We start from the raw sequence: 115,343 nt of genomic DNA on the forward strand, positions 1-115,343 counted from the left end.
CACAACCTGAAGCGCCAGTTGCTGAAGAACCGGCTGTAGAAATAGCAGCACAACCTGAAGCGCCAGTTGCTGAAGAACCGGCTGTTGAAGTGGCAGCACAACCTGAAGCGCCAGTTGCTGAAGAACCGGCTGTTGAAGTAGCAGCACAACCTGAAGCGCCAGTTGCTGAAGAACCGGCTGTAGAAATAGCAGCACAACCTGAAGCGCCAGTTGCTGAAGAACCGGCTGTTGAAGTTAAAAAACAGGCAAATGTTAACGGCAGAGCACATGCACCTAGAGTGCGTTTTACACAAACATCAAGCTCGCCGATGACCAAAGCAAGCAGTGTTGACGAAGTCACTGAAGTCATTACACCGTCAGCGATGCCTCATGAAGCGCGTGAAGTTGTAGCAAACTCAGGACTATCTGCCGGTTCAAAGGCACCTGTAGGGCGAGCAAGCTCAGCAATGGCATCAACCATGTCAATGGCAACAGCTGAGCCTATGAGCGAAGCAAGTCATGCAGAGTGAACTCTGACTAAATAAAAAAGGCCGCGTTGCGGCCTTTTTTATTATGTTTGTTCTCAAATTAAATAACATTTATTTGCTTTGCGACGCGGTCTATTTAAGACAAAAAAACCGTGTCGGTAAAAAACAAAAATTTCGTTAGAAGTTGTATCTAAATGACAAACTTTTAACGCCACTGCCGCTAGGCTTAATCACCCAAAATGATTAAGTATGGTTGCTGACCGATACTAAGCTATGGCTTATGACTAAATTTCTTGATAAAGAGACTCACGCTCTAATACACGTTTCAAATAATGCTTAGTCTCATCGTAAGGCAACCCTGCTTCCAATGCCTCTCGAACACGTTCTGGCGTCAATGAGTTAATAATGCGACTGGCTTTTTTAATATTGCGAGAACCATCACTGTTAAACACCCTCGCAACATTCCCTGCTCCCGTGTTATAAGCGGCGATCATGCAGTATTTACGGCTCAAAGGATCATTAATGTGGCGCAAATACCGTTTATCTAAAATATGAAGATAGGCCGCGCCCGCTTCTATATTATTTTCGGCCACATAAAGATATGGACTAGACATAGGCTCGTCTACTTTAAACAAAAAACGGTTAACATCGACACCAGCACTGGTTGGTACAATTTGCATCAGACCAAACGCAGGAATAGCTGATTTAGCCAAAGGGTTAAAATGGCTTTCTGTGTGCATCACGGAAAAAATCAAACTTGGCTCAATATCAAAACGTTGACTCTGTTTTGCGACATCCGTTTTATAAACCTGTGCACGCGCGGGCCTTAACGTATTCTTTGGTAAATTGATAACAAATTCACTGACCTTCTGCCCATTTTGAGACTGACCAGCAAGCTTTTTGATACTGCTTTTTAACTTCTTCAAGCGCTCAGTTTCTAGCTGTTTTAATTCCGCATTCTTGTGAGCAAGTTGCTGATTTGCTGTTACTACATCGTCTGACGAGCTTTCCTGCGACAAAGACTCATCCAGCTGGCGTTCTATAAGATGCTGCTGTTGTAGCGTTTGCTGTTTGATTTGTCGCTTAGCATCTACCAAAGCTTGTACTTTGCGGCTTAAATCTACATTGTGTACGCTTTGCTTAATCAGTTCTTCTCTTTGCTCCCCCACATCTTGCTCCTTAAAAAAAGCATCGAGCAGTGCACTATTTGATTTCAAAAAGGCATCAAAAACCTGCTTGGCTTGTTCTTGGCTAGGTGTATCTGATGATGAGTGCTTAATGGCAACTTTGAGCGTATTGTTCTCAAAATCTACTTCTAAACGCGTATCGTTTGCTTCACTGTAACTGACATACTTCACATTATCAGACATTGTCGCCTCACCCCACTGCATGATCAGTTGATCACGATAGGCGTCAAACTCGGCAAAATGTTGTGCTACGTAGTCTTCGTATTCTTTGAAGTGCTGTTGTTTATATTGCTCAAATTCATCTTTGTCTTGCTGTTTATCATCATTCCCCTGCCATTGCAGCATGGCTTTATCTAGCTCTTGGAATAACGTATTTTGCTCTGTGGCGGCGGCGTTGGTGATAAATTGAGAGGTAATAACTAATGCGATCAGCTGCTTACTCATGCTGTGCTCCTATCTAGTCGATATGCAACAAGAGGCCGAGTGAGGTAGCAAAAAATACCTACCCCACTAAATTTATCCTTAACTAGCAGATCCTTAGTTAGTTAAGCGTGCAATTTCTTTTTCTAAGTCTTGCTCAGCTTTAAATGCTTTAAACTCTTGATACAAGAACTGCTCATCTTTTGGGTTAATGCTTGGTTTGGCTTCTTTGATCAAGTCTTTAAAAAGCGTTTTGGTTAATTCAGGCGATAATGTTGTCAATGCGCAAAAATAATCTTTTCCGCCAATTTCAACGACATCCGCCTTAACAACACGTGAACCATTGAGTGTTTGTTTAGTCAACTGTTTAGATACCGAACTAAATGTGCTACCAACAGTGGTTGCATCATTCGCATCAGTACGATTCGCAAAGGTCTTATCTAACCCTTCAATACGCACTTCTATTTGCTGTGCCAATGCCAAGCGCGCATTGGCCACTGCCATTTTTTGATCTACAGAAATGTTACCTGAGTATTTGATACAGTCCGCCGCTGCAATACCGTTTTCAATTGTCGGATTCAATACCCAATCTGGTATGTTTACACTTGAACTAGACGCACTGTCTTCTTTTGTTGAACTACAGGCTGATAACATCCCTGCAAGTACTAGTGTCGTGATCAGAGGTTTAAGTTTCATTTTCGTTCCTTTTTGCCCGAAGTATTTCTTAGGGTGTAATCTAGCAAACAATTTTGTGGCTAACAGTAATAAATTGTAAAAACGATTTTTAACATTTTATTGCTTTTAAAGTGTTTTTTATTTCTTTAACTTTGTCATATGGCTAATATAGAACACCCTATCACTAACAAGCAAAGGATGCCTCATTGAGTGCTAGCACAAATAAATTCTTAATGTTGATTGTTGTTTTTATTCAACTTTGCTTACTTAGTGCATGCAACATTACCCAGTTTCAACAACTTTCCCCTGCTCAATTAGCGCAGCAGGGTAATTTTACGCAGGCTAAACAGCGCGTTACACAAAATTACAGTAAAACTGGCAACGAACGTCTACTCTACCATCTTGAAATGGCAAGTCTATTTCATCTGGAAAAAAACTATCAACACAGTAATGAGGCTTTAGATCAAGCGCTTATTCTTATTGAGTCTTTTTACACACAGAGTATTTCGGAGTTGGCAATGGTACAATTTAGTGGACCTAATTATTCAACATATAAAGGTAAAGCCTTCTATTTACCGCAAATACATGTACTTAAGGCTCTAAACTACAATGCCTTGGCCAAGTTAAAGCCCAATTTAGCACAACAACATCTCGATGCAGCCTTAGTTGAGATGCGCCAACTTGATGTATTTTTGGGTACACTCAAAACTGAAACAGGTGGTTACAGCCAACCAAAAAGCGCTGATCCAATTGCCAATCAAGTTTATAAAATATTAACGCCTATATTTGCGCCCAGTGGCCTTTTAGAAAACATCGATTACAAAGATGATGGCTTTGCACACTTTCTCAGTGCCGTGTTTTTTGAACAAAGTAATGAGCTTGACTCTGCGCGCATTCAGTATCAACGCGCCAAGGATATCTATGAAAGTGGTTTCGCCAAACAATACAAACTACCCGAACAAACTATCGCAAGCGCTAAATCGGGTCTAATGCGTGTAATGCAAAAATCGGGCGGGTATGAGAGGGAGTTACGTGCATTACAGAAACAAACCCATACCCACGATAGTATAAATGCCAATTTAACTGTGGTGCAAAACATCGGTATTGCACCACAAAGGAAGCAACTTAACTTGCTGCTACGCGCTGATAACGACGCAAAAGCACTGGTCATGACACCCGTTCTATTTGGCTCACATCGTGAAAAACAAGCTCAAATGCGCTGGTTTCAAATGCTGCACGCGGATACCAGCATTTTCGATATGATCCAAAATTACATGCTGGGTGATTTTGGCGATGTAGCAATGGGAGCACTGACAAAACGACTACCGCTAGGTCCGCTATGGGATGAAGCCGTTAAGGTGGGTATTGTTGATGCACTACAATATGGCGCTAGAATCTCGGTAACCTACTTGGAGCCGCTCAATAATCAAGTGAGTAGAAGTGAACTATGGATAGATGGCAAACGCAAAACACAGTTACAGCCTTTTCACTCCATTAGCCTACTGACATTACAAGATGCGCTAAAACATGCAAATAGCGAAATTCAAAGCGCACTAACACGAGAGATACTGAAAGCGCTTTCTGCGAAAAAGCTATTAGACAAAACAGGCTTGGAGCAAAATAACTTATTGGGAAGTTTGGCAAAATTAACTACATCTGTAGTCAATGCTGTAACCGCTTCCGCAGATACGCGCCAATGGCAAACATTGCCAGCCCAGATCCGCATGGCACAACTGCCAGTGAAAAGTGGCAAGCATACTTTAACGGTCAAAACTTACTTACGCTCTGGTCAAGTCATTGAAAAATCAGAAGAGGTTACGATATCCGAGACAATGAACTTATGGCATACACGTACATTTTTAAATAATACGAATACGAGTGAGCGCGCGTCGCTCTCAAGCTCAATCTTGAATATGGAATAATGGTATGAAATACAATCGCAAATTAATTAAGCTCGTTCCGCTTGCTGTGCTATCAACAGTGGCATTAAGCGCCTGTCAAAGTACAACTAAAGTGCAACGCGTCGATGCGAATCAAGAAATTGCATTGTCAGATAAATGGAATGGGAAAGACTCACAGCTTGTTGCAGAAGCCATGATAAGCGACATGCTGAGCTTTCCTTGGGTCAACGACCATTTGAAAAAAGAAGGCACTCGTCCTGCTATCATCATTCAATCTGTTCGTAATAAGTCACACCAGCACATTGCAGTTGACACATTCTTGAACGACCTTAAACGGTCTATTTTGCGCTCAGGACAAGCGGACTTTGTGGCAAACAAAGAAATCAGACAGGAGATCCGTGATGAACGTAAAGATCAGGAGTTGAACTCAAGTTTAGAAACGCAAAATGAAATGGGGCAAGAGCAAGGAGCTGATTACGCTCTTTCAGGCACAATCAATTCATTTGTTGATGAGCAAGGCGGAACACGTGTTACTTTTTATCAAGTAGACTTGCGCTTAATTGACATGACGACCAATCGAGAGGTGTGGAATGGTCAGAAGAAGATCCAAAAACTACAAGAGCGTTCAGGTTATGGCTTCTAAAAAACTTTCAGTTGCATTACTCGCAGTCGCGGTTGCAATCACTGGCTGTAAGTCAACGGCCACACAACCAACAAACACAGAAAAGCCCGCGTGGGTGATAAGCCTACCAAGCTCAGACTATCTGGTTTATGGCGTAGGCGTTGCGGATAGTGTAGGTGATATGCAAAATGCTCAGCTCGCGGCACAAGAGTCTGCAAGATTAGCCCTTGCTAAGCAATTGAACGTCACAATTTCAGCGCATACATCGGTAGCGCAAACTGCCGATAATAAATCGATGCAATACCATGTAGATGAGTTGATCAACAGCAAAGTGCCTAACATCACCCTACAAGGCGTAAAAATTGAAGACGAGTTTCAACAGGGTAATACCGCTTACGCATTAGCGTCGTTTAATCGCACCGAAGCGATTATGCAAACAGAGCTGAGTATTAGTGGTATCGACGGCGAAATCATGCAGGTAGACCTGAGCTCATCAAATAAGTCACAGCGTTTGAAACGTGCAATTTCAATACGCACATTGGCCATTAAACGCGACAAGCTAAATGATTACCTACAAATGCTGCAAAGCCCAAAAGTGTCAACTCCCAGCAATGTGGCTGAACAATTAGATAACAGCGAGTCAGTACTGAATAGCTTAACGTTCAGCATTGTGCCCGACGCGGCCCAACATGAAAACATTCGTGACATTATGGCTAGTGCCCTATCCAGCAATGGTATCGCTATTTCCACCGATAATGCAGACTTTGAGCTGTTATTTCGCGTAAACTGGCAAGAAATAGCTAAAGCCGGTACTTTTTACAGTATTGCCGACAGCTATTTAGTGGTGAAAGAAAATGGCCTAGAAAAAGCGCACTTTAACAGTAAAGTAAAAGCGGCTTCTTCCTACGCGCAAACCGCTAAAAATAATGCCATGCAAAAGCTCGCAAATAAGCTTTCTACTCAGCTCGCAGAATTTATCGTTTCTGGCGGAGCGTAAACCAATAAAAATGCCGCATCAACTGTGCGGCATTTTTTGTCACTCGCTTTCTTCTTCATAAAAGCGTTGCAATTGATCCTTCAGGTTAGGCGGTACACCTTTTATTGTTAGGGTATCCGTGCGCGCATCATAAATGACTCTTTCACCTAAATGCTTACGCTCAAAGCCCACGCTGACACCACCGCCAAGACCTGAAAACTTAACCATGGTACTAACGGTCTTTTTATCGACAGGAAAAGATTCAGCAAGGTCATAGCCTTGCTCTTTGTAAAATTCTTCAAAAGGCGCATCTGACGATTTAGACAACGTATCAGAAAGGGTTTCGATGTTGGCATCTTCACCGGATGCAACACAATCATTACAGTAATCAAAAACCTCTTTTCTTAGATCATCTTTCTCTTTTTTATCAAACTGCTGTTCACTTAAGTAATCTTCTACCGCATTCAGCATCACTTGTGATTGTTGCTTCGGATCAATCCCCTCTTCACAGCCTAAAAAGTCTAAGAAAAAGTCAGCCACTTTACGCCCAGCACGGCCTTTGATAAATGAAATATATCGAGCATCATCAGGCTGCGTATCCCACGCGGATAAATCCACTCGAGCAGCGAGTTGCATACGCGAAATATCTAAATGACGCGACGCGGATAGGTCTAGTTCTGAAGTAATTGAGTAATGCTCTTTAATATTAATCAGCGCAATTAATATGTAGTCGGTTGCCACGTACTGATAATGACAAAATACCAAATAGCCCGTTTCATTAAATGCGTACTTATTTAACTCTTCTTTAAGTACTTCTGTGGCTTGTTGAGTTAAATGCCAAAAACCAAGTTCATTATTGCGGTAGCTCTGCATAGCCGCTGATACTTGCGAGTTCTTATCTGAACTAAATGCACAAAACCCTTTGCCTGGCTTGCCATTGTATGCGTGATGTAATTGCTCAATGAATACACCAACCTTATCGTTGATCTGCATTTCATCTTCGCGTAGGTGGATTTGTGTATCATCGTCATGCTTGTCTACATAGTGTACAACAAGCTTTTTCACCTCTATGCTCATCTTTGTTTTTCACGCCTCTAGTGTTAAAATAGAAAAATTATAACTCTTTAAAATTGAACCAACTGATGCCTATCCAATCAAAATATTCCAATGAACAAGTTGAACAAATTGTTGACCAGCTAATAAATGTACTTACCGCCCAGCAGGCACCAGTTGATTTGAGCCTCATGTGTTTGGGAAATTCTATCACGCATATTTTAAAAGAACATGTGCCTGAGGCGAAAAGACAATCTGTAGCTGACAACTTTGCAAAAGCGCTCGTACAATCGGTAAAGTAACTGGATGAACCTAACTCCGCAAAGCCCTTTTTCGTCAAAAGCCAGCCAACTACTAAGCTGGGGTCACTGGTTTACCTTCGCAAACATTGGCTTGGTATTGCTTATTAGCGCCAGCTACTTATTTGCAGACAAAGCGCCGGCTACGGCGCTTGGTGGCTTCTATATGCTTGTAACTTGGCTAAGCCACACCAGCTTTATTACCTTCTGTGCTTTCGTTTTAACGATATTTCCACTTAGTTTAGTATTCCCCTACCCTCGCCACATACGAGGTATGGCAGCAGTGATAGCAACATTTGGGATCAGCATTCTCAGCTTGGACGCATTTGTATATTTTCAACTGGGCTATCACTTAAATATGCAATCTCTGCCGGAAATTGTGTCTTTGCTGTGGGCTAAATTTAACGGCTCCCCAGTACTCGTATCTTTAATAGCCGCAGGTTTTATTGCACTTGTGCTGGTATTTGAGCTACTTGCAGGTAATCGTGCTTGGCGGCACCTTGAAGAACTTAAGCATTTTAAATTTCCACGATACGCTACAGCGGTATTAGTTGGCTGCTTTGCCACAAGCCATAGCATCCATATCTGGGCCGATGCTAACGCCTATTTCGATATCACCAAACAAGATAATGTGCTGCCTTTATCTTACCCTACAACAGCTAAAACTTTACTCGCCAGACACGAGCTTTTAGATATAAAACAATACGAACAGGCAACAGATATTCGTGTTGCTCAAGCGCAAACACAATTTTCTTTGCAACAGCCCATTGAGCAATGCGCCGTTGCACAGGTTGAGCCTGCAACTATTTTAGTGTTTGAAGACAGTGATAAATTGAAGCGCTTTGCTGAGCAACAAACACTGATTGAAGTTAAACAACTATTGCAACCAACCAATCGTGAAGATGCAATATTTAACCTCATCTATGGCCTGCCCGCTTTTTACCGCCCAGCCATGACACAATCACCCGTTCCACCTTGGAGCTCAGCACAGCCGCTTGTCAGTGTTAAAGGGTTTAACGCTTACCAAGATATTATTGCTGATGATGCATTGATACATATCATTAATGCGCAAAGCCTACCAACAATTCCAGCTTTGAAAGGCCCAGTGATTGCCCTTGCGCTTGCCCCATCAAGTAGTGAAGTAATTTACAATGGTGTGTTTTATAGCAACATGTTTTCTAGCTCTGATACATTAAGCTTCAAACAACCACATGACATTATTTACACGCTAGTTGCGGAACATTTGCAGTGCCCTAACCTTGCACAAACGGCCATGTTAGGCCGAGACCTAAAGCACAGTACGGGTATTGAAGGGGTAAACTATACACAAGGTGTTTTAGTTGCGTTTAGAAAAGATAGGATCACATTAGTTCGCCAAGATGGGAGTTATAAAAACGTCTCTGGCGCTGAAGGCTTTGCCATTGATCAAAAGCTCGATATTCCTTTTTTGATCAATAGTATCAAAGTACTGAAGAAATTTTCTAACCAAGATGACGCTAGATAGCTTGCCAAATTTTAACCTTTGGCTATCTTTTGAAGCTGGAGTTATAAATTAAGGAAATCACATGGTTCGTGGCGTTATCTTGTTTTTGTTGTTATTTCACTTCCCCACTCACGCAAAAGTTATCGTTAATTATTACAAATGCGTCACTGAACGCGGCACCTTTTACAGTAAAGTACCGTGCGGGGGAAGAGGTACTCAGCATATCCTCACTAAAACAACGCCTGAAACCGAACCTGAAGCAACGGAACCTCAACAATATAAATCGCTAAACAGAATTGAAAGAAAACAAATTGTTCGAAATCTAAAGAACGAAATAAGAGCAAAAAAACATGAGGCTGCCACACTCAATCGCGAACGAGATCAAAGCACTCGTGATCAGCAGATGCGCGTGAGCCGCCCTATGACTGAAAATGAGCGAAAAGAAACGATCAAAGACATCAAGCGCAAACTTAAAGACATCAATAAACGTTATTACAAGCAAGCTCGCACCTTAAACAAACAAATTTCTACGCTAGAAAAACAGCTTAGACGTTACGAATAAGTGACACCAAAATAAAAATCCGTTAACCTAGGAACAGGTCCGATGACTTGGAGAGCAGGGTGTCACCATTTTCAGTAGCCGAACTGATCCTCGCAGGGTTTACTAAGCATTATCATCTATTTCAGTCAATTACTAAGCAAGCTAGTGATGCTTTTGCGCAGCAAGATTGGCCCAGAACCCAGCAGATCAGTAAATCTCGCATTAGCCATTATGATGAACGCGTAGACGAAACCATTACTCAGCTAAAGCGGGCTCTTCCTTGCAAAAGCTTGCAAGAACCACTTTGGCATCAGGTAAAACAAGAATACTTGAGCCTGCTCAGCTTTCACCCTCAAGCCGAACTCGCCGAAACGTTTTACAATTCTGTATTTTGCAGATTATTTCACAGACGATATTTTAACAACGACTTTATTTTTGTTGAAACCACGCTGAAAGATGCGCCTGCTCTACCTGTTGAGGCAGAGTATCGAAGCTATTTCCCTGTTGTGGATGGCCTAAAACCAACGATTAAAAAAATCATCAACCAAATGGACTTTAAGTGCAATTTTGATGATTTAGATAAAGACATCAAACTACTTACCAAAGCCTTCATTCGACAAGCACCAGATACACACCATCAAAGTCACCAAATGCGTTTCGATATATTACAGTCGCCATTTTACAGAAACAAAGGTGCCTACATTATTGGACGAGTGGTCTCCACCAGCGGTATACAACCATTTATTATTTCTGTTCTACACAAGAATAACGGTAGTTTATACATTGATGCATTACTGACAAATTCATCGCAGATGAGGGTGATATTTGGCTTTGCACGTGCCTACTTTATGGTTGAAACTCACGCGCCTTCAGCACTTGTTCGCTTTCTCAACCAGCTAATGCCAAACAAAACTCCTGCCGAACTCTATAATGCTATTGGTTTTCATAAACAAGGTAAAACTGAGTTTTATCGCGAGTTCTTACATCATTTAAGTAATAGTCAAGACAAGTTTTCGATTGCACCGGGCACCCCTGGTATGGTCATGATGGTATTTACACTGCCAAACTTTCCATACGTGTTTAAAGTAATTAAAGACACCTTTGCAGAGAGTAAGCCATTTGGTAGAGATACCGTACTCGCCCGCTATCAACTGGTTAAAAACCACGACCGTGTTGGCCGAATGGCAGATACCATAGAATATTCAAATGTCGTCATCCCCAAAGCTAGATTAGAGCCACAACTTTACGACCAGCTAAAACAGACCATTGCAGGAAGTATGCAAGATGAGGGAGACATGCTCGTTATCAAGCATTTATATATCGAGCGACGCATGATCCCACTCAATCTATTCTTACAAAATGCGGATCAGCGTCAAGCTGAAAATGTCATAAGGGATTATGGCAACGCAATCAAAGAAATGCTACAAGCCAATATATTTCCAGGAGATATGCTACTAAAAAACTTTGGTGTAACTGCACATCAACGCGTGATATTTTACGACTACGATGAAGTTCAATATTTAACCGATATGAACTTTAGATCATTACCGAAAACGGATTTGTCGGATCTCTACTCTGGGGCAGACGAATATTCAGCGGCACCGCAAGATGTATTTCCAGAACAACTGTGTACTTTTGTACTCACAAACCCTACACTCAGAGCCATATTTGAAAAAGCGCACCCAGAGCTATTGAATGCCAGTTACTGGCAGCAAGCACAAGAGGATATAAAAAATAAGGTTATAAAACATGTATTTCCATACCCTCAAGAACAGCGCTTTAAACAACAAAAAATAAAGGAACACCGTGAACATCAGCAAAATTGATTTAAACCTGTTGGTTTACCTAGATACCTTGCTCCGCGAGTGCAACGTAACACGTGCTGCAAATCAGTTAAGTATCACCCAACCTGCGATGAGTAACGGTTTGAAAAGGCTACGTAACTTATTCAACGATCCAATTTTGGTGCGAACCAGCGAAGGAATGGTGCCAACTGAACGCGCTCTGGAACTTCAGCCCGTGATCCGTGGTATTTTGATGACGCTAGAAGAGACCTTAGCACCGAATAGAGAGTTTGTTGCCAGCCAAAGTAATCGCGTATTTCGCATTATGGCCAGTGATTATGCAGCAAGCACTTTAGCCCCAAAATTACTCAATAAACTACATGAAGAAGCACCAGATACGACCTTAGATATTCTCACCCCGAGTGACGTGACCTTTCACGATGTAGAAAATGGCAAAGTGGATATGGCAATAAATCGCTTTGAAAATTTGCCGCAGTCGTTTCACCACAAACAAATATGGAAAGACAGCTTTTGCTGTTTGATCAAATCAGACAACCCTATCATTGATAACTTTAACCTTGATGCCTATTTGAAAGCGCGACACATTTGGGTGAGTAAAACAGGATTTGGTGTGGGTGTAGGTATGGACCCTGCTGACGTTCAAAAGCTGGGTTGGGTTGATGAAGCCTTGGCACATTTTGGTAAGCATAGAAACATTGCCACATTTACACGCAACTACCATGTCGCAATACATTTGGCAAAAGAGCAGAATTTGATAGCAACTTTGCCGTCAAAAGCTGCGAATATCTACAAAGATGACCCAACGTTGGCCATTTTGGAACCACCATTCCCTATCCCGCCTTTTGAACTGGATATGATCTGGAGTCCACTGCTACACCGTGACGCGAGTCATATTTGGCTTAGGCAGAAAATTGCAGAAGTGGCACAAGAGTTGAAATGAGTTTTGGAAGGAGGCCAGAGCCTATGTGAAAACATAGGATGGCCTTAGTTGGAGAAAGGAATCGTTGGTAGGATTTAGGAAGATGAAAAAAGCCCAGATGGTATTGCACCAGCTGGGCATTAATTAATTGAATAGTAAGTTTAAGTTTTTATTTATAGGATCTAGCGTTTAAGTGAGCTGCTCACAGATTAAGTGAGAGCGGAAGCCTTGATAATTAATTTGGTGCTCAACTTCACAGACATACCACTTACCTAAAATTTGCTCGACTTTGTTTGTTTCTGTGGTGGATTTATCAACCACCTTAATCACCGCGCCTGCCACAATTTTCGAATCGCCAATCATCGATAAAGCCAGTGTTTTGGTCGCACGCTTTAAACGATTGTGTTTGGCTTTGGCGGCCCGCTTCGCGGTTGCTTCATCAGCATACACATAGGGCAATACCAGCGCGGGACTGCCCCCACCTTCTTTAACTGGCATGCGTGTTGCCGTTTCTAAATCATGATAAAACGCCGTGACTTCACCTACTTGGCGATACGCACCTTGCTCATAATGCCAATCAAGTATTTTAAAATTGCTGACTTCAACTTCCGTTAACGACTTACCAGAGAGTGACTTACCTGTGCCACGCGCCATAAAGATCAGCTTGTCGTAGGCTATTTTCAAAACAGCATCAAACTGCTCGGCTAATGAACTCAAAAGCTGAGCATCACTCTCGTTTTGTTCAATATGGGGCAGCTCAATGTTTTTAAAAACATCGCCGACGCGAGGGTCTAAGCCATGCTCACCAGCAATGTCCGACACCAGCTCACCCAGCTTTTTAGGCTTTTTAGGATCTTCCGGCCATGAACGCTGTTTGGGTGTTTTCAAAGTCGTGTGCCAAAACAGCTTATTGCCAAACAGTTCCATTGAACGGTGAGGACCGCTCAAGCTGGTTTCTCCTACTTCAAAAATACCAAGCGGTTGTAAGGTAGCGGTTTTATCTTCGTTGCCTTCCTTGTAACCCATTGCAATTTCAACGGTATCCGTTGGTTTTGACACTTTAATCGGTGCAGGCTCTAGGTTATCAAAACGTACATAGCAGCTATCGCTCATCAACCCCGTTTTTAAGCTCACTCTTACGTCAACGATACGATCAACCAGCCTTTTAGCGACTTCTTTACCGTTGGTTTTAATAGAAAACTGGGGTTGAATGTCTTTCATGCCACTGTCCATCGTTTATACCTCAATCCCAGATGTTAATTACGTTTTGCGCAATTGGTTGCTCAACCACTTCAGGCAAAAATATTTCAATATTTTCTTCATAAATCGCCCCGAGCTCAGCCAAGCCATGATTGGCTTCTAGCACCATTTCGACCATGTCACTGCTGCGCCCATAGTGGCGCCAACAGATGTTGTCTAAACAGTCACCATCGCGGGTAATATAGGTCACACCACTCATTGTAATCTCCTAGTTACTTAACCAAAACGCGGGGTAATGTCTGATAAAGTTCATAAAATCAAACCATTAACCCAAGTTCAGCTCACTTAGTATTGCCGTCATAACTCTCTAAGGTCATTTGGAATTGAATTTCTCTTGGAATACCATCGTTTAAGAACAGCTTGCGCTCTTCATTAATCGACTTGATGATCCACTTACCCATTACGCGCCCGACCGATGGACTCGATTTACCGCTTTCTTCCACGTAACCCAAGGTCAGAGGCTTGCCTTTGGCAGCCTCCGCGCGCATTTTGTCTACCTGTACTAAGCCACCTTCGACTAGTTGCGGGTAGATGGTGCCATCAAGATTAATACTTTGCCTGCCAACCCCTATAAACTGCTGTACTGGACTGTTTTTTTCGGTTTGCGACTCCTGGGTCTTCCAGCGATATTCGGTTTCGTAACTTAATTTACTAAAAGCCGCACTACTTACTGAGAATTTATAGTCTCCCAGTTGCATCATGTGCGATGCACTACTTACTTTTGCCATTAGGCTACCTCGTCAATGTATCTTAGGCGCATATCGCGCTGTGCTTGTTGCTGCTTTTGCTCAAGCACTTGTTTAATTTGTTCCGCAATATCTACAGCCGACATTTCTGGCGTAGCATTCACCGTAATATTGGCGTTCACCGTCACACTGCTATTTACATTAGGCTGTGAAGACGGTGATGCTGACTCTGTACTCGCAATTTCATGCAAAGCATTTGGGTCGCTTTCCAGTGTTGATGGCAATAATGCAGTGTCTTTTAATTTAGTCGCCAGCTGAGCGGTCGGCTTTGCATTGGCCTGTTCTTTACCCAGTACTTTTTCACTAAACCAGCCACTCACACCACCAACTGCTTTACCAATCGCGCTACCGCCAAAAAAGCTTAATATAGGTGCAGTCGCTGCCAATACAGGATTTTTAGACTTGCCGAGTGTACGGTTGATTAGCTCACCCGCTACCCAACTACCACCTGTTTCCCCCATACTTTGTGCTTTCTCTTTAGCTGATAAGGCATCATTATTCGCTGTATTGAGTATGCTTAAACCGTTCACAGCATGACCTAAAATGCCTGTGGCATTAGCCACTTTGCTCATTTTACTGCCCGGTTTGTTGGCATTGGGCTGCGTGGCCATGATGGTACCCGTAATGGCACCCATTGGGCCGAGCACATTGCCCGCCAAGCTCAAAATATTGCCAAAGGTGTTTGAAGTATTTGTAGATTGTGATTGCGCTGCATTATGAGCCGCACTTGTAACCGAGCTAATTTGACCCGTAACACTGTGACTAAAGCCGCTATTTAGCTCAGAGCTCAGAACCTGATTATTAGCCTGAGTTGTTTGCTGTGTATTGCTGGTCACTGACTTAACAATAGCGTCATTCGCAGCAGTTCGACCCAGCGTTTGGTCTACTTTGCCAATACTCAAAGGTTGCGCATTGGCTAAGGATGTTGGCTGACTTTGTGCGCCTGATGTTGCATTATTCGCTGTATTACTTGCCTCAGGAGAGGTTGGCGCTTCATCTTCAATTTTGCTACCAAACCAATCACCTAAAAATCCACCTAGAGACTCACCACCAAACGAGCCGATTGCTCCGCCAATCGCACCACCAATTAGGGTACCAACGCCCGGAATGATGGAGCCAATGGCAGCGCCCGCAGCAGCACCCGCCATGGCACCACCGACGCCACCCGCCGCAGTACCAATTTGCTGTGACTTTTCACGTTTGCTTAAACTGTCATCTGACAAGGTAGAAGCAACATCTGCCGCGCCCATAATGCTACGCAATGGACCTGTAAATCGACCAAGCGTTTTAGTGATTGGACTGCGTGAAATACTCTTAAACAAACCACCCGCTTTAAACTTAGGTTTATTCATCTTGCCAAAAATAGGGTCATTTGCTGCCCCGCTTCGGCCAAGCTTTAACTTGCTGGTTTGTTTAGCTGGCTGACTAGACGATGATTTGCTTGGCGTTTTAGATGACTGCTTGTGAGATTGCTCACTTAAACCACCATCCAGTACTTTAAGCGCTGGTTTTGCGATCTTAGCCTTTGCTTTTGGCTTAGCTTGCGTAACATCTCTGCCCTCTTTTGCCCAAGGCTTTTTGTTACTGCGATATTGTGCTTGATTGCGTTTACCACCTCGACGCTTGCCTTTGCGGTTTTTGTTCGATTTCTTGCGTCGTTTTTGCTGTTTTTCTGGCTCTTCATCATCACCAAGCGATGATAAAAATTCAGTAGCAGCATCACCTACCGATGATAAATCACCGTTTAAAATGCCTTTAAAATCAAGCTTGCCAATGGCAGCGCCATGCTTTTTAAACATAGATGCTGCATCGCTAAAGCCAAATGAATTTAATAAGTCAGGACCTGCTTTCACCAAAGATTGCAAGTCGCCTTCCATGATCCCTTTCATATCCAGCTGCTTTAAAGCCGGTAATGCGCTTTGTAACGCCTTTGCAGGACCTTTGAAGTTTGCCGCTTCCATTAAGCCCGGTGCAGCATCCAATAATGACGAAATATCACCACTGGCAATACCTTGCATATCCAGCTGTTTAAGCGCTGGTAACGCAGTTTTTAATGCCTTGGCAGGGCCTTTGAAGTTTGCTGCTTCCATTAAGCCGGGTGCAGCATCCAATAATGACGAAATGTCACCACTGGCAATGCCTTGCATGTCTAGCTGTTTAAGCGCTGGTAGTGCAGTTTTTAATGCCTTGGCGGGGCCTTTTAGGTTAGCCGATTCGAGGATCTCAGGTGCAAGCTCAATTAAAGAGGACAAATCCCCTGCCGCAACACTTTGTAAATCAAGTTGATTAAGTGCGCTAACTTGCTTTGCTGCTGGCTGCTTATATTTGCTCGTCCCTGCCTTATTAGATTTATTTTGCTTTAACTTCGTTGTTTTTAATGCCGAAGGCGCAGGGCGTCTATTGCCTTTTGCACCTTTGCCCGCTGTACCCTTGCTTTTTGTCTTCAATGGCGTCTGCTTTTTTGCCCCTTTTGACTCTAACGCACTGACAGAAGGCGCTGCACTTTGCAACGTATCAGACAAGCCCATTTTTTCTTTGCTAGGCGCAACTTGTTTGCCTTTTTGCGTGGGCGAAAATTGGTTATTTACCGTAAGCTGCTGTTGAACATTTTTAACATTAACCACTTTTAAGCTGGCTACGGTATTGAGTAAACCACGGATGGCATTACCAATACTTTGTTCAAACGCCTTTGGTAAATCTTTCCCGAGTCCCAAGATAGCGTTTTCAACCGCACCAATAGACCAGTTAAGTTGCGTGAAGCTTTCGTCCAGTGAAGTAACATCAATGGCATTGAGCAAATTCGCTGTGCTGAATTGCACAGATGATAGGCTTTCGCGCATGACACTTTGTGCATCTAGCTGTCTCACTGCCGACTCTTGGGTACTCAACAAGCTACTTTCAATCGTTGCACTGTCATTGCTTGCAGGGCTTTGCGCCAACACGCCTTTTGGTACTTCTCCTTGAGGGCCTTCGCCTCGAGGGAATGCACTTGCTTGTTCAACAAGCGCTGCATTGAGGTCGTGCAAATGTGCACGCAACTGCGTAACATGGCTTGCCAAAAGTTCATTAACGTTAAATTGAGATAACAGGCCAAGTAATGATTCCAACGGCTTAGTATCAAACGCGAGCGCTTCATTTTGAAGCTGTGCAATTACCTGCCCAAGTACTTCGGCACTGGCGCTGATGTCTTCATATGGCTGAACGCTTGGCAGCTTGTTTTTCACCTTGTTTTGGGCAGTTCCCTGCTCAGTCGAAGCGCCCTTAGTTTGTGGGCGAGTTTGATCAGAAAAGTCCTGATTTGTCATAGCAATACCTAGGAAATACAAAGAAATGAGCGACGTGCCTGTGTTGGAAGTGCCGTAAAACCAAAGGAGATTTGGCTAGCACAAGCAGGCGTGATGTTTATTTTTGTAGAGCGAATCACACTCAAGTAATGTGATTTGCTCTACAAAAAAGGCGGGATTAACCCGCCTCAGTCGATTGTTTATAGTCTACGGCTGCCTCAAACCATTCGCATAGCTCAGGTTCGGTTAGCGCGTTTAACTCGTTTAGGCCCCACCCAGTATATTTAGCGAGGGCAATAACCATGGCTTTTAAGCGCTTGGGCGGGATACGAGAAAAGCCTGTAGCTTCTCGCGTAATTTGACAAAGTCACTCCAGTCTAATTCTTCAATCACATCTGGAGAAACCTCGCACAGATTTGAGAAGTAGCGAATTTCGCTTTCTGACTCACTCAAATCTGTTTTGTCCACCATTAAACGGTCACGTACTTTTGGTCGTCTCATTGTTAATTGGGCATACTCATGCGCGTCGACCGTTACTGGGAAGTTCAGTTTAATGATATCTGTCATAATTTATTACGCTCCAATTGCAGCACGTAGAAGTGCCATTTGATCTTTACCGTTGATGATACGAGTATCGTTGTATAGGTCGATGTCGTAGATAACGTCTTGACCAATTTCTAGTTTGTACTTTTGAACCGCGTATTGAAGCGTTAGTTTTGCTTCTTCGCCGTCTTTCCAGTTACCCATTTCAACTTCTTTGAAGAAGCCTTCCAGAGTCACTTTAACAGGTACTGGCTCTTCGCCTTGTGCTTGAATTGCACCACGCGCTGTAAGTGGTGTTGTTTTACCACTCCAGTCACCTAGTAGCTTCATCATGTCAGCGTTGTACTCAAGTAACGTTACTGAACCTTCAAGCTTTTCAAGCTGACCTACATCTAGCTCGATTGGTGCTTGGAAGCCAGACGTTACTTCACGAGTTTTAACTGTTACTTTTGGTAGTGTGATTTCATCAGCAATACCTAGGTAGCCTTTACCATCAACGAATAACTTGAATTTTTTTAAGATTTTAGGAGACATTGCCATTATACGATTTCCTCTAGGTAGTTGTTGGTAAGAATGCTCTTGAAGGTGATGTGTTCAGCCGGTGTAGGTGGTGTAAAGTCAAAGCTGAAGAACACTTTACCTGCTTGAATGTTTTCAGGTGAATTTAGGTCTTCGTCAGCCCAAATTTGGCCACCTAAAATCGCACCCTGTGCTTTTAGTGTATCAAGGTAAGACTGAACACTTTGCGTTACATCTTCGATGTAAGTTTTCGTGATGTTACGGTCAACCGCCCACATGTGTGCACGTAGCAGTGAATCGTTAATCATATCGGCAGTACGAACAACTGATAAGAACGCCCATTTAGGGTCGTCAGAACATGTACGGTTACCCCAAAGTTTAAAGCCGTTTTGACGGATGATTGTCGCCACTTCTTTTGCGTTAAGTAGGTTTGCTCGTGCTTGAGCATCACCTAATTGGAAGTCAACCGGACGCACAGTACCCACAATACCATTCATATTGGTATTACTTGGGCTCCACCAAAAACCACGGTCGTTATCTGATTTTGCAATCATACCGGCAACGCGTGCACTCGCTGGCTCATCTTTTGATGCACCACCACGTAACACTTTAACACCTGGGTCAACCAAAAATACACGGCGAGAACCGAACCTGCTTCGGAAGCTGATGGCGTCTTCATGCTTTGAAGCCTGCTTTGCATCAGCAATCACAACTGCACGCAAACGTTCAGCCACTTCCTTCATTTTGTCAACGACAGCATACTGTTCGTCTTCCGTGCGTTTTTCATAGTAGTCAGGTGCAACTAGAATGCGTGGCGCAAAGCCAACTACAGACTCTGCGTCTAAGAACGCATTCACACCCAAGTTTTTGCCGTCGTCATCAACACCGAATTCACCGCCAGTGATATTGCTTGCGACGGTAGTGGTCTCAGTTGCTTCTGCAACACGAATAACCACAACCAGTGCACCCACTTGGTCAAAAATACCGTCAAGACCAGCTAGCAAAGAGCCTTGTGCTTCAAAAGGTACCTCTGTAACTGTTTTCTTAACATTTTCTTTAATTGCGTTAAGTTCATCAGCAGTAGGATCTTTATCATCATTAGCAGCTTTATGAGCAGCCACGGCTGCTGTTACAGCTTCTGCACGTGCAGCCTCTAGAGCGGCAGAATAGTTTGGATGCGCGCGATCAAATAGTTTTGCAGCATCTGCGCGTTTACCTGCAATTAATACAGGTGTATTAAGCGGGAATGCCGTTTTATCAGCAAATGGTGCGGTGCCAACCAGACCAATAACTGAGCTTTTTACTGTTTTAATTGGACGAGTGCCTGATTGCGCCTCGATCACCTCTACACCATGTAGAAATTGTGACATATGATTCTCCTTTAAGGGTATGTCAGTTAGAAACAAAAAAACCACGCATAGCGTGGTTTGAGATTAAAAAAATAAATGGGAGGTTAAGCCCAGTTTGTTTGCCGTTTTGCCAATTCAATTAAACGATGCCTAATCAAATTGGTTTAAACCTGAATGCCTTCAATTAACACGGGCTCGCCGTTAATTAAGTAAAGGCCATTGATGTCTATAGATAATTTACCGCTACCTGCTGGATGCACGGCAACTGACTCTAAACGAAAGCGTGGCTCCCATTTTTCAAGCCCCTCAGAGATGGCCAGGGTAATATCCCCCACCAGCGAAGTAGAAAAGGGTCTGTCGAGTAAATCGAATAAACCACAACCATAGTCACGGCGCATGACTCGACTACCGAGCGGCGTAGTGACAATATCGCGGATACTTTGTTTTAAATGGTCAACCCCAGAAAGCGGTTGACCTGTTTGTGCGTTCATACCAATCATTGTGCTTCCTTTTTGTTAACCGCCCACAGTAAAGCTACCTTCGCCCAGTGCCATAGCACCACCGCAACTGGTGGCATCACCGATGCGGGCCACAGCTTTACCTGCAATAGTAAAGCTCCCTGCCCCTTGGGATATTTTTTTACCGATATGCTTGGTTTTTGGGTCGGCAATCATACTGTGTGTACTAATAGGGTCACCTACACGCAAAGCAGGTTTTCCCGCGACCGTAAAGCTGCCTTGTGTTGCACTGGCAGTACCGGGCAAAAAGCCCACATGTACATTGGTTAAATGGCCATCAAGAGAAATAGCGGGCATAACCTACTCCTGTGCACTGATATTGCTACCATTGAGTTTCAGTGTGGCTGCAGCTTTTACTGCAACATTGCCACCTGTAGATTCGATATTGACCACATCACCTTTGAGGTTCAGCGCATCTGTTGCCGTAACAGAAATGCTCCCTGTATTGGTGGTCAAGCTAGCATCACCATTTTCGACCGTGATACTGGCATTTTCCGTGACAGTAACGCTGGCGTTATTTTTTACAATTACGTTCAAGTCGTTATCGCACTCTAATATGATGTCTTTGGCTGACTTGAGTTTAATTACCGCAGTATCTTCTTTCACATCAATTAAATATTGATGTTTATTGCGGTCGTACTCAACCACCGAACCATCTTGATATTTAGTGCGCTGCACGTTTATGCGCTCTTCCTTGGCTACATCGCTTACTACTTTGTCAATGTTGTGCTCTTTTTGGTACACACTTCCGAGCACCACGCCTTGGGCTAAGTCGCCGCACGGTGCCAACACCATCACTTGCTCGCCCACTTCAGGCGCTTGCCAAGTCATATCGTTAAATGCTTGATTGGTTAGCCATGGCAGCCAAGTGGTGAGCCAGTCACCAATTTTAACTCGCACCTTAGCTGTTTCGTAATCCACCTCATTCACAGTGCCAAGGGATATCAGCTTTGCTAAACGGCTTTGCATATCGGCTTGTGCTAGATTACTTTGTAACGGATTAGCCAGCATTATCCACCTCCGCGATGACCACTTCCCCTTCAGCATTGACGGTTGCCACATGATGGTGCTCGCCACCTTGAGGGCCTAGATACACATCGGTAATGGTTGGTCCCGGTAACTCCTCTGGCGGCTCAACTTGATAGTAAAATTCCCAAATGAGTTTGGCTTTGCCTATCATGGAGTCGCTTTGTTTGGTAAAGGCAAACTCGGCATTTTGCGCCACAAAATGTTGCCAAGAAACGGGCACACCGTCTGCCTGCATCAGCGCTTCACTGGTATCAATCACGGTATCCAAACGCTTCAGCAGCGCGATGCTATCGGCATCTTCCGCTTCAATGTCTAGTTGCAGTTTTAACACTCGTCTGTCGAGTGGGTTTGGGCTTAAGTTCTTATTCGACGTAGACCCATAGGTAACGCCTGATGCGCTCCCGCTACTTTGCAACTCACTGGCTTGACGTTCTGATATCAGCGTGACACAAAGCTGCGCCGCTTGCGTTAAATCTGGATACGGCAAGGTGTGTTTAATATGGCCAACTTGAGCCATACCTTGTAATCCAGACGTCAGGTACTCAAGCACCTTTTCAACTAGGGTACTGCGATGATTCATAGTGATTCTCTGATAAAAAAGCTCAGCCTAACAATGAGGCTGGAGGATTAACGGCGGACGATGTGCCCGAAGGGGTTTGGATGTGTTATTTTGCTTTTGCTAATACTTCACTAACACCCGAAGCACGGGCCTCTATCTCTTGAAATACGTTTTCAATACCTTTGTGCTGATATGGACAAGTCACCTTCCCTTGCTCCACTTTTTCCACAAACTGACCTAATAACGCATTTGATTCCGATGCCGCATTTTTTACTTCTTCCAGTGAAGTCGCCGCTGCCAACTTAGTTGTTAATTTGGCAAACTCCACCAATAAGATATGACATGTGTCAGACACTGTACCTAATAAAGACTCATGGTCAGCAACATTAAGTGTAATTTGGCCTCGCTTAACTTGTTTCTCAAGCTCTACAATCGCTTCTTCTGATAATGGTTGATATTCCATAATTTCTCCTAGGCATTGATTGCTGGGTAATTGATCACTCGATCGATAGAAAAGAAGCTGTCTCCACCAAACTCCAGTACATTTTGGGGCTCAACACCATTTGCTCTTTTCTCTGGTACGACATGATTTTTGAATCTTACAAATAGCTGACTATAAGGATGAAGACCTGAAATCTTTACCGCATTAATATCGTAAACTCGAGCACAACTCGACCAACTGCCAACACCGTGTACCGTTAAATTCTTAGCCGCTATCTCTTGGTCTATTTGCTCACTGGTGGCTTCAGAGTTAGCAAGAATAAACTCTATATAGGTGACCGACCAATCATTAACATACTGTTCTGGTGACTCGTAGTACCCTGGATAGCTGCGATACGCATTAATCGTGTGAACTTTAGTCAACTTCTGCGGCACTGGATAAGTATGATAACCCTTATTGGTAACTGGTACCTTCTTCCATAGAGTTTGTGTCTCATCCGTAGGATCTATCGCTGGCTTTAATGAAGATTTAGAATGCTGAATACGATCATAATAATTAATAACTTGATTTGCGTGGCTATTACCTAATTCTAAAATAGCACTATCTATATCTTGATTAGCTTGAGTAATGGTCTGGTTTACTTGAGTATTCGTTTGCGCTATTACACCATCAACCTCGCTCATCTTGCTCGATACTGTACTGTTAATTTGACCAATTTGATCTTGTACTGTTTGCGTAAGCGTGTCTGCCGCAGTGACCACATCGGTCAACCGTTGCGTCATAGTTTTATCTGACATAAAAACTCCTTAGTTATTGAGCTTGCTCTAAAGCCACTAAACGCAGCTCTTGTTCGATTTGTCTCTGCATAGTGTTCAGCTGTACTAAAGCCATATCGGCTAGCTCTCTGTCCACAATGATATTGAGGTTGTCTACCCCCACTTTCACTTCAACACTGTTAGATGGAATTTGCGCCAGTGATAACGTCAGCCACTGCAACACCTTTACATCAGGAGTCCGATAACCCAACGTGGTATTTTCTTGAGAATATACACCCAACAGAATAAGTTCAGGTTCCCCTTCACCGCTGTGATCGGGCGATTCGATAAATACGCCGATTTCACAAATGGCATATTCCAAAGGCGCATCAAATTTGGCGGCGATTTTTAGCTCGCTACTTTCACCATCGCTATAATCAGTATCAACAATGGCAACTCGTTCCTTTTCACCTTTGAGTGCCGTTTGTGTTTTACTCGGTGTGTAAGCGGCGTCACCAAAGGCCATATGACTAATTTTGCCTTTAAAGCCACGCTGTGTAGCACTAAGCAAAGCGTTTAGTCCCGCTTGTGTAAACTGCAAGGTTAATACAGACATTAAGTCGCTCCTTGTAATGTTAAATGATTAAATTGAATACGAGTCAATAAGGCTGCTATCCCTTGAGATATTTCACTCGGTTCAGGTTTTACACCTAGCCAAGCTGCCTGATATTCACAGTTTGCAATCGCACTTTTACCCGCCAAAACAGCCCCCATTTCACTTTGTGTATTGGGTGGTTCAATACCACTTAGTTGGCCATTGAGGTCAATTGCAGCGATCCCTTGCTGAGTACCAAGGCCTGCGGTTAAAAAGCCATTCGCTTGATTTGGCTTTACACCCTGAAATTGCGCTTGTTTGTCGATTGTTCCAACGCCATGTTGACTACCTAAAAAAGCGCCCGAAAATAGTGCGCCATCATCAGGATGCACGCCAATAAATGCCCCTTCCTTGCGGGCGAGTCCAATCCTTGCACCACTAAACAACCCGGTACCAAAACTTTCTCTTAAAGAAATACCCAACTGCAATTCAATATGTATTGAGGCACGTTTTGCTGTATCGACGATCCGCCTGACTTGCTCTAGCATCGCTTTTGTGAGTAGACCTTGCTCTCTACTGTCGAGGTTTTCATTCACTAAGGCATTAACAATCACAGTGCCTCGCTTCGCATTATCGCTATGCCACCATTCTTGAATGTCGTTTTCTATGCCTAAACTATCCAACGCCTTTTGCAGTGCATAAGGGGTGGCTTTAAAACGATGTACTTCAAAGGCATCATTGATGACTTGGCGTTTGTTTTTTTCACTCCAAGCATCATTCCAATCATCTACCGACAGTGACCAAGCAAGCCATGGTAAAAGCTGTGCTGGGCATTTTTCTGGATGCCAAATATCTTTTAATAATTGGGTGTTATCGGGATAAGTTAATAACTCAGTGAGTGCTTGCAGCAGTTTGCTGGCACTGCTCGGTAGTAGCTTGGGTAATTCCCTAAAGTCATTCATTTACGCCTCCACCACCGATGCATTCACGGTCACGCTTTTACACACCGCCACTTGGTGCGCAGCAATTTTAATGTCTGATGTTGGGCTGATGATTTTACCGCTTTCCACACCCGGTTGATTAAGCGCGGCAAACAGCCCCATTTGATTAATATCTCTGCCTAGCAAAGCTTGTTGCGCTAAATATTTGCTAAGCGCGGCTTTGACTGTGTGCTCAACCGTTGACGCCGCAGGACCTGGTGCAATATTTATCGCCACCTCAAGTTCAAACTCGATGGGTTCAGGGCCTGATAACGTGACTTTGTCGCCCAAAGGCCGCACTTTTGAGGCGGTTTTGTTTGGCCCGCTGCCATCGGGCAATAAACCAAAGTGTGCTCGAAGTGTGCTGAGCAATTCATTCGATGGTACACCGTCTTGCTCGTGGCTAAGCACGGTAATATGTATCTCACACGGCTCAGGGCTTGTTACGTACACGTCTTTTACTCGTGTATCCGCCGAGAGCGCATGAAATTGATAAGCCTGTTTACTACCTGCGGTATTTAAGCCTTCAAACACCATTTGAATGCGACGGCGAAAACGCTCATCGTCTTCGGGTTTTGCCAGTTCGCCCTCGCCGAGCGTTTGCCTTGCTAGATTGTAGCGTGCAGCAATGGCGTCCAGATCTTTACCTGAGGCACTGGCCAGCATATTGCCCTTGATGGCATCGTTTAACTTGCCATCAAATAACAGTTGTTGATACGCCATCATCTCAAGCATGACTTGCATTGGCTCAGATTCGTAACTTAAGGCGTCTTGATAGTGCGGGTATTGCGACAATAACTTGCTTTTAAGCTCACTGAGCTTTTGTTCAAAATCTAACTCTGTGATGGTGTCGGGTAATGGTACCTTAGACATATCTAATAAATTAAAAACGCGCATAAGCACCTCTGACGGCCAATAAAAAAGCCTACATTAAAAATGCAGGCTTAATTGCTTTGGATAATGGAACTTGTTATTTAAATGCCCGTGTTTAGGCTTTTAGTAAATTGCTCAGTGTATGTATATCTTACTGATTTTTAGCATTTAAAACAGGTCAACTCTGACCTGCAAAAAGTATTTATTATATCCCTTAACACGACCTTATCGTCATTCTGACGAAAGTCAGGATCTTGTTGCGTTTCTATGCTTTCAGCTCCTGAAAAAAGTTCAGGATGACTAAAAGCAAGCTCGGAAAGATAATAAAAAAGCCCACCAAATTTGGTGGGCTTGAAACACAAAATAGGACTCAATTAGCTTTTTATCTTAAGCTTCAAAAACAACTGAGTTGATTAATCAGCTTAGGTGTATATTACCTGTTTTCAGCGTTTAAAACAGGTCAACTCTGACCTTATAAAACAACTTATATCTACGCTTAGTTTTCATCTCAACGTAAATATAAATCATCTATTCTGTCTGAAAATATACCGCGCCTTACATTATCTTCATTCTGAAAAAAGTCAGAATGTTGTTGCGTGCTAAGCTCGCATTTCTGTGCTTTGAGATCCTGAAACAAGTTCAGAATCTCAAAGCAAGCTCGGGAAGACAATAAAAAAGCCCACCAAATTTGGTGGGCTTGAAACACAAAATGGGACTCAATTAGCTTTTTATCTTAAGCTTCAAAAACAACTGAGTTGATTAATCAGCTTAGGTGTATATTACCTGTTTTTAGCGTTTAAAACAGGTCAACCCTGACCTTATAAAATAACTTATATTTACGCTTAGTTTTAAGCTCAACGTAAATATAAGTTATCTAGTGCGGCGGCAAATCTTGAGTGTTCTAAGTTATCGTCATTCTGACAAAAGTCAGAATCTTGTTAAATACCAAACTCGCGTTTCTGTGCTCTAAGATCCTGAAACAAGTTCAGGATGACGAGAATCGAATTCAGGGTGATAAAAAACGAGTTAAGCATAAAAATAAAAAAGCCTACCCAAATGGGTAGGCCAAAAACACAAAGATGGGAACCTAAACTGCCAGTTCAATCAATTGCACGCTTTGCATAACAAAACGCTTTTGAGTTGATTTGTCAGCTTATGTGTATCTTATTGATTTTTAGGTTTTAAAACAGGTCAATGCTGACCGCTAGGCTCTGAAAGAACCAAAATAATAGATAGGAGATTAATTTGCTGCTTGCGACTCGCGCACCACATAAAATGTCGTGTTACTTGCACTAAAGCGAGGCTGTGCAAACTCTTCATTTAAAAGTGCAGCACTCACTTCATAGCGGCCCGAGGTTGGAAAGTTAAAAGTCGCACTAAATTGCCCGCCTTGAACCTCAATTGGGAAATACACGCGACGACCATCGTCTCGTAGCACGGGCACTAAAAACGATTCATCTTCAATATCTAGTTGGCCTGCTAGCGTGACATTTTGCCCTTCAGCAACGGTGACTTTTATTGACTCTAAATCTTGAATATTACTCGGCACTTTTAATGCACCACTGATTGCCTGCAATTGCACGGCTTTTAGCTGAGGTGCTGCTTGTTGTGCAAGTTCCTCTTCGCGCGCTTGTTCTTGCGCTTGATACTCACTATACCAAAGCTGTGCTTGCTCTTTTGATTCCCAACGTTCACCCGACTCAGGGTGCGTTAATAAATATGTACCATGCAAGTGAATGGCTTGTTTTGTATTACACCAGTTAAACATATTAGCTCCTTAAGCAAAGTAAACGCGGCATTGAGAAGTAACTGTTGCACTGCCACCAGAATAATAAAAACTAAAACGCTGATAAACGACGAGTGCGCGATGAATTGGAGACCAAGTGACGAATTGAGGACTATATTGAATGTCATAGGTGCCAAAGCCATTTGCGTAGTTATCATTAGAAGTCAAACTTTCTAAATCAGCTCGTAACATACCATCGATACTAGGTAAGTTAATTTTGCTTTTGAAACTTCTAGTGAAAAGCCTCTCAGATGTATCACTGTGCATTTTAGATACTCTATGTCGTGCTAGATTTTGTGTATTTACGGATGGCAAATCTGAATATGCATTATTCCTGTAAGATAATTCTCTTCTTAATGATGGCCGTGTTACTAATAAATTAACTCGCCCTTGACCACTTCCGGTCGCATCTGACATTTGTGTATGAGAAGCATTTGTTGGAGAAATCGCTAACGTATGTAACGCGACATACCCTTGTTCATTACTTGCCCAATTGTCAAACGCTGCCTCATTTTCAAACGTCTTTTGTAAGTTTTGTGTCCAACGCTGCCCTTCATAAACGTGCAGAATTCCTGCATTCACTATATACAAATACTTGCTGATTGGATCTTGATACAGCTTGTAATAATCGCAATCTTGAGTGGCATGAGGAGTAAAAGTCGTTTCCTTGTATATGGTGATTAATTTACTGTTTGTAGTGAAGGTATAAATAGTTGATACATTATCCGGTAAAACGATTAACCCTAAGTTATCTACAGAGTTTGTGGCAAGAAGTGGTGAATTACGAGTTGCCTTATCTACATTTCCTTTCTGGTCAATCGTCATCACAACAGCTTTATTATTAGTATTCGTCTGTTGACCTCCGTCATAATACATATGAAAACAACCTGAGTCATAGTTGACCAAACTAATCATATTGTGCGCGCCATATGCTTGATTAGCACTGTTTAGTAAGGCTACAGTATTATCATAATAATCTAACCGGAAAGAAGGGACTCCAAAGCTGTACTTAGGATTCAAAAGTTGGTTTGGAATATCATTCACTGCATTGGAGACTTTGTTGGTCAAAGCGTCACTTATGTTATTAAACTTTGTCTCAAGTCCCGGTAATAAACCTAAATTATCACTTTGCTCCAGCAGCTTTGCTTGTAAATCTTTAACTAGTGCGCTGGCATCTTTTATTTCACCTGTGGCAGTATCCAAATGCTGCTCCGCTACTGCTACTAGTGCAGTTTCTAAGTTGGCACTATTTGAGAGCTTTTGAATTGCATTGCTGACGAGCGTTTGTTCTTCCGCAGTCAGCTTGTTACTACTTTGCATTTTATCGACTAGGTGGTCGACCATTTCTTGTACGGCATTATTGATTGTGGCCATAACGTCCTCTTAAAGTGGGTAAAGGGTTTCACCAAGTAGGTGGTTGATTTTTTGCTTGCGATGTAATTCGTTGTGGGCATTGCGCTCGCTTTGTAGTGTGGCTTGCAAAGCGGCAAGTGAACTTGATAACTGGTTTTCAAACGCACTGCCCTGTGCCTCTAGGGCATTGGCTTGTGTGTTCATATCGTTATCAATCTCGGTGAGCGCTTTGATGATGCGAAGTACATCTTGTTCAAGTAAATTATTTGGGTGTGGAAGTGGGTAATCTCGGTGTGGCGTGTTGTTCTCAACGGCCATATTGACTCCTTATGTTGAAAAGGCGCGCAGATTTTTAAGCCTTGGGCGATGTGCTTCCGTGCCGTTTAGCACCAGCTTTAACCTTACGCGTTTGAGTGGATCGGGCTGTGGTGTATTGGTTGGCTCAGAAAAGTCATGAACATAGTCAAATTGTTTCCAGCCATCATCATTGGATTTTGAGCGGGTTAACGCAACTTCCGTTATGTCTGAACCTTCTAATAAATAAACCAATACCGAAGCACTACCCTCAAGAATGGCATCAAAGCTCACCGTAAATTGGCCATCGCTATGACAGGTGATCTCTCGCGAGATGTAGTCAGCACTGGGTTGTAGTTCACCCGTAGCACACTGGCTGCCTGCAAATAACACCGGACTTAAGGTATCACTACCTGTTAAGTGCGCTGCTACATTGATGGTTTTATTCACTAATTTTTGCTTAAGCTGCTGTGGCGACCACTCTTGAACACGGGCAAGAGGCTCTTCACTGCCAACAACTTGAAAGGTAAAGTCAACGTCGGTTTCAGCACTGGGTCTTTGCACTACGGCAAGTGCCATTAGGTCAGTCACGCTTTGCTCACTCACTGAACCAAGATCCACAGTACGGGTATTGCTGGTAAACTTGGCGGCCTTTAAATTAAATGTGAGATCTTTGTTTTGATGCGGCGTCCACGTACTGGCGTTACTCGATGATAACAGCACACCCACCTGATAAGGCTGACTGGTTACCCAACCGTGTTGCTGGTCAAACTTGCCGAGTTCTGCAATCGCCACTTCATGCTCTGCACCATCGGTGAGCACCACAATGGCATACTCTTGACCACCTTGTAAGAAAACCGGCGTAAAGCTGAAACGCGTTTTATCGCTAAGCGAAATATCATCACTTTCAACAGTGCTTTGCGCTAATATGGTTTGCGTTGGCACGCCCTGCGCTACTTCACGAATTTGCACCCGTACTGACTCTTCACCTTTTTTCGTAAAATACAGCTCAACCGCCGCAATAAATCGGCTTTGCGGTAAGGTAAAGGTTTGTGCTAAAGGGTCAAAGCGCACATTGGTGATGGTGGTTACTCGGCGCAAAGTTTCAGTACGAATCTGCCCGCTACCTGTATAAGTTGCAAAGCCTCGTGGACCATCTTCTTCTTTTGCAATAAACACCACGGTTTTTTCGCCAGCGGGTATGGTGTCACCCGGAATATCAAAATAGCCGGTTATCACCTTTTGCTGTTCATTTATTTGTTCACTCACTGGTCACCTCGGGGGTTAATTCAATGCCATCAAATATTACTTTGGTCAATTGCTCTGCATCAGCAAACCCTTTAATACTAAAATTCACTCTTTTTGCTCTCAAAAACTCAGCTTGCTGTGTTTGTGTGCTTACACGTTGTGTTTGTGTAGTGCTGCGAACAGGCCCATTACCACGAGTAAAGCGGCGGGTAATTGGACTGCTCCAACGCTGGCGGGTCACTGTCCAGTGGTCAACACTTGGGGTCAACGTAACTTGTGCAGGAATAGGTTCAAACGCTTGATAAGGGTTTACCTTCATAGAACCTGTACGCTTTGGTTGAACAAGTACATCTTCCAGCTCAAAAGGCAGTAATTCGCTTTGCTCTGAATTTAAGCTAATCACTTTTGCATCAACGGGGAGCGAGAGTTCTCCGTCAACGATGGCGGCATTTTGATCTAGGCCCTGATCACGTAAATCATCATCTAAGAATGGGTCTACAAACACGCCGTATTTGCTGGATGACTCTTGGCTGTTGGCGTCGTTTTTCAGGCGCTCAATAGCAAGCAACTGATACAAATCATAAATTTGTCGCTGCATATTGTGTAAATCAAGCATACTTAAGGCGTTTATCGAAATCGACTCTACCTTCGGAGGCTGATCGCCCCATTGCTGATACACATACGCAAGTGGTAAATGCTGCTCCGGCGCATGAGGTGGCTCTGGGTATTCTAACGCTGAAACACCTTTGATCCGCTGCACAACCCCTTGTTTATCCAATACAAACAAATCAACACGTGGCGATAAGCGTTGATAATCAGCTTCAATTTCATTGGTGAGGATGCTATCCCCGTCATTTAAAAATGAATCGTCAATTTTGTAATGAGTTTGAGTATGCTGAGCCGAAACCACCTTGCCATAAACATATGTAACGTCGTAACTGCTTCCCGCTGGTGGGCGAGCTTTTGTGGCATCTAACTGCCAAACAATATGATTGTCTTCGTGTTTATAGTCTTCCCCTTCCACGTACACTGTCTCATTAAAAACAACTTTTTCGATATAGCTCACACTGGTGTTGGGAAAGCTATCTTTTAATTGAGCAGCCGTTCTTGTGATTGTGTCAGTAGTACGAACCTCAATACTGACCCGTTCAACACTTTTTAATGGCGGAAAATCAACTTTGATCCAAGCGGTGGCGTCTTCCCCCTCGGCTAACTGCGCTCGTTCCGCTTTGATGGTGACAACATCCGGATCAGCTGCAAAAGTAACAGGCAATGCCATCGCATAGCTAAGTTCATACCCTGCAATATGTGCCTTGCCTGACTGCAAGCTAAAATGTTGGCGCTCGTTCTCAGTCTTAATGTAGTGTAAGCCTAAACCTTCAACCACATAGTTACCGCCGTTCGACTCTCTATCATATCGCGCTAAAGCTCGGGTAATGGCATCTTGATGGGGCGGCGCTTCTTTCACCATCAACACACCTTGGTTAATTTGATAAACTGGGTAAAACTCACTATTGGCAGATTGTTCGCCTTCCAGCACATCCCAACGCCCAACTACTTTTAAGCGGGCAGCGCCAGGTTCGTCATAGTTAGTGTGTACCATGGGCGAGTTTTTACCTGCAGGGTCTCGCAACGTGCCATCTTCGAGCTCGGTGACGACGGTAGTATCTAAGAATACGCCAATAATAGAGTCTTTCTGAGGATCAAAACTAATACTCGCTTCAGCCACTGGGCGCACCGCACCAGATAAATACACCGATGCAGCCGCTACTTTGGCTACTCCACCTTCGATTTTAACCCCGCCACCGGCAACAATATCGCCGTCTTTTAGCAGTGCATCAGCCACACTCTTAATTTGATGACTGACTTGTCCTTGAACATCGTTTAGCTCTCTACTTTGTAAGCCTTTTCCTGCTCTAAACAATATTTGTTCATACCGTTTACTGGCATCAAATCGTCGAAAATAGTCGGGATGTTCCGCCATGATCTGTTCATAAAGTTGATCTTGCATCGCACATCCTTAAAAACTAATAACAAATTCAAATGACTCACGTACACCCTGATCGCGGTAAATCGCAGGCCGATGCTCCAACAGCAGTAAAGTGCCTTTTTGGTCAACCTCGTTTGGCTCTAAATACAATTTGCCCGCAGGGACTTCTGGCTTAGGTAATGTACCGACCATTAAACCTAGCTCGCGAATGGTTTTTGATAGGCCATCGGCAAACTCGTAGTTAAACTGGCAGTACAAATTTGGCGTTGGATAATTGACTAACTTATAGCGCCCGTTGGGTACTTGGATCTCACCCTCATCATCGCTCTCGCAGTACAGTACGCGCGTGGCTTTTCTGTAGCCTAAAACGGCGGAAAGTTCAGTGCTAGAACTTGGCTCCGGGGGAAGTTGCGTGTCCCACTCTATTGCGCCTTGCCCCCAAGCCAAATAAATGGTTTTGCGCTCAACGGCTTTGGCCAGCTCAATACGGCCAGCAGATGTTAATATGGCCACCTTGACCTCCTATAAAGTTAAATGTTTGGTTTTTGAAAAAGCCCACGAGTGTGGTTGTGAGATCCTGAAACAAGTTCAGGATGACGGTGTTGTGTTCAGGATGACGATTTTGCGCTCAAGGCAACGGTGCAGTGTTCTGGATGACACCTCGCCCGTCATTCTAACGAAGGTCAGAATCTCGCTGCATGCAACAACCGCTTTACTTGCTTAGAAGATCCTGAAACAAGTTCAGGATGACAGTGTTGTGTTCAGGGGGACGATTTTGTGTTCAGGGTAACGTCCTATTCGTCACTATGACCTCTTCGTCATTCTGACGCAGGTCAGGATCTCGCTGATTCGCATGCTTTTCTAAATATACGGCGCGACGTTATTCGCCAATCCACAGCGCGGTTTGACGCTCGGCAGCCAACTTACACGCTTTAAACAACTGCGCCTTGCTCACACCCGCCACTTCGTTATCGGCCAGTACCCAAGGAATGGTTTGCTGCTCATCCATCACCAAAATAGCGCGCGCCATGCGTTGCTGGCTTAGCTCATCGGCATCAAACTCGAGTTCATCCACCAGCACGGTTTGGTTGGCCAATTGCGATGTGCGTGTTTGTTTAAAGCGCTCACGCAGCACTTTGGCGATATGTTCTTCACTGTGCGCTTGTGTTGCTGGGTAAATACGTTTGATATAAGCATCGTCGTCATATTCTGTGCGTGCAGGTTGGGTTTCTGTGGTGGTTTCTAGATCCACTGCAACATATTCAGTTTGGTAACACGTGCGGCGCAGTGATAAGTCTAACTGTGGCTGAGTAGGTAATTCTGGTACTTCTATCAATTCATCGCTATCCGCATCTAGGTTGGCATTGTGTACCAGCGCAGCTTGACGCGCCGCCTCAACTTCGACCACTTCAAGTTCCCACGCTTGATATGCAGCAACATGGGCGGCTTGCTCTTGCTCAATGGCCGTTTTTAATGCTTGCTCAACCTGCTCCTGCGGGTGGCGTAGTGCTATTTTGGTCAGTACGTCATCATAACTCACGAGTGCAACCTCAGTGGTATTGGACTGTTCGCTCATTTCGTTGTTTGTTACTGATGTTTGCTCAGTTACAGGCACAGTTGAGTCGACCGCTTGCGCAGTCTCATTATTAGTTTGGTTCATGGTTTATCCTTAGTGGCTGGCAATACCCAGCGGAAGTTGTGTGTGGTGGCAAAACACTTTCACCGTGTTGCCATTTAAATCTGTTTTGGTGTTTTCACCGTTTATGATTGGGATGGTTTGATCATCGCCCCAGTTATAACTTGGATTGAAAAATTCATACGAGTAGTCTTTATTATTTTTATACAATAAACCTTTACTATCGATTGACCAGTTAATATCGTTGAATGCTTCAAAACTAGTAGTATTAAATTTACGTTTTAACATTCTCCCTTTTAATGGCCCATCAGTGACTCGAAATACTCCATATCCCTCTTTTCCTTCGGTTGATGACTCTGAAATATCCACCACTGGTTGCTGGGTATATTTAAGCTCAGCCCCATTAAACTGCAGATATAAAAGACCATTTTTTTCAATTACAGTGCTCAGTGTTTTTATCGCGCTGGATGGTTCACTTTGGCTATCTAGATTCAGCGGTGCATGTTTGGGTTCATCACCTAATGATTGTGTCCATGTCAATTGGCCTGTCGGCGCATATCGACTGAGTTTATTCAACAACACTTCTTCGTGTATCAATGCCCCATTAGATCGAGTACCCACCTTGCCTGTTAAGCTAGGTTGTAAACGGTTACCATAGGCCGTTTGGCTGGCTTGCGTTGCGTAAACGTTACCAATACTTCCTAATACACCCTGTTGGTTTGATGTCTGAGTGAAATGTGCTGGTGTTTGATAATTGAGTAATGCAACCACATTTGGATTCCAACTATCTGAATTAATATTTTCTGCCGTACCAAAGTTAACACTCGCACTTACCCACGTTTGACCCAGATCCTCACTGTATTTTGCAATTAACTGGTTATTCGTCATTTTTCGGTTGAGCTGATAACCAGATGTATTGTCTGGTATTTTTGGTATCCACTGCCCTACCACACCATCTGGGAAGGTTGCCGCAATACGTTCTGGGTGGCCGATAATATCTGCCCAAGGGAGTGAGTCGAATTCTGGTTTATTTCCATGATAAAGTAAGTGACTTGCAGATAAAAACTTACAGTGCTCATCACGTAACGGCATGGAAGCATGGCCTTCAATCTTACCAAAAGGCCTATCTAGCTGACCTGCCCAAATGAGTCGACATTGTTTTCCGCGCAACTTATCATTTATCGAAGATGCCGTCTCGCTATATGATGAGCACCCTAAATATAAGTTGCCATTATTCGAAAACTGGATATGGATGTGACTATATTTTGATATACCCAAGGGAACTGTTACCAAATCCCCTTCGTCCGAACACAAATAAACATCCGAGTTGCCACCAAACCTATAAGAAAATGTTGGCGTCAATTCTCCCGTTAAGCTAGTCGGTATTCTAATTCGACCATCACTCGCCGATTCGCCTACAGCCGCTTGAACAGTAAACGGACCTGAGATACATAAAATAGGTAATGAACCCTTACCACGCAATGTCCCCGCCACTGCTTTACGCATGGTGTCTTCGCGTAACTGGTTTACATCCAGTTTATTGGCGTTTAAGCGTAAGTCTTCCACCTGGCCTGCGTAGATGGCGTCGTAGTATTTGTATTGGTCAGGGCGGCCTGTATCAGCATTACTGCCAATGAAACCAGAATTCCCTGATACGCGAGAATAGTCAGTCGCGTTCCCTATATCAAAGCACTGAATAGTACTTGCGATATCTTCGGCGGCTTTTTTATACCAAGGTTCATGGCCCAAACCTGATTTTAAGAATCTTCTGCAACCCATCGGGTTATAACTCGGGTGATAGCCACCTTGGTTAAGACGCTGAACAAGTGCGATGGGCATCGCAAAACATTTTGACTCGTGCCCATGATCATCTCGCATACTATCAGTGGCATATACAGCACCTTGACCTAAAGGATATTGAAGTTCATTTACCCATGCATATGAGCCTTCTTTATGAATGTATGAGTCATGCGAATAGAAGCCTGTTGTTCTATCGTTGAACTCAATTTGTTTGCCCCTGGCCACTACTGCAAGCCGATTAAAGCCTTTTTCTCTTAAGAAAAAACCTTCATCCAATGTTAGTGGATCAGCCCATTCATCGGCTAAACCTTCAACCACTCTCACTCTGTAGCGCACCTGAATATACGCTTTGGCTTCTGGGTCGTAGTAAATATTGTGCTCGGGATTTTTTAAAAACTTCACGCGGTTAGCGGCTGACAGCGTAGACCATTTTACACCGTAGCCTTTGGTGTCGGTGTCCCATTCGCCAAATGCGCTGTAGCCTTGTGCAGTTAGATTGCTGGCAAGCGTTATTCCCTCATAAATATTCGCGCCATATTGCACATTGCCCAGCGGGTACACCACATCTTTATCGGCGATTTTTTCGTGCCACGATTCAAGGAAAACGAGGTCTTTACGAGAGGTGATAACTTGCTCGGTAACCGCTCTACACGAGGCATAGTACACTTGCCATTCAAGCTCTGTATCACTGGCATCATGATGATAACATCGAATATTGTGACCATTACCCGAAATAGTTTCGCTCGGCTTGTACGTGGTTTTGTAAAGAGTGGGCTTGCCTGTACCCACATGCTGAGTAACCTTATAACCTTCCTGCGCATTATAAAATCCAAGGACAAATGTCTTACCTTCTGGGTAGTTTATTAGCCATTCAGTAACATATTCTGCATTCGCTTGTAGGTCAGCATCAACTGCATAAGTTACGCCATCTGAAGGATTGGCGGCTTTGATGTTTGCAATCCCATTACTCATAGAGAGCGACGCATTACCCCACGCATGCCAACCGTTTAGATCATCCGTAAATGCACCATTTGTTGCCAATCCACAAAATGCTTCTTTCGCACTCGCATGCTGAGTGACTTTACCCGTCGCTGAATCGTAGGTTTTGGTGCCATCGGGGGCTGGTGGAAAAAGTATGTTGTTGTATGTACTTGACGCTAAATATGACAATTTTTGCAACACGCCATCAATCATAACTTGGGGTCTTATTACGCGTGAGATTCCTTGGAAACCAGAATCTGTCTCAAACGCGCCAAGCGACAATCTACTCGGAGATAAATTCCAAGTCCACATACCTTCATTTACTGCTTCATGAGTATTTAAGTGTGCAATATGTTTCCCCCACTCCACGAACCCACTGCCCGCATATTGCTGTTTACGCATTTGACGCAGGGCATCATATTGGGCTTTGGTCATCACCTCTGGATGTGGGTTGATTTTTTGCGTTTCGTTAATTAAATCCGATAGGCTGTCTACTTGATAGCTTTGACCGTTTAAATCTTTGAGCGACACTTTGCCGGTCTTAGTTTGCCAATCGTTAATGGCTTGGTGGTTTGCTTTGATCAAATCATGGGTGCTGTGCATATCCACTTTTACTTGATCAATTTCCGTGATGCTTTGCTCCACATCTGTGATGAGTTTTTCACAAGCATTGGTTTGCTCCGTGGCAGCTTGCTGCAACAGAGCGAGTTTTGCTTCTATGGTCATTTTCCTTTCCTTTACCTACATTTTCAGCGCACGCTCCTATCCAACAAATAAATTGCGCGTATCAATGAGGTCCAACGAATAAATAGAAAGCGGAGTTTGGCTTCCAACAGACCAAACTCCGCCATTGAACGGCACGCGAATGCGTAACGTAATGCGTTGCGGAAGAGGCGTACTTATACGCGTTTCCCACAATACGCATACTGTAACCAGATTAAGGGCAAAATATCGGTCAACTTTGCCCTATCCTTGCTAGGTTTTACCCCACCAGCTACATGCCCGCGTTTTTACTCGTTGTTTTAAAAGAAAGTAGTTTGAAACAATAGTTAGCCGTTAGTGACTGGCAATACCCAGCGGCAGTTGTGTATGGTGGCAGAACACTTTTACCGTATTGCCGTTTAGGTCGGTTTTAACGTTCTCGCCATTAAGGACAGGAATCGCGTTATCGTCGCCCCAATTAAAACTATCAGTAAAGAATTTAAATGAGTAGTCGGCATTCCCTTGATATTTCAAACCCACGGTATCAATTGACCAATCGAGTGAGTTAAAAGGCACCGCTGTAGCGGTGTGAAACATCCGCTTAAGCAGCCGACCTTTTAACGGACCATCCGTTACGCGAAATACCTGATACCCCAATTTAGGTTCAGTCGAACTTTCAGAAATATCAATAATTGGCTTTCGATCATGCTGAATTTGCGCGCCATGTAGTTGCAAATAATACAAACCATTTTTTTGCGTAATAGTCGGTAACGCTTTGCAACCAAAGGCGCCACTATCACCACCTAGGGATGGACAAGGTGCGTGAATCGGAAACTCATCTTGTAATAATTTATTATCTAGCAAGTTTTTATGCATAACCGGAGTATAAGCATTGGTTGTGTACGACATAACCTGCGCCACTTTACCGGTTAACGACTGCTGCAATCGATTACCAAAGTTTTGCCTTGAGTCATTGCCAACCCACGCATCCGTTATATGGCTTATAACCTCTGAGTTGGCAGCCGATTGTGTAAATGCTGCGGATGTTTTATAAAAAACCAATCGAACTTCATTACTCTGCGACGTATATTTCCATTCATTTTTTATATCAGAAAGCACGCCCGCGCCACCAACTACCCAAGAGTCTCCATTATTTAATGTAACAACATTACTAAAACCACCCGAATACTTTTTGTTTAAAGGGAAAGATTGCTGGCTGTCTGGTGGCACTATTGGGATCCACTGACCAATTACACCATCAGGGAAAGTGGCCGCAATACGCTCAGGGTGGCCGACAATATCCGTCCAAGGGAGTGAGTCAAACTCAGCACTTTGCTTTGAGCGATAGTAAGAGATCATGATTTTATCGCCTACTGCGATAGCGCTTTCATCATCCATATAGACATTAAACACATGCGGTGAAGATGCGCTTTGATAAATACTCACCGCCTTATTTTTTGTCATATTCCAGCCATAAAGCTTCTCATGAGGACTACGTGGCCGCAGCCAACCGTTAGTATCGATTTGTACATAACCAAGACCAGACCCACCTAATTGATACACTTCACTGTCAAAGCGCGTCACCATTAGCCGAGCTTTACCACGCAATGTGCCTGCCACTGCTTTGCGCATGGTATCTTCGCGTAGCTGATTTACATCCAGCTTATTAGCGTTTAAACGTAAGTCTTCCACTTGGCCAGCGTAGATAGCGTCATAGTATTTGTATTGGTCACGGCGACCGCTAAGCCCTGAGCTGATAGAGCCTGCACGCTGCCTTCCAGATTTACCCGGTTGAATCGCTTCAAAAAATGCCTGACTTTGAGACGAATTGATAAACTCATTATGTGAATGCCAATTACCCGCGATAACATCTTGCTTTATCCATCTATCACACCCCATTGGGTTGTGCACGGGGTGATAAGCCCCTTGGTTTAGGCGCTGAACAAGTGCGATAGGGATTGCAAAACATTTCGATTCGTGCCCAAAGTCATTTAGCATGCCATCCGTGGCATATATAGCTCCCTCGCCTATAGGGTATTGTTGCTCATTCACCCATGCATATGAGCGATTTTTATGAATGTATGAGTCACGCGATCCTAACCCCGTTGTTCTATCATTGAACTCGACTACTTTGCCCCTAGCCACAACAGCAAGTCGATTAAAGCCTTTTTCTCTTAAGAAAAAACCTTCATCCAATGTTAGTGGATCAGCCCATTCATCTGCTAACCCTTCAACCACTCTCACCCTGTACCGCACCTGAATATACGCTTTGGCTTCTGGAGCGTAGTAAATGTTGTGCTCAGGATTTTTTAAAAACTTCACGCGGTTAGCGGCGGATAGCGTTGACCATTTAACACCATACCCTTTGGTGTCGGTGTCCCATTCACCAAAGGCGCAGTAACCTTGTGCGACTAGGTTATTGGCAAGGCCGATCCCCTCGTAAGTACTCGCGCCAAATTGCACATTACCCAGTGGATAAACCACATCTTTATCGGCGATTTTTTCATGCCAAGATTCTAGGAGGACGAGATCTTTACGAGAGGTGATCACTTGTTCGGTGGCAGGTAATGACTCCCAACTATGAATGGTAATTTTTTGACCAACTTGTGCTTCTGGAGCACGCAAATACACACCGCTATTTCTAAAAGTATGATTAAAAGTCACAGTGTGTTTTATATTGGCACTTGCCTGAAAAGACTTTATGAGTGGATCGGCACCAATAGCGCCAGTTGCATCGCGAAATTCAATATTTGTATCAACGCTACTAGTAAAAACAATGTGGACCTTATGGGCTTCGGTATTGGTCTTATTTACAAAGTAAAGTCCACCAACCCCTGTTTGCTGAAAAGTAAACTCCCCCAGTTCATTGTTATAAATGCCCGCATGAACCACATTAGGGGCTTTATGCCGACACTCATTAAACGCCTCAGCGGCACTGGCGTGTTGGGTTACTTTGCCCGTGGCTGAGTCATAGGTTTTAGTGCCATCGGGAGCTGGTGGAAAATACACATTATTGTCTAGCTCGTTCACAGCTCTAACATAACCAAGGTTATGCTGAACACCATCAATTAAGATTGTGGGCCGAAGCGTCTTTGAGTTACCTTTAGGTGTATGAGTTGCAGGCCCGAGCACCATTCTATTTTGGTTGATCCCGCCAAAAGCATGCATCCCCTCATTAATTGCAAAACGAGCATCATGGAAACTCTTCCCCCACTCCACAAACCCACTCCCCGCATATTGCTGCTTGCGCATTTGGCGCAGGGCATCAAACTGGGCTTTGGTCATCACCTCTGGATGTGGGTTGATTTTTTGCGTTTCGTTAATCAAGGTTGTGAGGGTATCAACCTGATATTCTGCGTCGTTTAGGTCTTTAAACGTGACTTGGCCGGTTTTGGTTTGCCAGTCGCGCGCGGCTTGGTGGTTTTGCTTGGCAAGGTCGTGCACCTTGGCCACCTCGGTCCAACTGTTTTCAATGGCGGTTTTTAGGTTGCTCGCTTCGTTGGTTTGCTCAGTAACAATTTTATTTATCTGGGAGAGTTTTTCATCAATGCTCATAATGATTCCTTACAGTCCGGCCTTTCTGAGCCTTTGGTTGATCAAAAAGTTTTGGTGAATTTGTTTGGTAAGGTTTTTGCTTTGTAAAACTTGGGCGTAGGTCATGGTCAGTAACTCTTCGGTTAAAAACACATTGGCGTTATTCACCCCAACCACACAGGTGATATTGTCGCTGGGCAGTGCCGTCACGGACAGCGTGAATACCTCCAGCCAAGCAGCATCTGCTGATTTATAATTCAGCTGCTTGTTTGGCACGCTATATACCGCCACCAAGGTGTCGTGAGACCAAATGCCGATTTCTTTTACGGGGTATTCTTGCTCGCCATCAAACAAAGCACTAAAACGCAGTTGCTTGCCGTCGTCTGGGTCGTCGATAATATCGGCACCGCCAACGGGCACGAGTTGTTTTTGACTGCGCAACGCCGTTTGCGTGCTGCTTGGTGTGTAGGCTTGATCCCCCGCCGACACATGGGTAATGGCCATCGAAATCCCTTGCTGCGACGCATCGGCCAACTTGGTTAGGCCTTGCTGCGTCCAAACAATGGGCGTGAAGGTGCTAGGTTCGCTCATAATGAATTCCAATTAATAGTGCAACAGGCGTTGCAAAGAAGGTTGAAGCGCCAAAATAGGCAAAGATGGGGTTAATCCGGTGTAACCGCAGTCAAGTTTAAGGTGCCATAGTTCATGCGACCAGTGCTTGCGCCCGAGAACGACAACGACGCATTAACAGTTCGCTCGTAACGAATTTGCACACTGCATAACTGCTGCGTTTGCCAACTGGCGTTTTGCCAACGGTCGTGCCATGGCCCGCGCCACTCTCGCTGTGCTAACGTGCGCTGCTGGCTAAATACCCGATAGCGCACAAACCGCATAGGCTTGTAGTAATCAAATTGCACATTACTTTGCGCACGCTCGCGATGGTGACCAAATTCAACATTTTGCACTGAAGCATTGGTATAGTGCTTTTGGCTGCGGCCAAAACTCACCTTAACCAGCGGCTTGCCTTGCTGTTGATACAGCACACCTGAATAGTCGCTCAGCATATTGCCAAACTGACAGCCCGCATTTGAAAGCATTTGCTTACGCACATCGTAACCGTGGTAAACCCGCGTCAGTTGGCTGCTTGCCGGAGCCGACAGCTCAGCCAGCATAACCACTTTCTCTAACCGTTCATCACCTGGGATGGTGCCTGCGTCTATTTGATAGCTGTAGTAATGTCGTCCAGGCGGGGTGTTCTCAATGCTGGCTTGGTTAAGCTCAATCCAGCTCAGTGCCGTGGTTAAACTTTTTGGTGTGCCACGAATACGCTGCCACGCTAAGCCATCTTTGAGGGTTTGCCGTAAGTCTTGGCTATACGGCAAAATGCTTTCAAGACCATACTCCCATACCAGCCACATGAGCTGTGCATCGTGCGGGTCGGCTTTCATGTTAGTTAGGTTGCTAATTGCGGTATCAAACACGGGGGATTGATCTTCACTTAACAAGCCTTTTTGCTGCAGCGGGCTGTGATTAGGGGGTAAAAGTTGTTGCATTGCTACCTCATGATCGAAGTGTTAGTTGAATATTGCCAGGTACTGCGCACTGCTCTGGGCTGATCCCAATTAACTGGTTCGGCTGTTGAATATCCACATGGCGCACACCACTTTTGTGCAGTTGCGCGCTAATCCAACTTGGTGCTAAGTCCCAATCAAGCATGGCTTCATTTCGCCAAGCTTCGCGCAGCAAGGTTTCCAACTCGTTAAACACCTCTATTGAGGTATTCGGCTGCAAATAAACATCGGCCACCACATCCACCTCTTGCAAGTCTGCCGCTTGTACAGTGACCGAGTCAGTGAGCATTTTCACGCCTTCGTCTAACACTTTGTCTTTAACGCGATCAACCGTGGTTTTACCTGGTGGTGCATCTTGCGGTTGTGGCTCTGGCATCTCGCCAAGGGTTTTGTCATCCAGCGCTTGCTTGGCGAGCACGGTAACAATCACTTTACCGCCTTCTTTGCTTATCACCGATACATCGGCAATCTCGCTAGGCGCAGCATTAATGGCATGATTGCGATAATGCTCCGCGCTACCTGCGGTACTGGCGGCAATGGTATTGTTGCGAATGCGCTGGCGGTAGTCGTCATCTTGCTCATCGGTCACACGCTCAACGCCGTAAAAGGCGCCAAGGTGCTCTAAATCAGCGCCCTTAGCAAACGCCAATAAATTAGACTGCGCCGCTTCGTTGATCCGCTGGCGCAGTAATAGTTCTTGATAGCTTTCTACCTGAAGCCACACAGTAAGCGGATCACTCTCAAGCTCAAGCGCTTGCGCATACTCAGGCGCAAGCGCTACAAAACGCGCTTTGCGCGCCTCATAAATGGCTTCAAATGAGAGTGATTCGATAATGTCGGGTTCAGGGAGTTTGCTTAAATCGATATAACTGGTCATCGATTAGGCTCCTGATAGAGTAACCAAAACTTAAATAATCAAGTCTGTGTAGATATGAAATAACTTAATTGGTGAGGCCATGATTAAATCACTGAAAAGCGATATTCACTCATCTCAAACGGCATATCAGGAAAGTCGGTGTTAAACAATTCTTGGTTAACGACCCAAATACCGTTTGTTTCAAACTTTAAAGGGATTGAAAGTTGACCATCAACTACTTGTGCAGGCATCAACTGAATGCGGCCCGTATCGATGCGTTTAAATGGCACTTTGAACTTGCGGTCTGGTATAGCCAGTTGACCCGTTGCTATTACCTCGTTTGATTGTTGGGGTACTGTAAATTCATTGTCATGATTTGTGTAATCATCGAGTTGACCTGATACGTCACTAAACTCAATATGATGAATATCTATTTCATCTAACGAAAAGTACGTTTGCTCTACAATCGCCCCTATATCGTCAATTTCCCTATACACTTGCCCATTTTCTGTGGGTTCACCTTCAACCCAAATACCATCAACTAAAATACATGTTTTCATAGTAGCCTCTCGTAATGCCAAGCCAGACCGAAAGCTCTCAGTGTGCCATTTTTAATCGTTACTCTCTCGTTGGCTAAAAATCGCACAGGCTCTTTTTGAGCATGTATGTTTGGACAAATTGCAAATCTATTCAAATCAGTCGTACCATCACCAATCATCAATGAATGAGAACGTATCACTTCCCTAAAGGAAGTACTAATACTCCACCTTCCAGCATCTGAATCACCTTGTGTACTGCCATTAATTGCATAAAGTAAATCTATAACCACCCTGCACCCAGCAGGAGGGGTGATTGTTATATCAGTAAAGTTATTAAGTATTTTATAACCAGACGCACCAACGAAAACATATGATTTATTCTCTATATAATGCTCATTAATTTGTCTAACTGCCATTATTTAATCCTCACATAACGATGATCATTTGACGTACCAAACTCACCCACACCAAAATAAGATTTAGACACTGAATTTAGCGCTCCGGTAATGACACAGTCTCCATTATCTAATGCAGCAACAGAGCTGAAATATCGATTAGACAATTGACTTTCTAACTCGTTTCTTCTTTGCCACGTCAAGCCTAAGTCACTCGAAGTTATAAGCAATCCACCTTTATGATCTGCGGTAAACAGCATCCATTCACCATTTCGATAGATAAAACGTCGAGTTCCGCCATATGATTCATAAATATTTACAATGCCTAACTGTTGTTGAAGTGATGGAAAATCAGCAGCCATTGTCCAAGACTTGCCGTCATCACTAGAACGAATAAAGCACTTTCCACTTGAATTCTCAGTCAATGCCAGCCATTGACCATTATCGTCCGTTGCAATTGAGTGCATCCGGCTTAATAGACCATTTGGCAAATTTGCTTTACGCCAAGTATTCCCATCATCTTTACTATAAAATACTTCAGTATTTTGTGTGCTTGTAATCCAAATGCCTGTTTGGCTGTAAGCAATTGTATCCGCGCCTCCAGTCGCATTGGGCAGGTCTATACGTTGCCAGGAATCACCAAAATCCGTTGATTTAAAAACTCTTTTTGCAGGGATATAGTCACCTCCGACCGCCATTAATACATCAACACGATTAGATGCAAACATCACCATTGATTGCCCTACACCCTGCGTAGTGCGTAAAAATGATTCGCCATCATCTGTTGAACGGTGAAAATAACTTGCAGGATATTGTGCGTCAGCCATCACCCACACATGGCCAGAGCCATTGTGTCCACAATAAGTAACAGTACCTGACGACCTTACATCTGACTGTAAGCCAATCTTTCGCCACGTTTCTCCAAAGTCCGATGATTTAAAAAAAGCTTTTGTGTCGTGAGTAGCATTTACCAAGACTACATTGTCACGGTGATCCACTGCATTAGTTTGCGGTGTAACATCAACAGTTCCCGCTGTCGAATCAACACCAATAGAACTGATTAATCTCATTGATTTAGCCACGGGTTCTAATTCCGAAGCATAATCTGAGTCTTCTATATAGCCAAATTTAAGAAATGTCATCCCGTTTAGCTCAACTTTCGGCCTATGATCGCTTAACTCAACCACTTGGCCAATTAATACGCCTCCGCCTGATAGTGCATCATCTTGATCTGTTAGCACGTTACTCATAAAGCCCAACCTCCATTTTTGTAAATAAACCTTCTTTCAATCGCGGCTTTAGATAATTGATACTCAACACCCATTTGTTCACCACGTAAAATATGCTTGCTTTCGGGGGCTAACACTCTGGCTGGATTCTCTCTTGTTGCACCACAGTTTCTATCAAGCATGACAGATACAACTGCCCCCTCAGGGGCCGGGCTTGGCAGCTGCAATGTGGTTATTGAGGTAAACAAATACCGCCCTCCAGCTACAGCTAGTGTCGGTTGGTCAACCAGTGTGAACTTGCCCATTTCAACAGGCACGCCCCCTAAGGTTTGCCCGTCACCAATAAACAACTGCTCAGCTTCTGGGGACCAACCCGGTTCGCCGTTGGCAAGCACGGTTTGTAACCGTTCTGCCTCGGGTCCGCGTCTAAATTGAATCTTTCGACCCATTAAAATGTGCCTCCGTCAATGTCACCGCCCTCAACCGCTAAGCCTAATGAATTAACCCAGTCTTTTACCCAAGCAGTGTTAGCAATATGGGTGCTGTCATCTGAGAGAGCTCGAGTGGGTGCTTTTGGATTGCCTGTAAAGTTTGGTGAGATAAATAACTGCGCTTTAGATTCATTGGTAACGTTACTTAAGCCAACATCGCTTTTATTAATAGTTACCGCGCCCGTTTTGCCGTTTACCGAGAGCACATTGTCGGTTGGAGTACGTAATAAAATCCAGTTTGCGAACTTGTTGGCAGGTTGTGATTTAAGTACATACGACTTGTTCTCGTCGGTACGAATTGCCAAGTCGCCCGGCTGTGCCGTCAGAGCAAGCATGTCATCTTTGCTTGCAACTTCAAATGGCTGACCAATCGCTAAACTCGGCAATACGCCTTCAGGAATTTTACCACTGCCATCAAGTGTTAAAACTTGGTTTGCACCTGTGCCTGCATTTTTATAAATGGCACTGCCAAGTGTGCCAAAAATATCAATACCACCTGGGGTTTGACCATCACCTACAAACAGTTTTTTGCTATCGGTAAGCCAAATTGGTTCGCCACTTGCGGGGGTTACATTGGTTCTGTTGGCTGCAGGGCCGCGTCTAAATTGTAATTTGTTTGCCATTATAAAGTGCCTCCATCTAGGCTAGTTGCGTTAGGATAAGAATCTGAAAAAGCGCCGCCATCGAGTGATAGCAGGCCCATAAATTTGTTGATTTCGTTGGCGACATGTTCTTGCGTGGCGTACACCATAGATGGGTCTACTTTTAAACTCACGGCTTGCGCCTGTACCACGTCAATCACGGCTTTAATACCAAGCTCTGCACTGGCGTTATCGGCCATACTAGGTTTGTAGGTTTCTGGGTATTTAACGATGGCAAACGCCACGTCGTCTTCGGTATAAAAGGCAGCTTCTCGGACATAAAACCCACCTTCAGTGGCTGGCACAATGCCCACAACTTCGATCATCGATGGCTTGTCATCTAAGGTTTTTGAACTGCTGATCAAGCCCCTAAATCGCTCATTTGCAAGCGCTTGAGCATCTGGATGAATAACCCCATCACCTACGGCAAATTTGGTTAAATTAATTTTGATACCGGTGCCAATGGCATTGGCGATTTTAGCTCGACCAGCTGGGGTCAGCATGGTCCAGTATTGTGGCTGAGACATAACTACTCCGAGGATATACTTTGATTTGATTAATTGATTGACTTGCAAGGCCAATAGTGAGTGGCATTTGGCTTGAAATTTCGCTGGCAAAATAAGGATAAACAGTCGTGGTGAAACCAGAGCTTGACGCCGATGCCAGTTTGATTTGCGACTCGGACAACAAGCTAACCGATAAGTCAAACTGCACACTTTTGCGTTTGGTATTGGTAATAGCGGTATGAATTTGGCTGATCACCGTTTGATCAATACCCTTATCTGTTACCCCCACATCTACACTAAAGGTGCCTTCGTTCCCTTGCGGCTGTTTTTCAAACCACTCTGTTAATGTGGTGCGATAACCAAATGGCTTTAAACTGTTAATAATTGCGTAGCGCGTGCCTAAATGCTTGTGCTGCTCGTAGCTTTGTGCAATAACTTCACGTTTAACGGCTTCATTCCAGCTTTCATCCCACTGAGTTACACCTTGGCTCCACGCGAGCCAAGGTAAGAAAGCTGTTGGGCAATCATATGGCTCCCATAAAGTGGCAACGGTATCTGCCCCATTTTTAATAGGCGCCAACAAAGCATCGCTAATATGTTGTAATTCAGACTGTAAATCAGAGCCGTTATGTAACAGCTTGTGCTCCTCATTCATTAGAGCACCTCAAAACTCAAGCCCGAAAGGCCGTTGCTACAATACGCCACCTCACCCGTTTGAATGTCGATATTGCTGGTGGGTGCGCTGAGTTCTACCTCTTCAACCCCAGCTTGGTGTAATGCGGCAAACAGCGCGGAGCGTTTAATGGACTTACCTAACGCGTGATGTTTTTGTAAAAACGCGCTGATCTTATCTAGCACCTGCTGCTTAACTTGTTCATGTCCTGGGCCTAGCTCTAATTTAATATGTGCGGTGAGGGTAAATTCTTTTACCTTGGCGGGAATAATTTGCACCCTATCACCCACTGGGCGCACCTTCTGCACAGCCAACACTTCAGACACTTGATTTTGGTTGCCTGCGGTTAAGCCAAAAGTGGTTTCAAGGGTGTTGATCAGCTCGCTCGAAGGCAGCCCTTTGTCGTTTTCGTTAGATAAAATGCTTAGCACGATATGGCATGGCGATGGGCTGGCAACATGCACGTCTTTTACCCGTGCGTCGGCCGTTAAGGCGTGGTAACTGTAGCTTTCTTGCGTACCTGCGGTGTTTAAGCTGTGCAATGCAAGCTGAATGCGTTCACGTAGGCGCTCATCACTTTCGTGATTTTGCCGAGCCACCCCATAGCACGTGGCTATTTGCTCTAAATCGCTGCCTTCGGCGCTACTGAGTAACGTGGCTTTGGCTGCGTCATTCACGCGCGCGCGCAACAACATGGCATGATAGGCGTAGGTGTTGAGTAATTGGGTGAGTGGCTCTGACTCTAGCTCAAGTACGGCTGCAAGTTCGGGTTTGCGTGCCAGTAAGTCAGTTTTTAGGGTGCTCAGTAGTTGCTCAAAGTCCAGTTTTTCAAGCACGTCTGGTGGTGGCAACTTTGATAAATCAATCAGTTGAGATTTAGACATATCGCTCTTCGATTAAAGTTGAATGGAATGGTGTAGTGATTAACCAAATAGGAGGTTTAGGCGTCTTGCGCGTCGTAAAAATACAGGGCGACGTTACCCGCTTTTAAAATGCTGCCATTACTAATGGTATTAGCGCTTAGGTTTAGGTTCATGGCCTTGGTGGCATCAAGCCATTGCCCACCTTGCAAGTAAGCACAAAACTCGGGGCCATCTGCCAAGGCTTGATGGTTTAGGGTAAACGCCGTGTTCGAGCCATCGGGGATATGTTGCGTGTTGTATTGGCCAATGACCCCTTTGGGAAAAGTCTCGGCCACCTTTTGCGGCGCACCGATAATGTCAATAAACGGCATGGCGGAAAACTCTTCACCCTGCGCTTCGGTGGCTATCATAATTTGCGCTGTCACTTGGGCATGCTCATGCTGGGTATTACCACTGCTAAACCAGTGTTCATCGCCGGTATTTGGGTTCACTAGGGCCAAGTCTTCCCCGCCATTAAGCACCGCGCATTGGTCCACTTGCAGCCAGGTATTAAGCTCATGGCCACCAGCAAATGTGCCTAAATTGGTATTGCCAAACGAGGTGAATTTGATCAACACGGGTTGTTCAAGGTCTACCACACCACTGCCTTTGGCAAAATAACGGGCACGGCCAAGCACGGGCAGGTTTTGCGTCAGCCGGTTTTCTGGCGCATTGCTGGCTTTACTATCAATAAAAAGAGTGTTGTTCGATGCACGGCATACATCGGTATGCACCAAAGTAAAAGGGCTTATCATAAACCACCTAACGTTTAAAAAAGAAAAAGGCATTGCACCTAAGCGCAACGCCTTTTAAACGGGAAAGACAACAAGTTCAATTTACGGGAATACTAGCAATTTATAGAAAGGCAAAACGGTCAACTTTGACCGTTTTGAAAAAAGAAGTGTACACACACAACGCAATGGCGTTTGTGTAGTAAAAATGGTGATGTTTGTGGAGTGAGCCAGCCCTCTTAAAGTGAAGGCTGGCATAGAGAGGGGTTTAAACAATCCAAAGGCTATTTGAGAGATCCTGACTTTCGGCAGGATGACGGCATGCGTTACTGTGAAGCTATTTCTTCATTCCGAACCTATTCGTCATTCTGAACTTGTTTCAGAATCTCATCCCCCTAAACAAGTGCCGTTAAGTATGGCCTTGGAGTTGTTTAAAAATTACACGCGCTGGTATTTTTTCAGCAAGGTTGTTACCGCTTGGCTGCGCTCGACCATTTCTGCCAAAATTGAGCCGGTGGGTTTGGCGTTTATGGTTAGCTCCGAGTTTTGCAGCAACGGGGTTAAAGCAGTTAAATCCTCAAGCGCTTGCAAGCCTTGAGCTTTAAACTCCTCAAAACTGTGGGCTGTTCTCAGTGCGCTGTTGAGTTGGTGTAACAGTACCAAGCTTAACTGCGCAACATCCGAGGTGGTGCCGAGTAGGCTTTGCGCATCACATTGACTAGCTAATTGCTGGCGCATCGCCGCCAACATATTATTACTGTGCTCTTGCTGTTGTTGCTCAAGGCTTAAAGGGATAGTGTCGTGATTAAAGTCAGTCATATTATGCAAGTCCAAATTTAGTGTTAGTGAGCGCCCAGCTATGAGATAAGTGATAGTAATTAATACGCGCATGCATAATGCGTGTGTTGTTTAAGTCATACATCAACTTAAATTGTTCTTCTCCTGAACTATCAATATAACGGAATGTTGAGTCTCTGATCACCACTGTGCATTGCGCTATACTTCCATCATAAGTGTGCTTACCTGAGTCAGTTCCAACTAACAAGCTACGTTCTCGGTCATCCTCCTCTGCTGGTTTTGATAATAAGCCAGAGGCTAAATCAAAGGCCTCTATTCGACAAGTACTTATATAAAGTCGTTGATTGCACCAACGAGAACCCTGAAATTTAATTGCAGTGCTATCACGGTTCATAAACCAAGTACTGTCATTGTCAAAAGTTGATTGCATAAATTGGCTAGGAAATTGAAGTACACCATTATATATTGCCAGCATGGGTGTTTTTGAAAACAACGCACAACAACCCACTCCAACGGATACACCTCCGCTTTTTTTGACCTCTCTTTTTCCAAACCTTAACGTGTGCTTGTTCAAATCTATTTGGAATGCTGGTGCTGCACATGTTGCAAGCGAATATCGCGCACCAATATGTTCATCTGTTACTAACTCATAATCACTGAGTAGCTTAAAGGTCACCAGTTGCAAAGCCCCCATACCTCGTACATGTTGGTTTGCTTTATAAATGGAGTTAAATGGGGATTCAATGCTGCCAACGCCGCCATCGGCTGCGTTGCTGTCAATGTGTAAGGTGACGGATAAGGTGTTATCAATTTCACCTAATAGTTCATGGCCTTTTTGCTCAAGTTCTTGTCTTGCGGTTTGCCATTTGCCGAGTTCACCTCTAATGGTGTTGGTTAGCTCAGTGTTGGTGTTGACTACATCGGTGAGTAGCTCTGTTGGGTTGGTGTCGCTCATGTTTTTTTAAACCTTTTCTATAAATATGTCTAAAAACAAGTGAAAAAATATGCCTAGCAAGGTTGCTCAATGCTTTTTTAGCGCTTGTTAAAAAACTAAAAATTTCAAAAAAAGCGGCCCAAGTGCTGTGCAGTTGGACCGCTGAAAGTGGTTGATTTTTAGCTAACGTTTATATGGTGTGCCGAATGGGGTTACAGTGTTGGCACAACCGGGAATGGGTTAAATGCGGTGCTAAAGTCAAAGTTGTGTTCGCTTACATCGCGTAGTGCTTGGCGGTATTGACGCAAAGCACTAGTGTCTTTACGAGCATCTTCGGCTTTGTTAATTAAAATGTCCGCCTGTGCCAGCAACGGGGCTCTGGCTTCACGAATTTCATCTAGGGTATCAAAGCCCACGCTGATTTGTTCTAACGTGGCGTCAATCTCCATGGCGTGCAGTTGCTCCAGCGCTTGTTGTTCGCTTAGCAAACCGCCGTATGAGGCAATATGATTATTATCGATAAAAATTTTCATGCTGTGATTAGTCCCAGGTTAGTTCAGATGGGCGGAAGAATTGGCCCCAGTTTTGAAAGTTTGATAAGTCCACATGGCCTGCTACCACAGCGGGTAAAGCAAGCAACATTTCGCCGCTTTCGGAGGTGTGCGTAATAGCAACATGAGCTGTGTTATGGAAATTCGTTTTATAGTGACCACCAAAAAGCCCCCATTCACCGGACTCAACGGCTCTATTGTAAATTTTCACATTTCCCGATTTTAGTTTCACGTAAGCAGCAAACGTAAGATAAGGGTGAATCGTTGTTGGTAACCTATTGTAGTTAAAAGAGTAAGCTTGGTTTTGTATGCCTGACCATGTCACCCTTATAACTTTAAAAGCATAACCGTTGTAATATGGCCTAGTTTTAGTGATGCCCATTTTAATGAGTAACTGCTCAACATCTTCATCAAACTCATTCTTATAGTTGTTACCATTAACCACAGCTACCTCTTGGTAGTTTCCACCTGCGATACCAGAAGTGCCCCAAAATTGCGGCACAGTGCCATTTACATCCATCAATGACTGGTTTTTAGAGGTACGAAACACCGGGTATTCTTGACGAGCGTTGCTGATATAGTTGTTCAGTGATTGCACTGAGTCACTGACGGACTGCTGCATATCGGCCAGTGCGCCTTCGCGCTCGGCTTGCCATTTTGCCAATTCGGATTCAACCGCATCGGTGAGTTCGGCGTTGGTTTGTACAACTTGGCTAAGTTGCTCTGTAAGCGTTGCCATATAGGCTCCTTTTGTAATAAAGCACGCGGGGTGGCGTATTTGTATATGAGCTCTTCACCTTCGTCAGGGTGACGGTAGAGTGAGCGTATGCAAACACCTCACACTCTGAGCCTGACATTCTGAACTTGTTTCAGGATCTCTTTACTTAAGCTTTGGGGAAGCAATGAGAGCACCGCAGCTTAAGCATCCTGACCTTCGTCAGGGTGATGGTAAAGCGGGTGCATACCTGCTGTTTGTCTGGGTGACAAATCGGCTACCCTTGCGTGCTAAAAATTAGATGAGTATTTGTTAAATTCGCGTTTAAATAACCAGGTTAATTGCTTGGCAGCGGCGGAAATGGGTTAAACGGCGCTGAAAAGTCAAAGCTTTGCTCGGTTACATCGCGCAGAGCTTGGCGGTATTGTTTTAACGCGCTAGTGTCTTGGTCGGCGTCAAAGGCCTTATTAATCAGCACATCAGCTTGAGTTAGCAGCTCAGTGCGTACTTCTCGTACTTCGTCCATATCGGCAAATTCAGGCACAATATCGCTGTAACCCTGCTTACGAATATCCATTCTAAATTGGCATAGCACGTTTAAACGCTGCTGACGCGCCTGCTCTTGTTGCTCAAAAGCGCTATCAAATTCTGTAAAATCAAGTTCCATGGGTTAGCTCCTTAGGGTTTGTGAACGGCGTAGGTCGAGGTTTGAGATAACGTTTCGAGGCTCGGCACCTGGGTCAGTACTATTGTAAGCACACTGCACCAAATATTTTGATAAGCTACCTGTTATGCCTTGAGTATCAGTATGGTTTACACCAGCAAAATTGCATTTCACCACCTTCCCGTGGTTGGAGATAACGTAATTGTATACACTTCGTGACGCTATTAACCTCGTTAAATTAAAGTGGTTAAGGTAGGAGTCAAAATTGATATAGCCAACTCCACTGGCAGATTTAACCAATGGAGAACCTAAGTCTAAATAGCACCTCGTTACTATAACATTAGCTTGACCACGAAAATCGTTACGGTTAACCAGTCCTTGCCAAATACTATGACCCCAATTTAGTGGTATATCCGCTGTTTTTAATATGACGCTCGTGAAATAAATTGTTTGATTTGCAGATGGAGAAGCCAATATGCCAGTTACACATCTTGAACCTGAATTAAATTCATCGCTTTCATCAACCAAAGCAATGTTTTCAACTTGCGCAAAATGCTCTTTAATTTCTTGATAATTATGACTATATGTAGGGTTATTTAAAGTTGCAATGTTTAACCTCAGTGCTGATATAGCCACTACTTTTGTAATTTGATATATGTGACCGCCTTTCAAGAGAATCGTAACTCGTTTATCTCTTGCAGGAGCCGCTAGCTCTAACGCTTTATCCAACGTTTTTAAACTCGTCGCAATGGATAAGCCACTATTGCTGTCATCGCCGCTTTCGGCGTCGACATATAAATCAATTCTATTGTTGACCACTGCCCCGACGGCTTTTTGTAGCTCGTCTTTCGCGCTGTTGCGCTGTGCTTGCCATTTATCTAATTCGCCGGTGATGGCGGTGGTTAGGTCGGTATTGGTTTTAACTACCTTCGCGAGTTGCTCGGTATGCGTTGCCATGGTTGCTCCTATAGCATTTCGTCAATATCTGTGATGGTCAATGTGCCATTGACCGCTTGTTTTAAAAGCGTTTTTAAATTGTTGCGTAACCAGTGTTGCTGGTTGGCGTCGTGACTGTGTTCAAAATACAGCGGGTAGACGGGAAAGCGTTGGCGGTGGCCGTCAAAGTCATGCACACGCAGGCCATTGCCGTACAACAGCCTTGGGGTGCCGTTTTCGTCTTTAACCCATGCGGTGTGCGCAGTGTCGGCGGGATCTGACGCTGACACTTGCTCTGTGAGTAACGCTTTGGGCGTACCAAAGTAAAAATGGCTTTCGTGAATACCAGTAAATGCCGACTCCGCCTTTTTACCACCTGCGTTATTCTCTTGCTGGCGTAACTGCGCATAATCTGCACTTGGGCAGTTGTATGGGTTCCACACTTCGCGTGGAGTGCGTAGGATCATCTCCATGGGGATCATCCAGCTAAACCCGCCCACCACTTCGGGGTGCGTGGTTTTGGCACAAAACAGCGTTGGGTCGTTGTAGCCACGGTTGGCAGCGGCACGGCCCGAGGCATCGTTGCGCACAAAGCGATAACGGCGGTTGTAGTACGCGGCATTTAGGCTGCCTCCCGCCCAGTTTTGCAAGGTGTCGCGCAGGCCGTATTGGTCGTATTTTTCTTCCAGTACGGACCCTGCCCCTTCCAAGCCCGGCAATTGTTCACACAGCTCGGCCAAATCAACACATTCAAAGCGCGCCATGCGGCTGCGTATTAATTTACTGTTGTCACCTACCCGAGCGCGGCTACGAAGATCGCGCACCAGTTTAAAGCGGTTGGTGTCGTCAATAATGCCCTTCAGTGCTTTTTGCTCGTCGTATGGTAGTTGGCTGGCATTACCATAAATAATTTGTACCGGATGCTGGTGCGAGGTATGTAAGTCTTCCCCCACCAGTTGGCTATTTTGCCAAGTAATACGAATATCGTGGGCGTGGTTATAGTCTACCGAGCTTTTGATCACTAACTCGTTTAACGTGCCGTTTTTAAGCTGCGCGATTTGCTCAGCGCTAATGCCCGCATCAAAACTGTGATAGTGGCTGGCAGAGTTACCAATGATCACTTTAGCGGGGCTGTTGCCTTCTCGCTTGGCAAGCGTGGCCACCGGCATACTGCTTATTCTAAATTGCAACATGCCAAACTGAGGTACCCCTTGCTCGTCAACATAGCTGACCCGCATTGGGTGGTACGGTATGTTTTCACTGCGGTTTTTATGGCCTGAGTAATTTAAGTAACGGCCCTTATCAAAAATGGCTTTGAGTCGCGTGCCATCGTTTGAGTGCCTAAAGCTGTCTGTTGGGTCGTTCAGCTCTTCTTGAAAGGTTTCGATCCAGCATTCTAAAAAGCTCATTTCCCATATGCAGTCTTGCGGCGATTGGGTTTTTACATCGCGCATATACCCCGCTTGGGTGTTGTTAAAGTTTATGCTGCCGTCACTATTACACCCCGTTGGCAAGCTTCTTACCTGCTCGGGGATTTGTACCGCTGTTGAATGGGCGCGTGCTAAATATTTGCCCGGCACAGAGTGCATTAAGCGGTAGTCGTTATGGCGCGTGCGAAAGTAATAACCGTTGATACAGGCTGATACCTCAGCCATGCCTGCCATGGCCTTGTAATTTGGGTGATTGTGCACGTTAAGCGCGGCGTAACTGGCATCAATTACCCGGTGGCCCGGCGCAAAACCTTTATCGGCCTGATATTGGCGTGTACCCACAATACCACTGCCGCCATTCATACGAATAAACTCGGCCATGCCCTCTTGATAACTGGCATCGCTCAACCAACCACGTTCCACCATGTTAAACACTGGTAACTCATGGGTGGCACCTTTGTTGTGCACGCCGTCAAAGTAGTCACGATTTACACTATTACTTGGCGTGTTAGCCACTTGTTCAACTCGGCTTTGCAACTGCGCTAGCTGTGTAGATAGGCTGTTTATTTGCGTGTTGAGCTGCTCCAACAATTGGCCTTTTTGAAAGCGGCTAAGGTTGTTGTGCAAAATGCCCACAGCCAAGCGACTCATGCTGTTTTCAAGGTTGATCCAGCCTTCGTCTAGTTGGTCGTTACCCAGCGCCACTGGCACCTTGCCCGCCTCAGGGATGCTGGCGGCGCTAAAGTCACTGGTGACTTTGGTGGCAAGGTTAGCCGCATCTTGTGCTTTAACTGCTTGCTCGTCGGCCACGGTGCTGGCTTGCTCGGCGCGATCAGCTTCTGCTTTGGCTTGGGTATTGGCCGCTTGCGCGCTTTGCGCATGGCTTTGTGCTGCTGTGTTTGCCTGCGTAGCACTGCTGTTAAACGCTGCGGTTTGGTTTTTAAACTCAGCGCTTTGTTGCTTGAGCTGCTCACTCACTTGCTGAGCCTGCTGGGCTGTTTGCGCGGCTTGTTTGGCATTGAGCGCTTGCTGTGAAGCGGCTGCCGCTTGAGCGTCGGCGTCTTTACGGGCAATGTCTGCTTGTAGTGCATCTTCGGCTACTTGCTCAGCGTGCGCTTGCACTTGCTGGTGCTGCATCGCCACCAGCGCTGACTTGTCACGAACCGCTTGCTGTGCGCTTTGTGCATCTAGTGCATTTTGCTTTGACTGCTGCGCAAATACCGCACTTGCCGCAGCTTGGCTATCAACCGCTTTGCGCAACACGTGGCTGTGGCGTGCATCTTCGGCCGCTTGCTTTTGTGCCAATGAGGCTGCGGCGGCTTGCGCATCGGCCGCTTTACGAGCGATATCGGCCTGTAGTGTATCTTCAGCCACTTGTTGAGTATTGGCTTGTACTTGCAAGTGTTGCTCAGCCACTTTGCTGGCGGTGCTTTTAGTATCAAGCTGCGCGGCTTTGGCCTGCATGGCGTTTTGTTGCGTTTGCTTGGTTAGCGCGGCGTTAACAGCGGCTTGGCTGTCGACTTCTTTACGAATGATGTGCGCATGACGCCTATCGTTGGCGACTTGCTCATTCAGTAACGCGCTCATGGCCGCTTGAGAGTCGGCGGCTTTGCGCGATACATCGGCAAAAAACACATCGTCTTGCAGTTGTGCCACATCGGTTGCCACGCGCTGGCTTTGCAGTTGCATCTTACGTGATGCGTCCATTACCTGCGTGTGTTTTTGGCGTATTTCCGCATTGTTGGTTTGCGTTTCTTTATGGGCCTGCTCAATCACTTTGGCTTGTGCGTCAAAGGCATCTAACTTGGGGGATACCTGCGATAAAGACACTTTATTACGGGCAATATCGCTGGCAAATGCGTCCAGCTGGTCGCTGGCAGTGGATGCCACCTGTGCCAATTCGTCAATGCGTTTTGGCGTAGGAACGTGCTTTTGCTCGCCCGTAAAGTTGGTGATGGGGTAACTGTTGTCGTTACTTGCAAACCAACCTGTTAGCTCGCTCTCGCGCTCACGCCACTTATCTTGTAGGTCGTTAAGTTTAAGAATAAGCTCTGAGGTTAGGCCATCGCCAAAGTCTTGCACAATGCCGTAGGCAATCTGCGGATAGGTGTTTGCGGGGTTGAAGGCTTTGCCATCAAGGTGTTGCAGTTTGAGGGTGTTGTTGTCAATCACCTCTGCGACTTGCAAAATTGACTCTTTGCCACCCGCTTGATGGTAAAACAAGTCACCTTGTTTGGTATTGGCTGCATCCACAAATTTTGTGGAGGTGCCAGAAATGCGATCACTGCCTCGGGTGATCGTCACTTTTCCAACGGTATAAGACATATAAAACCTTAGTTATGGTTTTTGGGGCACGCACAAAGCCCTACGCTTGGCTTGTTAGCAGCGTATTTTGACTATAAAAATGGGGTTGTGCTTGGGGTTAAACTAGGACGTTAATTTGGGCACTAGGCGAGCATGTTAAACAAACGGTAGACGCTGTTTAATATCCGCCACGGCGGCTTTCCACTGGGCTAATTTTTCACTTGACTCGTCGTATAAATATTCCATGTAGATGGGATCTGATTCTGCCATGTAAGCGGCTTTGCGCTGCGCTTTAATTTGTAAATTTTGGTATTGCGTCAGTGCCTCTGCAACCGATGCAGCATCAATACCTTGGTGAATACCGTAGCCCACCACAGGGCCTTCGACCATCGGCTCTCCCGTTTGTGGGTCAAGTAAACTGTTAATGTCATACACTTCGTGTTGGGCAATTTTAAGCATACTGGCCTCCAAATGTTTCGCCGGTCATGGGTTTTTTATTATCGTCAGGGTGGTCAAGAGCAAACAGTTGTGGCGATGCGATGTAGCATTCAAGGTCGGTGTTGTTGTCGCCACTGGCAAAGTTTTGTTGAGCTAAACCATTAGCACAATATCCGTACGGTTTAATGACAAATTCTATCAACTGATAGGGATGTTTAACATTATCACTTTGTTTTTCAAAATCAGCGGCATGCCACACATGTGAACTGGTGGTAGCTCGGTTATAACCACGGTGATCGCCAAAGACCAAAGTGCCCGATTTAACATATACCCATGCACGAAATAAAAACAAGTTGCCAGCAAAAGCCCGATTACGGCCGACATTTAACCCAATAAGGGCGTGATTAGTAGTACTCTCTGATAGTCTCGGAATTTTAAACTTACTAATATAACCCTGTTTTTTAAAACCATTCCAATCACCCGACAAGCCCCCATTTGTCATAATGTGCTTATCTGTTAAATGGGCAAAAATCGGCCTCTGCTCACTTGCCAACCAAGGGTCGTCAGTATAGCTCTCGGGCTGCGATAGTTGTTGTTCTTTTACAGATGTGTGGGCGTAACGCGTACCAAAGGCATAAGTATCTTGTGATACCACCTCCATGGTGACGTCACCTCTGGGCAAAAAAGGCGGCGTGGCAGGGACTCGTTTTTGTACGCCATTTACATTGGTGGCTGTGGTATTCATTAGCCACGGGTCCATTAAAATATTGCCACTCATTACACGGTGTTCTAGCAGATTTTGTGCATATTGCTGCATTTGCTGCTCAGCTTCACCTACCTTGCTTTGAATAAGCCCCAATTGGCTGGTGACTTTACCAATTAGCGCTTCGCTCTTTTCAACCAAGTCGGCATTGGTTTCTTGCAAAGCAACTAAGCGTTGTTCCATTGTTGACATTGTGTTTAAACTCCTAAGGATAAAAGTCGTTCGTTAAATTCAAGTTGCCTGTAATTGGCAGCTATCTGCGCGCTGGCAATTTTGGTTTGCGCCAAGGTGATGGCCAATAGCTCTTCGCCTAAAAACAGGTTTAAATCGCCACTGCTGTTGACGTTTATGCTGTCGACTGGGGTGGCGCTGAGTACCAAGTCAAAGCTTTGGATCACCTGTGCCAGCGGGGTTTGATAAAACAGCACATCGGTTGGATGTGACCAAACGGCAAACAAGGTACCGTCTGATAAATAAAAGCCCACCTCTTTTACTGGGTACTCAGTGGTCGCAGTAAACTTGCCAGTTATATGTAGTTGGCCATTACCGAGGTTTTTGCCACCCGCGATAGAGACTCGGTTGACTTCTTTTTTTAACGCCACTTGCGTGCGCTGTGGTTGATAACCTTCTGTTCCCACCGCGATATGCGACAGTTCAATGCTGACATTGCTGCCTTTGGCTGTGACTGCCGCATTTAGCCCGGCTTGGGTGATCATTGGGGTATAGTTGTGACTCATTGACATACCATTGTTGTGTTGTTGATGAAATAGCTTAATTGCGCGGCTTGTAATTGGACCGGCTGACCTAGTTGTGTATCGGGCGTGGCACTGAAGTTTTGCCGTGTTACCACATCGGCTCTATGGGTTGATACCGCTGTCATTGATGTGGGCGTAAAAGCATAATGCGGCACTTGTGTCCAGGTATCGCGTTGCAGTTGCGTGCTACACCCCGTTGAGCCTAGTTGCGCCTCCGCTTTATGCGCACTTTTAATTTGCAGTTGCATTTGCACCCGCAGCGGCTTGGTGATCTCAATTGCGCGCCATAATTGCGCTTGCAGTTTAGGGGTAAGCTTAGAGCTGCCATCGTTGGTATTGTCTTGCGTGTTGGCAACAATTTTTGCGCTGTGAGATATACCGTCCGTTTGCCAGTCTTCTATCACCTCTGCTTTAACACCCAGTAAATCAATGGCTGTTTCAAGGGATTTTTTTGTGCCTTTAACACGGTGCATGGGCACACTGTCTTTGGCTACTTTGCGTTTGGTTTGCTCATCCCAGTGGTTATCCCAAATATCTACGCTCACACTGTGGGCGTACCAAGCTAAAAAGTGCTCGGGGCAATTATCTGGGTCCCACAACCAGGCATTATTGATGGGTGTTTGCTCAATACGTGCAGCGCTTTGCGAAATAGCCTGCTCTAGCAGGGAGCGGTTTACAGGCAATAAGTTATTCGACATAACGGCCACCCACGGTGACATTAAGCAAGGTGCAATGCGGCGCTTCGTTGGCTGCAACAACAATGTCGCTGGTGGGGCTGGTTACTTCAATTTTGTGCACCCCAGCCACATTTAACACTGCATACAAGCTTGAAAGCGGAATATCGCGACCCAGTTTATGTTGCGTGTTGAGCCACTCTCGGCATACCTGCTCTACTTGAGCAAGCACCGCTTGTTCTTCAGGCCCAGAATACAGGGTAAGCTCAGCGTGTAGCTCAAACTCTTTGATACTGGCCGACTTGACATGCACGATATCGGTCAATGGCCGAATGTCGTCTAGCTCAAGCCGCTTTGCCACATCATTGAGTATGTGTGGATTAGCCTTACCGTTTCCTTCGTCGGTTAAAATGGTCACAACCACATCGCCGGGCCTTGGCTTTTTAAGCCCAGCATATTTTGTTGTGTTTAACAAAAATGCGCTATCGGGCACATGGTCTTGAAGTTCAGCGGGTACGCTTTGGTGCTCAAATTGGGGGGCATCCACATGCACATCTTTAACCCGCTGAGAAGCTTTAAAGGCATGAAACACGTAGGCACCAGCAGGCCCTGCGGTACTAAACCCCTCAAGCGCTAATTGAATGCGTAAACGAAAACGTTCGTTGTCTTCACTTGGTTCACGGGTTACGCCAAACCGCATACCGAGATGATCCAGCTCTTTATCACTGGCTTTTGCCAACAGCACTTTTTCAGCAGCCTCGTTAACACGCTGGCGCAACAGCAGTTCTCGATAGGCAAAAGACTCTATGAGTTTAATGACCGGGTCGCTTGGCATATCTAACTCAAAGGCCGGATAACGCGTTTTAAAGTCATCAAGCATGGCTGTTTTGATGGCCTCAAAACTCAAGGGCTCAATCAGCTCCGGGGTGGGAAGTTGTTTAAAATCAATGGCACTAAAATTAGTTAAGCTCATATTACGCTCAAAGTTAACAAGGTTGTTCGTGGGTAGATTAGATGATGAAAATAGCAAGAAGAGAGTAAATAACTGCGGCAAGCAAGGTTGCTTACCGCAATGTGTTAGCCTTTTGCTAAGGCGATTATTGACGCTTTGTTTGTTCGCTCAACAATCGCAATTAATTATTGTGAGCAATGCCAATGGGGAATTGCGTGTGATGGCAGAACACTTTAACCGTGTTGCCGTTTAGGTCGGTTTTGACATCTTCACCATTGACCAGCGGAATGGTTTGGTCGTCTCCCCAACCACCCGAATACAATCTCAGTAGACTATATGCGTCACCTTCATTTGTGATTATCCCACCCGTATCTAACACCGTGTAACCATCAAAAGCAGTGGCGGCCCAAGTAAAGTTTGAGCTCGTTGCCATTGCAACCATAGCTCGATTGACACTCGCATTATCAAATCCTTTTAGAATATAGGTTTTACCTTTTTCTACTGATGCTACTTGACCTGCAGTAATGACAGTCATATTTGACAAATTAGGCTTTGTATAAACCATTTCAGCACCATGAAATTGCATGTAGAGCAAACCATTACTTTGCGTAATGCTATAAAGTGTTTTTACTGCTGGAGAATTATCATTTGGCGCATCAAGGGAGATTGCAGGGTGCAGTGGTTCGTCACCTACTCTTGCAGACCAGCTCAGTGTCTGATGTGGACTATAATATGTGTGCTTACTTAAGGGTAAAAACTCTTGAAAAAGCGCACTGTCCATTCTTTTCCCTATACTCTGTGTAAGGCTGAACTGCAGTTTATTTCCATACTCTTCCCTATATGCTTGAGTCGCATATACACTGCCTAAATCACCTAATACACGCTCACTCGATTGAGCATGAGTGAACACGCTTGCTGACTCATAACTAATTAGTGCAACTGTCGTTTGAGCAATGTTGGTGTTTAAGGAGCTTGCAATTAGATTGAAATTCCAGTCGATGCCATTTCTGACTTCCCACCCTGATTCACCATTATCGTTCGTAAAAGCAATGGCCATGTCTAAACCATTACTTGTTGTCGCTTTTCTATTTAGTTCATAGTTTTTCTCGCCATCTGGAATTTGTGGTATCCACTGCCCTACCACTCCATTAGGGAAAGTAGCAGCAATGTTTTGTGGTGTGCCGATGATATCTACCCAAGGCAGAGAATCGAATTTGCTCGTCATTTGCTCGCCATTTATTAGATAAATATCATCTCCAACCTGCCAGTCTAGTAAAGTGGTTGAACCGACATTCTGAAATCTGTTTTCTGGTAATATACCCGGCATATCAGAGGTATAAATATTGCCGTTGGATTCAACATATGTTGGGTAAAGTATATTGCCTCGAGTAATGTTGTATAAGTAACTAAATGGCCTATTGTGAGGTTCAATTTCATAACCATTTTGTGTATCGACAGTTCCAGACAAGTTTACGTAGTACTTACCTGCATATACAGTCGCAATTTCCAGCTTTTTTGCTTCCACAGTGGTAAATATCGTACTTTCTTTTCCGCGAAGTGTGCCTGCTACCGCTTTACGCATGGTTTCTTCACGTAGTTGGTTTACATCAAGTTTATTAGCGTTTAAGCGCAAATCTTCCACTAGGCCTGCATAAATTGCATCGTGATATTTATAGCGACCCGGTCGGCCTGTTTGTCCAGATGCGACAGTACAATGGTAAGGGTGACGACCTATACTCGATGGCGTTGGTAATTCAAAGCACCCGGCTTTACTCGGATAATAATTGCTTGGCAACGTATTCCAATGAAAATTAGCAACCCCCGTTTGAGTAAATTGCGCCGTGCCCATTGGGTTATAAACAGGGTGATAAGCACCTTGGTTTAGGCGTTGAACAAGAGCGATAGGGGTAGCGAAGCACTTGCCTAAAGTTATGCCTCTATCTCTCCAATAAGTTTCGCCAGCTCCCACAACGCTCAATCCATATTGAGGGTCATAAGTTCTGAATGATAAATTAATATTTGAGCTAGTTGTATTATAGTCCGGAAAATTATTTGATTTAGATCCTCGAGCAATAACGTGCTTTCCAGACGTGCTATCGGTCACAAATAAGTTGGAGCCTTTATTTGCTCCTTCATAAGATTGCCAATCATCACCTAACCCTTCAACTACACGCACTCGATAGCGTACTTGTACAAGCTTGTTAGTTTGAGCATCGTAATAAATATTGTGCTCTGGCTCGCTTAAAAATATCGCTTTTTGTGCATCTGTTAGTGCCGACCATTTAACACCATAGCCTTTGGTGTTTTGGTCCCATTCACCAAACGCGCAGTAGCCTTGTGCCACCAAATTATTAACGAGTGCAATGCCTTCATAGTCGCTTGCACCATATTGCACATTACCCAGCGGGTAAACGATGTCTTTTTCGCTGATATCTTCATGCCACGACTCTAAAAATACCAAGTCTTTTCGTGTGATGATGACTTTGTTGGTCGCTGTTTCTGATGAAAAAGCCGCTTGTGCATCGCTGTGTTGCGTCACTGTGTCGGTGGCTGAATCATAGGTTTTGGTGCCATCAGGGGCTGGCGGGAACAGGATATTGTTAAACCCATAATCTTTGTTCACAACTTGAGAAATATACTGCAAAACCCCATCTACCGACACTAATGATTCAAATGTTTTTGATAGCCCTGAAGCTTGATAGCCAGCACCTAAGCGCAAGGTATTTGTTTCAGTCAAACGTTCCCACAGTCCTTCGTTAATCGATAATGAAGATGCCAGGTGTTTCCCCCACTCAACAAACCCGCTCCCCGCATACTGCTGTTTTCGCTGTTTACGCAATGCATCAAACTGCACTTTAGTCATCGCGTGCATCCAAGGCTTAATGGCCTCTTCCATACGTGATTTAATGGTGTTGTTGACGGCCGCCGCATCGTTTTTTACTTTGTTTAGTGTGGTGGTAGTTGCCGATGACATCTCATTTTTGGCATCCACTACCGACTTTTCAATACGCGTCACTTGACTTTGTACCGCTTGGGTTAGTGCGTTACTTTTATTGGCAAGGTCAGCATTGGTGGTGTTGAGTTTTTGAATTTGTTGTTCGATTGTGCTCATTACAGCACTCCTTTTTGAGCAAGTTCTTGATAAAGTTTAACGGTGGTCAGGTTGGTTTCTAGCTGCGAGGCAAGCATGTCGGTTTGTACTTGGGTCATATGTAAAAACACATCGTCGTAATACAGGCGTAAGTCGCCATCATGCGTCACCGTAATGGCATCATGGGGCGCTGCGCTGAGTAATAGATCGAACCCCTGCACCACGGTGGCCATAGGCGTAAGGTAAAACAGCACGTTTTCAGGGTGTGACCAAACGGCAAATAGTGTACCGTCGGATAGATAAAAGCCGACTTCTCTCACGCTGTAACTGGTGTCACTGGTAAATTTACCCGAGACACGAAATTGGCCGTTTTTGTAGTCTACCCCTTCGCCTGTTGGCACACGGTCGCGTTCATTTTGTAACTGGGTTTGCGCTCTGGTAGGCGTGTAGCCTTTGTCACCCACAGCTATGTGGCTTAGGTGTACGCTCAACCCCTTTTCTTTGGCATTCACAGCGGCATTCAAGCCCGCCTGTGTAATGATAGGTTGGTAAGAACTCATGTTATTTCCATTGTTAATATTTGAAATGTGGTACTGCCTGACACCGTATCGACATACAAGTCAGACATATCGAATTGAATATCTTGATTTTGCTTTAAATTGCTGTGTGCAATGTGCAGTTGATTACCCGCACTGTTCGCATAAACCGTTACAGGCTCTAAAATCGGCTCGACATTTTGGCTAAGCTGTTGGGTTGCAAGTTGAATGTGGTTATTTCTGGCACTCACATAAAGGTTGTTCTGCTCAAATTGCCCGTCGGCATTTTGTTCAAGCGCAGCTTGGGTAATTTGTGTGGCCGTGCTCACTGGTGAAAAATACAGCTGGTTTTGCACAATATTGCCAATGTGAAAATCTATTTGCGTACGGGCTGGCTTGTTTGCCGCCACTGCACGCCAAAGTTGGGCTTGCAGCTTTGGGGTGATAAAAGTATCACCATTTTCATCTAGGTTATGGGTGGCTAAGGCCACAATGGTTGCCGTGTGGGGCGCCCTCCCTGTTTGCCACCACTCTTGCAACTCTAATTTCGCATCAAGCGCGCTGAGAGACTGTTTTAGCGCACCAAATGTACCTTTAATTCTGTGGCTTGGCACACTGTCTGCAATAACTTGGCGTTGTATATGTTCAGGCCAATGACTGTCCCATGCATCTACACTTAAACCATCCGCCAACCAAGGTAAAAAATGCTCGGGGCAACGCCATGGGTTCCACAGATGTTTTATCTCGACGGGCACCTTTTCAATTCGGGCGCTGGCTTGCGAGATCCCATGTTCAAAAGCATTGCTGTTGGTGGGCAAGAGCGGATCATAGTCTTGGTTTATTGACATTACTCTACGCTCCAACTGACAGCGCGATATTCTCACAAAAGGCCACTTCGTTTTGTGCCACAAAAATATCCGATGTAGGACTTGATAATTCAACCCGTTGTACACCAGCACCGTGCAATACCGCATACAACCCAGACAGTGAAATATCATGGTTAAATTTACGGTGCTGCTTAAGGAACTGTTTACAACTAGTCAGAATGGATGCGTGGACTTCTTCGCGCTCCATACCCGAATACAAATGCAACTTTGCTTTGATCTCAAAGCGTTTTACGTTTGGCTTAAGCAAGTTGACCCTGTCTGTTAAGGGTCGAACATTGTCTTGATTCAGCGCCTGATAGACTTGCTCCAGCACCGCATTTGAGGGCGTACCATCGCCTTCGTCACTGAGCAGAGTAATTGCGACATCACCAGGCATGGGGTTTTCTAGCCCCGCATTGTAAGTGTTAGTTAATAGCATGGTGTTCGGTGGCATATGCTCAGAGAGTGCCCCGGGGGGCTGTTGCATAATAAATTCTGGCGCTTCGATATACACATCTTGAATATGAGGTGACGCTTTAAAACAATGAAAAGCATATGCACCTTCAGGCCCTGCGGTGCTAAATCCTTCCAAAGCGAGCTTGATACGTTTTCTAAAGCGCTCGTCACTTTCAAGCGCGCCCGCACCATGCTCTGAGCCTTGCTCATCTGCTGTAACATGTGCGCGCGTCACACCAAAACGTTGACCCAAAAAGTCCAGTTCCTCTGCCGTTGCTTTGGCAAGCAGCACAGACTCAGCCCCTTCATTGATACGTTGGCGAACTAGTAATTCCCTATAGGCAAAAGTCTCGATGAGTTTGACCACGGGATCACTTTCATAACTGAGTTGAGCATTGGGGTAACGATCAGCAAAATCAGCCATAATCGCTGTTTTGATCTCATCAAAACTTAAAGACTCAATGATCTTGGGCGCAGGAAGTTGATTTAAATCGATGGCACTAAAGTTGGTTAAGCTCATGAAATACTCAAAGTTGATAGAATGACAATTGGAAGGAGTGCGGATAAAGTGAGATAGACATCCCTATCTTGTGGCGCTCCTTCAAATTATGTGTAACAGGTAGTGCCTTACGTTTAAGAGATCCTGACCTTCGTCAGGATGACAAAAGCGCGTATATCTGCACGCTTTTAGTCTCGGCGAAGTTTTTTGAGGATCTCATAACACTTAAACGTTCAGCGTTGTCTGCTAAAAGGCACTTTATTCGCCCTTAAGCACGTGGCTTACACCATTTGCGCGTTGGCTGATTTCACCCATCACTTGCGCTTGGCCTTTTACTTGGTATGGGAACTGTAAACTGCCCTCAGTCACTTGTTGCTCAATGCCACCAATGGCGGCTTTAAGCGATTCGGTTGACGCGCGCATTTCTGCCAAGCTATTAGCAACACTTAGTTTATTAATAAAGCCACTTAGCTCATTAAGCAGAATATGCGTGGTGTCGGAGGTGGTGCCAAGCAGTGAGGCGTTATCAGCAACCTGTTGATTGATTAATTGGCGAGAAGCAATGCGGGTTTGTGCATCCTGTTCAGCTTCTGTTAGTTGCACTTCAAAGGTGGCTGCTTCACCAAATTGTTCTAACACCAGCTGCGCAGTCACATGCTCTGGAGTGTTTGGATTATAAAACAGATCTACTTGTTGATTATTTACGATTAATTTAGCCATGGTTACTCTCCTTAGTCATATGCATTTTGGTCAGCGTCGCCAAGATATGGGAACTGGCCCCATTGTCCTTTTGACAGATCTACATCACCCGTTACAACCGCAGGCAATGCGACTTGGATAATGCCGGTTTCGGTTTCTGGTTTGCCCTCTCCTCGCACATACGGGTGACAATGAGAATAACCATTACGCAAAGTGCCAACTCCATATGTATGACCACAAAGCTTTGCTGGTTCCCCCGCTTTCAAGCCATGACACCACCAGTTATCCGGCACAACGCCTTTTATATGCTTGACTACTCCTGCAATGGTCATGTGCGTAGGCGCTCTGAAATACTGATACATCAAGTAGGCATATAAGTTGGTATTCTCTCCGCGTCTATTCGGGTAGTACTCCAACTCCCAAATTTTAAAGCTATTGGCAAAATACTTACGATCAGAGTTTATTGCTTGCAAAAACTCACGTGCCAATGCTGAACGCTGCTCTGGCTCCACGCCTGTAGTGACCGTTTCAACGACTTTTGCGCTTTTTACGTAACCACCGCTCCAATATTTTGGAAAGGTGCCTTCATCGTTTGCGATCAATGCTTGGTTTTTTGTTAATCGAAAGTGAGACTGTTTGTCTCGGGCTGAATTGATATAGTTATTTACTTGCTCAATGTAGCCATCCACTTTGACTTTGGACTGTGCCACCTTGGCATCAATATCGGTGATTTTGTTATCTACAATGGTTGTGAGGTCATTTGAGGCCTCGATTAATTTGGCAATATCTTGTTCTAAAGCCATTGTTTTTCTCCAACTAATGGTTGCCATACTGCAAAATTGGCAGGGTTAAAATAAAAAACCCGCTAATAGCACAACTCCAATCGCGTATAAGATCCTGACCTTCGTCAGGATGACTAAAGAAGATGTATCTCACACATTCGTCATTCTGAACTTGTTTCAGAATCTGATAACACTTAAAGGGGAATATTGGGCTAGTAAGCGGGTTTATTTGGTTTAAAAAAGGTTATTCAGGTTTCGCGTAAGTCGCTTTGATGGCGTTTCTTTGTGTTAGCCATGCGTCTTTTGCGGCTGTGGCCTGCTCTGAAGATTCACCAAACTCAGTCACTGCAGCCATATAATCAAAGAAAAGATAATCACTTTCTTTGCTATATTGGGCGCGTCTAAGTGTTTGCACCTCTTGTTCGTCAAAGATTAGCTCGTAATCCTCAGATGCGACTTCTGCTTGCTTTGCGATGTGCGCGGCATGCGCCGCATCTTTAATACCACCAGCGAAAATTCTTTGTGTAGAAATTTGTTTTAAAACAGCCATGATTATACTCCTTCGCCAATTGCTGGTGCTGTGTGTGAATAGGCATGACCCACACTATCAGCCCAAATCATATTGCTTCCGTGATCACCCGTGCCAACGTATGGTAAGGCAACGGCAACTTTCATTTTCCCAAGACCTCTAAAAATTGGTTGGTGACACCCGCCCCAACCTTGGCGAGTATTACGTTTATATTGCCAACCTTTTCCCTTATCATCAGCATTAACTCTAATTGTTGCTGAACGATTTGAAGATGGATAAAACTCCAAGCTACCTGATTGTTCTATAACGTTAATCCAGCAATTTGCTTGGGTTAAAAACTCACCTTTGTTCCAGCCTGTAAACGAAGGGCAACCTTGATTAAGTACGAAAAGCAAGCCTAAGTTTTCATCCGTCGTCATACCTTTGGTCAACTCGACATCAAATAGCAGTACTTTAAAATCACTGCCATAAAAAGGCTCCGCTTCTGAACGATACACCCCAATCGCACGATGAAATTCGCTATTCGGCGTCAGACCATAGTCAGCCAACATCTTGTTAGTTAACTTTGTAACGGTTGCTGTACCCTCAGTTCCTTGATAATAAAAACAGCTCCACGGGGCGGCATGCGATTGCATTACATCTACTGCTACGCCATCCTCATGACTCGCATTTATTTGCGCGAAATACTTAGTATCGGACAGGTTATTTGGTGCAAGCGGCAACGCTTTTTGAAAGCTCGCGATTTTTGCATCCACCGCCTGCTCTTTGGCTGTCAGCCGATTGTCTACCTCTTGAGATTTTTGGTTTAATGTTGTCGTGATATCTTGGATTTTGCCATCCACTGTTTCGGTCAATTTATCCGTTGATTCTATCAACCGACCTATATCTTGCTCTAATGCCATGATATTTCCTTTTGTTTTTTAAAAATAAAAAACCGCTCAAATGCGGCCTTGTTTATTCATTTTTTTGTATCTAAAGTGAGTCATCGTAGTATCGTGCCTGAATTGCAGTACGTGCATCCAGCCATTGTTTTTTTGCGCCAATGGTTCGTTCATGACTGTCACCAAATTGCGCTTGCATGGCCAAATATTTAAATGCAAGTCCGTCGGACTCCACTTGATATGCATGACTTCTAGCCGCATTACACTGAGCTCTTTTTTGGATCTGTTTAGCTTGTTCAAACGCAGCTTTCGAAGCTAAAGGCACACATTGTGTTCCCAGTGCCTGAGTATTCTCATCCGCTTGCTCATTTTGTGTATTGATTGCCATTTGTTGTAATTCCTGCATCGTTATCCTTCCTCTCACTTATTGATACAAAATTATTTAAAGTACACCCGCGTCCATCAACGCAAACTTTTGTTTTAGATGACGTGCCATATTGCCGATTTGCGCAGCACCTAGTTTGGCAAGCTCTGGGGCAATTAAAATGTTGAGGTTAACGCCCTGATCGATCACCGTGATTGAGTCTGCCGGTACACCTGTTAGCACCAGATCAAACGCTAACAGTAAGTCCACTTCTGCTGACTTGTAAGCAATGGGTTTATCGGGGTTTGAGTAAACCGCAAACAAAGTGCCGTCTTCTAAATAAAAGCCAACTTCGTTGACCCAAAAGTTGTTGTCCGTGTCGTCAATCACACTCATGTGAATTTGCGCGTTGCCTTTGTCTTCACCGCTGGCAACGGAAATTCGATGCACTTCCGCTTGTAACGCACTGCGACTTTGATCAGGCGTATAGTTGCCCGTACCTAAGCCGATTTTGTTAATTTTGGCTTGAAAGCCATTTTTGTCTGAATTAAATACCGCTTCTAATCCGGCGGTGGTGATGGTTGGCCGTAAAATTGTGCTCACTGCACACACTCCTTATTTCTATAGAATTTAAGCAGTTATTGGCATTAAGCGTGGTAAATTACACCTCTGTTTGTGTGCCGCTAGGCTGTGTGTATGCAAGAACCAACTGACGTGTTTGCCCAAGATAACTACTTGGCTAGATGTCAGTGTGCCAAACGTTTGTTTCGCGCACTGAATCAAATAGGTTAAAAGCTCTTCCCATTAGGGCTGCCAGTTCCGTTGACTTAGCTATGATCTGAATTATCGATTTCTGTGTTGAGGTAAAAGCGCCCGACGCTGTAGCGGCGATTACTGATGTGGCCGCCGAGTGCAAACTCCGATTGCAAGTAATAACATCCTGCGGGCAGCTTCTGGTCACTTTCCATGTAAAAGCGCCCAACCGTATGGCGTTGATTATTTAAATGCACACCGAGCGCTAGGCTGTCTTGTAGCCTCGCTTCAACGGCTTTGGTTGCGCCTCTTTGTCGGTTGACGGCATAACGACCTAAGCTTGCTGTCGTCAACCCTGCGGTAATTTCACTCGGTGCCGCTTTGACGGGAATCGTGTCGTAATTTATGCGACCAACCTGCAAACCACTGGTGGTGGTTGCCACCTTGATACCTAAATCCAGTTTAGCGCCAACTAAAAATTTAAAATGTGCACGCTGTGGTTTGGTATACGTCGTGACACGCTCAATTGCTTCGTACATCTCCTTTGAAAGCGATACTTGCTCGCTGGTATATACCTGCTCATTGGCCCAAGTAATAAAGGTAAAAGTATTGGGTTCTTTACTGTGCACTGGCACCAATGAGGTGTCATCCACATCTTCAAACCACTCGAAAAACTCCATTACCACGCCCAGCGATTTAAGCGCTTGTTTTACCGATCCTACCGTGCCCTTGTGTTTGTGGATCGCCACGGAGTTTTGGATCAAAGCTCGCTTGGCATCAACAGGCCATGCTTCATCCCATTCATCCACCGATAGGCTCCAAGCTAACCAAGGTAGCAGCGTCTCTGGGCAAGTGCTAGGGTCCCAGTGTTTTGCTACATAATCAGGTATCGACTTGCTCGGTTCAAAGGTAGATGCTTTTTCCAGAGCTTGCTCAAATGAACTGCCATTAGGTGGTAACAAGGAAACAAATGTTGCTTTTTCATCTTTCATTGGCTGCTCCTAAAAGTACGCAATATCGATCACATCTGCCACAGCGGCTTCGTCCTGTTCGCAAATTACATCATCTACTGGTGAGCTTAATTTCACCTTTCTCACACCCGCTTGGTGCAAGGTATCAATAATGCCCGAATGCGGCACTTCTTGACCAAGTCGATAATGCTCACGAACAAAGGCTGCAAGAGCGCTATTTATCTGTTCTTTCACCAGCGTTTCATCAGCAATTTCATGCAAGTGCACTTGGGCTTTAATTTGGTATTTTTTCGGTTCAACTTTGTGCACCTGCACATAGTCAGTCAACGGTCGAATATCGTCGTCATTTAAATAGGTGCGTACTTGTTCAATCAGTGGGTCTGCCTGTGCATTTTGCTCTGGCAATACTTTTACATCAACAAAGCCTGGTTTGCTGGAATACACATACACATCTCTTACATCTGGGGATGCGGCCATGGTATGGTATTCGTATGCGCCCATGGTACCTGCCATGCTATGGCTTTCAAGCGATAAAGGTATGCGCGCGCGATAGCGCTCATCGCTTTCGCCCGCCGCTCGTTCGACTCCGAAGAGTACACCAAGATGATCAAGATCATTATCTTTTGCATACGCAACCATCACTGAACGCGCTGCATCATTGATTCGCTGACGGAGCAAAAGCTCTCGCATTGCCGCGATTTCCAGCAACTTTATAGCTGGATCTGACACCAATGGGGTGTAATCGGGCTGTGCTTCAAGCAATGCATCGTACATTTGCTGATATATCATTTCGTAATTTAAGTCTTCAATCACATCTGGCTTGGCCAAGCGTGATAGCTCAATTGCATTGTTCACAGGTAACTCCTTAGGACATAGCTGATCATTATTCAGCTTGGTTTGCTCAGAATGGCTGCACGCGAAATGGTGCTTAAAATGTGTTTAGTGGTGGATTGAAAACTTGTACTTAGTTGCTGCGAGGATTACTGCCAAGCAAGGTATCAAGTTTCTTGTCGATTGAATCTAATCGTTTTTCAATACGTTTTTGGTCTTCATTGCGGATCTGCTTTAGATGGCTCAGCTCTTGGGTATTGGTGGTGATCCGTTTATCCAAGTCGCTTAAATAAAGTATTCCCGATACTAACAATGTGACCGTAGTAATAATGTGGGCTAAATTGAGCTCCTTCTTCATTTGCCAATGTTCTGGTTGACTCACTTAGCAACTCCGTTAATTTTCTCTACTGTTCTCAATCCCGCTAGGCCTAACATGCCAAGCGTCAGTTCAAGCATCACCTCTAATGGTAGCTTTGGGGCACCTATTTCTGGCCATAACCATTGTAAAATTGGATTTATGACAAAAGAAAATAAAAACCCAAAGCCACATACCCAAAGTAGAAATGGTCTTGCACCGGCAACAAACACACTGCGATGTGATGCACTCATGGCGTTTATTTGCGCCTGCACTTGCGCTGACTTGGCCACTAAACGCGCTTTGAGCAAGTTTTGTTTGAGTACCTCTTCTTCGCTCGTGAAAAGTTCGTCCAGAATATTGCCCACTGTTTGAATTGGATCTTGGGTCGTTGTGCTAAATATTTTGCTCAGTAGTCCCATCACTGCCAATCTCCCGTTAGCATTTGCTTAGCAAGCTCATTGGCACGATTAGGAACTTGATTGGCCCAGCGACTATTGAGCATCTCCAGTGCGGCTTGCTCGTAATTACCCAACTCAACATGGTGGAGCATCTTCTTAAAGCCCATTAAGCCACTTAAGCCCAAATTGAATGCCATATTAACTAACACTGCAAGGCGTGCTTCATTGCACTTACTTACATCAATGCGACGTTTTACGCCCGCTTTGGCTTCTTGAACATCCTTAGCCAATAGTTGCTCAGCCTCTTCTTCATCCACTCCATTGTCATCTAAGTTACGTCCATACCCTATGGTTAATTTCCCTCCCGTACAATAATAAGGGTACTGTTTGTACCCTTCGTGTTTTTTGATCTGCTCGACCGTGATCATCAGCGACATATCGACTCCTTATACACTGTTAAGGTTGGCCGAAAATTCGGCCAACAAACTCCGTTCAGCTTTAACTAACCAAAATTCTGCTGAACGCTTTGAGTCAAATCCAACGAGTTTTGCCGCTTCAGCTAAAGTGCCAGTCATTAAATAACGTGCTCGTATCGCACGAATGCACTCGGGTCTTAAAGCCGCAATAAGTTGGGTTACTAACTCAATTTCTTTTGGAACCGACATCGCGTCAGCCCCCATGCTACCGCCTGTCGGTTTACCATTTACATCACTGATTGAAGTAGCCCGAAACCCTTTGCCAAACTCTCTAGAACGCCAAAAGTTACCCCAGCGCTTCAGTGCTGTACGCACTTGCTTAATTGTTATATGTGTCGTCATGATTAATTTTCGCCATTACTTCTAAAATATCTAATAGGTATACGTCTTCAACGAGGCTGATCACATCATTCCAGCGAGGATCAAATTCTCTATTTTCCCAGCGCCTTAAAGTACGCTCTTCAATGCCATAGCTTGCGGCCGACTCTGCCTGAGTAAACCCTCTCAAATTACGTGCATAGCGCAATATTTCACCACCACGAGGGGTTTTTCTTGGGGTAAAAATACGTCCAGAGTTGACGGGTGATTGTTTCATTACGATTCCTTTTAATTTCTTAATATATTGAATCACCGCTGGATACCTTTGACTGCTCAGTACGAGACTTTCCAAAATGAGTATATTCAGCGAGGTAGCACAATTGGATGGAACGCCATACAACACTAAGGTGGTCATCACCACACTCTCTATTCCATAGAGTTGTGGTTAAAAAGCGCCTTAGAGATTGGCAAAATAATCAACTCAGTAAAGGCCAAAAATCGTCATCGCAGGCATGGTGAAGCAACTGAGCGAAATGTTGGAACGATATTCCGGCTAATAATGGGAAACTTGATTATTTACAATTTCTCTAAACAATTGTTCTCAATGTAGGCTAATCTTACCGTTTTCTTGGTCCTTAAACAGGTCAAATATGACCTACTTTTATAATCTTATTAATTAGCTATGAGAAAATTCATATGTGAATAAAAACCAGACAGGTAATACACATTTGTTAAATAATAGGATGTAACTAAAATCTGAAAAAACACTCACCCTTTTGTCATAGTTATACTCCTAAAACATTGCCCCCACGCGATGCTTTCACTAAAATAACGCCCAAATAACATAATCAAAATTGGAACCTCATGGCTCAATATATTTATACGATGTCTAGGGTGAGCAAAGTTGTGCCACCTAAAAGAACCATCTTAAAAGATATTTCTCTATGCTTTTTCCCAGGCGCTAAAATCGGTGTTTTGGGTTTAAATGGTGCGGGTAAATCAACGTTACTACGCATTATGGCGGGTATTGATAAAGAATTTGAAGGTGAAGCTCGCCCGCAGCCTGGTACGAAAATTGGTTACCTTCCTCAGGAGCCTGTGCTTGATGAAAGCAAAACGGTTCGCGAAACCGTAGAAGAAGCCGTCAGCGAAGTGAAAAATGCGCTGGCGCGTTTGGATGAAGTGTATGCTGAGTACGCTATGGAAGATGCGGATTTTGATGCGCTAGCAAAAGAGCAAGGCCAACTTGAAGCAATTATTCAAGCTCATGACGGTCACAACATTGATAACGTGCTAGAGCGTGCAGCAGACGCGTTACGTTTACCTGAGTGGGACGCAAAAATTGAGCACCTATCAGGGGGTGAGCGTCGCCGTGTTGCTATCTGTCGCTTATTGTTAGAAAAGCCAGATATGCTATTACTCGACGAACCAACCAACCACTTAGATGCTGAGTCTGTAGCTTGGTTAGAACGCTTCTTACATGATTACGAAGGTACTGTAGTGGCTATTACCCACGACCGTTACTTCCTTGATAACGTTGCGGGTTGGATTTTAGAACTTGACCGTGGTCATGGTATTCCTTGGGAAGGCAACTACTCTTCTTGGCTTGAGCAAAAAGATGCACGTTTGAAACAAGAAGAAAAGTCAGAGAAAGCACGTCAAAAATCAATTGAGAAAGAGCTTGAATGGGTACGTTCAAACCCGAAAGGTCGTCAAGCTAAATCGAAAGCTCGTATGGCTCAGTTTACTGAGATGCAGCAAAGTGACTACCAAAAACGTAACGAGACCAATGAACTGTTTATTCCACCAGGTCCTCGCCTTGGTGATAAGGTAATTGAAGTAAATCACTTAAATAAGAGTTTTGGTGATCGTGTACTTATTGACGATTTAAGCTTTAGCGTTCCTAAAGGCGCAATCGTCGGAATCATCGGCGCCAACGGCGCGGGTAAATCAACTCTTTTCAAAATGCTCAGTGGCCAAGAGCAACCGACAGGTGGTGAGATTGTCATTGGTGACACCGTTGAGTTGGCAACCGTTGAGCAGTTCCGAGACAACATGGGTGAAAACAATACCGTATTCCAAGAGATCTCGAATGGCCAAGACATTCTTAAAATTGGTAACTTTGAGATCCCTAGCCGTGCCTATGTTGGTCGCTTTAACTTCAAAGGCAATGATCAGCAAAAGTTTGTTAAAGAACTGTCAGGTGGTGAACGCAACCGCTTACATTTAGCCAAATTATTAAAGGCCGGTGGCAACGTTATCCTTCTGGATGAGCCAACCAACGACTTGGACGTTGAAACACTGCGCGCGCTAGAGAACGCAATTTTAGAGTTCCCAGGTTGCGTAATGTGTATTTCCCACGACCGTTGGTTCCTAGACCGTATCGCCACGCATATACTTGATTACCGTGACGAAGGCCAAGTGAACTTCTTCGACGGTAACTATACCGAATACGAAGAGTGGTTGAAAAAAACATACGGCGCTGACGCTGCCGAGCCAAAACGTATTAAATACAAAAAAATTGGCTAAACTTGCTTGTTAAGCCCCGATGATTCGGGGCTTTTTATTTGCTATTACTGGAGCTTAGCAACTATGCTTATGACTAGGCGATCCACATAGGTAGGAGCAAGCATGAAAGACAGAAGACAATTTAGCCGTGTGCTTTTTTCTACACCAGCGTTGTTAATGACAGCCAGCGGCGATTACAGCTGCCAAGTGATCGACCTTTCTCTCAAAGGCGTTTTGATTTCACACCCAACCGGTTATGTGCCTCTAAGAGATGAATCTGCCAGCATCAAAATTCATCTACCCGATAGCGACATTGTGATCTCAATGGAAGGTGAAGTACGCCATATTGAAGCTGACCATATTGGCATTCATTGCAGCCAAATTGATTTAGACAGTGTCACGCATCTAAAACGCCTCATTGAGCTCAATCTTGGTGACGATGAAGTTTTACACCGAGAGTTGGAGCATCTACTGCGCTAAACTCGCTGCTCTGACCGAAAGCCGGTAAAGATATAACGACACACCTCTTGATTTGGCCCCTTACCCTGAACGCGTTAAAAGCGCTTGTAATCCTCTTCATATTTTATCCACTTTACAACAATAAAATGTAGTGCATTAAATACCTGTTTGAATCGAGGCTAACTTATTTTATGAAAGAATTTAAACTTCAAGCGAATGTTGCCTTTTATGCATTTGTTGGACTTGTGACATTTTTATTATTTTTAATTGCAACGTATGCTTCTGGGTATGGATATGAGGCGCTCACTCATAGCATATTTATCGTGCTGATTGCAGCCATCGCCTGTGTAAACTTTAACCTACTGATGACAATTAGTGGCAAACGGGTGGCAAGCTTTTGTGCTAACGGTTTGTATTACATCACGCTATTAGGGAGAAGAAAGTATATTTCTGGCGAAGAAATTTCCGATATTAAGATTAAAAAAATATGTGCGATTAGCATAACCCACGTACAACACAATAACGGCAGCATTTACTTTTTAAGCTTTCAATTTACCCGTAATCAAGAGCTTAAATTAAGACAGTTTGGCTATTTAACCTCAGCTGCACATAAGTGAATTATGTGAGCTGCGCATGACGTCGCAGTTATTTGCACAACTACGATAAAAAACTTAGGATGACATTTTTTACTCGTGCTAAGAGGTAACAATGTCGCAACCATACCCTATCGGAGAGGCTGGTAAGCCCTGGCAAAATGAGCATAAAGTACAGTGGCAAAAACAACAACGCATCACTAGAAGCTATCATGCAGATGTAGTACAACAAGTTCAAAACCTGCCTGAACATTTATCGGTTGAACAGTATGCCACTTTGGAATATGCGCCAGCGCAATACCCTCTCTTTGCTATAAAAACAAAAAATTGGGATAGGAGTAAAGGAACCGTACTGGTAACAGGGGGCGTACACGGTTATGAAACCAGCGGCGTGCATGGTTCGCTTACCTTTGCAAAAAATAACACGCTTCAATATAGCGAGCACTTCAATTTGCTCATTTTGCCCTGCATAAGCCCTTGGGGCTACGAAACCATTAATCGCTGGAACCCCAACGCAATTGACCCAAATCGCTCGTTTTACGAGAACTCACCTGCCGATGAATCTCGTTTTGCGATGCAATACTTACGTTCTCTTGATTGTGAGATTTTATGTCATGTAGATTTACATGAAACAACCGATACCGATAACACCGAATTTAGGCCTGCATTGGCAGCAAGAGATGGTGTAACACATGACAACTGGAATATCCCCGACGGTTTTTATTTGGTTGGGCACACACAAAAACCACAGGCTGAGTTTCAAAAGGCCATTATTGATAAGGTATCGAGCGTGACACAAATCGCTCCTGCTGACGAAAATAATAAACTGATTGGCGTACCACTCGAGCAATTTGGTGTGATTAATTACGACGGCACGGCTCTAGGCTTATGCATGGGTATGACTGACGCGCCTTATGTGACCACCACTGAAGTTTATCCTGACGGACAAACTGCAACACCACAAAACTGTATTGACGGACAAGTTGCGGCAATAGAGGGAGCGCTAGGCTTTCTGCTCATGAACAAGCTGTTATCATAAGCCTATAAACTAACGCAAGATGTGCTGCTCACATCTTGCGCTTGGTTAAGCGGTCATCTCCTCATGGCCATGAATGATGGCAAAAATTTCTTTGAAAGAGTGGGCTTTGTTAAAGATATTAACCGGAATGTGCAGGGCTCTTGCGATATCACTTGCAGAGATCATACCTCTCAAGCCACCATGCTTGTTGACCAGTAATACATGTTGCTGACCGATTTCTTTAAGTGTTTCAAGTACATCACCTATTTTAGCGTCTTTTACAGCACTGTAAGCAATAGCATGTAGGTCTGATTTCGCGGTCATTAAATCTTCTACGGTTAAATCACTGCGAGACTGGCTACGTTTTTGGGCCGTACTGAGCACCTTTCTGCCAGTTAAGTCTTTCGAATTCACAACGCCTAAAAAAGTATCATCGTGATCGATGACTAGTTTGGACCTCACATGACCATTAATCATCATGTATAAAGCATGGTCAATATCAACATCTTTTAAAATCACTTGAGGAACACGCCTTGTAAAATCAGTGACAATTCTAAGTGCGCTAGAATCTAACGTTAAACGCTCAGAATCAAAATGGTCGCAGAAACTGTACACTCCCGTTAATTTTACGGTGTTCATTTTTTTAAATTCACCCACTAAGCCCTCACGGAAACCACCAGCAAATCATTTATGAAATATGGTTTATTTTGCAATAATGCGCAAGGTGGGATTTTTATTAATTTTGTAATGTGATGTAATTGGCTTACAGCACAGAATTTTCTAAAATACTCAATGATATATTTAACTTGTGTTTGGATGATTTGTTAATGAACTTGAAGGATAAAACCATTTTTAACAAACATATAAGACAGTACTAATGTGAGCAAAGCGCTATTCAAGCACACCTATCTGAATGTAAGGACATATAATGGCTTATCTTATTGACGAACAAAAACTCAGCAAAGTTTACTTAAAAAGCTACCATACCGTAGGCCGTTATAAGTTCAATGTTGATACCCTTATTGACCAACCCGGTGTGTCACGCCATCACGCTATTATCGAGCTCTCTCATGATAAATGGCTACTCAGAGATGTGAGTACCAATGGAACATGGATTAACGACAAGAAAATCGATAAAAACTTACCTTACCAACTGTGTGAGAATGACAAAATTGATTTTGCCGCACCTGGGCAAAATTCATTTGTAGTTGCTAACTTAAGCACTCAATGCCAGTATCTAGTGTCTCAGGATGAAGAGTCAAAAGTCATTGAAGTATCAGACCAACTATTACTGCCTGATGAAGAGAGCCCTACACATATTATCTACTATGACTCAATGTTAAGTTATTGGTTTTTAGAAGATTTAAATACCAGTGACAGACAAGCATTAATCGATGGTGGATTGCTCAGTGCGTTTAATCGCCAATGGGTGTTTTATTGCGCGGGAAAGGCTGCAATGACCAAACACCTAGACAGTCAACCAACAGTCAAACCCTGTGGTCTATCATTTTCGGTAAGCCAAGATGAAGAAACGACCCAGTTAGCGGTTGAGCTAAATGGCCAAGTGATAGACTTAGGGGTTCGTACCCATCACTATTTGCTACTACTGTTAGCGCGTTTACGTATTCAAGATAAAGATGACGGCTTAGAGCTTGAACAACAAGGTTGGATCTATCGAGAGGACTTGATTAAGGCTTTGGGCGTACAGATGAATCACATGAACATTATGGTTCACCGTGCCCGTAAGCAACTCACCGATGCTGGTGGCGTTGATTTTCCTGAACTTGGCTACCTGATCGAAACTAATAACGGTAAATTAAGGCTCAATAGTCAGGATATTACGATCATTAAAGGTCATAAACTAGAAACGCGTATGACCATTTAATTATGTGACTCAAAGGCAGGTGTTATACCTGCCTTTATCTATACTGCCCAGCCTCTTCAACGATTTGATTTTCTAGGTCTTTTTGCAAGCCAATTAAGAATAAAAATTCAACGGTGACAAACAGCGGCCCGATTACCAAACCCATAATATCATCTACAAATGCCGGCTTTTTCCCCTCATAGTAGTGGCCCACAAACTGGATAACCCAACCTATTAAAAACAGACCTACACCAGCGAGATAAAACCACATATCGCCAAATTCCCAATTTACATAGCATTGTTTAACCGCTGCATAACATAGCGCCAAGAGCAAACTCATCAGCGCACCAAAACGAAAATTGAGGATTAAGTAATAACCACATATAACCACTGTCAAAGCCAACGCTGGTGTAATAGTGACGCTATTGAACGTAAAAATGGGCACGTACAATAACCATGCTACGGCAAACACAATTAAAGGAATGCCGACAAAGTGGGTTGCGATATTACGTTTGTCTCTATGATATTTGGCGTAAGTCACCAATTGCTGTTCCATGGATTTCATCTATTCGTCTCATTAAAGTATTTACTTTAAATTGTTAAACCACATTGGTTAAAAATTGTCAATGAAAGTAAGCTGTGCTTCTCCTTGATCCCCGTAGAAAGTGATAGAGATATAGTGTTAGTCTGTTTAGACAATAAACACAAAGGAATATCATCATGCGCTTAATCTGTGCTTTAGTTTGTTTTGCTGTAATGTTGAGCAGTCAACCAGTCCGAGCCACAGCAACCATGGCAATGGATGAATTAAATCAGCAAGTGATCAAATGGCGAAGACATTTGCACCAATATCCTGAGCTAAGTAATCGTGAGTACAAAACGGCGCAATATATCGCCTCTCATCTTCAAAAAATGGGGCTTGATGTGCAAACAGGGATTGCCCACACGGGCGTGGTTGCAAAACTCAAAGGTGATAAACCAGGACCTTTCATTGCACTGCGCGCTGATATGGATGCCCTCCCAGTTACCGAACAAGTAGACTTACCTTTTGCTTCAAAGCAGATCACTGAATATAAAGGTAAACAAGTAGGTGTCATGCATGCCTGTGGTCACGACACCCATGTCGCAATTTTAATGGGGGTCGCGAAACTGCTTAGCGAACAGCGATCTGAGCTTGCTGGTGAGGTAATGTTTATATTTCAACCAGCAGAGGAAGGGGCGCCTGATGGTGAACAAGGGGGCGCCGAGTTGATGCTTAAAGAAGGGTTATTCAAAAACAAAAAGCCCGAAGCTATATTTGGCTTGCACGCCACAAGCAGGCTAAAAGTGGGACAAGTTGGCTATCGAAGCGGCCCGATGATGGCAAGTGAAGATTCATTTTCAATCAAAGTCAAAGGCAAACAAACCCATGGTTCAAGACCTTGGCGAGGTGTTGATCCCATAGTAACAGCAGCGCAAATTGTGATGTCGGCCCAAACCATCGCCTCTAGACAAGTTGATGTGACTCAAGCTCCCTCTGTTCTGTCTTTTGGCGCAATCAACGGCGGTATACGCTCTAACATTATTCCCGACGAAGTAGAGCTAATTGGCACCATTCGCACCTTTGATCAAGCTATGCGCGCGGATATTAAAAAACGTTTAATACAAACTGCTGATCTAGTCGCTCAATCGGCTGGTGCACAGGCGCAAACCACCATAAACGATGGCTACCCGGTTACCATCAACAACCCTGCACTCACACGCCATGCACTCCAAACACTGACAGGCATACTCGCAAGCGAAAACGTAAAAGAGCTTAGCTTGATCACAGGTGCTGAAGATTTTTCATACTATGCACTAGAAACACCTGGTTTTTTCTTCATGCTCGGGGTTACCCCAACAGATCAAGACTTGAGCACAGCTGCCAGTAATCACTCTCCTAAGTTCTTTGTGGATGAGCAAGCGTTAAGCATTGGCGTTAAAACACTCAGCCAAGTGGCACTACAATATTTAAATAAGGCGCAACCAAACGATTGACCTGCAAAAAAGCCGCCATGGTTTTCACGATGGCGGCGTTTATTCCAACTGGGCTTTGGAATGTATAGGGAAATAGACAGTGAAGGTGTCATGCTTCAACATCGTGTCTACGTTAAAAACTATAGCTAAACGGCAGTGAAAAACAATAAATTATCCTTTTATTAATTTCATGTTAACCTTTCGCGTAATCCAGAACATCTAGAAACCGATCTAGACATTGCGTTTAGCAGTACTTTCTCTTGCGCAACAAGCTCAAACTTTTCTTTTGCCCGGGTGATCCCTGTGTAAACCAACTGCCTATTTATCCCAGAAGAGGCACGTTGCAAAGGTGGTAAAAGCATCGCTGTATGGGCAAATTCAGACCCTTGAGATTTATGTATCGTCATGGCGTATACATTATCGTGCATCGGCAACCGTGCCGGATAAAAGGCTCGATAGCCACCTTGCTCATCAATAAATGTGGCTTTAAGTTGCCCGTATTCATCTGGCAACAAAATACCAATATCTCCATTAAATAACTTGAGTTGATAGTCATTTTCCACAATCATAATCGGCTGCCCTGCGTAATGACGCCCATTTGGCTTGATAAGCCCCAAAGCGTATAACACCTGTTCAATACGTTTGTTAAGCTGTGCGACACCATACGGCCCCTCTCTGAGAGCTGCTAATAATTGAAAACGAGAGAATGCTTCATGGATGGCCTGTGCTGGTGCACCATTATGCATTAATGTGAGATAAGCGCTGTAGTGCTTTGCACAACGCTCGATTAGAGCCTGATATTGTGTTTGATCCAGCGGCAGTAAAACAATATCCTCAAACCCGCCAGCCAGAGTTTTTTGCAAGCGCTTTTTATCGTTGTTGTTGACCGCCATGGCTAACTGACCAATTCCACTGAGTTCATTAAAACGGTGACTTTTTTGTAAAAACGCGATGCTGTCTGACAGCATAAAAACATCCGCTTGCTCGTGCAAAACAGCTTGCCCTGCGAAACACAATTTATTTAAGCGTGTACAAAGCGCACGGCTATAGTTTGGCTGCTGTCCCAGTGTTAATCCCTGACACAAATCGCTCAAGACACTGCCTGTATCTACGGAGGCTAGCTGATCTTTGTCGCCAAGTAAGATCAACCTTGCGTGGCTGGGCATTGCTTGAACCAACTTAGCTAATAGCGATAAATCAACCATTGAGGCTTCATCTATGATCAACAAATCTAAATGCAAAGGATTATGCTGATTATATCGATACTGGTTGCTTTGCGGGATCACCCCAAGCAGTCTATGAATAGTTTGAGCTTGCTCGGGTATCAATGCACTGAGCGCTTCACTAAGCCCCAATTTCGCCTTAGCTCCCAAAATAGACTCACTCAGTCTAGCAGCAGCTTTACCCGTTGGCGCAACCAGTTTAATGGTTAACGGTGCTTTACGATACAAGGACTGCAAAATGGCAAGTAGTTTGGTAACCGTGGTTGTTTTACCCGTTCCTGGCCCACCTGTGATCACGCAAAAGCCACTTATCGCCGCCATCGCACAAGCCACTTTTTGCCAATCTAGCTCCTGCTCAGTACTTGGGAAGTACTCCTCCAACAAAGTCGCTAGACGTGGTTCATCAACCACCAGTTGTTGATTTTGCATGGCGAGAAAGCGCTCTGCAAGCAAGGCTTCGTAATTAGCAAGGCGCGCTAAATAAAGCTTATTACCCAACAAAATCAGTGGTTGGCCCTCACCCACAGCACTGTGTTCCGCTAATGAGCGCCAAATTATCGCAGGTTCACTTTCATCCCAAGGTGCGATGCCTAATTCATGCTGTAGCCCCTTCAACGCGAAAGGGTCTGCCCAATCAATATCTTGCGCGGATAAACAACTATGCTGCTGCTGTTCAGCACGCAATAACAACAAAATAATATAGAAGTGATTATCAATTTTTTGAAAATTAAGTAATTTTGACAGAGCCACATCACAGTGGCGCACTCTAGATTCACTCAATAACAACGCAATAAAGGCTTGATGGTCAAACACCTGCTGTGGCGTGTCGTCAAATAAGTCTAACTGGCTCATAGCATGCTTCCTTGTGAAAACAGCCCGTCAAGTTGGTATAACTGCTCCGTGGTGAGCTGGTTGAAATACACACCTTCCCCATCACCCATTGCTCTTAAGAACACGTAATACACACCACCCAAATGTATTTGAGGATCATAGTCCGCCAAGCGTTGTGATAAGAGTCGATGTAAGGCAACCGAATAAATCATATATTGTAGGTGATATTGATGTGCATCCATCGCCATTTTGAGGTTGTTATTTTGATAATCTTGCGCCTTGTCGCCTAGGTAATTTGATTTGTAATCAAGGATGTAATACTTGCCTTGATAGACAAAAATCAAGTCAATAAACCCTTTGAGTAACCCCTTAACTTGTTCAAACTCCAATTGGCTATGCTGACCAGTAATATCTGCAACCAAACGATTCAATTGTGGTGCATTTAATTGCTCTAGTGGCAAATAAAACTCCATTTCCACTAAACAGTCTTTTGGAGATAAGCAGCTTAAACTCAGCCCAATCGTTTCATTCAACGGGCACTGTAAGCATGATTCAATCCATTGTTCAACACAAGACTGCCAGTGTTCCTCAATATGATATTTGCTCAAGCTATGCTCGACAACTTCACTTAAAGGCTGCGCGTCACCAGTAGGCTTGTGTGGCTGTGTGAAATCAATTTGTTCAAATATTTCATGTAGACAACTCCCCGGTTTAGCCCCTTTCGCAAAGGTGTAAGCATTAAGCACCATTTGCTGATTGACCTGACTGTGTTCGGGTAAATCTAGCTGGTGGTTTTCGTCAATCGCCCCTAAAGGGCGCTCGTCACTATGACTTTGATAACTTAACTGACTGAAGCTAGTGGCGCGCCAATCTCGTTCGATGTGAGCTGTGATCGGTTTTACCGACAGTGTTTGCTCTGCTTCTTGTGTTAGAGGTAATGCTTTTTCTTTGGGCTGTTCGTCATCTAACCAACATAATGCAATGTCATTGTTTGCTTGGCAAAACGCACTCAAAGCTTCGTGCCATTGCTGAGCACCTTGAAATACTTGATTACCAAACAATACATATCCAATGGCTGTTTGCGTGATCCCGGGCTTTTTAGTTCGCCCCGCGGCGATGTTATAGAGCCCAACATCACAAAAGTAAATTGCACGCGTAAGCGCCACATATAACAGGCGAATATCTTCTGCTAAACGTTCCTGTTCAGCTTGGGCCTTATCATCATCGTTAGGATCAAGATTGTAGACTAGTTTGCCACTCTCGTGATAAAGCGCTTCACTGGCTTCTCGATAACCACTGGCAAAAGGTATATAAACGATTGGATACTCAAGACCTTTTGACGCATGCATGGTCACAATTTTAACCAAGTCTGCGTCACTTTCTAGCCGAACCTGTGCGCTATCATGCACAGCCTGTTGGCATTGTGCGCTTAACCAACGAATCACCCGTAAAGTACCATCTAGCTCTATTTGTTTTTGTTGCAGTAACTCGGCTAAGTGCCTGTAATCGGTTAACCAACGCTCAACGTTATAGCCTTGTGCATGCCAAAGTTGTGGCAGGTCATTTTGTACCAGAAGTTGTTCCAACATTGCCATGGCACCTTGCTTGTACCACAGTTTCTGTAACTCACTAAACTGGTCGAGGTAGGCTTGCCATTGCACTTCTTGAGTTCTTAATTGATAAACTTGTGCATAATCTAGTGCAAACAAAGGGCTTACTAAAATACCACGCAGTGCCGCTTCGTCATATTTACCATGAAGTACTTCTAAAAAACTCAAGATCGCATGAGTCACAGCCTGATCAAAAATGCTTTCTCGCGCTAAATAAACACTTGGAATATTTACAGCACCTAATGCCAACTTAATCACCGAGGCTTCATTTCTATCTCGTACCAACACACAAATGTCACCCGCCTGCACTGCTTGGCTGCCAATTTTAGCTTCTCCATGACGGGCCGCGTGTAGTAGCCGAGCGATTTTACCCGCATAAGCCTCTGACAGCCTCGCCTGTGCTGCGGCCTTGCTTGTGGTTGGACTATCATCTTGCAATACACTGAACACTAACGGTGCTTGCTCAGTTTGTTCATACACAAACTGAGATGTTTCACTTTTTCCCTTCGCTGAGACAGGTATAAACGGGATCGCCTGATTGTAAATAAAACTATCTTGATGCGAAGAAAAAATCGCATTGACCGCATTCACCATCCCCTCTGCCGAACGAAAATTGGTCGACAACGTATATTGGCTTTGCTTAGCTACCTGCTGTTTTGCGTAAATATAGGTAAAGATATCTGCGCCGCGAAACCCATAAATTGCCTGTTTTGGATCGCCAATCATAGTCAAAGTCGTGTGCTCATGCGTGCCATAAATCGTATTAAAAATGCCATACTGAACTGGGTCAGTATCTTGGAATTCGTCAATCATGGCGACTGGAAATAAACCTGCAATTTTACCTTGTAATAATTCTCCTTGCGGTGAGTGTAATGCATCATGAAGCTGGTTCAGTAAATCATCTGGGCTTATTAAGTTATGTTGTACCTTGTGTACTTGCAGTAATTGACGCACTTGGCGTGCACTATATTGCAAAATAGCCAATGGCAGTCCCTTACTCACCTGCTCATGCAATGTCGCCATTTTAGTAAACTCACTGAGTAAAGGGTGCGTGATTACTTGCGCACCTTTTTTGTAGTTGCCCGTGTTGGATAACGATGCCTCTGACCACAATGCAAATGAGTGCTTTGACGAGCCAAACTCAAAATACCATTGTTCACCTTGGCAATAAGTATATAAAGCCTCAATATTAGCAACGCGACCGGGAGCTTTGTTTTTAGCCAGAGCACTATTGGCTAGAACACTAAAAAAGTCGCTTTCTAATAATTTGCTTTTAAATTTCTGAGCATTTTTTTGATACTGCTCACGAGCACCAAACACTTCGGATAACTCTACTTTTGGTTCAATAATGGCTTGCTGTTTGGTCAGCAACTTTGTTACTTTGCTCGCTAAAGCATGAGGGCTTGAGTAATGATCTAACACGGCCTGAGCCGTGTCTTTATCCATTGGGTAAACAAAACTACGCCAATGATCTTTGATGGCCTCTAAGATCAACTCTGACTCATCCAACACAAACTCTAAATTAAATGCCACATTAGATTCAAACGCATGTTGCTTGAGCATTCTTTGACAAAAGCCGTGGATAGTAAATATGGCGGCTTCATCAATTGACTTAGCCGCTGCATCTAACAAGGTGTACGCTTGATGGACATCAGCCACTTGTGATAACACAATATTGATCAGCTCATCATCACATGGCGCACCTAAAAGCGCATCCCTTGCCAACACAATGCGCTTTCTCACCCTATCTTTGATCTCTTGAGTAGCTGCTTCTGTAAAAGTGACCACCAAGATCTGCTCTACCGACAAAGGCGTTTGTTGGTTTGGCGGCAACTGCAAACCCAGTAAGCAACGTAAGTACAAACCTGTAATGGTGTATGTTTTACCCGTTCCAGCACTTGCTTCGATGAGGTTTTCACCCTGCAATGGCATACTTTGCGGCTTAAGAATCTGCATAACGCTGCTCCTCGGCCAATGCCACAATGCTCGCCAATAACTTGTCACTAAGCTGACTTAGCTCAGAACTTATAACTTCTAAATTATTAAAATTAAGCGCAACATAGGGATCTTCACTTTCCCCAAAGCCAATATACTGACCGCCATTAAACTTTGCAGCCGCTTTATTAAGATCGCCCGTCATTGCGAGTTCGTAAGCTGTGCTAACGAAAAATGGCATGGGTTGATTCAAACATTGTTGGTAAAACTCAAGCCATGTCATTAAATGTGAACGAGCTTGTGCTTTATCTATAGGTTTAAAGCTGACTTGCTCATCTAAACCGTAAACATGGGTATGGACAGGCTCGTCACAGCATTGTGCAATACAGTGCAGTAAAAAGCCTTTTACTTTGTCTTTTGCTTTTATGCTGGCACTACGATAAAAAACCTGTTTGTTTTCGTAAAGTTTATCTAACCAACCTAGCAGCGAATAATTTCCTAGCTGAATACGCACTTCTTGTGGCATGCGCTGTTGCGTGACTGTACTTTGCAAGCGCTCTATCATCGGCTGTACACGCTGTTGCAAACGGGCTAACTGAATTTCTCCAACCGCCGCTTGTGGTAAATGGCCTCTTTGCACCATTTGCTCCAGTTTGATTTCTTCACCACGTAACTGACTTTCTAAAATCTCATCTAAATAGTGATATCGCTCAAGGGTATCCAGTGCAAAAGGCTCTTCATCTTTGCTTTGTTCACTCAATTGATGCAAACGGAGTCCCAATGTTTGCGTGTAAAACGCACGTTGCGGAGCGAGCACCGTAAATAAAAATTGCGATATTTCAATTTCGTGATCCAGATCTACCGCCAAGCAATTTGGCGCTTCCTTTGCGAGCTTTTGTGATTTAGGTAACCAAACTGGATTAAAGCTCTGCGTGCTCGGATCATCGCAATAGTTGGCAGGGTTAAATGGTTGCAAGGTCGACTTACGCAATAAATGTGCTGATGGTAACCGACTGTCACCTTCATAACAGAAACTTCTATCAACGTATTCCATTAACTCACTCACTAAAACGGATGGCATTTGCGGTTCATTGTTATAGCAAGAACGTCCTATGTAACTTATGTAAAAATGCTCTCGTGCACTGAGTAAGGCTTCTAAAAACAAGTAACGATCGTCAAATTTACGTGAACGGTCACCTTTTTGTCTTTTTGAATGCGGTACTAAATCAAATCCAATCGGTTGTACTGTTCTTGGATAATCCGCATCATTTAACCCCAACAAGCAAACTACTTTGAACGGCACTGCACGCATTGGCATTAAAGTACAAAAATTAACAGGACCAACCAAAAAACGCTGACCAACGCCCTTTTCTTGAATTCCTTGTTTGACTAAGTAACTGAGTACTCGAGGCGAAATAGGCTGTTGCATGTCGCAGTTATCGTCGTGCTTTTGCAACTGCTCAATCACCTTTTCCAACGTCAACAAATCCCAGCTTTGCTCAGCTTGTGCATCGTAAAACTGGGCGACCATATCTCTGAGTAACTGTGCTTTGTCTGCAAGTCGCGCATCCACTTGCAAACGCCGCTTAAACTTGGCAAGTGTGTCGACAAAATACAACAACTTGCTCAAGCTATTCACCGCCATACCTTCGACCAAATCTGCCGGATAAATATCGGCAAACGCCGAATTTTCATCTGCTGATGCAACCCCTAACAATAAGCGATTTAAACCATGCTGCCAGGTATTTAACGACAAAGCGGGCAGATCATGATCCAGCTTGTGCTGTGCATCCAGCCCCCATTTAACTCCAACTTGCTCAAGCCAATAACGCATTTGCGTAAACTCATGTTCATCAACTCTAAACTGGCTGGCAATTGGGTTGACTGCGAGCAAATCAAGGATGTCAGATACACCAAAACGGCTGAATGGTAAATTCACCAAGCTGATAAACGAGGTTAGTATTGGCTTTTCTTGCTCAATGGATAAATCAGCCAGAGCATAAGGAATAAAACGTTTACCCGTGGCCGAACCAAACACCGCTTCGATGTAAGGGCTATAAGTACCTACATCTGGCATCATCACAATAATGTCTTTGGGAGTGAGGCTTGGGTCTTGGTGGAACAGCCTGAGCAGATGGTCATGTAAACATTCCACTTCCCTAAGTGGCGTATGGCAATCTTGTAGCTGCACAGAGGTATCATCAAACGCGATGGGCAATTTGCCTTCATCATTGATAAACCACTCTTTTTGCGTAGTGAGTGATTTACCTTTAAATGCAAGCTGGTAGATTTCTTGTTGAATTTGACCCAACAAAGTACCATCAAAATCACTCACAAAACCATCTATCCACTGCGCATCCAGTTGTACCAGCTGCACAAAATAGTCTCGCCCCAGCTTTCCCCAAGACGATAACAATGGATTGCCGACCATGAAATATTCGTCCTGACTTTGCTGCGCATCAATTTCTGGCATTTTGGCGTATTTAGCTGCGATTTTTGCCTGTGTTTTTTCATCGACCAAATCGCCCCAATAATGTTCACTTGGGTTGCAAAAAAACAACAACACATCGGTCTTTTTAGCAAGTGCTTGAAACACTTCAAGCTGACTGGAAGCCATGGCTGACAAGCCAAAAATACAAATACGCTCTGGCAGATCATTACTCGCTGCATGTTCCAAAGCCAAGATCAGCTGCTTATGCATGTTAGCGCGGTGATAATCACTTTGACCAAGTTCCTGTGTACGAGCAACGAGTCGTCGCCATAAATCAGGCTGCCATGGTGCGACATTTACGTCAACGTCATCAAGCTGATCTTGCCCACTATCCCATGTATCCAACCAATGAGGACGATACATTAAATACTGATCGAACACATCAGCGATTTTTTCGCATAGCGAAAACAATTTAAGTCCGTCGCTATCATTATGAAGATATTGCTGTAGCTGAGCATAATTTGGCTCTTGTAAACAAGAAGGTAAAATTGAAACGAGTTTCCATGCCATGTTAGGTTTGTTGTACGGCGATTCGCTCGGCACATTAGGTAAAAACTGTTGATACAACTTCCAAATAAAACTCGAAGGCAGAGGAAAATCTACCTGTGCTGCAACGCCAAGTGCATTACTCAAGCCAATTTTTAACCACTGAGACATACCGGGGGATTGCACTAAAACCACTTCTTTTTGGAATACGCCACTTAATGGCGCGCTTTTGAGCAAGGTATGAAACTGTGCTTGCAGCACTTCCATTCGGTTCGATTGAATTATATGCAACATGATGTTTTTCAGAGCTATTTATCAACAGAGTTACTGAGGAATTTAGCTTATTGTAAGTGTTATAGGCCAATGTGCAGTGTAAGGTATTTGCAAACTTTATGATAGATTAAAACAGGTCAACACCCGAGCTATCCTCTCCCTTCGCATCACTGATATCTTGAACTAAATCATCAAAGAAACAAACGCTATCACGACCATGCGCCTTGGCATGATACAGCGCTCTATCCGCATTTTCTAAAACATGGATCGGAAAATCATACGGTCCAATTTTTGACACGCCAATACTCACAGTTAAACCGTTGACGAACGGAAATTTCGTCATACGAACTAATTGCATAAATTCATTAAGTAATAATTTGATGTCTTCAAATGTGGCAGGCTCAAATACCAATACAAACTCTTCTCCACCGAAGCGAAACAGCAAATCGGTTGGACGGAAAAAGCTATCCATTGTTTGTGCAAGCACGAGTAGCACTTCATCACCGCAAACATGTCCATAGTTGTCATTGACTTGTTTAAAATGATCAATATCGAGCATCGCTAACCAAGACACAATTTCTTTATGTTCTTTCGTGTTCTGCACTGCCTTAAGCGTTTTGTGGTGCTTGACCACTTGCTTTTCAATCAATTGTTTAAGCTTTTTATCAAAGGTTTGACGATTTAGCAGGCCAGTTAGTTTATCCCTTTCATTTTCATACAGGATGATCAAGTAGTTTTCATAAATACAGCAAAATGCATTAAGCAAAACCTGCTCTGAACTTGATAAACTGTTTGACACTATCGCGATTGCCCCCACTGGTCGGTCGCTAAACTTTATAGGCACCCAACGCTTTTCAATGCCATCTTTGTTTTGAACAGTGATAGTGCAAGCCGATTGCAAACAAGACACTAACTCCGTATTTGGTTTGTCTAATTCGTCACTCTCAGACCATACGTATTTTTTATCACCCGTCACTTTAAGGCTCAGGCTGCGTTCAACATGCAGTGCATTTTTTGAAGAAATTGATTTATATATACACACCTGCTGACAACCAATGAACTCGTGTATTGTGGATAACAAACTCGACTCTAGTGAGTCAACATCGCGGGTTTTAGTGAGTTTTACAACGGAATTAAGTAGATCTTCTTGCATGCTTCGCCCTAGATATAAGCCAGTAGTCGTCAAAAAAGAGTAAATCAGTTTAGCTTTGATAGACTTCTAGAGTATAGACGGGATATTAGGCATTGCTTTGCGTGCAAGTACACAGAAAAAAGGAGGCTAATACCTCCTTTGTTGTACTTTATGGGTAATACAATTTCGCTGTTTAGACTAATTCCGCGAGCATTTCTTCACTGTATTGAGTCAAAGGCGCTTCGCTTTTTACTTTGCTGATATAGTCTGGATTCGCAATGAATGGACGGCCAATTGCCACCAAATCAATGCGCTGTTGAGTGAGTGCTTGAGATGCAGTGTCTGGCGTAAAGCCTCCAACACCTACCAATGTGCCTTCGTAGTGCTTACGCATATAATCAGAAACACGGCCACCCAAATGCTCAAACTGCATATTGTCATCAAAAATGCCAACATGCACAAATGCCAGTTCACGCGAGTTTAACTTCACTAAAAGATAGTCAAACACTGCTTTATCTCTGTGATCGGGCTCCATGTTGAAATATGCACCCGGAGATAAACGCAAACCAACGCGTTGTGCACCGACAGCCTCAGATACAGCAGTAACCACTTCTAGTGCAAAACGGGACATATTTTCAGGGGTCTGACCATACTCATCGTCGCGTTGGTTTGATGAGTAATGCAAAAACTGATCTATTAAATAGCCATTAGCACCATGGATCTCAACACCATCAAAACCTGCCTCAATGGCGTTTCTTGCAGCTGTCGCGTAATCAGCAACTAATTGCTGTATTTCTTCAACTGACGCCGCTTTTGGTGTTTGATAGGTTAAGTCTCGCATTCTTGGTACTGTACCTTCAACGCCAATTGCTGAAGGAGCAAGTACATCACCTCCACCAAAGAAAAAGGGATGAGCAACACGACCAACATGCCAAAGCTGAGCAAAAATTTTGCCGCCTGCATTATGTACCGCTGTAGTCACTTTCTTCCAACCATTGATTTGAGCTTGTGTGAACAGCCCCGGCGTATTCGGATAACCTTGAGCATCAGGGCGGATAATCGTCGCTTCGCTGATGATCAACCCTGAATCTGCTCGGCGCGCATAATATGATGCCATGGCATCCGTCGGTACCAGTTCGTCATCAGCCATACAACGGGTTAAAGGTGCCATTAAAATACGGTTGTTCAAAGTCAATGTATCGTTGAGCTTGTATTCGTCAAATAAAATTGCAGTCATAATTCCTCGCTATATTGTTCACAGTGTATGAACTTTCTTGAATATGCGCTCAAGATACACATTCTTGAATAAACGTTCAAGATCTATTTTTGAACAAACAATCAAATTAGGTTAAAATTGCCTTCCTGAGTACACTTTAATACCATCCTATGAGAAGCGCTGAATTCAATAAAGAACATGTTCTACGACAAGCCATGACGACTTTTATGCAATATGGCTACAGTAAAACCAGTATGCAAAAGTTAACGGAAGCCACTGGGCTACATCCGGGTTCAATCTATTGTGCTTTTAAAAATAAAAAAGGGCTATTGCTCGCCTCCATCGAGCAATACCAAAAGGATAAGAACGCAGAATTTGAGCTACTTTTCTCTCAACATAGCGACTTAAGAACTGCGCTAAATGCTTTTTTGAGTGATATTGCTCAGCCTTGTGCAAGCAATGAAGCGACCAAAGTATGCTTGCTGACTAAAACCTTATCCGAAGTAGATGGGCAAGACGACGAAGTCACGCAAGTGCTCGCCAATAACTTATATGCCTTTGAGCAATCTTTTGAAAAAGTATTCAATAAAGCGATTGTTTCAGGGGAATTAGATGCTCAGCCCAATGCTAAAGATAGAGCACAATTTTTAGTCATGAGTATTTACGGGTTGAGAACCTACGCAAGTACGAGTAGTGACGACAAGGTATTGAATAAATTAACTGAGCAGTTACTTGAGCATGTACTCAGATAACACATAGCGCTTTTTTTGATTGCTTGATTAAGCAAAAAATACATGGCGGAGAGGGAGGGATTCGAACCCTCGATAGGGGTTAGCCTATACACGAGTTCCAGTCGTGCGCCTTCAGCCACTCAGCCACCTCTCCGCAAGCACCTAAAGTGCGGGGCTAATACTATGAAAAGCAACGCACTTTAGCAAGTTGTTTTTCAAGTTGAGCGTTTAGTTGCTCAACTATCGAACATTACCTTTGTAGATTTGCTGAAAAATCCAGCATGCGGTTTAGTGAACGCAGTGCGCCATCACGCAAATCCATATCTACAAATACTTCCTTGCCTGTCGGCTCTATGAGCGCTTCTTCAATTGCTTTTAGACCATTCATTGCCATCCAAGGGCAATGCGCACAGCTTTTACAGGTTGCACCTTCACCGGCCGTTGGTGCTTCAAAAAACTCTTTCTCTGGGCACAACTGCTGCATTTTGTAGAAGATGCCTCTGTCGGTTGCAACAATAAACTTTTTGTTATCCATTGTTTGCGCCGCTTTTATCAACTGGCTGGTGGAACCAACTGCATCGGCTAGCTCAACTATCTCTGCTGGCGATTCAGGGTGAACCAGCACAGCGGCATCAGGATGAAGCCCTTTCATGTCTTTTAGTGCTTTAGTTTTGAACTCATCGTGAACGATACACGCACCGTTCCACATGATCATATCAGCACCGGTTTTCTTTTGAATGTAAGAACCTAAGTGCTTATCTGGACCCCAAATGATCTTCTCGCCTTGCTCATCTAAGTGTTCAACAATTTCAAGCGCACAAGACGATGTCACGATCCAGTCAGCTCTTGCTTTTACAGCCGTAGAGGTATTCGCATACACAACCACTTTTCTGTCTGGGTGTTGATCACAAAATGCAGAAAATTCATCAATTGGGCAACCCACATCAAGGGAACAAGTCGCAGCCAAAGTAGGCATAACAACCGTTTTATTAGGGGTTAATATCTTGGCTGTTTCGCCCATAAAACGAACACCAGCGACAACGATGATATCAGCGTCATGTTTTGCGCCAAAACGCGCCATTTCTAATGAATCGGCAACACAGCCGCCTGTCTCTTCAGCCAAAGCCTGAATTTCAGGATCGGTGTAATAATGTGCCACTAAAACCGCGTTTTTTTCTTTCAACAAGGCTTTGATACGCGCTTTGTACTCTGATTTTTCTTCATCATTTAAAGGCGCTGGCTTAGGAGGAAAAATGTAATCCTCGGGCATGATTTGTTCGGCTAAACTCATTTCTCGACCACTATAAGTCACATTGCATAATTGCGGCGAATTATACGTAAATACGCGCGATAATCCTAGTGAGTGACGGTTATAAGAAGAAATAATTAAGAATATATGAAGGAAGATAATTTGAGTGGTGGGTCATGATGGACTTGAACCATCGACCAATGGATTAAAAGTCCACTGCTCTACCAACTGAGCTAATGACCCGCTCGGGAATATCGATAAAGTATTGAATGGTGGGTCATGATGGACTTGAACCATCGACCAATGGATTAAAAGTCCACTGCTCTACCAACTGAGCTAATGACCCGCTCGATATCAATAAAATTTGTAAGTGGTGGGTCATGATGGACTTGAACCATCGACCAATGGATTAAAAGTCCACTGCTCTACCAACTGAGCTAATGACCCGCTCGGGCTATCCTAAAAACGTTAATAATGGTGGGTCATGATGGACTTGAACCATCGACCAATGGATTAAAAGTCCACTGCTCTACCAACTGAGCTAATGACCCGCTCTGTCATATCGAAACACGGTGAAATGGTGGGTCATGATGGACTTGAACCATCGACCAATGGATTAAAAGTCCACTGCTCTACCAACTGAGCTAATGACCCGCTCGATATAAAACGTTTTTGCAAATGGTGGGTCATGATGGACTTGAACCATCGACCAATGGATTAAAAGTCCACTGCTCTACCAACTGAGCTAATGACCCGCTCGGATAACATTTACAAATTAAGTGGTGGGTCATGATGGACTTGAACCATCGACCAATGGATTAAAAGTCCACTGCTCTACCAACTGAGCTAATGACCCACTTAGTGCAGCAGTTTGATTTGAACCAATCGCCTGCTGCGGGCGCTTATAATACTTATTTAAAAAATGAGTGCAACTGAAATACGTAGTTTTTTTCAGTTTTTGTGTCTAAGCGTCTAATTTTAAACCATTGTGACACAAATTCATGCTATTTATATCTTTGCCAAACGCTCTGTTGCTAATTTAGCGGCTGTTGTGCTTGGATACTCAGCAATTAAAGTATTCAAAATTTGCTTCGCCAACTCTAACTTTTCAAGCTTTTGATACAAAGTACCTAACTTTAGCATTGCATCAGGACGCTTATTTGATTCAGGAAACTTCTCTACCACCAGTTTGAAGTGCTCAAGCGCGTTTGCATCGTCATTTTTTATCGTCAACAACTGACCAAGCCAATAATGTGCATTCGGTATATAGACCGATTGCGGAAAGGACGTTAAAAAGTTTTGAAATTCAGGAATAGCAGCATCATAGCGCTTATCTTGCATGATCAACGCAACAGCTCTATCGTAAGCTTCATTTTCAGATAAATCATCGCTTACAGCCTGTGATGTATCAATTGCAGTTGTGGCAGCAACAGGTGTGTTATTTTGTTCGTAAACCTTAGATACGCGATTTTCAATTTCTTGATAAAGCTCACGCTGGCGTTGCAATACTTTTTCAAGTTTATAGCTTTGCTCTTCGGTCACGCCTCTAACTTGGCTCACTTCATCTTGTAGTAAGTTAAGCTGTTGTTGCAGTTCTATTTGCAGCAAGTTGCGTGTTTTCATCATGCGCTCTAATTGCGCAATACGATCTTCTAATGTACCTGCTGAGGTATTTGCAGCTTCAGAAACAGGAGCGGGAGCAGCCCAAACATGGGTGCTCCCGCTTAGTAACAGTAGAGCTGCCAAAATAGTATTCGGCTTCATAATCTCTCTTTACTTTATTAGTATACAAGTACCGCACGACGGTTTTTAGCAAACGCTTCTTCAGTGCGAGACTTAACCATTGGCTTTTCTTCACCATAGCTCACTACTGAAATTTGGCTTGCCGATACACCTAAACTTTGCAGGTACTTAGAAACTGCGATACCACGGCTCTCACCTAATGCAATGTTATACTCAGGTGTACCGCGCTCATCGGCGTGACCTTCAATTAATACTTTTACGCTAGAATTTTTAACCAAGAAATCTGCGTGTGCTTGAAGAAGCTCTGCATATTGGCTTTGAATTGTTGATTTATCAAAGTCAAAGTAAACGATTTGCTCTTGACGAAGCGCTTCATATTTTTCACGTAGCTTTTCTTCTGCTGATTTTTCACGTGAAATAGTGTTTACATCTACTTGATTGTTTGCGTCAGTTGCAGCTTGGTTGCTTTCATTTGCAGCACCTTCGTCAACGCTTGATGATGAGCTACATGCAGCTAGCGTCATTACTGGTAATGCTACCAATAGCGCTTTTAGAGTTTTGTTAAGTTGCATCGAGTATATTCCTATTTGTAAATTTCAAACCAGCAAAATTGTTATAAAAACGGCGACCAAGCCGGTGCCTTAACCTGTCCATTTGATACTGGCAGTCGTGCTTTAAAACGACCGTCCATAGACACTAAAGCTAATACCTGCTTATTATTGTGTAACGTACTATAAATAATCATTGAGCCATTTGGTGCAATACTTGGCGACTCGTCCAAACGAGTCCTCGTTAACACTTGAAACAGCCCAGATCCTAATTCTTTTTTAGCAATATGATATTTACCTAATGTTCTATTTACCATCACCAGTTGCTGTCCATCTGGTGTGATTGAACCCGCTAAGTTCATATCACCGTCAAAGGTAACTCGTTTTGACCTACCAGTTTGTAAATTTAACTTATATATCTGGGCATTACCACCCCTTTCAGACGTATACACAATTTCTTTGCCATTTGGATGCCAAGATGGCTCAGTATCTATGCTACGGTGCTTAGTTAAACGTCTCGTTTGTTTGGTTTTCAGGTCCAACAAGTAAACTTCTGTTGCGCCACCTGCATCTTTGGACAGCACAATGAGTAGCTGCTTTCCATCTGGTGAAAACTGAGGGGCGCCATTAATACCTGGGAAACTTGTCAAAATCTCCCGCTTTCCAGTATAAAGGTCTTGCAAAATGATCTGCGATTGACGATTTTCAAACGTCACGTAGGCCAGTTTATTACCATCTGGTGACCAAGCTGGTGACATTAAAGGTTCATTTGAGCGCAACAATACTTGCTCATTATAACCATCGTAATCTGCTACCACGAGTTGATATGGCTTCTCTTCTTCCTCACGAACAATCACGTAGGCAATTTTCGTACGAAAAGCACCGCGTTCTCCTGTCAACGCTTCGTACACAACATCACTGATTTGGTGTGCATAGCGTCTAAAACCATCGCTGGTAATGATACTCTGCCTAGCTTCTTGAATATGGTCTTGGCTTTTCATCAGCTGACCATTGGTCATCATACGTGTTTCGCCGCCAGTAATTTGCGCACGAATCACATCAATGAGCTCATACTTTACAAGGTAACGACCACCTGGCTGTTGTTGAACACTTCCCACAACAATTGCTTCAACACCTTTAGAAACCCATGCGTTGTAGTCTACATCTTCATCGCTTGTTGGCATTTGTGGCATATCAGCCAGCGCCAATGGCTTAAATTTACCGCTACGTGTTAAATCAGCGGCAATAACGTCGCTTAATTGCGATGGTACTTCACCAACACCATCATATTGAAAAGGGACAATGGCAATTGGACGTGCGCTATCAACACCTTCAGTGATGACAATCTCAAGCACCGCATGTGCAACGCCTTGCATGCCAAACGCGGCTATTATCAACAAGGTTTTTAGTCGGTTAAACATGAGTATCCTTTATAGTTCTGGTTTAATTGTTAGATTGATATTCTTAAGTTTCTCAAAAACGTCTTTTTCTTTTGAAACAGGCAACGTATCAGCCATACGTACTGCTCGCAGCGCAGCATCACACACTATCTTATCACCACCCAACGAGGTTACACTGGTAACAAGACCGTTGAATGCCAAACGAATATTCACTCGACATTCTTTGCCACGCATTTTCTCATCAGTTAACAAGTTTTGTTGTATACGTTGAGTGATCAAAGCTTGATACTTTTCTACTTCCGTCAACACTTGTTGTTGTCTAATACGATTGCGTGCTGCTTGCTCTTTTGCAAGCTGCTCTTGCAGCATTTTTTCTTCAAGCGCTTTTTGTCTCGCTCTTTCTGCTTCTTCAGCTTTGCGCTTTTCTTCAGCTTCTCTTCGCTTGCGCGCTTCCTCTGCTTTGCGTAGTGCATCTTCTTCTGCTTTACGCTTATCGGAAGCTGCTTTCGCTGCTTTTTCTGCCGCTAACTTTTCTTCTTTGGCTTTTTGCGCTTGCTCACGCTGTTTCTTCTCAATTGCCCTTGCTTTTTTCGCTTGTGCTTCCGCTTTGCGTTTCTCTTCTTCTTTGGCTTTACGTTGTTGTTCTAGCTTTTTGATCCTTCTTGCTTCCGCCTCACGCTCTTTACGGGCTTGCTGCGCACGCTGCTCAAGATCACGAATACGCTTTTCTTCCGCTCGCTTTTTTGCATCTTCTTGCTGTTTTAGCTGAGCAATTTTTTCCTCTACGGCTTGCTGATCAACAGAAATAGCAGAAACTACTTTTTCACTTTGTTCGTTATCAGGTACGTTCAGCTTCACTTCCATTACTGTCGGTTTTGAAGGCTTAAAAGCAGCCGTAGCGAAAAGAAAGCCTCCTATTGCCAAATGCAAAAGCAAAGATTTGATTAACCCACTTTGTAGTGACTCCATGGCTATTCCTCAAAAGACTTTGTCATTAAACCAACAGAAGGTACACCGGCATTTTTCAAAAAATCCATAAGCAGTAAAACTTCTTGATAGGAGACTTTACCTGAGCCTTTGATCATAACCGGGGTATCTGGATTTTGTTGTAGCTTTAGCTTGATCACAGCCGCCACTTCCACAGCGTCCATGGGTGCCTCTGGATCCGTGCCCACACTCACGTAGTAACGCCCTTGCGCATCAATACTGGCGATGATTGGCGGAGCATCTTTAGTTTCAACCAGATCAGACTCTTGCATTTGAGGAAGGTCAACTTTTACACCGTGAGTAATAAGTGGTGCCGTAGCCATAAAAATAATCAATAGCACCAACATGACATCTATATATGGAACAACGTTTATCTCAGCAACTGGGCGACGTTTTTTGCGCACATACATATTACTTGCCCTCTACTGAACTCGCTTGACGATGTAAGATGTTGGAGAATTCTTCCATAAAGTTAACGTACTGTGTTTCCGCTTTCTCTACATTTTTTGCATAGCGGTTATAAGCCATTACCGCAGGAATAGCTGCAAATAAACCCATTGCTGTTGCAATAAGTGCCTCTGCAATACCAGGCGCAACCATCTGTAAAGTTGCTTGTTTTACTTCACCTAATGCAATAAAGGCATTCATGATACCCCAGACCGTACCAAATAAACCGATATACGGGCTAATAGACCCTACCGTTGCAAGAAAAGACAACCCAGACTCTAATTTCTCAAGCTCTCGAGACAATGCCACCCGCATCGAGCGGTGAGTGCCTTCAATCACTAATCCTGTTGATTGCGTATTTTGTTTTTGGTGACGCGCAAACTCTTTAAATCCAGCAATAAACATGGCTTCTAACCCCGAAGCTGGCGTACCTTTTGCGTTGAGTTCACTATACAGTTTACTTAAATCCATACCTGACCAGAATTTTTTCTCAAAGTCCTTTGCTTCGTTCACAGCGCGTCCTATTGCACCCTTACGTTGAAAAATTATGGCCCAAGAGGCAATCGACATCCCAACTAATGTAAGCATCACTAACTGAACTAGTAAGCTTGCTTCTAAAATAAGATCAATAAAATTGAGTCCCGATTCCACTTTTTAATACTCCTAATATGATGTGTTTCGACTAGCCAGTCTGCAATAGAATAAATTGACTGTAAACGACTCTAAAGGTTCATTTAGTTTACTCACACATGCAAGTGCTTACAATCTCATTCCCATGAATTACGGTTAATTGACGACAAAGCGTTCAAAAAAGTAACAACTGTGCCAACGCGCAAGAAAAACTAGTCATAAAGAACTAGCTTGATAATTAACCACAATCCAAATGGTGCGTATTTATTATTAATAAATGCATAAATCTAACAGTTTATGCAAAAACCCCGAATAAACTTACAAAAACAAATTGGTAAGACCATTTAACAACAAATAAACTAATGGTCACAAAAATAAGAAAAAACAAAATAACCTTTATTTTTCATAAACTTAAAAAACCACGGCGTACAAAATATCACCACAATGAAATTATGGAAATATATTTGATATTAGTTTTTTTAATTTGAAAAAATAATTTTTCTAGTTTGATAGAAGTCACAAACCTCTTTAATATACACCCTGTACTGAGCAAGCAGCATGAATCATGCAAAAGCACAGTTATTAGTAATATGATTTCTGATTTGTCGTATTACTTTTGATAAATGAACTTGGGATAAAACCTAAATCCATTTATCAGTTCCCTGGATTACTTCCTTCAACTTGTTGTTTTGCCCGCTTTATTAGCGGGCTTTTTTTTGCCTAAAATTAGGCATGAGTTTACCTAGACTGTCTTAACGCCCACTGAAAATATTAAAAATGATTTAAAGCACGGGCTGTTTAGCTCGCAGAAGATTAGCTTTCACTTAATGTAGGTAGTTTGGGAGCTCCTGATCTTGGTCAGGAAGACGGCAGAGATATTTGAGCACTGCCGTCATGCTGAACATATTCAGCCACTTGTCACCTTGAACGACTAGCTTGTGTTTTCACTAGCCTTGAGGTGTTAAATTGAAATGAAGATAAGCTGCATTGGAGGCAATCCGCCCTCTTGGGGTGCGCTGAATAAACCCTTGTTGGATCAAGAAAGGTTCTATCACATCTTCTATCGTTTCGCGTTCTTCGCCAATGGCAGCTGCCAAGTTATCTAACCCCACTGGGCCACCTGTAAACTTTTCAATAATGGCAAGTAAATACTTTCTATCCATGTAGTCAAATCCACATTTGTCTACATCAACCATATCCAGTGCCTGTTGTGCGATTTCCGCAGATACTTTGCCATCACCTTTGACTTGCGCAAAGTCTCTCACTCGTCTAAGCAAACGGTTAGCGATACGTGGTGTACCTCTAGAACGCTTGGCAACCTCATCAGCACCTTCAGGGCTGATAGTAAGATCTAGGTAAAACGCGGAACGAGAGATAATTTTCGACAAGTCTGCCACAGAGTAAAACTCTAGACGCTGAACAATACCAAAACGATCTCGCAGCGGTGATGTTAAAGAACCTGCACGAGTCGTTGCGCCAATTAATGTAAACGGCGGCAAGTCTAATTTAATGGAACGCGCAGCAGGCCCTTCGCCAATCATGATATCCAGCTGGTAGTCTTCCATTGCAGGATATAAAATTTCTTCTACTTGGGGGCTCAACCGGTGAATCTCATCAATAAAGAGCACGTCCCCTTCTTCAAGGTTGGTCAGTAGCGCAGCTAAATCACCCGCCTTTTCTAGTACCGGGCCTGAAGTAGTTTTAATATTCACCTCAAGTTCATTGGCAACAATATTGGCAAGCGTGGTTTTGCCAAGGCCTGGAGGTCCAAATATCAACAGATGGTCAAGCGCTTCTTCACGAGAGCGCGCCGCTTCAATGAAGATCTCCATCTGTTTTTTAACATGTGGCTGACCTGTATAGTCACTCAGTAGCTTTGGTCTTATCGCCCTATCGACAACATCCTCGTTACCTTGTACTTCTGGTTCTATTAGTCTATCGGCTTCTATCATAAGGTTACATCATCGATTTGAGCGCTTCTTTAATTAGCGCTTCGGTACTCATATCAGGTTGTGACACATTTTTAACCGCTTTTTGTGCTTGAGCTAGTTTATAGCCCAATGCAAGCAATGCAGCAACCGCGTCATCTGCCGGCGTGTCCGCTACAGTTGGGTTTTGCGCAGGTTCAAGTACCGCAGCGTCACTAAATGGTGTAAGTAAATCATGGCCAAAATCTTTTAGTCTGTCTTTCATTTCAAGTACAAGACGCTCTGCCGTTTTTTTACCTACCCCCGGGATCTTAACCAAGGTGGTTGCATCTTCATTATTGACGCAAGAAATAAATTGCTCAGCCGATATGCCCGATAAAATGGCTAACCCAAGCTTTGGACCAACGCCATTAGCTTTTATCAGTTCTCTAAATAAAGCCCGTTCTTTCTTGTGATTAAAGCCAAACAGTAACTGCGCATCTTCTCGTACCACAAAATGTGTATAAATGGCTGTTTTCTCACCCACATTGGGTAATTCATAAAAGCAGGTCATCGGCATTTGCACTTCATAGCCAATGCCCGATACGTCTAGTAGTATTTCTGGAGGTTGTTTTTCTAATAGCGTACCACTTAATCTTCCGATCATGCGTTTTCTACCTTAATCTGCGTCGTACGGTTTTCGTTGCGCTACCCGCCAAACGAATTAAATTTTGTTCTGAGTGAGCATGACAAATGGAAATAGCCAGTGCATCTGCTGCGTCGGCTTGAGGTGTACCTGGTAACTTTAAAATGCGTTTGACCATCTCTTGCACTTGCGCTTTTTGTGCCCCACCCGTGCCTACCACAGCCTGTTTAACCTGACGAGCTGAATACTCATGTACCGGTATATCTTGCATTGTTGCAGCAACAATTGCGGCACCTCTCGCCTGGCCAAGTTTCAATGCAGAGTCAGGGTTATGCGCCATAAACACTTGTTCAATGGCAAAGCTGGCCGGATTAAATTGTTCGATGAGCTGGCTAACGCCTTGATAAATCATTTTTAACCGTGTTGGAAAGTCATGTTCCCCCAACTTTATGCAGCCACTCCCTAAATACTTAAACGTACTGCCTTGATGTTCTATCACCCCATAGCCAGTAAAACGGGAACCTGGATCTATTCCTAAAATAATCGCCAATATAATCACTCATTTATTGGTTTTTTAGCATAATGCCAAAATACTGTATGAATTACCAGTTATATTGTTTATCTGTAACTTTATAATGACTCTACACAACGTTAGGATAATGTACTCCCTTTAGATTACGGTTGCCCAGCTCTATTTTCGTCAAACAGCTTATCTAACTCCTCTAAACCTTCCAATGCCATAATTAGCGCTTCTTTTTGTGTTTTGGCGACGTGCTGCCAGCTTTTATCTTCGATGGCCCCTACCAAAGCATAGAGTAGATTCAAGCTGGGCGTAGACCCGGTGTGTTGCTTCACTTTTAGAAACGCGCCCACCGCCCCGAGTTCTTTTAGCTCAGTGACTGTGCTCACTCCCGCCTCTACAAGCATTTGTTCTGATTTTGGACCTAGCCCTCGCAGCTCCCTTAATTTTTTCACTACTCCACCCTAAATTGGTTCGCTCTGTTGATCATATTAATGCCAATTATCGAACACTCGATGTTTTGATGACTTACCGATGGTTCTAGCCATCAAAACATTCAAACTATATTAAAAGGCAAAAGTAATACAGGTACCTTTGTGTTTATTGCGACCCTCAATCATGACATGCACCTAAGTCCTTAACTTTATCAACCCACTGCTGTTTAACTGATGCTGTCTCAGAAACAACAGAACCAAACATGGTTACATTGGCCGTTTTAACACCACAAAATTGGAGAGTGTAAACATCCAATTGCGCTAAGACAGGCTCAGTTTGACTTTGCATATACTCTTTAGGAGCATCCATGGTAATAATTAACCTTGACGATTTCCCTGTCAAAAGCTGCTGCGGGTACGGGTTATCTTTTTCATATTTGAATGCAAAACCGGGTAATAATGTACGATCAAACAATCCTTTGAGTTTTGCGGGTATTCCTCCCCACCAAACAGGCAGCACAATCACAATGTGCTCGGCCCATAATAACGCCTTTTGAAACTCAACTAAGCATGGCTCAAGCGCTTGCGCTTTATCGTATCCATACTCAAGATTTGAATTAAATTCCATATCATGCAAGTCAAACCGCCAAACTTCGGCGTCCACTTTTGCTGCAATGTGGTAGGCATCTGTCAGCGCTGCACAAAAGCTCGATTCTTTAGGGTTGCCGTTTAAAAGTAATATTTGTTTCATTGTTACGTTCCTTTTTTAATAACAACGAAAGCTTATGGTCTTCCCTTAAGGGCTGAGTCAAGTACTTTTCGAACATGAGCTTATTTCACTCATGCAGTGCTCTATTTTTTTAATGTTGCTAGTCAAAATTGCGATTTTTTCCTGCTGTTCACTTTTTAGCGCTTCTAAAAAAGAATAGATTCGCCCCCAATCAACACCCTGATCATGATACACAATCACTCCTTGTAATCTCGCAAGTGTCACACCTAGCGATTTTGCTTCTTTAATGAGGGTAAGCACCTCTACATCAGAATTTGAGTAAACACGATATTTGCCATGACGTGCAGGTGGCTTAATTAACTTTTTTTCTTCATAGAGCCTAATTGCCTTCACTGACAATCCTGTTTTTTTAGCTACTTCACCTATGTACACTAGTGGCTTCCTTACAAATTGAATAACCTTACCTAATCTCTCTTTTAAGCATACAAAAAAGGCGACCTAAGTCGCCTCTTTAAATAACTTTGCTTGCTTACTCGCTGTCTAGCTGAGCTTGTTCAACACTAATGGCTAGCTCTTTAAGTGCATCGGGGTTTGCGACGCTAGGTGCGTTGGTCATTAGACATGACGCCTGCGTAGTTTTCGGGAACGCGATAACATCACGAATGTTGTCAGTACCGCAAAGCAACATCACTAAGCGGTCAAGACCAAATGCAAGACCTGCATGTGGTGGCGTACCGTACTTCAACGCGTCGAGTAAGAAACCAAACTTGTCTTGTTGCTCTTGCTCATCAATACCCAAAATTCTAAATGCTGCTTGTTGCATTTCGTTATTGTGGATACGCACAGAACCACCGCCCACTTCATAGCCATTTAGCACCATGTCATACGCATCTGAAATTGCACCAGCAGGGTTCGCTTCTAATTCAGCAGCGCTAATGCCTTTTGGTGCTGTGAATGGGTGGTGAACCGCGTGAAGTGTACCTTCGTCATCTTCTTCAAACATTGGGAAGTCAACAACCCAAAGTGGTGCCCATTTGTTTAAATCAGTTAGCTCAAGATCTAAGCCTACTTTAAGGCGTAGCGCGCCCATCGCTTCATTGACAACATTGCGCTTATCTGCACCAAATAGAATAATGTCACCTGTTTGTGCATTAGTACGCTCAAGCAGTGCTTTGATCACTTCTTCGTTCAAGAATTTAGCGATTGGGGATTGCACACCTTCAACGCCAGCGTCACGGTCATTAACTTTCATCCACGCAAGGCCTTTTGCCCCGTAAATGCTTACAAACTTAGTGTACTCATCGATTTGCTTACGAGAAAGCTGTGCACCACCAGGAACAGTTAGAACCGCTACACGGCCTTTTTCATCGTTTGCTGGCGCAGATAGTACTTTAAACTCAACATCTTTGACTAAATCGGCAATGTCAACCAATTCCATTGGGTTACGCAAATCAGGTTTGTCAGAACCAAAACGGCTCATTGCTTCGCTGTATGGCATTACTGGGAATTGGCCGAGATCAACGTTAAGTAGCTCTTGCCACATTTCACGGATCAATTGCTCTGTTACTGCACGCACTTGATCAGACGTCATAAATGACGTTTCTAAATCGATTTGGGTAAATTCAGGCTGACGATCAGCACGTAAATCTTCATCACGGAAACATTTTACAATTTGGTAATAGCGATCAAAGCCCGACATCATCAGCAACTGTTTGAATAGTTGCGGTGACTGAGGTAGTGCATAAAAGCTACCTTTATGAACACGGCTTGGTACTAGATAATCACGTGCACCTTCTGGCGTTGCTTTTGTCAGTACTGGTGTTTCAATATCAAGAAAATCGTTATTGTCTAAGAATCGACGCACAAAGCTACTTGCTTTTGCACGTAGTTTGATACGGTCGCTCATTTCTAAACGACGTAAGTCTAAGTAACGATACTTAAGACGGCGCTCTTCTGAGTTTTGCTGATTGAAATCAAGTGGCAAAGGCTCTGCACGGTTGATAATAGTCAAACCTGTGCCTAAGATTTCAACTTCACCAGTTGCCATATCTTTATTCACTTGGCTCTCAGGGCGAGCACGAACAGTCCCTTTAACTTGAACACAGAATTCTTGACGTAATGTATTCGCCACATCCATCAATCCTTCAACTTCAGGATCAAATACAACTTGCACCAAACCTTCACGGTCACGCAAATCGGTAAAAATTAGGCCACCTAAATCACGGCGTTTGTTGATCCAACCGCATAGTTCTACTTCTTGTCCAACGTGGCTTTTGTTTAAGTTTCCGCAATATATTGAGCGCATAGTCTTCCTGTCTCTCAGTTACACCAAGCGGTAACTGGCATTAATATGAAAAATTATTGGCGATTATATAAAAATACCCGACTTGATGTCATCCTTGATCCCGTTTTGTTTCTAAATTTCGTGAACTTTATTACACTGGCACCACCATTTAAGCGAAACAAGCTCAATTATGTTATATCTTGGCTGCCCACAGTGGAGTTCCACTCACTGGAAAGGACGCTTTTTCACAAGTCATTGTCCAAGCAATAAAATGCTCCAAGAATATGGACAAATATTTAACTCCGTTGAAGGCAACACCAGCTTTTATGCGGACCCCAAACCCAGCACCATTGAAAAGTGGCGAAACGACGTACCAGAGCATTTTCGATTCACCTTTAAAATTCCTAAGCGCTTTTCCCATGAAATGGCGCTGCAAAATTGTCAGCAAGGCATAAGCCAGTGGTTACAGCTCTTTGAGCCTATTTTCGACAAATTGGGCATGGTGATGTTACAGCTGCCTAAAGCCTGTGGACCTGAGTATTTGCAAAAAATAATCAACTTTTGCGCACAACTGCCTAAGGGGTTGCAAGTTGGCATTGAGGTACGTCATCTTGGTTTTTTCGACAAATCTGATAACGAGCGTCGTTTTAACCAGTTTTTAATAACGAATAGTTACAACCGGATCATGATGGATACCAGACCTTTGTTCAGTGAGCCTGCAGCTACCCCAGCAATCATAGACGCACAACAAAAAAAGCCAAAAGTGCCATTACATGTAATAGCAACGGGTAACTCGCCAATAATACGCTATGTTGGTTGCTCGGACTTAGAAGCCAATCGCACCTTTTACCGACCTTGGCTCAGCAAAATAAATCACTGGCTGGATGAAGGGAAAACACCCTATGTATTTTTTCATACCGCAGATAACTACGATGCACCTCTTCTGGCAAAGCAATTTGTTCGAGACTTAAACAGGGAGGGTATAACTTTGGGTGTGTTCCCCGTTGATCAGCAACCTTTACAAAACAGCTTCCTTTGAACTTTAGGTTTGTCTGTACAACTTAGTGTCAAATATTAAAGCTTTTTCGGCGCATAGATATACGCACAATGGCGTGGCTTATACCAACCTGCTTAACTAAGTGGTCCATTTTGAGACAAATAAAACCTTGGTGCAAGTGGCGGTAACTCAAATGCGTCTGATTGCTGTGCAGCACTGTAAAGCTTTTTATTAGTGGCGCAAGAGCTTCTCTCACACCACTTTTTACACTCGGTTTGCACATTTGTCATGAAACTATTTTTTACGACTTGGTTCAAATTCTTGATAGCGGGGTAAACTCGCATCGAGGTCTTCCCAATTCGCCTTACTAGTAACGAAGTTGTGAGAAATAGGTCGCTCGACAATATCCGAGTCTAATATGCCTAAACGTAATCTCAGTTTATTCGGTAAATCATCATTGGAGCTAAACAAAGGTGACGCGCAGTGCACACAAAAATGGCGTTTTCGACCTGGCTTGAATTCAAAATACCTTACCTGTTCACTCCCCTTTACCACACTCAATTCATGAGTATTCACAAATCCATTGGTCGCATAGGCTGTGCCTGTAGACTTGCGACACAATGAACAGTGACAGTGGATAATATCACTTATTTTACCCGTAATTTGCAGTTCAACTTGACCACATAAGCAACTCGCCTGATACACCTGACTCCCCTTGAAACTATTCGTGTTTGTCTTTTAATGCATTATACTGCTCGACAGTATTTGTACCAGAGGTAAGAACATTGGATTTTAAGCGTTATTTTATACACTACCCAACCACCATCCAATCCCAAGTTGAACAACTTATTTCCTCTGGACAAATCAGATCGTACTTCGAACGTAAGTACCCTCATGGTCACCAATTGCAAAGCGAAAGAGCTTTGTATGACTTTACCAACCAACTAAAACAGCGCTATCTAAAAAATGCCCCCAAACTGAGCAGCGTTAAGTACAAAAAACAACAAGATTTAGTGAAAAATGCACTCGGCACACATACATTTAAAAGCCACCAGCATGGTGGAAAATTAAAAGCAAAACATGAAATTGCAATAGCATCCCAACTAAAACAAGCACCTGAAGCCCTGTTGAAAGTACTGGTTGTGCATGAGCTTGCACATTTCAAAGAAAAAGAGCACAACAAAGCCTTTTATCAGCTGTGTTGTCATATGGAACCTGATTATCATCAATTAGAGTTAGAGTTGCGTTTGTTTCTGGTACTACAAGAACTAGATTTGAGTTTTTACTGAGACACGTATCGAACAAATCAATCGTTAAGATGATTTTCGCAATGCAGAAAAGGTACCGAAAAGCTCGGCACCTATAAGTTTTGCGGGCATCATTGTCATGATCACACAACTCATATGATTAATTTGCTCACGGGTAAGCTAACTAAAATACTTCCTTGTATCAATGTGAATTTACAGACCCAACTCCGACATAAAGTCATCATCGGCCATATCATCAGCGCTTTCCTGCACTTTTTTCTGATCTTTTTTATCGCTCTGTGATGCTTGACTAGCAATAATGGTGTCAGGGTCAACCGATTCAGCAATATCGAAATCATGCAGCTTAATAAACTCCGTTTTATCCATCGCAAGTTCAAGATAGAAAATATTTTGGCTTTGCGTGGTAAAAGTAACTCGACGCGCTTGAGGCCTGTCCATTGTAGTATCTACCGAGATTTGAACCTGTTTATTAATTGCCATCATCTTAGGCTGGTTTTGAGTAATTGAGGTATGGAGCTGTTCACGCACCTTGCTAGTAAAGTCGCCCACAATTTGGTTCATCAACTCACCCATCACATTGGATACATCGTCCGATAAATGACTGCTCGCTATTTCTTCTTCTGGCATGCCCATGTTTCGCATGTAATCTTGGTAAATTTCCATCGCTGCTTGCGCTGTGAAATTGGTTACCACCAGGCCAGTAAAACCACCATCAAATAGCACAAAGCAACCAATATCTGGACGCATACAAGTGCGGGTGATTTTTTGAACCATTGCTGAGTACGCGATTTGATTTCCACTTGCTGATGATAGAACTTCAGTCACTGAACGACATAAGGTTGAAAGTATGTCTTCGGTACTAACCACTTTATTTTTCGTCATTATTTGTCTCTTTGCTTACTTCTTTTTATTAATAGTAGCCAAGCTACTCAATTTATCACTGACTATCCAGCATAAAATGTTAAAATAGCATGATTATTTGGCAAGAGAGACAAAATTGTGACTGGCAAAGACAGTATTTATGCCACTGAGCAACAAGTAAAAGACTTCAGCTTTGATGCCAACGTCGTTGAAGTATTCCCTGATATGATCCAACGCTCTGTTCCGGGTTACGCAACTATCGTCAGCACCATGGGTAAGCTGGCAGGGCAATACGCACAAAGTAATTCAAATCTGTATGATTTAGGGTGTTCTTTGGGCGCAGTAACGCTCAGCATGCGCCGCAACATTGCGAAAGAGAACTGTGAAATTATTGCTGTTGATAATTCTAAAGCGATGGTTGAACGCTGCAAAATGCACTTAGGTGGCTTTAAGTCGGACGTACCCGTTGATGTACAACTGGGTGATATCACCGAACTGGAAATTGAAAACGCCAGCGTTGTGGCGATGAATTTCACCTTGCAATTTATTCCAAAAGAGCAACGTGAAGCGGTACTGGGCAGCATTTACAAAGGCCTAAAGCCTGGTGGAGTTTTACTTTTAAGTGAAAAGGTAAAAGGCGAAACCGACTTGCAAGATAACCTGCTCATCGACCTCCACCATGATTTTAAGCGCCACAACGGCTACTCTGAGCTAGAGATAAGTCAAAAGCGTACAGCAATTGAAAATGTGATGAGACCAGACCGCCTGAGTACACATATGGCGAGATTAGAAAAAATTGGCTTCAAACAAACTCAAGTTTGGTACCAGTGTTTTAACTTTTGCTCAATGGTAGCAATTAAATAACGGAGCAAAAATGCACTCTTGGTTTAGCGATTTTTACGCAGCAATTGCGAAAAGCCCACTTAGTCATTGGCTTGATACGTTGCCCGCACAACTCACACACTGGCAACGTGAAGCACAGCACGGTGATTGGCCAAAATGGGAAAAAGTACTTAAAAACTTGCCAGAATCAACAACTCAGCATATCAACATTAAAGACAAGGTTGAGTTCGGTCTTGCTGATGAGCTATCTGAAGGTCATACCAAGCAGCTTTCACATCTACTGAAGCGCATGATGCCTTGGCGAAAAGGACCATTTCATATTCACGGCATTCATATTGATACCGAATGGCGCAGTGATTGGAAATGGGACAGACTTTTGCCACATATCAGCGATTTACACGGACGAACGGTATTAGACATTGGCTGTGGTTCTGGTTATCACCTATGGCGTATGCGTGGGGCTGGCGCTCACTTTGTGGTGGGCATTGACCCGTCCGACCTATTTTTATCTCAATTTCAGGCGGTAAAGCATTTTAACCCAGACCCCAACGTACACCTGCTGCCACTTGGTGTTGAACAGCTGCCGCAATTAAAAGCATTTGATACCGTGTTTTCAATGGGAGTGCTCTATCATCGTCGCTCTCCTATCGATTTCTTAGCGCAACTAAAAACACAGCTACGTGCTGGTGGTGAACTTGTGCTAGAGACCTTGGTAGTTGAAGGTGATGTGAACACTGTTTTGGTACCAACTGATCGCTATGCAAAAATGCGCAATGTTTGGTTTATACCGAGTACCGATGCGTTAACATTATGGTTAGAGCGCGTGGGCTTCAAAGATATTAAAGTTGTGAACAAGGATATAACCTCTTTGGATGAACAACGTCGTACCGAGTGGATGGAAACCGAGTCTTTGGCTGATTTTCTAGACCCGAACGACTCAAGTAAAACCATTGAGGGTTATCCTGCTCCTTTGCGTGCCATCTTAACCGCAAAAGCTTAATCAGCCACAACGCGAAAGCCGCTATACATGCCCTTTCGCGTTTTACCTCACTCAGCTACGTCACTGAATTTGTCATATTTCAGCTAGCTCCAAATTGCCAATTGTTGTAAAATACGCGCGTTTCTAAGCAACCCATAAATAGCAATTTTGAGGAAAACCTGTGAGCGAACAAAAACAGTCTCTTAGCTACAAAGACGCAGGCGTAGATATTGATGCGGGTAACGCATTGGTAGAGCGCATTAAAGGCGTAGTGAAAAAAACTCGCCGTCCAGAAGTAATGGGCGGAATTGGTGGTTTTGGTGCACTATGTGAACTTCCAACTGGTTACAAAGAGCCTGTATTAGTTGCTGGCACTGATGGCGTAGGTACTAAACTTCGCCTTGCTATTGATTTGAAAAAACACGACACAGTCGGTATCGACCTTGTTGCTATGTGTGTAAACGACCTGATTGTCCAAGGCGCCGAACCCCTATTTTTCTTGGACTACTATGCAACAGGTAAGCTAGACGTTGACGTTGCAGCCGATGTTGTAACTGGCATTGGTAAAGGCTGTGAGCTATCAGGTTGTGCCCTTATCGGTGGTGAAACGGCTGAAATGCCGGGTATGTACGAAGGCGATGACTACGACATGGCAGGTTTTTGTACTGGCGTAGTTGAAAAGTCAAAAATCATCGACGGCACAAAAGTGGCGTCTGGCGACCAACTAATCGCACTCGCTTCAAGTGGCCCTCACTCAAATGGTTATTCACTGATCCGTAAAGTGCTTGAAGTATCAGGTGCGGATACAAACGCTGAGTTTGAAGGCAAAACGCTTGGTGAACACCTATTAGAGCCAACGCGTATTTACGTTAAATCAATTCTTGAACTGCTTAAAGATGTTGATGTACACGCACTTTCACACATCACAGGTGGTGGTTTCTGGGAAAATATCCCTCGCGTATTGCCTGAATCTGCAAAAGCGGTTGTAAAAGGTGACAGCTGGGAGTGGCCTGTTATTTTCAACTGGTTGCAAGAAAACGGTAACATCAGCACTCATGAAATGTACCGCACATTCAACTGTGGCGTTGGTATGATTTTAGTTGTGCCAGCCGACAAGCTAGCGCAAAGCCTTGAAATCTTAACAGCACAAGGCGAAAACGCTTGGCACATTGGTGAAATTCAAACAGCCAATGCAGGTGAAGAGCAAGTAGAAATTTTAGGTGGTAAAGCCTAATGTCTAACACTCGCTTAGTTGTATTGATCTCTGGTAGTGGGTCTAACCTACAAGCAATTATTGATGCTTGTCAGAGTAATCAAATAAAAGGCGAGGTAGTGGCAGTTATTAGTAACAAAGCCAACGCATATGGCTTAACACGCGCACAAAATGCGGGGATTGAAACCCAAGTGTTAAGTCATAAAGCATTTGCGACCCGTGAAGACTATGATGTTAAATTGGCATCTTTAATCGATTCTTTTAATCCAGATTTGGTTGTATTAGCTGGATTTATGCGTATTCTAACTCCTAACTTAGTGCAAAAATTTAAAGGAAAAATGTTGAACATTCATCCTTCTTTGTTGCCTAAGTATCAAGGGCTGAACACCCATCAAAGAGCGATAGATGCAAAAGATGACTTTCATGGAGCGAGCGTACACTTTGTTACGGAAGAGCTAGACGGTGGCCCGGTGGTATTGCAAGCTAAGGTTCCAATCTTAGCAGATGATACTGCCGACTCACTGGCACAGCGGGTACATGAACAAGAGCATATTATCTATCCTTTGGTGGTCCAATGGTTCAGCGAACAAAGACTAACAATGGAAGCAGACTATGCCGTTTTTGATGACCAACCCCTTCCAGTACAAGGCGCAAACTACCCACAATAATAAACTAAGCGCTTGGCTGATTGGCTTGAGCGCTATTTTCTCTTGCTCTGTTTTTGCTAATTCTCTTACTCCCTACAACGCAGAATACCAAGTGTCTCGCAAGGGCTCTGTGCAAGGCTCGGCTTATCGCGAGCTTAAACAGCTAGACCAAAGCACTTATCAATTAAAATACAAAAGTGATATTGAATGGATGATTTTCTCCGATGAACGAGAAGAAACTTCCAAGTTCAATATGAGCGATGAT

Annotated in this window: 114 protein-coding genes, 8 tRNA genes and 1 pseudogene (1 of these 123 running past the window's edge); 23 read left to right on the forward strand and 100 right to left on the reverse strand. The window is 43.9% G+C overall.

Annotated elements, in window-relative coordinates:
* Positions 1 to 509: pseudogene (locus ACW689_RS15125) on the forward strand (hypothetical protein); the annotation flags it as partial.
* A 242-nt stretch (positions 510 to 751) separates the two neighbouring features.
* Here the strand turns inward: ACW689_RS15125 and ACW689_RS15130 are convergent.
* Together ACW689_RS15130 and ACW689_RS15135 are read right to left on the reverse strand one after the other, a co-directional pair.
* Positions 752 to 2,098, reverse strand: a complete 1,347-nt coding sequence (locus tag ACW689_RS15130) for a transglycosylase SLT domain-containing protein (protein ID WP_476292787.1) — start codon at positions 2,096 to 2,098, stop codon at positions 752 to 754.
* A gap of 93 nt (positions 2,099 to 2,191) precedes the next feature.
* Complete coding sequence (locus ACW689_RS15135) at positions 2,192 to 2,770, reverse strand: hypothetical protein (protein ID WP_476292788.1); 579 nt, start codon at positions 2,768 to 2,770, stop codon at positions 2,192 to 2,194.
* Positions 2,771 to 2,955: 185 nt separating this feature from the next.
* On the opposite strand from ACW689_RS15135, the gene ACW689_RS15140 reads away from it, so the two are divergent.
* Genes ACW689_RS15140 through ACW689_RS15150 form a run of 3 tightly spaced genes read left to right on the forward strand, consistent with a single transcriptional unit; the run spans position 2,956 to position 6,269 of the window.
* Positions 2,956 to 4,671: a COG3014 family protein gene (locus tag ACW689_RS15140; RefSeq protein WP_476292789.1), complete on the forward strand. Its 1,716-nt coding sequence runs from the start codon at positions 2,956 to 2,958 to the stop codon at positions 4,669 to 4,671.
* Between the two features lie 4 nt (positions 4,672 to 4,675).
* Positions 4,676 to 5,293, forward strand: a complete 618-nt coding sequence (locus tag ACW689_RS15145; protein ID WP_476292790.1) for a penicillin-binding protein activator LpoB — start codon at positions 4,676 to 4,678, stop codon at positions 5,291 to 5,293.
* Positions 5,283 to 6,269: a hypothetical protein gene (locus ACW689_RS15150; protein ID WP_476292791.1), complete on the forward strand. Its 987-nt coding sequence runs from the start codon at positions 5,283 to 5,285 to the stop codon at positions 6,267 to 6,269. The genes ACW689_RS15145 and ACW689_RS15150 overlap by 11 nt, the downstream gene beginning before the upstream one ends.
* 39 nt (positions 6,270 to 6,308) lie before the next feature.
* Here ACW689_RS15150 and yejK read toward each other — a convergent pair whose 3' ends face one another.
* The gene (gene yejK / locus ACW689_RS15155; RefSeq protein WP_476292792.1) at positions 6,309 to 7,325 is read right to left on the reverse strand and encodes a nucleoid-associated protein YejK; all 1,017 of its coding nucleotides are present in this window, start codon (positions 7,323 to 7,325) and stop codon (positions 6,309 to 6,311) included.
* Positions 7,326 to 7,390: 65 nt separating this feature from the next.
* Here yejK and ACW689_RS15160 point away from each other — a divergent pair, with 65 nt between their 5' ends.
* From ACW689_RS15160 to ACW689_RS15180, 5 genes are all read left to right on the forward strand, one after another.
* Positions 7,391 to 7,603, forward strand: coding sequence for a YejL family protein (locus ACW689_RS15160; protein ID WP_476292793.1), 213 nt, complete (start codon positions 7,391 to 7,393; stop codon positions 7,601 to 7,603).
* Positions 7,604 to 7,607: 4 nt separating this feature from the next.
* Positions 7,608 to 9,104 (forward strand): DUF3413 domain-containing protein, encoded by a 1,497-nt coding sequence (locus tag ACW689_RS15165; protein ID WP_476292794.1) that lies wholly within the window; start codon positions 7,608 to 7,610, stop codon positions 9,102 to 9,104.
* 61 nt (positions 9,105 to 9,165) lie between these two features.
* Positions 9,166 to 9,645 (forward strand): DUF4124 domain-containing protein, encoded by a 480-nt coding sequence (locus ACW689_RS15170; protein WP_476292795.1) that lies wholly within the window; start codon positions 9,166 to 9,168, stop codon positions 9,643 to 9,645.
* 59 nt (positions 9,646 to 9,704) lie between these two features.
* Positions 9,705 to 11,450: a bifunctional isocitrate dehydrogenase kinase/phosphatase gene (gene aceK, locus ACW689_RS15175; RefSeq protein WP_476292796.1), complete on the forward strand. Its 1,746-nt coding sequence runs from the start codon at positions 9,705 to 9,707 to the stop codon at positions 11,448 to 11,450.
* Positions 11,431 to 12,369, forward strand: coding sequence for a LysR family transcriptional regulator (locus tag ACW689_RS15180; protein WP_476292797.1), 939 nt, complete (start codon positions 11,431 to 11,433; stop codon positions 12,367 to 12,369). The genes aceK and ACW689_RS15180 overlap by 20 nt, the downstream gene beginning before the upstream one ends.
* A 168-nt stretch (positions 12,370 to 12,537) precedes the next feature.
* On the opposite strand, the gene ACW689_RS15185 is transcribed toward ACW689_RS15180, so the two are convergent.
* From ACW689_RS15185 to ACW689_RS15510, 66 genes are all read right to left on the reverse strand, one after another.
* Positions 12,538 to 13,581, reverse strand: a complete 1,044-nt coding sequence (locus tag ACW689_RS15185; RefSeq protein ID WP_476292798.1) for a phage late control D family protein — start codon at positions 13,579 to 13,581, stop codon at positions 12,538 to 12,540.
* A gap of 10 nt (positions 13,582 to 13,591) precedes the next feature.
* Positions 13,592 to 13,807: a tail protein X gene (locus ACW689_RS15190; protein ID WP_476292799.1), complete on the reverse strand. Its 216-nt coding sequence runs from the start codon at positions 13,805 to 13,807 to the stop codon at positions 13,592 to 13,594.
* Positions 13,808 to 13,889: 82 nt separating this feature from the next.
* A complete protein-coding gene (locus tag ACW689_RS15195; protein ID WP_476292800.1) occupies positions 13,890 to 14,336 on the reverse strand; it encodes a phage tail protein in 447 nt (148 codons plus the stop codon).
* Positions 14,336 to 17,659, reverse strand: coding sequence for a hypothetical protein (locus ACW689_RS15200; RefSeq protein WP_476292801.1), 3,324 nt, complete (start codon positions 17,657 to 17,659; stop codon positions 14,336 to 14,338). Before ACW689_RS15200 ends, ACW689_RS15195 begins: the two co-directional genes overlap by 1 nt.
* A gap of 288 nt (positions 17,660 to 17,947) precedes the next feature.
* The gene (locus ACW689_RS15205; RefSeq protein WP_476292802.1) at positions 17,948 to 18,205 is read right to left on the reverse strand and encodes a phage tail assembly protein; all 258 of its coding nucleotides are present in this window, start codon (positions 18,203 to 18,205) and stop codon (positions 17,948 to 17,950) included.
* A 6-nt stretch (positions 18,206 to 18,211) separates the two neighbouring features.
* The gene (locus ACW689_RS15210) at positions 18,212 to 18,721 is read right to left on the reverse strand and encodes a phage major tail tube protein (RefSeq protein ID WP_152086226.1); all 510 of its coding nucleotides are present in this window, start codon (positions 18,719 to 18,721) and stop codon (positions 18,212 to 18,214) included.
* Positions 18,721 to 20,070 (reverse strand): phage tail sheath C-terminal domain-containing protein, encoded by a 1,350-nt coding sequence (locus ACW689_RS15215; protein WP_476292803.1) that lies wholly within the window; start codon positions 20,068 to 20,070, stop codon positions 18,721 to 18,723. Before ACW689_RS15215 ends, ACW689_RS15210 begins: the two co-directional genes overlap by 1 nt.
* Positions 20,071 to 20,213: 143 nt before the next feature.
* The gene (locus ACW689_RS15220; protein ID WP_476292804.1) at positions 20,214 to 20,549 is read right to left on the reverse strand and encodes a GPW/gp25 family protein; all 336 of its coding nucleotides are present in this window, start codon (positions 20,547 to 20,549) and stop codon (positions 20,214 to 20,216) included.
* A 15-nt stretch (positions 20,550 to 20,564) separates the two neighbouring features.
* Entirely contained in the window at positions 20,565 to 20,864 is a 300-nt protein-coding gene (locus tag ACW689_RS15225) for a PAAR domain-containing protein (protein WP_476292805.1), read from the reverse strand.
* 3 nt (positions 20,865 to 20,867) lie between these two features.
* The gene (locus ACW689_RS15230; protein WP_476292806.1) at positions 20,868 to 21,578 is read right to left on the reverse strand and encodes a phage baseplate assembly protein V; all 711 of its coding nucleotides are present in this window, start codon (positions 21,576 to 21,578) and stop codon (positions 20,868 to 20,870) included.
* Positions 21,568 to 22,176 (reverse strand): hypothetical protein, encoded by a 609-nt coding sequence (locus ACW689_RS15235; protein WP_476292807.1) that lies wholly within the window; start codon positions 22,174 to 22,176, stop codon positions 21,568 to 21,570. The genes ACW689_RS15230 and ACW689_RS15235 overlap by 11 nt, the downstream gene beginning before the upstream one ends.
* Positions 22,177 to 22,261: 85 nt before the next feature.
* Positions 22,262 to 22,618: a hypothetical protein gene (locus ACW689_RS15240; RefSeq protein ID WP_476292808.1), complete on the reverse strand. Its 357-nt coding sequence runs from the start codon at positions 22,616 to 22,618 to the stop codon at positions 22,262 to 22,264.
* A gap of 8 nt (positions 22,619 to 22,626) precedes the next feature.
* Positions 22,627 to 23,394 (reverse strand): hypothetical protein, encoded by a 768-nt coding sequence (locus ACW689_RS15245; RefSeq protein ID WP_476292809.1) that lies wholly within the window; start codon positions 23,392 to 23,394, stop codon positions 22,627 to 22,629.
* Between the two features lie 13 nt (positions 23,395 to 23,407).
* On the reverse strand, positions 23,408 to 23,968 hold the full coding sequence (locus tag ACW689_RS15250; protein ID WP_476292810.1) for a phage tail-collar fiber domain-containing protein: 561 nt from the start codon (positions 23,966 to 23,968) through the stop codon (positions 23,408 to 23,410).
* A complete protein-coding gene (locus ACW689_RS15255; protein WP_476292811.1) occupies positions 23,968 to 24,909 on the reverse strand; it encodes a phage tail protein I in 942 nt (313 codons plus the stop codon). The genes ACW689_RS15250 and ACW689_RS15255 overlap by 1 nt, the downstream gene beginning before the upstream one ends.
* Positions 24,910 to 25,824 carry a baseplate assembly protein gene (locus ACW689_RS15260; protein ID WP_476292812.1) on the reverse strand — a complete coding sequence of 305 codons (915 nt, stop codon included), beginning with the start codon at positions 25,822 to 25,824 and terminating at the stop codon, positions 24,910 to 24,912.
* A gap of 1,216 nt (positions 25,825 to 27,040) precedes the next feature.
* On the reverse strand, positions 27,041 to 27,568 hold the full coding sequence (locus ACW689_RS15265; RefSeq protein ID WP_476292813.1) for a hypothetical protein: 528 nt from the start codon (positions 27,566 to 27,568) through the stop codon (positions 27,041 to 27,043).
* Between the two features lie 9 nt (positions 27,569 to 27,577).
* On the reverse strand, positions 27,578 to 28,960 hold the full coding sequence (locus ACW689_RS15270; RefSeq protein ID WP_476292814.1) for a hypothetical protein: 1,383 nt from the start codon (positions 28,958 to 28,960) through the stop codon (positions 27,578 to 27,580).
* A gap of 9 nt (positions 28,961 to 28,969) precedes the next feature.
* Entirely contained in the window at positions 28,970 to 29,257 is a 288-nt protein-coding gene (locus ACW689_RS15275) for a hypothetical protein (protein WP_476292815.1), read from the reverse strand.
* A gap of 9 nt (positions 29,258 to 29,266) precedes the next feature.
* Positions 29,267 to 30,502 (reverse strand): hypothetical protein, encoded by a 1,236-nt coding sequence (locus ACW689_RS15280; RefSeq protein WP_476292816.1) that lies wholly within the window; start codon positions 30,500 to 30,502, stop codon positions 29,267 to 29,269.
* Positions 30,495 to 32,492 carry a DUF4815 domain-containing protein gene (locus ACW689_RS15285; protein ID WP_476292817.1) on the reverse strand — a complete coding sequence of 666 codons (1,998 nt, stop codon included), beginning with the start codon at positions 32,490 to 32,492 and terminating at the stop codon, positions 30,495 to 30,497. Before ACW689_RS15285 ends, ACW689_RS15280 begins: the two co-directional genes overlap by 8 nt.
* Before the next feature lie 9 nt (positions 32,493 to 32,501).
* Positions 32,502 to 32,984, reverse strand: a complete 483-nt coding sequence (locus ACW689_RS15290; protein ID WP_476292818.1) for a hypothetical protein — start codon at positions 32,982 to 32,984, stop codon at positions 32,502 to 32,504.
* Positions 32,985 to 33,351: 367 nt separating this feature from the next.
* Entirely contained in the window at positions 33,352 to 34,131 is a 780-nt protein-coding gene (locus ACW689_RS15295) for a DUF4376 domain-containing protein (protein WP_476292819.1), read from the reverse strand.
* Positions 34,132 to 34,140: 9 nt separating this feature from the next.
* Positions 34,141 to 37,614: a hypothetical protein gene (locus ACW689_RS15300; RefSeq protein WP_476292820.1), complete on the reverse strand. Its 3,474-nt coding sequence runs from the start codon at positions 37,612 to 37,614 to the stop codon at positions 34,141 to 34,143.
* 330 nt (positions 37,615 to 37,944) lie between these two features.
* A complete protein-coding gene (locus tag ACW689_RS15305) occupies positions 37,945 to 41,145 on the reverse strand; it encodes a hypothetical protein (RefSeq protein ID WP_476292821.1) in 3,201 nt (1,066 codons plus the stop codon).
* A 9-nt stretch (positions 41,146 to 41,154) separates the two neighbouring features.
* Complete coding sequence (locus tag ACW689_RS15310) at positions 41,155 to 41,715, reverse strand: phage tail-collar fiber domain-containing protein (RefSeq protein ID WP_476292822.1); 561 nt, start codon at positions 41,713 to 41,715, stop codon at positions 41,155 to 41,157.
* A gap of 71 nt (positions 41,716 to 41,786) precedes the next feature.
* Complete coding sequence (locus ACW689_RS15315; protein ID WP_476292823.1) at positions 41,787 to 42,677, reverse strand: phage tail protein; 891 nt, start codon at positions 42,675 to 42,677, stop codon at positions 41,787 to 41,789.
* 7 nt (positions 42,678 to 42,684) lie between these two features.
* The gene (locus ACW689_RS15320) at positions 42,685 to 43,572 is read right to left on the reverse strand and encodes a baseplate assembly protein (RefSeq protein WP_476292824.1); all 888 of its coding nucleotides are present in this window, start codon (positions 43,570 to 43,572) and stop codon (positions 42,685 to 42,687) included.
* An 83-nt stretch (positions 43,573 to 43,655) separates the two neighbouring features.
* Positions 43,656 to 44,111 carry a hypothetical protein gene (locus ACW689_RS15325; RefSeq protein WP_476292825.1) on the reverse strand — a complete coding sequence of 152 codons (456 nt, stop codon included), beginning with the start codon at positions 44,109 to 44,111 and terminating at the stop codon, positions 43,656 to 43,658.
* The gene (locus ACW689_RS15330; protein ID WP_476292826.1) at positions 44,108 to 44,506 is read right to left on the reverse strand and encodes a hypothetical protein; all 399 of its coding nucleotides are present in this window, start codon (positions 44,504 to 44,506) and stop codon (positions 44,108 to 44,110) included. Before ACW689_RS15330 ends, ACW689_RS15325 begins: the two co-directional genes overlap by 4 nt.
* Positions 44,506 to 45,735 carry a WD40/YVTN/BNR-like repeat-containing protein gene (locus ACW689_RS15335; RefSeq protein WP_476292827.1) on the reverse strand — a complete coding sequence of 410 codons (1,230 nt, stop codon included), beginning with the start codon at positions 45,733 to 45,735 and terminating at the stop codon, positions 44,506 to 44,508. The genes ACW689_RS15330 and ACW689_RS15335 overlap by 1 nt, the downstream gene beginning before the upstream one ends.
* Positions 45,732 to 46,163 (reverse strand): hypothetical protein, encoded by a 432-nt coding sequence (locus ACW689_RS15340; RefSeq protein ID WP_476292828.1) that lies wholly within the window; start codon positions 46,161 to 46,163, stop codon positions 45,732 to 45,734. Before ACW689_RS15340 ends, ACW689_RS15335 begins: the two co-directional genes overlap by 4 nt.
* Entirely contained in the window at positions 46,163 to 46,828 is a 666-nt protein-coding gene (locus ACW689_RS15345; RefSeq protein ID WP_476292829.1) for a hyaluronate lyase N-terminal domain-containing protein, read from the reverse strand. Before ACW689_RS15345 ends, ACW689_RS15340 begins: the two co-directional genes overlap by 1 nt.
* Entirely contained in the window at positions 46,828 to 47,373 is a 546-nt protein-coding gene (locus ACW689_RS15350) for a phage tail protein (RefSeq protein WP_476292830.1), read from the reverse strand. Before ACW689_RS15350 ends, ACW689_RS15345 begins: the two co-directional genes overlap by 1 nt.
* Complete coding sequence (locus ACW689_RS15355; RefSeq protein ID WP_476292831.1) at positions 47,324 to 48,007, reverse strand: phage tail protein I; 684 nt, start codon at positions 48,005 to 48,007, stop codon at positions 47,324 to 47,326. Before ACW689_RS15355 ends, ACW689_RS15350 begins: the two co-directional genes overlap by 50 nt.
* Entirely contained in the window at positions 48,007 to 48,909 is a 903-nt protein-coding gene (locus tag ACW689_RS15360) for a baseplate assembly protein (RefSeq protein ID WP_476292832.1), read from the reverse strand. The genes ACW689_RS15355 and ACW689_RS15360 overlap by 1 nt, the downstream gene beginning before the upstream one ends.
* Positions 48,910 to 48,965: 56 nt before the next feature.
* Complete coding sequence (locus ACW689_RS15365) at positions 48,966 to 49,682, reverse strand: hypothetical protein (protein ID WP_476292833.1); 717 nt, start codon at positions 49,680 to 49,682, stop codon at positions 48,966 to 48,968.
* A gap of 414 nt (positions 49,683 to 50,096) precedes the next feature.
* On the reverse strand, positions 50,097 to 50,477 hold the full coding sequence (locus ACW689_RS15370; RefSeq protein WP_476292834.1) for a hypothetical protein: 381 nt from the start codon (positions 50,475 to 50,477) through the stop codon (positions 50,097 to 50,099).
* 1 nt (position 50,478) lies between these two features.
* The gene (locus ACW689_RS15375) at positions 50,479 to 51,411 is read right to left on the reverse strand and encodes a hypothetical protein (protein WP_476292835.1); all 933 of its coding nucleotides are present in this window, start codon (positions 51,409 to 51,411) and stop codon (positions 50,479 to 50,481) included.
* A 191-nt stretch (positions 51,412 to 51,602) separates the two neighbouring features.
* A complete protein-coding gene (locus ACW689_RS15380; protein ID WP_476292836.1) occupies positions 51,603 to 51,923 on the reverse strand; it encodes a phage tail assembly chaperone in 321 nt (106 codons plus the stop codon).
* Between the two features lie 7 nt (positions 51,924 to 51,930).
* Complete coding sequence (locus ACW689_RS15385; protein WP_476292837.1) at positions 51,931 to 52,680, reverse strand: hypothetical protein; 750 nt, start codon at positions 52,678 to 52,680, stop codon at positions 51,931 to 51,933.
* 313 nt (positions 52,681 to 52,993) lie between these two features.
* Positions 52,994 to 53,323, reverse strand: a complete 330-nt coding sequence (locus ACW689_RS15390) for a phage tail assembly chaperone (protein WP_476292838.1) — start codon at positions 53,321 to 53,323, stop codon at positions 52,994 to 52,996.
* Between the two features lie 3 nt (positions 53,324 to 53,326).
* On the reverse strand, positions 53,327 to 54,277 hold the full coding sequence (locus ACW689_RS15395; protein ID WP_476292839.1) for a hypothetical protein: 951 nt from the start codon (positions 54,275 to 54,277) through the stop codon (positions 53,327 to 53,329).
* 8 nt (positions 54,278 to 54,285) lie between these two features.
* Positions 54,286 to 58,011: a coiled-coil domain-containing protein gene (locus ACW689_RS15400; RefSeq protein ID WP_476292840.1), complete on the reverse strand. Its 3,726-nt coding sequence runs from the start codon at positions 58,009 to 58,011 to the stop codon at positions 54,286 to 54,288.
* A 135-nt stretch (positions 58,012 to 58,146) separates the two neighbouring features.
* Positions 58,147 to 58,449 carry a hypothetical protein gene (locus ACW689_RS15405; RefSeq protein ID WP_476292841.1) on the reverse strand — a complete coding sequence of 101 codons (303 nt, stop codon included), beginning with the start codon at positions 58,447 to 58,449 and terminating at the stop codon, positions 58,147 to 58,149.
* Entirely contained in the window at positions 58,442 to 59,383 is a 942-nt protein-coding gene (locus tag ACW689_RS15410) for a hypothetical protein (protein ID WP_476292842.1), read from the reverse strand. The genes ACW689_RS15405 and ACW689_RS15410 overlap by 8 nt, the downstream gene beginning before the upstream one ends.
* 5 nt (positions 59,384 to 59,388) lie before the next feature.
* On the reverse strand, positions 59,389 to 59,928 hold the full coding sequence (locus ACW689_RS15415; RefSeq protein WP_476292843.1) for a phage tail-collar fiber domain-containing protein: 540 nt from the start codon (positions 59,926 to 59,928) through the stop codon (positions 59,389 to 59,391).
* Positions 59,925 to 60,644 (reverse strand): phage tail protein I, encoded by a 720-nt coding sequence (locus tag ACW689_RS15420; protein ID WP_476292844.1) that lies wholly within the window; start codon positions 60,642 to 60,644, stop codon positions 59,925 to 59,927. Before ACW689_RS15420 ends, ACW689_RS15415 begins: the two co-directional genes overlap by 4 nt.
* The gene (locus ACW689_RS15425; RefSeq protein WP_476292845.1) at positions 60,634 to 61,593 is read right to left on the reverse strand and encodes a baseplate assembly protein; all 960 of its coding nucleotides are present in this window, start codon (positions 61,591 to 61,593) and stop codon (positions 60,634 to 60,636) included. Before ACW689_RS15425 ends, ACW689_RS15420 begins: the two co-directional genes overlap by 11 nt.
* Before the next feature lie 160 nt (positions 61,594 to 61,753).
* Positions 61,754 to 64,684 (reverse strand): hypothetical protein, encoded by a 2,931-nt coding sequence (locus ACW689_RS15430; RefSeq protein WP_476292846.1) that lies wholly within the window; start codon positions 64,682 to 64,684, stop codon positions 61,754 to 61,756.
* Entirely contained in the window at positions 64,684 to 65,223 is a 540-nt protein-coding gene (locus ACW689_RS15435) for a phage tail-collar fiber domain-containing protein (RefSeq protein WP_476292847.1), read from the reverse strand. The genes ACW689_RS15430 and ACW689_RS15435 overlap by 1 nt, the downstream gene beginning before the upstream one ends.
* Positions 65,220 to 66,047 (reverse strand): phage tail protein I, encoded by an 828-nt coding sequence (locus ACW689_RS15440; protein WP_476292848.1) that lies wholly within the window; start codon positions 66,045 to 66,047, stop codon positions 65,220 to 65,222. Before ACW689_RS15440 ends, ACW689_RS15435 begins: the two co-directional genes overlap by 4 nt.
* 4 nt (positions 66,048 to 66,051) lie before the next feature.
* The gene (locus ACW689_RS15445; protein ID WP_476292849.1) at positions 66,052 to 67,041 is read right to left on the reverse strand and encodes a baseplate assembly protein; all 990 of its coding nucleotides are present in this window, start codon (positions 67,039 to 67,041) and stop codon (positions 66,052 to 66,054) included.
* A 237-nt stretch (positions 67,042 to 67,278) separates the two neighbouring features.
* Positions 67,279 to 67,740 carry a hypothetical protein gene (locus tag ACW689_RS15450; RefSeq protein ID WP_476292850.1) on the reverse strand — a complete coding sequence of 154 codons (462 nt, stop codon included), beginning with the start codon at positions 67,738 to 67,740 and terminating at the stop codon, positions 67,279 to 67,281.
* An 11-nt stretch (positions 67,741 to 67,751) separates the two neighbouring features.
* Positions 67,752 to 68,522, reverse strand: coding sequence for a hypothetical protein (locus tag ACW689_RS15455; protein ID WP_476292851.1), 771 nt, complete (start codon positions 68,520 to 68,522; stop codon positions 67,752 to 67,754).
* Between the two features lie 223 nt (positions 68,523 to 68,745).
* Positions 68,746 to 69,051, reverse strand: coding sequence for a hypothetical protein (locus ACW689_RS15460; protein WP_476292852.1), 306 nt, complete (start codon positions 69,049 to 69,051; stop codon positions 68,746 to 68,748).
* A gap of 2 nt (positions 69,052 to 69,053) precedes the next feature.
* Positions 69,054 to 69,932 carry a hypothetical protein gene (locus ACW689_RS15465; RefSeq protein WP_476292853.1) on the reverse strand — a complete coding sequence of 293 codons (879 nt, stop codon included), beginning with the start codon at positions 69,930 to 69,932 and terminating at the stop codon, positions 69,054 to 69,056.
* 70 nt (positions 69,933 to 70,002) lie between these two features.
* Positions 70,003 to 70,317 (reverse strand): hypothetical protein, encoded by a 315-nt coding sequence (locus tag ACW689_RS15470; RefSeq protein ID WP_476292854.1) that lies wholly within the window; start codon positions 70,315 to 70,317, stop codon positions 70,003 to 70,005.
* 36 nt (positions 70,318 to 70,353) lie between these two features.
* A complete protein-coding gene (locus ACW689_RS15475; protein WP_476292855.1) occupies positions 70,354 to 70,878 on the reverse strand; it encodes a phage tail-collar fiber domain-containing protein in 525 nt (174 codons plus the stop codon).
* A 224-nt stretch (positions 70,879 to 71,102) separates the two neighbouring features.
* On the reverse strand, positions 71,103 to 72,020 hold the full coding sequence (locus tag ACW689_RS15480; protein WP_476292856.1) for a phage tail protein I: 918 nt from the start codon (positions 72,018 to 72,020) through the stop codon (positions 71,103 to 71,105).
* Positions 72,021 to 72,029: 9 nt separating this feature from the next.
* Complete coding sequence (locus ACW689_RS15485) at positions 72,030 to 72,854, reverse strand: baseplate assembly protein (RefSeq protein ID WP_476292857.1); 825 nt, start codon at positions 72,852 to 72,854, stop codon at positions 72,030 to 72,032.
* Positions 72,855 to 72,963: 109 nt separating this feature from the next.
* Complete coding sequence (locus ACW689_RS15490) at positions 72,964 to 73,212, reverse strand: hypothetical protein (RefSeq protein ID WP_476292858.1); 249 nt, start codon at positions 73,210 to 73,212, stop codon at positions 72,964 to 72,966.
* Positions 73,209 to 73,607 (reverse strand): 3TM-type holin, encoded by a 399-nt coding sequence (locus ACW689_RS15495; protein ID WP_476292905.1) that lies wholly within the window; start codon positions 73,605 to 73,607, stop codon positions 73,209 to 73,211. The genes ACW689_RS15490 and ACW689_RS15495 overlap by 4 nt, the downstream gene beginning before the upstream one ends.
* Positions 73,607 to 74,023, reverse strand: a complete 417-nt coding sequence (locus tag ACW689_RS15500) for a glycoside hydrolase family protein (protein WP_476292859.1) — start codon at positions 74,021 to 74,023, stop codon at positions 73,607 to 73,609. Before ACW689_RS15500 ends, ACW689_RS15495 begins: the two co-directional genes overlap by 1 nt.
* 9 nt (positions 74,024 to 74,032) lie before the next feature.
* Positions 74,033 to 74,404 carry a hypothetical protein gene (locus ACW689_RS15505; protein ID WP_476292860.1) on the reverse strand — a complete coding sequence of 124 codons (372 nt, stop codon included), beginning with the start codon at positions 74,402 to 74,404 and terminating at the stop codon, positions 74,033 to 74,035.
* Positions 74,382 to 74,657 (reverse strand): helix-turn-helix domain-containing protein, encoded by a 276-nt coding sequence (locus ACW689_RS15510; RefSeq protein ID WP_476292861.1) that lies wholly within the window; start codon positions 74,655 to 74,657, stop codon positions 74,382 to 74,384. The genes ACW689_RS15505 and ACW689_RS15510 overlap by 23 nt, the downstream gene beginning before the upstream one ends.
* A gap of 587 nt (positions 74,658 to 75,244) precedes the next feature.
* On the opposite strand from ACW689_RS15510, the gene ettA reads away from it, so the two are divergent.
* The 4 genes from ettA to ACW689_RS15530 all read left to right on the forward strand — a co-directional run bounded on the left by ettA (position 75,245) and on the right by ACW689_RS15530 (position 78,979).
* Complete coding sequence (gene ettA / locus ACW689_RS15515; protein ID WP_476292862.1) at positions 75,245 to 76,909, forward strand: energy-dependent translational throttle protein EttA; 1,665 nt, start codon at positions 75,245 to 75,247, stop codon at positions 76,907 to 76,909.
* 102 nt (positions 76,910 to 77,011) lie between these two features.
* On the forward strand, positions 77,012 to 77,368 hold the full coding sequence (locus tag ACW689_RS15520) for a PilZ domain-containing protein (RefSeq protein WP_476292863.1): 357 nt from the start codon (positions 77,012 to 77,014) through the stop codon (positions 77,366 to 77,368).
* 170 nt (positions 77,369 to 77,538) lie between these two features.
* Positions 77,539 to 77,964, forward strand: coding sequence for a hypothetical protein (locus ACW689_RS15525; RefSeq protein WP_476292864.1), 426 nt, complete (start codon positions 77,539 to 77,541; stop codon positions 77,962 to 77,964).
* Between the two features lie 91 nt (positions 77,965 to 78,055).
* Entirely contained in the window at positions 78,056 to 78,979 is a 924-nt protein-coding gene (locus tag ACW689_RS15530; protein WP_476292865.1) for a M14 family metallopeptidase, read from the forward strand.
* Positions 78,980 to 79,024: 45 nt separating this feature from the next.
* On the opposite strand, the gene ACW689_RS15535 is transcribed toward ACW689_RS15530, so the two are convergent.
* Positions 79,025 to 79,597 (reverse strand): CBS domain-containing protein, encoded by a 573-nt coding sequence (locus ACW689_RS15535; RefSeq protein WP_476292866.1) that lies wholly within the window; start codon positions 79,595 to 79,597, stop codon positions 79,025 to 79,027.
* A gap of 289 nt (positions 79,598 to 79,886) precedes the next feature.
* On the opposite strand from ACW689_RS15535, the gene ACW689_RS15540 reads away from it, so the two are divergent.
* A complete protein-coding gene (locus ACW689_RS15540; protein ID WP_476292867.1) occupies positions 79,887 to 80,843 on the forward strand; it encodes an FHA domain-containing protein in 957 nt (318 codons plus the stop codon).
* 34 nt (positions 80,844 to 80,877) lie between these two features.
* Here the strand turns inward: ACW689_RS15540 and ACW689_RS15545 are convergent, their stop codons facing one another.
* Positions 80,878 to 81,387 carry an Mpo1 family 2-hydroxy fatty acid dioxygenase gene (locus ACW689_RS15545; RefSeq protein WP_476292868.1) on the reverse strand — a complete coding sequence of 170 codons (510 nt, stop codon included), beginning with the start codon at positions 81,385 to 81,387 and terminating at the stop codon, positions 80,878 to 80,880.
* A gap of 155 nt (positions 81,388 to 81,542) precedes the next feature.
* On the opposite strand from ACW689_RS15545, the gene ACW689_RS15550 reads away from it, so the two are divergent.
* On the forward strand, positions 81,543 to 82,838 hold the full coding sequence (locus ACW689_RS15550; protein ID WP_476292869.1) for an amidohydrolase: 1,296 nt from the start codon (positions 81,543 to 81,545) through the stop codon (positions 82,836 to 82,838).
* A gap of 167 nt (positions 82,839 to 83,005) precedes the next feature.
* On the opposite strand, the gene recD is transcribed toward ACW689_RS15550, so the two are convergent.
* The 5 genes from recD to ACW689_RS15575 all read right to left on the reverse strand — a co-directional run bounded on the left by recD (position 83,006) and on the right by ACW689_RS15575 (position 94,035).
* Complete coding sequence (gene recD, locus ACW689_RS15555; RefSeq protein WP_476292870.1) at positions 83,006 to 84,892, reverse strand: exodeoxyribonuclease V subunit alpha; 1,887 nt, start codon at positions 84,890 to 84,892, stop codon at positions 83,006 to 83,008.
* Positions 84,889 to 88,437, reverse strand: coding sequence for an exodeoxyribonuclease V subunit beta (recB, locus tag ACW689_RS15560; protein ID WP_476292871.1), 3,549 nt, complete (start codon positions 88,435 to 88,437; stop codon positions 84,889 to 84,891). Before recB ends, recD begins: the two co-directional genes overlap by 4 nt.
* Positions 88,424 to 91,687: an exodeoxyribonuclease V subunit gamma gene (gene recC, locus ACW689_RS15565; RefSeq protein WP_476292872.1), complete on the reverse strand. Its 3,264-nt coding sequence runs from the start codon at positions 91,685 to 91,687 to the stop codon at positions 88,424 to 88,426. The genes recB and recC overlap by 14 nt, the downstream gene beginning before the upstream one ends.
* Positions 91,688 to 91,793: 106 nt before the next feature.
* Positions 91,794 to 92,819 (reverse strand): GGDEF domain-containing protein, encoded by a 1,026-nt coding sequence (locus ACW689_RS15570; RefSeq protein WP_476292873.1) that lies wholly within the window; start codon positions 92,817 to 92,819, stop codon positions 91,794 to 91,796.
* Between the two features lie 172 nt (positions 92,820 to 92,991).
* The gene (locus tag ACW689_RS15575) at positions 92,992 to 94,035 is read right to left on the reverse strand and encodes an alkene reductase (RefSeq protein ID WP_476292874.1); all 1,044 of its coding nucleotides are present in this window, start codon (positions 94,033 to 94,035) and stop codon (positions 92,992 to 92,994) included.
* Positions 94,036 to 94,229: 194 nt separating this feature from the next.
* Between ACW689_RS15575 and ACW689_RS15580 the strand changes: the two genes are divergently transcribed.
* Complete coding sequence (locus tag ACW689_RS15580) at positions 94,230 to 94,766, forward strand: TetR/AcrR family transcriptional regulator (RefSeq protein ID WP_476292875.1); 537 nt, start codon at positions 94,230 to 94,232, stop codon at positions 94,764 to 94,766.
* A 43-nt stretch (positions 94,767 to 94,809) separates the two neighbouring features.
* Here the strand turns inward: ACW689_RS15580 and ACW689_RS15585 are convergent.
* The 22 genes from ACW689_RS15585 to aspS form a co-directional block, all read right to left on the reverse strand.
* Positions 94,810 to 94,899 (reverse strand) — tRNA-Ser (locus ACW689_RS15585).
* Between the two features lie 96 nt (positions 94,900 to 94,995).
* Entirely contained in the window at positions 94,996 to 96,036 is a 1,041-nt protein-coding gene (nadA, locus tag ACW689_RS15590; protein ID WP_476292876.1) for a quinolinate synthase NadA, read from the reverse strand.
* 125 nt (positions 96,037 to 96,161) lie between these two features.
* Positions 96,162 to 96,237 (reverse strand) — tRNA-Lys (locus ACW689_RS15595).
* A gap of 27 nt (positions 96,238 to 96,264) precedes the next feature.
* Positions 96,265 to 96,340 (reverse strand) — tRNA-Lys (locus ACW689_RS15600).
* A gap of 25 nt (positions 96,341 to 96,365) precedes the next feature.
* Positions 96,366 to 96,441: transfer RNA gene (locus ACW689_RS15605), tRNA-Lys, on the reverse strand.
* Positions 96,442 to 96,469: 28 nt separating this feature from the next.
* Positions 96,470 to 96,545: transfer RNA gene (locus ACW689_RS15610), tRNA-Lys, on the reverse strand.
* A 27-nt stretch (positions 96,546 to 96,572) separates the two neighbouring features.
* Positions 96,573 to 96,648: transfer RNA gene (locus ACW689_RS15615), tRNA-Lys, on the reverse strand.
* 25 nt (positions 96,649 to 96,673) lie between these two features.
* Positions 96,674 to 96,749, reverse strand: a tRNA-Lys gene (locus ACW689_RS15620).
* A gap of 25 nt (positions 96,750 to 96,774) precedes the next feature.
* Positions 96,775 to 96,850 (reverse strand) — tRNA-Lys (locus tag ACW689_RS15625).
* Positions 96,851 to 97,002: 152 nt separating this feature from the next.
* Positions 97,003 to 97,758 (reverse strand): tol-pal system protein YbgF, encoded by a 756-nt coding sequence (ybgF, locus tag ACW689_RS15630; RefSeq protein ID WP_476292877.1) that lies wholly within the window; start codon positions 97,756 to 97,758, stop codon positions 97,003 to 97,005.
* A gap of 17 nt (positions 97,759 to 97,775) precedes the next feature.
* Positions 97,776 to 98,309 (reverse strand): peptidoglycan-associated lipoprotein Pal, encoded by a 534-nt coding sequence (pal, locus tag ACW689_RS15635; protein WP_476292878.1) that lies wholly within the window; start codon positions 98,307 to 98,309, stop codon positions 97,776 to 97,778.
* Positions 98,310 to 98,350: 41 nt separating this feature from the next.
* Positions 98,351 to 99,706, reverse strand: coding sequence for a Tol-Pal system beta propeller repeat protein TolB (gene tolB, locus ACW689_RS15640; protein WP_476292879.1), 1,356 nt, complete (start codon positions 99,704 to 99,706; stop codon positions 98,351 to 98,353).
* A 9-nt stretch (positions 99,707 to 99,715) separates the two neighbouring features.
* Complete coding sequence (gene tolA, locus ACW689_RS15645; protein ID WP_476292880.1) at positions 99,716 to 100,654, reverse strand: cell envelope integrity protein TolA; 939 nt, start codon at positions 100,652 to 100,654, stop codon at positions 99,716 to 99,718.
* Positions 100,655 to 100,656: 2 nt separating this feature from the next.
* The gene (gene tolR, locus ACW689_RS15650) at positions 100,657 to 101,082 is read right to left on the reverse strand and encodes a protein TolR (RefSeq protein ID WP_476292881.1); all 426 of its coding nucleotides are present in this window, start codon (positions 101,080 to 101,082) and stop codon (positions 100,657 to 100,659) included.
* A gap of 1 nt (position 101,083) precedes the next feature.
* Entirely contained in the window at positions 101,084 to 101,770 is a 687-nt protein-coding gene (gene tolQ / locus ACW689_RS15655) for a protein TolQ (protein ID WP_476292882.1), read from the reverse strand.
* 926 nt (positions 101,771 to 102,696) lie between these two features.
* Complete coding sequence (gene ruvB, locus ACW689_RS15660) at positions 102,697 to 103,701, reverse strand: Holliday junction branch migration DNA helicase RuvB (protein WP_476292883.1); 1,005 nt, start codon at positions 103,699 to 103,701, stop codon at positions 102,697 to 102,699.
* Positions 103,702 to 103,705: 4 nt separating this feature from the next.
* Entirely contained in the window at positions 103,706 to 104,323 is a 618-nt protein-coding gene (gene ruvA / locus ACW689_RS15665; protein ID WP_476292884.1) for a Holliday junction branch migration protein RuvA, read from the reverse strand.
* A 7-nt stretch (positions 104,324 to 104,330) separates the two neighbouring features.
* Positions 104,331 to 104,852, reverse strand: a complete 522-nt coding sequence (gene ruvC / locus ACW689_RS15670; protein WP_476292885.1) for a crossover junction endodeoxyribonuclease RuvC — start codon at positions 104,850 to 104,852, stop codon at positions 104,331 to 104,333.
* Positions 104,853 to 104,977: 125 nt separating this feature from the next.
* A complete protein-coding gene (locus tag ACW689_RS15675) occupies positions 104,978 to 105,277 on the reverse strand; it encodes a TfoX/Sxy family protein (RefSeq protein ID WP_476292886.1) in 300 nt (99 codons plus the stop codon).
* Between the two features lie 157 nt (positions 105,278 to 105,434).
* The gene (locus tag ACW689_RS15680; RefSeq protein WP_476292887.1) at positions 105,435 to 106,007 is read right to left on the reverse strand and encodes an NAD(P)H-dependent oxidoreductase; all 573 of its coding nucleotides are present in this window, start codon (positions 106,005 to 106,007) and stop codon (positions 105,435 to 105,437) included.
* A gap of 57 nt (positions 106,008 to 106,064) precedes the next feature.
* Positions 106,065 to 106,418, reverse strand: a complete 354-nt coding sequence (locus ACW689_RS15685) for a MerR family transcriptional regulator (RefSeq protein ID WP_476292888.1) — start codon at positions 106,416 to 106,418, stop codon at positions 106,065 to 106,067.
* 97 nt (positions 106,419 to 106,515) lie between these two features.
* Positions 106,516 to 108,291: an aspartate--tRNA ligase gene (gene aspS, locus ACW689_RS15690; RefSeq protein WP_476292889.1), complete on the reverse strand. Its 1,776-nt coding sequence runs from the start codon at positions 108,289 to 108,291 to the stop codon at positions 106,516 to 106,518.
* A 169-nt stretch (positions 108,292 to 108,460) separates the two neighbouring features.
* On the opposite strand from aspS, the gene ACW689_RS15695 reads away from it, so the two are divergent.
* Positions 108,461 to 109,309 (forward strand): DUF72 domain-containing protein, encoded by an 849-nt coding sequence (locus tag ACW689_RS15695; RefSeq protein WP_476292890.1) that lies wholly within the window; start codon positions 108,461 to 108,463, stop codon positions 109,307 to 109,309.
* Between the two features lie 252 nt (positions 109,310 to 109,561).
* Here the strand turns inward: ACW689_RS15695 and ACW689_RS15700 are convergent, their stop codons facing one another.
* The gene (locus ACW689_RS15700) at positions 109,562 to 109,972 is read right to left on the reverse strand and encodes a GFA family protein (RefSeq protein WP_476292891.1); all 411 of its coding nucleotides are present in this window, start codon (positions 109,970 to 109,972) and stop codon (positions 109,562 to 109,564) included.
* A gap of 80 nt (positions 109,973 to 110,052) precedes the next feature.
* Here ACW689_RS15700 and ACW689_RS15705 point away from each other — a divergent pair, with 80 nt between their 5' ends.
* Positions 110,053 to 110,556: a M48 metallopeptidase family protein gene (locus tag ACW689_RS15705; protein WP_476292892.1), complete on the forward strand. Its 504-nt coding sequence runs from the start codon at positions 110,053 to 110,055 to the stop codon at positions 110,554 to 110,556.
* A 171-nt stretch (positions 110,557 to 110,727) separates the two neighbouring features.
* Here the strand turns inward: ACW689_RS15705 and ACW689_RS15710 are convergent, their stop codons facing one another.
* Complete coding sequence (locus tag ACW689_RS15710) at positions 110,728 to 111,417, reverse strand: DUF3334 family protein (RefSeq protein WP_476292893.1); 690 nt, start codon at positions 111,415 to 111,417, stop codon at positions 110,728 to 110,730.
* 117 nt (positions 111,418 to 111,534) lie between these two features.
* Between ACW689_RS15710 and cmoA the strand changes: the two genes are divergently transcribed.
* The 5 genes from cmoA to ACW689_RS15735 form a co-directional block, all read left to right on the forward strand.
* Positions 111,535 to 112,260: a carboxy-S-adenosyl-L-methionine synthase CmoA gene (cmoA, locus tag ACW689_RS15715; RefSeq protein WP_476292894.1), complete on the forward strand. Its 726-nt coding sequence runs from the start codon at positions 111,535 to 111,537 to the stop codon at positions 112,258 to 112,260.
* Positions 112,261 to 112,270: 10 nt separating this feature from the next.
* Entirely contained in the window at positions 112,271 to 113,239 is a 969-nt protein-coding gene (cmoB, locus tag ACW689_RS15720) for a tRNA 5-methoxyuridine(34)/uridine 5-oxyacetic acid(34) synthase CmoB (RefSeq protein WP_476292895.1), read from the forward strand.
* 160 nt (positions 113,240 to 113,399) lie between these two features.
* The gene (gene purM / locus ACW689_RS15725) at positions 113,400 to 114,452 is read left to right on the forward strand and encodes a phosphoribosylformylglycinamidine cyclo-ligase (RefSeq protein WP_476292896.1); all 1,053 of its coding nucleotides are present in this window, start codon (positions 113,400 to 113,402) and stop codon (positions 114,450 to 114,452) included.
* Positions 114,452 to 115,099 (forward strand): phosphoribosylglycinamide formyltransferase, encoded by a 648-nt coding sequence (gene purN, locus ACW689_RS15730; protein ID WP_476292897.1) that lies wholly within the window; start codon positions 114,452 to 114,454, stop codon positions 115,097 to 115,099. The genes purM and purN overlap by 1 nt, the downstream gene beginning before the upstream one ends.
* A protein-coding gene (locus tag ACW689_RS15735; RefSeq protein ID WP_476292898.1) for a DUF3108 domain-containing protein crosses the window boundary here: on the forward strand, positions 115,044 to 115,343 show its start. The gene runs 465 nt beyond the window's last position; only the first 300 of its 765 coding nucleotides appear in the window; the start codon lies at positions 115,044 to 115,046; its stop codon lies beyond the right edge, outside the window. The genes purN and ACW689_RS15735 overlap by 56 nt, the downstream gene beginning before the upstream one ends.

Source organism: Pseudoalteromonas sp. ABE4_541 (assembly GCF_056312285.1).

Excerpts from the sequence above, each read along its gene's own strand:
- ACW689_RS15320 (WP_476292824.1), bottom strand. The coding sequence starts at position 43,572 with ATGACCAGTTATATCGATTTAAGCAAACTCCCTGAACCCGACATTATC.
- ACW689_RS15240 (WP_476292808.1), bottom strand. The coding sequence starts at position 22,618 with ATGGAATATCAACCATTATCAGAAGAAGCGATTGTAGAGCTTGAGAAA.
- ACW689_RS15170 (WP_476292795.1), top strand. The coding sequence starts at position 9,166 with ATGGTTCGTGGCGTTATCTTGTTTTTGTTGTTATTTCACTTCCCCACT.
- ACW689_RS15275 (WP_476292815.1), bottom strand. The coding sequence starts at position 29,257 with ATGGCCGTTGAGAACAACACGCCACACCGAGATTACCCACTTCCACAC.
- ACW689_RS15465 (WP_476292853.1), bottom strand. The coding sequence starts at position 69,932 with ATGGCATTAGAGCAAGATATAGGTCGGTTGATAGAATCAACGGATAAA.
- ACW689_RS15215 (WP_476292803.1), bottom strand. The coding sequence starts at position 20,070 with ATGTCACAATTTCTACATGGTGTAGAGGTGATCGAGGCGCAATCAGGC.
- ACW689_RS15250 (WP_476292810.1), bottom strand. The coding sequence starts at position 23,968 with ATGTCTGTATTAACCTTGCAGTTTACACAAGCGGGACTAAACGCTTTG.
- ruvA (WP_476292884.1), bottom strand. The coding sequence starts at position 104,323 with ATGATCGGAAGATTAAGTGGTACGCTATTAGAAAAACAACCTCCAGAA.
- ACW689_RS15550 (WP_476292869.1), top strand. The coding sequence starts at position 81,543 with ATGCGCTTAATCTGTGCTTTAGTTTGTTTTGCTGTAATGTTGAGCAGT.
- aspS (WP_476292889.1), bottom strand. The coding sequence starts at position 108,291 with ATGCGCTCAATATATTGCGGAAACTTAAACAAAAGCCACGTTGGACAA.
- ACW689_RS15435 (WP_476292847.1), bottom strand. The coding sequence starts at position 65,223 with ATGAGTTCTTACCAACCTATCATTACACAGGCGGGCTTGAATGCCGCT.
- ACW689_RS15535 (WP_476292866.1), bottom strand. The coding sequence starts at position 79,597 with ATGAACACCGTAAAATTAACGGGAGTGTACAGTTTCTGCGACCATTTT.
- ACW689_RS15315 (WP_476292823.1), bottom strand. The coding sequence starts at position 42,677 with ATGCAACAACTTTTACCCCCTAATCACAGCCCGCTGCAGCAAAAAGGC.
- ACW689_RS15210 (WP_152086226.1), bottom strand. The coding sequence starts at position 18,721 with ATGGCAATGTCTCCTAAAATCTTAAAAAAATTCAAGTTATTCGTTGAT.
- recC (WP_476292872.1), bottom strand. The coding sequence starts at position 91,687 with ATGTTGCATATAATTCAATCGAACCGAATGGAAGTGCTGCAAGCACAG.
- ACW689_RS15285 (WP_476292817.1), bottom strand. The coding sequence starts at position 32,492 with ATGCAAGATCAACTTTATGAACAGATCATGGCGGAACATCCCGACTAT.
- ACW689_RS15395 (WP_476292839.1), bottom strand. The coding sequence starts at position 54,277 with ATGGCAACGCATACCGAGCAACTCGCGAAGGTAGTTAAAACCAATACC.
- ACW689_RS15260 (WP_476292812.1), bottom strand. The coding sequence starts at position 25,824 with ATGCGCGTTTTTAATTTATTAGATATGTCTAAGGTACCATTACCCGAC.
- ACW689_RS15430 (WP_476292846.1), bottom strand. The coding sequence starts at position 64,684 with ATGAGCACAATCGAACAACAAATTCAAAAACTCAACACCACCAATGCT.
- ACW689_RS15510 (WP_476292861.1), bottom strand. The coding sequence starts at position 74,657 with ATGAAACAATCACCCGTCAACTCTGGACGTATTTTTACCCCAAGAAAA.
- ettA (WP_476292862.1), top strand. The coding sequence starts at position 75,245 with ATGGCTCAATATATTTATACGATGTCTAGGGTGAGCAAAGTTGTGCCA.
- ACW689_RS15575 (WP_476292874.1), bottom strand. The coding sequence starts at position 94,035 with ATGACTGCAATTTTATTTGACGAATACAAGCTCAACGATACATTGACT.
- ACW689_RS15570 (WP_476292873.1), bottom strand. The coding sequence starts at position 92,819 with ATGCAAGAAGATCTACTTAATTCCGTTGTAAAACTCACTAAAACCCGC.
- ACW689_RS15415 (WP_476292843.1), bottom strand. The coding sequence starts at position 59,928 with ATGAGTCACAACTATACCCCAATGATCACCCAAGCCGGGCTAAATGCG.
- ACW689_RS15165 (WP_476292794.1), top strand. The coding sequence starts at position 7,608 with ATGAACCTAACTCCGCAAAGCCCTTTTTCGTCAAAAGCCAGCCAACTA.
- ACW689_RS15425 (WP_476292845.1), bottom strand. The coding sequence starts at position 61,593 with ATGAGCTTAACTAATTTTAGTGCCATTGATTTTAAACAACTTCCCACC.
- ACW689_RS15305 (WP_476292821.1), bottom strand. The coding sequence starts at position 41,145 with ATGAGCATTGATGAAAAACTCTCCCAGATAAATAAAATTGTTACTGAG.
- ACW689_RS15525 (WP_476292864.1), top strand. The coding sequence starts at position 77,539 with ATGAAAGAATTTAAACTTCAAGCGAATGTTGCCTTTTATGCATTTGTT.
- ACW689_RS15695 (WP_476292890.1), top strand. The coding sequence starts at position 108,461 with ATGTTATATCTTGGCTGCCCACAGTGGAGTTCCACTCACTGGAAAGGA.
- ACW689_RS15195 (WP_476292800.1), bottom strand. The coding sequence starts at position 14,336 with ATGGCAAAAGTAAGTAGTGCATCGCACATGATGCAACTGGGAGACTAT.
- ACW689_RS15380 (WP_476292836.1), bottom strand. The coding sequence starts at position 51,923 with ATGAAAATTTTTATCGATAATAATCATATTGCCTCATACGGCGGTTTG.
- ACW689_RS15185 (WP_476292798.1), bottom strand. The coding sequence starts at position 13,581 with ATGGACAGTGGCATGAAAGACATTCAACCCCAGTTTTCTATTAAAACC.
- ACW689_RS15330 (WP_476292826.1), bottom strand. The coding sequence starts at position 44,506 with ATGGCAGTTAGACAAATTAATGAGCATTATATAGAGAATAAATCATAT.
- ACW689_RS15235 (WP_476292807.1), bottom strand. The coding sequence starts at position 22,176 with ATGAATCATCGCAGTACCCTAGTTGAAAAGGTGCTTGAGTACCTGACG.
- ACW689_RS15295 (WP_476292819.1), bottom strand. The coding sequence starts at position 34,131 with ATGAACCAAACTAATAATGAGACTGCGCAAGCGGTCGACTCAACTGTG.
- ACW689_RS15145 (WP_476292790.1), top strand. The coding sequence starts at position 4,676 with ATGAAATACAATCGCAAATTAATTAAGCTCGTTCCGCTTGCTGTGCTA.
- ACW689_RS15495 (WP_476292905.1), bottom strand. The coding sequence starts at position 73,607 with ATGGGACTACTGAGCAAAATATTTAGCACAACGACCCAAGATCCAATT.
- ACW689_RS15375 (WP_476292835.1), bottom strand. The coding sequence starts at position 51,411 with ATGAGCGACACCAACCCAACAGAGCTACTCACCGATGTAGTCAACACC.
- ACW689_RS15340 (WP_476292828.1), bottom strand. The coding sequence starts at position 46,163 with ATGGGTCGAAAGATTCAATTTAGACGCGGACCCGAGGCAGAACGGTTA.
- ACW689_RS15520 (WP_476292863.1), top strand. The coding sequence starts at position 77,012 with ATGAAAGACAGAAGACAATTTAGCCGTGTGCTTTTTTCTACACCAGCG.
- ACW689_RS15150 (WP_476292791.1), top strand. The coding sequence starts at position 5,283 with ATGGCTTCTAAAAAACTTTCAGTTGCATTACTCGCAGTCGCGGTTGCA.
- ACW689_RS15480 (WP_476292856.1), bottom strand. The coding sequence starts at position 72,020 with ATGAAAGATGAAAAAGCAACATTTGTTTCCTTGTTACCACCTAATGGC.
- tolR (WP_476292881.1), bottom strand. The coding sequence starts at position 101,082 with ATGTATGTGCGCAAAAAACGTCGCCCAGTTGCTGAGATAAACGTTGTT.
- ACW689_RS15505 (WP_476292860.1), bottom strand. The coding sequence starts at position 74,404 with ATGACGACACATATAACAATTAAGCAAGTGCGTACAGCACTGAAGCGC.
- ACW689_RS15680 (WP_476292887.1), bottom strand. The coding sequence starts at position 106,007 with ATGAAACAAATATTACTTTTAAACGGCAACCCTAAAGAATCGAGCTTT.
- ybgF (WP_476292877.1), bottom strand. The coding sequence starts at position 97,758 with ATGAAGCCGAATACTATTTTGGCAGCTCTACTGTTACTAAGCGGGAGC.
- ACW689_RS15130 (WP_476292787.1), bottom strand. The coding sequence starts at position 2,098 with ATGAGTAAGCAGCTGATCGCATTAGTTATTACCTCTCAATTTATCACC.
- ACW689_RS15325 (WP_476292825.1), bottom strand. The coding sequence starts at position 44,111 with ATGAAAACATGTATTTTAGTTGATGGTATTTGGGTTGAAGGTGAACCC.
- ACW689_RS15530 (WP_476292865.1), top strand. The coding sequence starts at position 78,056 with ATGTCGCAACCATACCCTATCGGAGAGGCTGGTAAGCCCTGGCAAAAT.
- ACW689_RS15225 (WP_476292805.1), bottom strand. The coding sequence starts at position 20,864 with ATGCCCGCTATTTCTCTTGATGGCCATTTAACCAATGTACATGTGGGC.
- ACW689_RS15385 (WP_476292837.1), bottom strand. The coding sequence starts at position 52,680 with ATGGCAACGCTTACAGAGCAACTTAGCCAAGTTGTACAAACCAACGCC.
- ACW689_RS15420 (WP_476292844.1), bottom strand. The coding sequence starts at position 60,644 with ATGTCGAATAACTTATTGCCTGTAAACCGCTCCCTGCTAGAGCAGGCT.
- ACW689_RS15365 (WP_476292833.1), bottom strand. The coding sequence starts at position 49,682 with ATGATAAGCCCTTTTACTTTGGTGCATACCGATGTATGCCGTGCATCG.
- ACW689_RS15355 (WP_476292831.1), bottom strand. The coding sequence starts at position 48,007 with ATGAATGAGGAGCACAAGCTGTTACATAACGGCTCTGATTTACAGTCT.
- yejK (WP_476292792.1), bottom strand. The coding sequence starts at position 7,325 with ATGAGCATAGAGGTGAAAAAGCTTGTTGTACACTATGTAGACAAGCAT.
- ACW689_RS15270 (WP_476292814.1), bottom strand. The coding sequence starts at position 28,960 with ATGGCCACAATCAATAATGCCGTACAAGAAATGGTCGACCACCTAGTC.
- ACW689_RS15390 (WP_476292838.1), bottom strand. The coding sequence starts at position 53,323 with ATGGAACTTGATTTTACAGAATTTGATAGCGCTTTTGAGCAACAAGAG.
- ACW689_RS15470 (WP_476292854.1), bottom strand. The coding sequence starts at position 70,317 with ATGCAGGAATTACAACAAATGGCAATCAATACACAAAATGAGCAAGCG.
- pal (WP_476292878.1), bottom strand. The coding sequence starts at position 98,309 with ATGCAACTTAACAAAACTCTAAAAGCGCTATTGGTAGCATTACCAGTA.
- tolA (WP_476292880.1), bottom strand. The coding sequence starts at position 100,654 with ATGGAGTCACTACAAAGTGGGTTAATCAAATCTTTGCTTTTGCATTTG.
- recD (WP_476292870.1), bottom strand. The coding sequence starts at position 84,892 with ATGAGCCAGTTAGACTTATTTGACGACACGCCACAGCAGGTGTTTGAC.
- ACW689_RS15190 (WP_476292799.1), bottom strand. The coding sequence starts at position 13,807 with ATGAGTGGTGTGACCTATATTACCCGCGATGGTGACTGTTTAGACAAC.
- ACW689_RS15160 (WP_476292793.1), top strand. The coding sequence starts at position 7,391 with ATGCCTATCCAATCAAAATATTCCAATGAACAAGTTGAACAAATTGTT.
- ACW689_RS15710 (WP_476292893.1), bottom strand. The coding sequence starts at position 111,417 with ATGACGAAAAATAAAGTGGTTAGTACCGAAGACATACTTTCAACCTTA.
- ACW689_RS15440 (WP_476292848.1), bottom strand. The coding sequence starts at position 66,047 with ATGTCAATAAACCAAGACTATGATCCGCTCTTGCCCACCAACAGCAAT.
- recB (WP_476292871.1), bottom strand. The coding sequence starts at position 88,437 with ATGCAGATTCTTAAGCCGCAAAGTATGCCATTGCAGGGTGAAAACCTC.
- ACW689_RS15245 (WP_476292809.1), bottom strand. The coding sequence starts at position 23,394 with ATGTCAGATAAAACTATGACGCAACGGTTGACCGATGTGGTCACTGCG.
- cmoB (WP_476292895.1), top strand. The coding sequence starts at position 112,271 with ATGCACTCTTGGTTTAGCGATTTTTACGCAGCAATTGCGAAAAGCCCA.
- ACW689_RS15540 (WP_476292867.1), top strand. The coding sequence starts at position 79,887 with ATGGCTTATCTTATTGACGAACAAAAACTCAGCAAAGTTTACTTAAAA.
- ACW689_RS15460 (WP_476292852.1), bottom strand. The coding sequence starts at position 69,051 with ATGGCTGTTTTAAAACAAATTTCTACACAAAGAATTTTCGCTGGTGGT.
- ACW689_RS15205 (WP_476292802.1), bottom strand. The coding sequence starts at position 18,205 with ATGACAGATATCATTAAACTGAACTTCCCAGTAACGGTCGACGCGCAT.
- ACW689_RS15265 (WP_476292813.1), bottom strand. The coding sequence starts at position 27,568 with ATGTTTAACTGGTGTAATACAAAACAAGCCATTCACTTGCATGGTACA.
- ACW689_RS15410 (WP_476292842.1), bottom strand. The coding sequence starts at position 59,383 with ATGTCAACAATGGAACAACGCTTAGTTGCTTTGCAAGAAACCAATGCC.
- ACW689_RS15500 (WP_476292859.1), bottom strand. The coding sequence starts at position 74,023 with ATGTCGCTGATGATCACGGTCGAGCAGATCAAAAAACACGAAGGGTAC.
- ACW689_RS15200 (WP_476292801.1), bottom strand. The coding sequence starts at position 17,659 with ATGACAAATCAGGACTTTTCTGATCAAACTCGCCCACAAACTAAGGGC.
- ACW689_RS15220 (WP_476292804.1), bottom strand. The coding sequence starts at position 20,549 with ATGATTGGTATGAACGCACAAACAGGTCAACCGCTTTCTGGGGTTGAC.
- ACW689_RS15255 (WP_476292811.1), bottom strand. The coding sequence starts at position 24,909 with ATGAATGACTTTAGGGAATTACCCAAGCTACTACCGAGCAGTGCCAGC.
- ACW689_RS15135 (WP_476292788.1), bottom strand. The coding sequence starts at position 2,770 with ATGAAACTTAAACCTCTGATCACGACACTAGTACTTGCAGGGATGTTA.
- ACW689_RS15400 (WP_476292840.1), bottom strand. The coding sequence starts at position 58,011 with ATGTCTTATACCGTTGGAAAAGTGACGATCACCCGAGGCAGTGATCGC.
- ruvB (WP_476292883.1), bottom strand. The coding sequence starts at position 103,701 with ATGATAGAAGCCGATAGACTAATAGAACCAGAAGTACAAGGTAACGAG.
- ACW689_RS15450 (WP_476292850.1), bottom strand. The coding sequence starts at position 67,740 with ATGGCTAAATTAATCGTAAATAATCAACAAGTAGATCTGTTTTATAAT.
- ACW689_RS15345 (WP_476292829.1), bottom strand. The coding sequence starts at position 46,828 with ATGGCAAACAAATTACAATTTAGACGCGGCCCTGCAGCCAACAGAACC.
- ACW689_RS15310 (WP_476292822.1), bottom strand. The coding sequence starts at position 41,715 with ATGAGCGAACCTAGCACCTTCACGCCCATTGTTTGGACGCAGCAAGGC.
- purN (WP_476292897.1), top strand. The coding sequence starts at position 114,452 with ATGTCTAACACTCGCTTAGTTGTATTGATCTCTGGTAGTGGGTCTAAC.
- ACW689_RS15445 (WP_476292849.1), bottom strand. The coding sequence starts at position 67,041 with ATGAGCTTAACCAACTTTAGTGCCATCGATTTAAATCAACTTCCTGCG.
- nadA (WP_476292876.1), bottom strand. The coding sequence starts at position 96,036 with ATGAGTTTAGCCGAACAAATCATGCCCGAGGATTACATTTTTCCTCCT.
- ACW689_RS15370 (WP_476292834.1), bottom strand. The coding sequence starts at position 50,477 with ATGACTGACTTTAATCACGACACTATCCCTTTAAGCCTTGAGCAACAA.
- ACW689_RS15580 (WP_476292875.1), top strand. The coding sequence starts at position 94,230 with ATGACGACTTTTATGCAATATGGCTACAGTAAAACCAGTATGCAAAAG.
- ACW689_RS15545 (WP_476292868.1), bottom strand. The coding sequence starts at position 81,387 with ATGAAATCCATGGAACAGCAATTGGTGACTTACGCCAAATATCATAGA.
- ACW689_RS15405 (WP_476292841.1), bottom strand. The coding sequence starts at position 58,449 with ATGCTTAAAATTGCCCAACACGAAGTGTATGACATTAACAGTTTACTT.
- ACW689_RS15455 (WP_476292851.1), bottom strand. The coding sequence starts at position 68,522 with ATGGCTTTAGAACAAGATATTGCCAAATTAATCGAGGCCTCAAATGAC.
- tolB (WP_476292879.1), bottom strand. The coding sequence starts at position 99,706 with ATGTTTAACCGACTAAAAACCTTGTTGATAATAGCCGCGTTTGGCATG.
- ACW689_RS15300 (WP_476292820.1), bottom strand. The coding sequence starts at position 37,614 with ATGACCATAGAAGCAAAACTCGCTCTGTTGCAGCAAGCTGCCACGGAG.
- ACW689_RS15230 (WP_476292806.1), bottom strand. The coding sequence starts at position 21,578 with ATGCTGGCTAATCCGTTACAAAGTAATCTAGCACAAGCCGATATGCAA.
- ACW689_RS15360 (WP_476292832.1), bottom strand. The coding sequence starts at position 48,909 with ATGTCTAAATCTCAACTGATTGATTTATCAAAGTTGCCACCACCAGAC.
- ACW689_RS15335 (WP_476292827.1), bottom strand. The coding sequence starts at position 45,735 with ATGAGTAACGTGCTAACAGATCAAGATGATGCACTATCAGGCGGAGGC.
- ACW689_RS15350 (WP_476292830.1), bottom strand. The coding sequence starts at position 47,373 with ATGTCTCAGCCACAATACTGGACCATGCTGACCCCAGCTGGTCGAGCT.